This window comes from Variovorax sp. 05T418, assembly GCF_056396385.1.
Genome location: NZ_JBFTLJ010000015.1, coordinates 1 through 115343 on the forward strand (window position 1 = coordinate 1; position 115343 = coordinate 115343).

Below are 115343 nucleotides of genomic sequence, written 5' to 3' on the forward strand. Positions count from 1 at the left end.
TGCTCAAGCCCGGCAACGGCAAGACACACCGGGCGTACCTGTGGAGCTACTGCACGACGAGCTACAGCGCGCTGCGCGCGGTGGTGTTCGACTTCGCCGACAGCCGCGGCGGCCAGCATGCGCGCGCCTTCCTCGGGCTGCCGGGCGAGCATGGCTGGCGCGGCACACTGGTGTGCGACGACTTCAGTGGCTACAAGGCGTGCTTCGAGCTGGGCATCACCGAGGCGGGTTGCCTGGCCCATGCAAGGCGCAAGTTCCACGAACTCTGGGCCAATCACGGCAGCCCGATCGGCGAGCAGGCGCTGAAGTTCTTCGGCGAGCTCTACGCCGTCGAGCGCGAGGTTGCTGAGCTTGTGCCTGAGGATCGAAGGCGAATACGACAAGAGAGGTCGCGCAAGGTGGCTGATGCCCTGCAGCAATGGCTCGCCGGGCAACGGCAGAGGGTGCCGGATGGTTCGACCACGGCCAGGGCAATCGACTACAGCCTCAAGCGCTGGCAGGCGCTCACGCGCTACATCGACGACGGCGATCTGCCGGCGGACAACAACTGGGTGGAGAACCAGATCCGCCCGATCGCCATCGGACGATCGAACTGGCTGTTCGCGGGATCGCTACGGGCAGGCCAGCGCGCCGCGGCCATCATGAGCTTGATCCAGTCAGCGAAGCTCAATGGACATGAGCCGCACGCGTACCTCAGCGACATTCTTGAGCGGCTGCCTACTCACCCGGCCAGTCGCGTCGGAGAGTTGCTGCCGCATCGCTGGCAGCCAGCCGCAGTGCGCTGATCGAAGGACCGTCGTCAAGACGGGATCACCGCGCGCTTACGCATCGTTGGCGCGAAAGCGGTTTGTATCGGCGGCGCTTCGATAGGGCAGGGTATGGCCCCGCAAGCCTACATACGGATGTCGCGCGCTGAACGGCTGCTTCAGACTGACTGGTTGCGAGCTTGCGGCACAAACTGCCCCATGACCACTTTGGTCGACATCGCGGTTCGAATCTTCTTCCAGCAGGCGGCCGACCTGCTCTTCACGTATCAAGCGGGAAGCGCGTGCACGCAAATGATCAGAGTGGTGCACATGGCTGAGTAGCACTCAAAGTTGACGGCGAGAGAGCACGCTCTCAACGAATTGCGTGGGTCGTTGAAGAGGGGTGTGATTTCCCCGGTGGATTCATATGCATCGACGCCATGCTTGCGAGCTCGTTGGCATTGTTGCGCAGTTCGCGCGGTGTCGAGCCCCAGCACGATTTAACGGCATGCCAGAAGGAACTGAGCTCGGTGTAGCCCAGGTGTTCAGCCACGTCGGGCAGGGGCATGCTGCCATGAGTCAAAAGAAGCAGGGCTTCTTCCATTCGGGCTGCCTCGAGGACACGACGAAAAGGCATGCCGTTCTGGCTGAGGCGCCGCTGCAGCGTGCGCGAAGTGATGCCGAGGTCATTTGCCACATCGTCACACGACACGTGGCCGAAACCACGTTGACCAATCGCCGCCCTCACAGCGGCCTCAAGCGAGTCGGATGAGTTTTGTGCCCGCAGCAGGCCGTCGGCTTGCGCGCGGAGCAATGCCAGCAGAGCGGGGTCGGCGCCTTGAAAGGGTTGGTCGAGCGTTTGGTCGTCATACGCAACGCACACGTTGCGCTCGCCGAGCGTGACCGGACTGCCAAGTAGCGTTGCGTAACTCGAGCCGAGCAGCTTGTCTGGCGCGGTGAGGGCGATGTGCCTGGGTGCAATGCTTCGCGTGCTACAGCGCTTGAGGAAAGCCAGTATCCCGCCGAACACCGAGTCAATCTGCATGTGGTGCATGTCGACATGGCACGGCGTAACGATATAGCCCAGCTCCAGGCCGCCCGGCACCTTGTGCGCCGTCACGCGCCCGCTGTTGCTCACGAGCTGCTGGTAGCGTTCCATGTGCGTCAAAGCCTCCCGCAACGTTGGACTGTGCATCATCAGCAGCCCCGATACGTTCATGGCCTGCAACGGCAATCCGATGCCGACCTTCAGGCCAAGAAGCGGGTCAGTGGAGACTTTGGCCGCCCGTTGCCACAAACGCCGAGCGAGTACCAGGCCGACCTGGCGTGTGGGTGCGAGACGCGCCAGGCCCGGACCCCACAGGCCAGCGGTGAGATCGTTTGGGTTCAGATCCTGCACTTCCAACTGATCCACGACAGCGTCGAGCCAGGTCGAGAGGATCGTCATATGTGCTGCCATGCCGGCAAGGCTAGGTGCGCGTGTCCTTTGCGTCAAGGGTGCCTGGTAGGTCAGAGCAATTTTCTGTCGCCCCGAAGCAATGACAGTCTGCGACGCCGACCGGACACTGCCCCCCGCGCAGAACGCAAAGGTCTCTGTGCAGCGAGTCTTAACAATGAAGGAGACATATGGTGGAAAACCATTACGAGCACATCCGCGTGCGGCCGCAGCCGCACGCCTTCGGCGCCGAGATCACCGGCCTATCGATAAGCAGGCCGTTGCCGGCTCCCGTCCTCGACGAAGTGAAGAAGGCCTGGGCCGCACACTCGGTCGTCTACTTTCCCGATCAACCGCTCACGCATTCCGAACTGGAAGCGTTCACGCTGCAGTTCGGCGAATTCGGGGTCGACCCATACATCGTCCCGATAGAAGATCACCCGCACATCCTGGAACTACGGCGCGAGGCTGACGAGAAGGCGGTCAACTTCGGCGCGCAGTGGCACTCCGACTGGAGCTTTCAGGAAGAGCCTCCCGCTGGGACCATCCTGCACTCCAAGGTGACCCCGCCTGTCGGTGGCGACACGCTCTATGCCGACGGCTATCGGGCCTACGACGAACTGTCGGACACCATGAAGCGTCTGCTCGATGGCCTGGTGGCGATCCATTCAGCAGGCATGCCTTACGGCAAGGACGGTCTGTTCGCCAAGGAAACGGAGACGCGCTCGATGAAAATCGTCGTCAGCGAGGATGCCGACAAGACATGGCCGCATCCGCTGGTTCGCCTCCATCCGGTGACGCGCCGCAAGGCCCTGTACGTGAGCCCGGTCTACACACAGGGCATCGAAGGAATGACGCGCGGCGAGTCCGCGGCGCTGCTGGGCTATCTCTACCAGCACATGGTGCGCGACGAGTACGTCTATCGCCACCGCTGGGCGCCCAACATGCTCACGCTCTGGGACAACCGCTGCACCTTGCACAACGCCGATGGCGGCTATGACGGCCACCTGCGCGTGATGCACCGAACCACCATCGCCGGCGAGCGTCCGCTCGCTGTCTCCTGATCCCTAGCAAAAAAGAGCAACGCCATGATCAAGGTAAGCATTCTCTATCCGAACGACCCCGGCTGCAGCTTCGACTTCGACTACTACAGCAACAGCCACATGCCGATGGTCAAGCAGAAGATGGCCGGCGCGTGCAGCCACTTCACCATCGACAAAGGGCTGGCTGGCAAAGCACCGGCCTCGCCGCCCGCCTACGTCGCGATGGGGCATCTTTTTTTCGGGTCGCTCGACGCGTTTCTCTTCGCCTTCGGGCCGCACGCCGGCGCCATCGCCGCGGACATTCCCAACTACACCAACGTGAAGCCGACCGTCCAGATCAGCGAAGTCCTGGTCGGCTGACCCGGGACGTACAAGAACGAGATCCCAATGAGGACATACGACAAGTTTTTCATCAACGGCTCTTGGATGGCCTCCCGGTCCCGCGAGTTTGCCGACGTGGTGAATCCGTCTAGCGAAGCAGTCATCGGGCGCGTCTGCATGGGCGATGCCGACGACGTGGCCGCTGCGGTGGAAGCCGCTTCTGCCGCGTTCGACAACTGGGCGAACACCCCGCCCGCCGAGCGCGCTGTCTGGCTCATGAAGATTCAGGCCGGTCTGCAGGCACGCGCAGAGGAGATCGCGCAACTGATCTCTGCGGAGGTGGGTACGCCCATCGGGTTCTCGCGGTTCGCCCAGGCGGGCCTGCCCATCGGCTCCTTCGGCGTGGCCGCGCAATTGCTGGGCGACTACGCATTCAGCGAGTCCGTGGGCAACTCCGAAGTGGTGCGCGAAGCCGTTGGCGTGGTCGCCTGCATCACGCCGTGGAACTACCCGCTGCATCAGATCGCGGCCAAGGTGGCGCCGGCATTGGCTGCCGGCTGCACCGTGGTGTTGAAGCCTTCGGAAGTCGCACCGCTGAACGCTTTCCTGCTGGCCGAGGTCATCGAATCGATCGGTCTGCCCGCAGGTGTCTTCAACCTTGTGTGCGGCGCCGGTCCCGTGGTGGGCGAGGCGCTGGCGTGCCACCTGAAGGTGGACATGGTGTCGTTCACGGGCTCCACCCGGGCCGGCAAGCGCGTCTCCGAACTGGCCTCCCAGACCGTCAAGCGGGTGGCGCTGGAACTGGGCGGAAAGTCGGCCAACATTCTGCTGGACGACGCCGATTTCAGCCACGCCATTCCGGGAGTCATCCAGGCCTGCTATCAGAACTCCGGGCAAACCTGCACCGCGCACACGCGCCTGCTTGTGTCCGAGAAGCGCTACGAGGAGGCTGCCGCACTGGCTGCCAAAGCGGCACGCCAGACCCGGATCGGCGATCCGTTCGCAGCCGAAACGAACCTGGGCCCGCTCGTCTCCGAGACCCAGCGCGAGCGCGTGCGCAGCTTCATCCGGAAGGGCATCGAGGAGGGCGCGGAGCTGCTCGCGGGCGGCGCTGAGGCGCCGCGCGACCTGCCCGTCGGCTACTACGTCAAGCCCACCGTGTTTGGGCGCGTGACATCCGACATGACCATCGCACGCGAAGAGATCTTCGGGCCCGTGCTGTCCATCCTGACCTACCGGGACGAAGACGATGCAGTACGCATTGCCAACGACTCCGTGTACGGGCTGGGTGGCGGCGTTTGGAGCGGCAATGTCGAGAGCGCCAAGCGTGTAGCGCGCCGGTTGCGCACCGGCCAGGTCGAGATCAATGGCGGCGGCTTCAACCTGATGGCGCCATTCGGTGGCTACAAGCAATCGGGCAACGGGCGCGAGCTGGGCAAGTTCGGCTTCGAGGAATACCTCGAATACAAGTCGATGCAGATGCCACCGCGCTGAGTCGCCGGCACCGGCACGTGATGCGGGGCAGGGCGCGCGACACGCGGCCTGCCCGGCTTGGCCCCTGCGCATCGCTCGCAGCGACACACACAACAAGAACGAGATGGAAGACACAAGATGACTGACGACATACACCGGTTCCTCCCTGGACAGATGATGAGCACCCCGTTGCTCATCTCCGCCATCCTGCAGCGCGCCGACCGGTATTTCGGCGATGTGGAGGTGGTGTCGCAGTTGTCTTCCGGCGGCACGCATCGCTACACCTATCGCGACTGTCATCGTCGCGCGCGCCAGCTTGCTGCAGCCATGGTGACACAAGGCATGCGCATGGGCGACCGCGTTGGCACGCTTGCGTGGAACAGCTACCGGCACCTGGAGGCCTACTACGCGGTGGCGGGTGCGGGCTCGGTGTTGCACACGCTCAATCCGCGCCTGTTCCAGGAGCAGATCGTCTACATGGTCAACCATGCGCAGGACGGTTGGCTCCTGTTCGATCCGGCCTTTGCCAGGCTCGTCCAGGCCATTGCACCGCATTGTCCGGGCGTGAAGGGATGGATCGCGCTGTGCGGGCGCGACGAGATGCCGCAGATGGATGGCATGCCGGCGTTGCTGTGCTACGAAGAGTTGCTGGACGCCAGTGCGGACACCTACGAATGGCCGCAGTTGGATGAGAACGCCGCTTCGGGCCTGTGCTACACATCGGGCACAACGGGCGATCCCAAGGGTGTTCTCTACTCTCACCGATCCACCGTCCTGCATGCCATGTCGTCCTCGCTGCCCGATTCTTTCGGGTTGTCGGCGCGGGACGTGGTCTGCCCCGTCGTCCCGATGTTTCACGTCAACGCCTGGGGGTTGCCTTATGCGGCGGCGATGACCGGCGCGAAGCTTGTCCTTCCCGGGGCGGCGCTGGACGGAGCCTCGGTGTACGAGCTTTTCGAACGGGAGGGCGTGACCTTCTCGGCGGGAGTGCCGACGGTGTGGATGGGCTTGCTCGACCATGCCGCCAAGCAGGAAGCCGGTTTCTCGACCTTCAAGCGCACCGTGATCGGCGGCTCCGCGTGTCCCGCCGCGATGATGAAGGTTTTCCGCGAGCGCTACGGCATTGAGGTCGTCCATGCGTGGGGCATGACCGAGACCTCGCCGTTGGCCACCACCGGCAAGCTGTTCGCCAAGCACGACAGCCTTCCCGAGGCAGAGCGGCAGGCGATCCTCGGCAAGCAAGGCACCACCATCGTCGGTGTCGACATCAAGATCGTCGATGACGAAGGACGAGAACTGCCTTGGGACGGCGAGACGGCGGGCAACCTGATGGCCAAGGGTCCGTGGGTCGTCGAGCGTTACTTCCGCGACGCAGCGTCGGCGACGAACGTCGATGGCTGGTTCAACACTGGCGACGTGGCCACCATCGATGCCGACGGCTACTTGAAGATTACCGACCGCAACAAGGACGTGATCAAGTCCGGCGGCGAATGGATCAGCTCCATCGAACTGGAGAACCTCGTGATGGCGCACCCGGCCGTGCAGCAGGCGGCCTGCATCGGCGTCTATCACCCCAAGTGGGATGAACGGCCTCTGCTTGTCGTCGTGAAAAGGCAAGGCGCCGCGCTGGAGAAAGAGCAGCTGCTCGATTTCCTCGACGGCAAGGTTGCGAAATGGTGGCGGCCCGACGAGGTGGCGTTTGTCGAATCGCTGCCGCTGGGTGCCACAGGCAAGGTGCTCAAGAACAAGCTCCGGGACCAGTTCCGGGCGTTTCGCTTGGTCGCGGAGGTCTGATCCGTGGACATGTTCCTTCAACAGATCCTCAACGGTCTGACGCTCGGCAGCGTTTATTGCCTGGTGGCCTTGGGTCTGACGCTGGTGTACGGGATCCTGCAGGTGCCCAATTTCGCGCACGGTGCGTTCTACATGGCCGGAGCCTTCGTGGCCTTCCAGCTCATGTCGGCGCTCAGCTGGAACTACTGGCTCGCCATGTTGGCGGCCGCCGCGAGCGTGGCAGCCCTGGCAGCGCTTGCCGGCCGTTGGGTGTTCCATCCGCTGCGCAAGTCGTCGGGCCTGCATCCGATGATTGCGGCCATCGGGCTGCTGCTATTCCTCGAGGCCTCTGCCCAGGCGATCTGGGGTGCCGACTTCCGTCGCATGCCCACCCCCTACACGGGCATGGTGGAGGTCGCCGGCATCGGCATTGGGCAGCAACGCGTGCTGCTCGTCGCAGGTGCCTTCGTGCTGGTGGCGGCACTGCAGCTGTTCCTCAAGCGCACGGTCGTTGGCGCCACGATCGTCGCGCTGGCACAGAACCGCGAGGGTGCCGCGCTCATGGGCATCGACACCCACCGCGTCGCAATGCTCACCTTTGCCATTTCCGGCGCGCTTGCAGCTGCGGCGGCGGTGCTCTACGCGCCGATCAATCTGGTGTACCCCGCCATGGGCAGCCTGGTGATCACCAAGGCCTTCGCGATCATCGTGATCGGCGGCATGGGCAGCGTGCCCGGCGCCATCGCAGGCGGGCTGATCATCGGCTTTGCGGAGAGTTTCGGCGCCTTCTATGTTTCGTCCGATGCCAAGGACCTCATCGCCTTCGTGCTGTTGGTGGTGATCCTGTCTGTGCGGCCGCAGGGCCTGTTCACGCGCGGGGTGCTTTGACATGAACGCACGTACCGGCTGGGGCCTGTTGCTGCTGCTGGGCCTCGTCTTCCCCCTCCTGACGGACAACGACTACCACCTGACGGTGATGAGCAGCGCCTACATCTTCGCGTTGGCGACCCTGGGCCTGAATCTCATCACGGGCTATACGGGCCAATTCAATCTCGCGCATGCGGGCTTCATGGCGATCGGGGCCTACACCGTGGGAATCCTCACGGTGGACCACCAGTGGCCGTTTTGGGCCGCGTTCTGCCTGTCGGGCCTGGTGCCTGTGGTGCTGGGCTTGCCCATCGGGCTCCTGTCGCTGCGCCTGAAGGGGCACTTCTTCGCCATCTTCACGATGTGCATGGGCTACATCCTGTTCCTCGGCATCGAGAAATGGGAAAGCCTGACGCACGGGGCGGTCGGCATCATCGGCATTCCCGTGCCGGAGGCACTCCCCACGCCGTTCGGCGATGTCTCCTTTGATTCGCCGCGCGCGCTGTACTACCTGGTGCTGGGTTTTCTCACTCTGGGACTGTGGGTCATGCACCGCATCGTCGGTTCGCTGCTGGGACGCACCTTCGTGGCCATCCGCAACGGCGACGACCTGGCCGAGTCGCTGGGCATCAACCTGATGCGCAACAAGCTTCTGGCCTTTTTGCTGTCGGTGTTCTATGCGGGCACGGCAGGTGGCCTGTATGCGGGCTTCGTGCGTTTCCTCAGTCCGGACCTGGCCGGTGTCGAGCGCACTTTCGACATGACCATGTACATGCTCATCGGCGGTGCCGGAACGCTGCTCGGTCCGCTGCTGGGGGCGCTGGGCGTGCCCTGGCTCGCGCAGTACCTGCAGTTCCTGCAGGACTACCGGTTCATCGTGTTCGGGCCGCTGCTGATCGTGCTGGTCATCTTCCTGCCCGACGGCATCGTCGGTTGGGTGCGGGGCCAATGGCTGCGCCGCCGCGCGTCGCAGCCGGCGTCTGTCGTTGCACAGGAGCCGGATCAACAGTCGACCTCGGTGGGACTGAAGGGAGAGCGCCATGCTTGAGATCCAGGGGCTCACCAAGCGCTTCGGCGGGCTGACAGCAGTCAACGATGTCAGCACCTGCGTGGAGAAGGGCAAGGTCAACGCGATCATCGGCCCGAATGGCGCGGGCAAGACGACGTTCTTCAACCTGATCGGCGGCGTGCACCTACCGAGCGCCGGGCGCATTCTGCTCAACGGCGAGGATGTGACACGCTGCCGCGCCGACGACATGGCGTTGCGCGGCGTGGCCCGTACCTTTCAGTCGACCACCTTGTTCGACCTGTCGACGGTGCTCGACAACCTGATCGTCGGCCATCGGCTGCGCACTCGCTCCGGCCTCTGGGACGCGGTGACGGGGTCCCGGCGGCTTCGGGATGAGGAGGCGCTGTGCCGTGCGAAGGCACGCGCCGCGCTGGACTTCGTGGGGTTGTCGCATCTGGAGCGGCGGCTGGCGGCGGACATCACGCAGGAGGAGCGAAAGCGCGTCGCCTTCGCCTTGGCGATTGCCACCGACGCGCAGCTGGTGCTGCTCGACGAGCCGGCCGGCGGCGTCAACCCGGAGGAAACGGTGGGACTGGCGCTGCTCATCCGCAAGATGGTGCGCAGCGGCATCACCGTGTGCCTGATCGAACACAAGATGGACATGATCATGCAGCTGGCCGACAAGATCATGGTGCTGAACTACGGCGAGAAGATCGCCGAGGGTACGCCCGACGAGATCAGGACGAACCCCGCAGTGATCGATGCCTACCTCGGGAGCGAGCATGCTGAAGCTTGAGCGCGTCTCGCTGAACTACGGCAGCTTCAGGGCCTTGAGCGACATCAGCCTGCAGGCCCGCGACGGTGAATTGGTCGTGCTGCTGGGCGCCAATGGCGCGGGCAAGAGTTCGATCTTTCGCGCCGCGAGCGGACTGGAAGCTGCGACGGGACACATCCGTTTTGGTAAACATGAACTGATCGGCATGCGGCCTTCGCAGATCGTCCAAGCCGGCGTCGTTCAATGTCCGGAAGGGCGCAAGCTCTTTCCGGGCATGTCGGTACTGCGCAACCTCGTACTCGGCGCCTATGTTCACCGCACCGACAGTGCGGGAAATCGCCGCCGGCTCGAAGAAATCTTCGGCTTGTTTCCGATCCTCGATCAGAAGAAGGACGACCCGGCCGGCTCGTTGAGCGGCGGCCAGCAGCAGATGGTGGCCATCGGCCGCGCCATGATGGGTCGGCCGCGCGCCCTGTTGCTCGACGAGCCATCGCTCGGCCTGGCGCCGCTCGTGGTCCGGCAGATGTTCGATGTGATCCAGCAGATCAACCGTGCCGGCACCACCGTGCTGCTGGCCGAGCAGAACGCTTTCGCCGCTCTGAAGGTGGCCCATCGGGCCTACGTGCTCGAGCTGGGCCGTGTCGCCATGGAGGGCGACAGCGATGCCCTGCTGCGCAACCCTGACATCCGACGTGCCTACATCGGGGCCTGAGGCGAGGGCCGGATTTTCCGCGTTCCATTCATTCCAATGAAAGAGAGACAAGCCATGAAGAAGACTCCCCACGGCAGGCGACTGCTCGCTGGCATCGCTGCAAGCACACTCCTGTTCGCCAGCCAGGCTTTCTCGCAGCAGGTCGTGAAGCTGGGCTACACCGGCCCGCTGAGCGGTGGCGGTGCGCTGTTCGGAAAGAACGTGCTCGACGGCATGCGCATGGCCGCCGACGAGATCAATGCGGAGGGGTGGCAGATCGGGGGCAAGCCTAGCAAGCTTGAGATCGTGAGCCTCGACGACAAGTACAACCCCGCGGAGTCTGCGATCAATGCACAGCGCTTGGTGCAGGCGGAGAAGACACCGGTGATTTTGGTGGGGCATTCGGGCGGGACTTTTGCGTTGCAGACCGCCAACGAGAAGCAAAAGTACTTGCTACTCTCGTACAGCAGCGTGCCGCAGATCACCGCCAATGGGAATACGCTGACCTGGCGCATCCCGCCAGATTTCACGACGTATATCCAGCCCTTCACCCACTATGCAATGGGAAAGTACGGCAAGAAGCTCGGCATCGCTGTGGGTGACCATGACTATGCCAAAGCCTGGAGCGCCGCTTTCCGCCCAACCTGGGAAGCTGCGGGCGGCACAGTGGTGGCCGATAACCCCATGTCCTACAACCGCGCGGCCGATTTCTACAGCGGCGTGAGTCGTGTGCTGGCCGCTAAACCCGATGTGCTGCTGGTGGGGGGCGCATCGGAGCCGACCGCGCTCGTGATCAAGCAAGCTCGCGAACTGGGCTTCAAGGGCGGCTTCGTCATTATCGACCAAGCCAAGCTCGACGAGATCGCCAAAGTCACGGGTGGCTACGGTCTGCTCGAAGGTTCCATCGGCTTGCTGCCCGTGGTCGATGATTCTTCGAACGCAATGAAAGCCTTCGTCGAGCGCTATCGCAAGCTGTATCCCGGGCGTGATCCGAGCAGTGAGGTCACGCTGGGCTACACAGGTGTGCGCGCTACCGCTGAGGCGATGAAGGCCGCGTCGAGAGCGACCGATGTCTTGGCGATTCGAGCGCAACTCAACACCGCGATGAAGGCACTGAGCGCCGCAGCCAACCCTCATGCCTTGAGCGGAGTCGATGTCCGCGGCAATTCGATCGGAGCCGTGCCGGTGGCGGTGGTCGAAGGTGGAAAGGTGCGAGAAGTGAAGCTGATGGACCTGCGCTGACGAAGAAATGGAGCAAAAAATGAATACGCCCGATCTGAGTTTCAAGCGCGCACGCGAGCGCGGCGAGTTGCACGGCAGCTTCGACACTGTCGTTATTGGTTCCGGTGCTGGCGGTTTGACGACCGCTGCCTTGCTGGCGCTGGATGGTCAGCGGGTGCTGGTGCTGGAGCGCCATGCGGTTCTCGGCGGCTGTCTACAGTCATTTACGCGCAAGGGCTTCGAGTGGGATGTAGGCCTCCACTACGTGGGCGAGGTGCACCGCAAGAGCAGTGGCCTCTATCGCCTGTTCGACAAGGTCTCCCGCGGGCAGCTCGAATGGGCACCCATGCCGGCGGTCTACAACCGCATCATCATCGGAGACCGTAGCTTCGACCACGTGGCTGGCGCCGAGGCCTACAAGGACCAACTCAAGGTCTATTTTCCGGGCGAGGCTGCAGCCATTGATCGCTATGTGGAGCTCGTCGCTGATGCCAATCGCGCTGCAAAGGCGTTCTTTGGCGAGCGTGCTCTCCAGCATCGCTTGTCCGACGCTTCGGTCAGCGCGCCACAGGCCGCCTTCGCTCCATACTCTCAGCGTACGGTGCTGGAGGTATTGAACGAGTTGACCGACAACGCCGATCTCAAGGCGGTTTGGTGCGGCAACTACGGGGACTATTGCAACTCACCTGCCGAAGCGGCCTTCGCCGTCCACGCAATGGTGTTTCATCACTATATCGACGGTGCCAGCTATCCGGTGGGTGGTGCACCACGAATCGCAGAAGCCATGGCAGACACGGTTCGCGCGGCAGGTGGCGCCTGCCTGGTGGCCGCCGAAGTTGTCGGCCTGAGGATGCACAACGACCGGGTGGTGGGGGTCGTGACCGCCGATGGCAGCGACATTGAAGCGCGCCGCGTTGTCAGTTCCATTGGCATTTCGCAGACTCTGCCATTGTTGGCCCATGCCGACCCTGAACTGATCCGGCCGCTGACGCAGGCCACCCAGTCTCTGGGGACGACACAGTGTTTTGCGGTACTCAACGTTGGGGTGGATGCGGGCAATGGCGAGCTGGGCATCCATCCGGGAAACCTTTGGGTTCACCCCACAAATGATCTCACGCGGAATCTCTCTCGCTACAAAGCCGACCCCGCAGGCGAGCCCATGCCGCTCTACTTCATGACGCACCCGTCATTGCGTGATCCGAGTTGGGCGGCTCGCTATCCTGGACGCAGCACCATGGACGTTTGCGGCCTCACTGATTGGTCCGTCTTCGAGCGCTTTGCTGGCACTGAATGGATGCGCCGTGGTGCCGAGTACGACGACATGAAGGCTCAATTGACTGAGCATTTGCTCGCTGAGGCCTTTCGCCGCTTCCCGCAGCTCCGAGGGCGAGTTGCCCATGCCGAACTGGCCACACCGCTGAGCTTCAATCACTTCTTGAATCGCACTCGAGGCAATTTCATGGGCTTCGAACAGACGCCGCGGCGCTTTGCCCAGCGCTGGATGGGCGCTCACGCGCCGGTCAAGGGCCTGTACTTCAGTGGCCAAGACGTGGCGGCCGCGGGCGTCAGTGGTGCAATGGTCGGCGGTCTGGTGGCCGCCAGCGCCGTGCTCGGGCGCGACCTCTTCCGTGAACTGAGATCCTAGTGTCCATTCGGCATGCTCAGCGTTGCCCCGCTCACCCCGCAGTTCGGGGCGAGCACTTTCTTCCGTTGCCTCCGAGAGGCAGATGGGCTGACGCACCTCACCCCATGAGCGAGTTCGAGCCACAGCAGGCGCGCTCGTACACCTCAGTCTTCAGGCATTGACCGACAGCCGCGGATGACGCCGCGGCAGAGCTAGGCTGTCGCGGCGCCGTCAACGCCCGTGCCCTGTTCCAGCAACCAGTCGCAGAAGGTTTTGACCACCGGATCGTGCTGAAGACGCTGCAGGGAGTCGGTCGTGATGTCCGCGCGCTCGAGTTCGAAGACGAGGCCCGAGATGATGTGCTCGGCCAGGGCAGCCGTACTATCGATCTGCTGGCTAACCGCGCGTGCCAAGTCGGTATTCGCCCGCGCGATCTGCTCGTTTTCCGCCGTGCGCGCACTGCGACCGAAACGCCCATGTTGATGCGAGAGGCGATTGAAGACGGCAACAAGATGCAATTCATGGACCCACCGCAGATGCCTGGCGAAGTCGGGAAGGTCGTGCTGCGGGCGCTTGACAAACCGCGCCTGGAGCTCTTCGTGAGGGCCGGCGAGTCCTGGAACGCGCGCCTGGCGATGCTTATGCCGAACTTGCTGGTGCGGCTGATTCCGCCATTCGGCCGAAAGAGTGAAAGTGGTCATCGTTTGTACCTGGCATCCCTGGCAAGGCGAGGTCTCATTCGACGCCGCGGAAGTGCATGGGAGCTGACGCCGCCCGAGAAGTAAAGGGGAGGGCGGCCAGATATACCGTCCCGCCTCGATCTCAGATGGCTACAGCGCATGGCCGGTTGGCCGGTGCCTGATGGTGGCGTGCACCTCGCCTGGGCCGAGGGCACACTATTTTGCAGGTGCGTGTCCAGATTCATCACCGGCTATTGGCTCGGTGAGTTGACTGCCCCAGGCGCCGACCAATTGCTGGATGATCTCGGCGGCCCTCCTGCACGCGGGTGAAAGCTTGCCCTGCTTCGGAAACGCCAAGGTCACATGGCGGAAGAGATCGGGCTTCACGAGTTTGCTGGCCTGAAGGCGACCCCGTCGGAGTTCCTCGGCAATTGAGTACGGCCCCATCATCGAATAGAGCCCCGGCGTGTGCGCCACCAGTTCCTTTTGCATCGTCAACGAATCCACTTCGGCGACTGGGACCAGGGCGAAGCCCAAGCTGCGGGCTGCTTCGTCAAGTGCGTTGCGCCAGTGACTGGGACGTCGAGGCAGCACGAGGTGCAGACCGGACAGACGCGAGAAGTTGACCGTGGCCTCCTTCGTGAGCTCGTCCCCCGGGGCGGAGATCAGATAGGTATGTGCAACGCTCAGCAGCCTTTCTTCGTGACCGCTCGGGCGATTGAACCGAAAAAGAATTGCCATGTCGACGGCACCGCTGTCGAGCATCGTGTTGAGTTCGGTGCCCTGAGCTTCGGCGATGTTCAGGCGGATGCCTGGATGCTCGACCTGCAGGCGTTCAAAGAGTCGCGTCATCAGCGGATGGGCTGCCGAAGGTATGACGCCCAGGCGGACCTCGCCGAGCAACTTGCCTGATTCCTCGCGAAGTTCCTCCGACAAACGGTCCGTCTCCAGCAGCCAGGACCGTAGCCGCGTTGCCGCGCGCTCTCCCAGTTCGGTCGGCACGACGCCTCTGCCTGTTCGCCGAAACAGCGGGCCGCCGAGCCCCGCTTCAAAGTCACTGATCTGGCGGCTGATGTGCGATTGCACCGTTTGGCGGCGGGCCGCCACCTTGCTCAGGCTGCCAGCCTCCAGCACTTCCAGGAAGAGCCTGACGGTCGCGACGTCCATAGGGATTACCCGTGTGAGTTATGCCAAATAAGGCAAATCTGATTGCTCGGAATTCTATCTATGCGGATGGCTTAAGGATTTTTACATTGGCTGTACCTGATGCGAACTGCTCATTTCGGGCAAGCACCGCAGCGACGAATCCAAGGAGACTCATTTGAAACTCGCCAGCTTCACACACGCCGGACAGGCCACCTACGGAGTGGTTGAGGAAGATCGCTACCAACTGCCGCCGGCCGACTTCCTCGGCCGCCATCCCGACTTGGTGTCGGTGCTGCGCGCCGATGCCTTGCGCGAACTCGCGCAGGCGGCCGCGGCAAGCGGCAGCGCCGTGCAGGCCAGCGCCGTGCGCGCGCTTCCGGTGATTCCCAACCCACCCAAGCTGATCTGCGTGGGCCTGAACTACAAGACCCACGTGGCCGAGACCAAGCGCCCGGACAGCGAATACCCGTCGCTCTTCATCCGCTTCAACGACACGCTGGCAGCGCATGAGGACACGGTGCTGCGTCCGGCCTTTTCTGAGCGCTTCGACTGGGAAGGCGAACTGGCCTTCGTGATCGGCAAGGGTGGCCGCCACATCCCGAAGGCGCAGGCCTTCGAGCACATCGCGGGCTATGCCTGCCTGAACGACATCAGCGTGCGCGACTGGCAGCGCCACACGCATCAATTCACGCCGGGCAAAAACTTTCCGGGCACCGCCCCGTTCGGCCCGTACCTGGTGACCCGCGACGAGGTGCCGGACGTCACCAGGCTGACGCTGGAGACGCGCGTCAACGGCAACGTGATGCAGCAGGCAAGCATCGACGACCTGATCTTCGACATCCCTGTCCTGGTCGAGTACATCTCCCGCTTCACACCGCTGTCGCCCGGTGACGTGATTGCCACCGGAACGCCCGGTGGCGTCGGCGACCGCCGCGAGCCGCCGCTCTACATGAAGGAAGGCGACGTGGTCGAGGTGGAGATCACCGGCCTGGGCATCCTGCGCAACCGCATCGGAACGGCAGCCTGAAGCGCCGCGACACATCATGGCCACCCCCTCCACCCCCAATCTGCGCATCGCGGTCGACATCGGCGGCACCTTCACCGACATGGCCGCCTTCGACGAGGCCACCGGCAAGCTGCTGTTCGGCAAGGCGCTCTCGACCCACGGCCAGCTCGTCAATGGCATCCAGGCCACGCTGGACAGCGCCGACATCGATGTGCGTAACGGGCAGCTGTTCCTGCACGGCTCCACCATTGCCATCAACACGCTGCTGGAGCGCACCGGCGCCAACACGGCCCTGCTGATCACGGAAGGCTTTCGCGACATCTACGAGATCGGCCGCGTCAACCGTCCCGATGCCTACAACCTGTTCTTCAACAAGCACCAGCCGCTGGTCAAGCGCTCGCTGCGCTTCGAGGTGACCGAGCGCCTGCGCGCCGACGGCAGCTTGCACAAGCCACTGGACGAGGGCGCGGTGCGCGAACTGGCGCGCGAGCTGAAGAGCCAGAACATCGAAGCGGTGGCGGTGCTGCTGCTGCACTCGTATCGCAATCCGGCGCACGAGCAGCGCGTCAAGCAGATCCTGCAGGAAGAACTGCCGGGCGCCTTCGTCTCCGCTTCGCACGAGCTTTCTCAGGAATACCGCGAGTTCGAGCGCGTCTCCACGGTCGTGGCCAACGCCTACGTCGGGCCCCGTGTCTCCGAATATCTCGGCCAGCTCGAGACGCACCTTTCCGACAAGGGCTTCGGCGGCGACTTCTACGTCGTGCAGTCGACCGGTGGCCTGTTTCCGATCGAGCATGCACGCGTCGGCTGCGTCCGGATGCTGGAGTCCGGCCCCGCAGCCGGCGTGATCGGCGCGCAGGCGATCTGTGCACAACTCGGCATGGGCGATGCGATTGCCTTCGACATGGGCGGCACGACGGCCAAGGCGGGCGTGATCAGCCAGGGGCGGCCGCTCACGACGGGCTCGGCGCTGATCGGCGGCTACGAGCGCGCGCTGCCGATCCAGATTCCGATGATGGACATCCACGAGGTCGGCACCGGCGGCGGTTCGATCGCCCGCGTGGAGACCGGCAACGCGCTGCGTGTGGGGCCGCAGAGCGCGGGCTCCATTCCCGGGCCGGTGGCCTATGGACGCGGCGGCAAGGAGCCGACCGTGACCGACGCCAACCTGGTGCTGGGCCGGCTCGACGCCGACAACTTCCTGGGCGGCGAACTCAAGCTCGACCTGGAAGGCTGCAAGCGCCAGATGGCCGAGCGCGTGGCCGGCCCGCTGGGCCTGGACCCGACCGAGGCGGCCGACGGCATCCTGCGCATCGCGGTGACGCAGATGTCGCACGCCGTGAAGGCCGTGACCACCGAGCGCGGCCTGGACGCCGGCAGCTTCACCATGGTGGTGTACGGCGGCGCCGGCCCGCTGCATGCCTCGGCGATTGCACGCGAGATCGGCATCCGCAAGGTGCTGATTCCGTACGCGCCGGGCTACTTCTCGGCCTACGGGATGCTGTTCTCCGACTTGCGCTACGACTACGTGCGCTCGGTGTTCCGCAAGCTCAACGACGTCTCCTTCGAGGAGATCGAATCCGCCTACAAGACGATGGAAGACGAGGGCCGCGCCGCGCTGGCGCAGTCCGGCGTGAAGGCGGACGGCGTCGTGATCGAGCGCGCGGCCGATATGCGCTACGTGGGCCAGGAGCACGCGGTGACGGTCGACCTTCCGCTGGCGTTCTTCGAAGGCAAGGACCGTTCGGCGATCAAGCAGCAGTTCGATGAACTGCACAAGGTGCGCTATGGCACGTCGGCGCCGAAGGAGCCGGCGGACCTGGTGAGCCTGCGCGTCACTGTGCTCGGCATCATGAAGAAGCCGCCCAAGCACAGCGTCGACGAGGGGTCGTCCAAGCCCGAGAAGGCCGCAATGCGTGCGGTCAAACCGGTGTACTTCCGCTCTGGCGGCTGGGCCGACACGCCCATCTACAAGCGCGACCGGCTGCGCGCGGGCAACGTCATCAGCGGCCCCGCGCTGATCGAGGAGCACGCCTCCACCACCGTGATGCAGCCAGGCGACGAGATGCGCGTGGACGAACTCGGCAACCTTCAAATTTCCATCGGGAGCGATCGATCATGAGCACCCCCCAAACCCCAGCGGCCGCGGTCGACCCGGTCACCGTCGAGATCATTCGCAACGGCCTGTACGCCGTGACGGAGGAGATGAAGACCAATCTCACGCGCACCGCCTACAACCTGATCATCTACGAGGCGCTGGACTTCACCGTCGGGCTCTTCACCAAGGAGGGCGACACGGTCTCGATCGGCTTGGGCCTGCCGATGTTCATCCGCGGCATGTCCGAGACGGTGAAGGCGAAGATCAGGCACTTCGGCTACGAGAACATCCTGCCGGGCGACATCCTGGTCACGAACGACGCCTACACCACCGGCAGCCACCTGAACCACTTCACGTTCACGATGCCGGTGTTCCACGAGGGCAGGCTCGAAGGCTTCACCTGCTGCATGGCGCACTGGCTCGACGTGGGCGGCACGCTCGGCAACGTCACCACCGACATCTTCAGCGAGGGGATCCAGATCCCCATCATGAAGTACCAGCGCGAAGGCGTCGTCAACCAGGACCTGATCGACATCATCGCGATGAACGTGCGGCTGGCCGATCGCGCCCTGGGCGACCTGCGCGCCCAGATCACCGCGATCACCACCGGCGAGCGCCGCTACGTGGAGCTGCTGCAGCGCTATGGCGTGGATGCAGTGAACGGCTCGATCCGCCAGATCATGGACTCTTCAGAGGCCGTGGCGCGCAAGAACACCCTGTCGATTCCCGATGGCGTGTACGAGGCCGAGTCCTTCATGGACGACGACGGACTCGAGATTGGCAAGCGCATCCCGATCCGCGTCAAGGTGACCGTCACCGGTGATGAGATGACGGTGGACCTGTCCGACGTCAGCAAGCAGGTTCGCGGCTTCTACAACTCGGGCTTCACCACCGGCATCGCCTGCGCCCAGGTGGCCTACAAGTGCCTGACCACGCCGACCGATTACCCGGTCAACGACGGAAGCTTTCGCTCGCTGAAGGTGATCATGCCGATGGGCACGGTGATCAGTGCCGAGCGCCCGTACCCGATGCGGGTGTGGATGACCTTCCCGATGACGGTGATCGACACGATCTTCAAGGCACTGGCGCCAGCCATTCCCGATCGCTCCATCGCCGGCCACCACGCCGACTTGGTGTTTCCCAACATCCACGGCATCTCGCCAGAGGACGGGCGGCTCTTCATCGTCGGCATCGGGCCGCTGGGCGGAGGCTGGGGCGCGAAGTCGACGGAAGATGGCGTCTCGGTCACGGTCTGCATCAACGACGGCGACACCCACAACAGCCCGACCGAGCAGCTCGAGGCCAAGTACCCGGTGCTGGTCGAGAAGTACCAGATCCGTCAGGACAGTGCCGGCGCCGGCCGGTACCGCGGCGGCCTGGGCGCGGAGATGGTGGTGCAGGCGCTCTCGCCCTTCACCGTCACCACCCGCATCGACCGTGTCCACTGCAAGCCATGGGGCCTGGAGGGCGGCGGAGACGCCATGGGCAACGGCCTGGCCGTGCGGCACAAGGGCGAATGGAAGAGCGACCACCTGAACGCAAAGATCTTCAACGTGCGGCTGGAACGCGGCGATGCCTACAAGATGCTGTCGGGCGGCGGTGGCGGCTTCGGCGATCCGCTGGATCGGGATATCGACCTGGTCGCAGAGGACGTGCGCGAGGGCTACGTGAGCAGCGAGGTGGCGCGCCGGGTCTATCGCGTTGCGCTGGACTCCAAAGGGCAGGTCGACCAGGAGGCCACGCGCACGCTCCGGAAGGCACCGAGCGCCTTGCGCAATGGCGCCTCGCTCGACGTCGCCTGGGACGGGCAGTGAGCCTCGTCATGGCCGAAGACGTGTCGCTGCGCGCCGCCAGGCTCTCACGCCTGTGGAGCGAGCTCGCGATGCGTCACGTGGCACTCGGGTCCAGCTGCGGCTGCGGTGCCGGCGGCGTCAGCCTCCAGCTGGTCGACTTCGAACTGGACATCGTCGACTACCTCGAGGATCAAGGCCTGCGCTCGGGTGTTGCCGACGTGGAGCAATTCTTCCGGGCTCGCCCGACGTCCGAAGCCACCGGTCTGCCGCTTCAGAAGCTCCTGGAAGACCTCGAGCGCGACGAGTTTCCCGCCGAGGCGAGCGAATGGCTGCTGGCCAGGCTGGAACGGACCTTGAACTCTTTCGCCGAGCTTCATGGCGGGCGACAGCAGGCAGGGTCATGAGCGGCCACTTCTCCTCGCTGCTGGCAGCCGACCAGCCCGGGCAGGTGCGCGTGCCCGTGACGGTGCTGACCGGATTCCTCGGCAGCGGAAAGACGACGCTCCTCAACGAGCTGCTGCGCGAACCTGATCTGCACGGCACCGCAGTCATCGTCAACGAGTTCGGTGAAATCGGCATCGACCACGACCTGATCGCACACACGACGGAAGACACCATCCTGCTGGCCAACGGCTGCATGTGCTGTGCGGTGCGCGGCGATCTCATCGGCGCGCTGGTGGGACTCGTCGAGAGAGCCGTCTCCGATGGCTCGGCGCTGTGCCAGGTATTGATCGAAACCAGCGGCCTGGCCGACCCGGCCCCGATCCTCCGGACCTTGATGGGAGAGCCTGCCGTCAAGGATCGCTTCAGGCTGGCGGGCGTGTGCTGCACGGTCGACGCAGTGCTGGCGTTTCGCACGCTGGATCGGCATCCGGAGGCCGCGCGGCAGATCGCCATGGCCGACCACCTCTTCCTCACAAAGACCGACCTCCTGGGCGAACCGGCATCGCAGGCGTTGCTCGACTGCGTGAGGAGCCTGAATCCCACGGGCACGGTGCACCAGCAGCGCGAAGTGCACGTGGCCGTGTTGCGGCAGACGATGGAGACGCGCGCGGACGACGCGCGGCCGGTCCCCGCAGAGCGCGGGCTGTTCTACAGGCCGATGCCGGTCACCGGCGGCCCAGGCGCCTCAGGCGAGCCATCTCCCCATTCGGGCGGGATCACCTCATTCGTCCTAGTTCGCGACGATCCGTTGCCGCGAGACGGCTTCTATGCCTGGCTCGACATGGTGATCGCGATGCGGGGTGAAGACCTGCTGCGTGTGAAAGGAATCGTCAATCTGCAGGAGCAGCCGGAGCAGCCGCTTGTCTTTCACGGCGTACAGCATCTGTACCAGCCACCGGTGTCATTGTCGGCTTGGCCGAGCCCGGACCGACGCACCCGGATTGTCTTCATCACCCGAGGCGTCGACGCGGAAGCGATGGACGAGTCTCTGCGCGTTTTCGAACGACGTGGGCGGCAGAGGCGCCCTGCCGCGTCTTCACCGGACCCCTCATCACAACTCAAGGAGACTCCATGAAATCGCTGAAAGTACTGGCCGCATGCGCGGTGCTCGCGGTCGCGCCTGCCTGGGCCCAGACCGCCAAGTTCCCCGATCGGTTGATCCGAATCGTCGTTCCGTTTGCGGCAGGCGGCGGCGTGGACAACATCGCGCGCCTGCTGGCCCACCAGCTGCAGACCCAGTTCTCGGGGGTGCCGGTGATCGTGGAGAACCGCGCCGGGGCCAACGGCTCGCTGGGCGGCAAGGTTGTGCAGACGGCGCCCGCCGACGGCTACACCTTGCTGTTCTCCGCGGCGACGCACGTGCTGGCCAAGGAGGTCATGAGCACGCCGCCCTACGACCCGCAAACGGACTTCTCCCCGATTGCGCGCGTGGCCGAGGCACCGCTGATGCTCGTCATTGCGCCCCAGCTCGAGCCCCGGAAACTCACCGAGGTGCTCGCCGCGGCGAAAAAAGAGCCGGACAAGTGGACGGCGGCCATCCCCGCTGCGGGTGCACCCAGCCACCTGGCCACACTACTTTTGGCCAAGCAGGGCAACGTCAAGTTCACCTACGTCCCTTACAAGGGTACGCAACCCGCGCTGGTGGACGTCGGGGGCGGGCACGTGCAGCTTTTGATGGACTCGATGATCTCGGTCATGCCGTTGGCCAAGGCCGGGCGGGTTCGGCCGATCGCCATCAGCGCCGCCAAGCGCAGTCCGCTCGCGCCGGACGTCCCGACGGTGCAGGAGAGCGGACTGCCGGGTTTCACGTACGGGTCGTGGTATGGCGTATGGGCCCCCAAAGGCACGCCCGCCGATCGCGTCCAGTTGCTCAACAGCGCGATCAACGCCGCCATGTCCGAGCTGGGCAGGTCGGGCGCGCTGGCCAACCTCGGCGTCGAACCGGTGATCCAGGACGCCGAGCAATTCAAACGCTATGTGGCCGGCTTCGTGGCCCAAAGCGCCGACCTGCTCAAGAGCGCCGGCTTCAAGCCCGAATGACACGGACGCCGCGCACCGCTTTCACCCAAGGAGATCAGACCATGAACAGAACCACGCTCGTGGCAGCGAGCCTGCTGTCCTGCGCCACCGCGGCGACCGCCCAGTCGTCCGTCACACTCTTCGGCGTCGTCGACGTCGGCGTCAGCCACTACAGCGCCAGGAGCGACTTCTACAACAACACGGCGTCGCCCGCCATCGCATCGCCGAGCGTCACCCGGAGCCAGACGGCCTTGTCCAACAGCGGGACCTCCAACAGCCGCCTGGGCTTCCGCGGCACGGAGGATCTCGGCGGTGGACTTGCCGCCGGCTTTTGGCTGGAAGCCGGCACGACACCGGACAACGGTGCCACCGCGATCGCAAGTTTCGCTCGCAGGTCCACCGTGAGCTTGTCGGGCCCTTTCGGCGAGGTTCGGCTGGGCCGCGACTTCACCCCGACTTTCTGGAACGACTCGGTGTTCAGCCCGTTCAGCACGATCGGCGTCGGCGCCAATGTCGTGTCGAGCGTGGGGACCAACTTGCAGACAGTAAGAGGCCCTGGTTCCGCGGTAGCGGCCTCCGACAACTATCTTCGCACCAGCAACAGCATCGGCTACTTTCTTCCGCCCAATCTGGGTGGCGTCTATGGTCAGTTCCAGTACGCCTTGCACGAGAACGTTTCGCAGAGCAGCCTGCCCGGAAGTCCAAGCCAGAAAGGGCGCTACTTCGGTGGTCGCCTGGGCTATGCGGCCGGTCCGTTCGATGTCGCCTTGGCCTACGGGGAGAGCACGGCAGCGGACACCACCGGCGTGAGTCCCGTCGGATTGCCAACCGGCGTCAATCTGCGCGAGAAGATCAAGACCATCAATCTCGGCGCTTCGTACGATTTCGGCTTCATGAAGATCTTCGGTGAGCTCTCGCAGGTCAGGGACCAGGCGCTGTCGAGCGCGCCGGTGCCGGTGCTGGGCTCCTTGACGCTGCGTGATTCGGACAAGTACAAGGGCGGTCTTGTGGGCATTACCGTGCCCGTCGGTGCGGGGCTGATCAAGGCGGCCTATTCACGCGTCAAGTTCGACAACGATTTGGGCCCGCTGGCGACCCCGCTGACACCGCGGCGTGATGCGTCGGTCAACAAGCTTGCGATCGGGTTCGACTACAACCTCTCCAAGCGCACGGCGCTGTATGCGACGGCAGCCCGGATCCGGATCAAGAACGGGCAGAACAATCCGGCGATCATGGGGGCTGTGACGGGTGGTGTGACGTATCTCACGACAGGCGCCGGAATATCGGGATTCGCCCCACGCAGTTCGACCGGATACGACTTCGGCATCCGGCACGCGTTCTGATGGTGCAAAACGCAGGGCGCACCAGGAAATTTGGCGCTCGATGCCGGATCCCTTCGCGGCGAACTGCCAAGGGAGCGGACGGATACGTAGGGATATGCCGGCGGCGGTCATATGGCTAGAGGATTGTTGCGGAGGTGCGAAATGCAGGCGGCCGGGGGTTTACCGAGCCGCATCGCACCGCCGCGGAATTCAGGACCCGGTCGGAACAACCAGATCGGCGCAGGGCGGGCAGTCCCGGCCAGCCGATGCCGAGGCTGTCGTGACACCAGCACCAGAAACTCGCCGCTGATGCGGCTTTTTTCATCGGGACATCCGCGTTCGGACCGCAGCGTCGCAGGGCCTGGTCATCAGTTGGTCCATTGGGACGCACCCGGGCGCTGAGCTCGTCAATACATGCTAGATGCGGCCATCGAGACGGTGGTCGATACCAACGACCAGCCCGTCGCCCATTCCGTTCGTGGCGCCCACGATCGCTGGCCAAGCTGGCTCTCGCGGATCGCACATGCGAAGCTCATTCGCTCGATGTCTCGCAAAGGTTGCTCACGTGACAGCGCGGCGTGCGAAGGCTTCTTCGGACGGCTGAAGACGGAGTTGTTCCATCTCCGGAACTGGAAGACCACGACCATCGAGCAATTCATAGAGCTCGTTGATTCCCACATCCGCTGGGTACGGCGAGAAGCGATCAAGAACTCCGTGGCCGCCGCAGCCCCATCGGGACCGAGAGAACCTCCGGCTTACGGCATCAAACCAGTCCAAGTGCGCTTTCTGGCGGAAGTGGCGATGCTGCATGCACGTCTGGGAGGATTGCCGCCATGGCAATCATTGACCTCGCGTCGGCGAGTTCGTTCTTATTCCTATTGTCCCGCATGGAGTGTGGCCGTGCCCACGCTGTTCCCGCTCGTCCCGGTCTGCCACTGGCGCGGCATGCCGGCAGAGGCGGATGCATCGGCAGGACAAAAGTACCAGGCTTTTCAGCGGCAACCCGGGACTTACCGATAGAGAAGGAAGGACATTCTCTCCATGTGCTCGCATTGCCGGCGCGATCTAATTTGCGAACAAAAGGAATCCAGGGTCGAGATCGGAACGCGCCGGCTTTCCGGCGTTCACCAAGGAAGCACATGACCACCATTACCGGCTCCAACGGCAACGACCTTCTCACCGGCACGGCCGGCAGCGACACCATCAACAGCGGCAACGGGGACGACAGCGTCAGCGGCGGAGCCGGGAACGATTCATTGAATGGCGGCGCGGGAAACGACACGCTCGATGGCGGCAGCGGTAGTGACCAGCTCAACGGAGGATCGGGGGCCGACACCCTGATCTACAACGTCAGCGAAAACGCCGCAGCGGGCACCAGCGACGTGTACACCGGCGGGGCGGGTGTCGATACGCTCCAGCTCCAGTTCACGCGGACCCAGTGGCTGGAGGCTTCCACCCAGACGCAGATCGCTGCCTATCTGACCCATCTTGCGGCAGTGACCAACGCGAGAACTGGAGAGGTTTCCAATGGCTCGGCCAGCGATTTCGTTTTCAGCTTCGGGTCGTCCACGCTGACCGTCCAGATGACTGAAGTCCTGAGAGTCTTCGTGGACGGGGTAGAGGTGAATCCGGCCAACGAGGCGGTGAAGGCGCTGGGCGATACGGGCGCGACGACCGAAGACGGCTCGGGGATCCAAGTCCACGTGCTGCAGAACGATCTGGTCCCCGACTTGGTCAAGAGCTTGGCGCTGGCCTCGGCGCCGGCCCACGGGACGGCGACGCTCGTTCAACCGGCGATGGGCGATCCGTCGACCTGGTATTTCCAGTACCAGCCCCATACAGCCGATTTTCAATACTTGGCAGCGGGCGAGAGCGCAACCGACACCTTCAGCTACGAGGTGATGGACGCCGATGGTGGTAGGGGACTGGCCGCAGTGACCATCACCATCACCGGCGCCAACGATGGTCCGGTGATCACAGCCCAGGACCTGGCGGGTGCGGTGAGCGAGCAGGTTGCGCCGGCGGGCAATTTGAGCGACAGCGGCGTTATCGGCTTCAGTGACCTGGACCTGAGCGATGTGCACTTGGTGAGCGCCACCGGCACGCCGGTCGGCAGTGTGCTGGGAAGCCTGACAGCGGTCAGGAGCGGCGACACCACGGGGACCGGTACTGGCGGCCAGATCACCTGGACTTACACCGTGGATGCCGCGGCGGTCGAGTACCTGGCCGCTGGTCAGATCCGGGTCGAGAGCTTCACTATCACGGTGAACGATCAGCATGGCGGCATCGTCACTCGGCAGATCGACGTGACCATCACCGGCACCAACGACGCGCCGACGATTGGTACAGCCGATGCCGCTGCGGCGGTGACCGAGGATGCGGCGACGCCGACCCTGGGCGACAGCGGCACGATCACCTTCGACGACGTGGACCTGAGCGATGCGCACAGCGTCAGCGTGGCGGCCGGTCCAGGCAACACGCTGGGCGGTGTCTTGACGGCTGGCGTCAGCGATGCGGCCACGGGCGCGGGCGACGGCACGGTGACGTGGAACTACAGCGTTGCCAACGCGGCCACTCAGTATCTGGCCCAGGGCCAGACGGCGACGGAGACCTTCACCGTCAGCATCGCCGATGGCCACGGCGGCACGGTCCAGCAGCAGATCACTGTGACGGTGACGGGGACCAACGACGTGCCGGTGATCGGCGGCATTGCCGCCGGCACGGTGAGCGAGGATGCCTCGACGCCGAACCTGAGCACCAGCGGTGCATTGACGATCGCCGATGTCGACCAGGGCCAGTCGAACTTCGCACCCCAAACCAGCGTTCCTGGCAGCAACGGCCACGGCAACTTCACGCTGGCGGCCGACGGCAGCTGGACCTACACGGCCGACAACAGCCAAAACGCCATCCAGCAGCTGGGCGCCGGCCAGTCTATCAGCGATAGCTTCACTGCCGTGTCTTCCGACGGCACAGCCAGTCAGATAGTGACGGTGACGATCACCGGCACCAACGACGTGCCGGTGATCGGCGGCGTCGCCAGCGGTGCGGTGAGCGAGGATGCATCGACGCCGAACCTGAGCACCGGCGGTGCATTGACGATTGCCGATGTCGACCAGGGTCAATCGAACTTCGCGCCTCAAGCGAGCACCGCTGGCAGCAACGGCCACGGCAGCTTCACGCTGGCGGCCGATGGCAGCTGGACCTATACGGCCGACAACAGCCAGAGCGCGATTCAGCAGCTTGGTGCAGGTCAATCAATCAGCGACAGCTTCACCGCGGTGTCGTCGGATGGCACCGCCAGCGAGGTGGTGACCGTGACGATTACCGGCACCAACGACGTGCCGGTGATCGGTGGAGTCGCCACCGGCGCGGTGAGCGAGGATGCCTCGACGCCGAACCTGAGCACCAGTGGTGCGCTGACGATTGCCGATGTCGACCAGGGTCAATCGAACTTCGCGCCACAAGCGAGCACTGCCGGCAGCAATGGCTACGGCAGCTTCAACTTGCTGGCTGATGGCAGCTGGAGCTACACGGCCGACAACAGCCAGGCAGCGGTCCAGCAGTTGGGTGCCGGCGAGTCGATCAGCGACAGTTTCACTGCAGTCTCGTCCGATGGAACGGCCAGCCAGCTCGTGACGGTGACGATCACCGGGACCAACGACGTGCCGGTGATCGGCGGCGTCGCCAGCGGCGCGGTGACCGAGGATGCCTCGACACCAAACCTGAGCACCGGCGGTGCGTTAACGATTGCCGATGTCGACCAAGGCCAGTCCAGCCTCACAGCCCAGGCCGGCACTGCCGGCAGCAACGGCTACGGCAGCTTCAACTTGCTGGCTGATGGCACTTGGGCCTACACGGCCGACAACAGCCAAAGCGCGATCCAGCAGCTGGGTGCCGGCCAGTCGCTCAGCGACAGCTTTACTGCCGTCTCGTCCGATGGAACGGCCAGCCAACTCGTGACGGTGACCATCACCGGGACCAACGATGTGCCGGTGATCGGCGGCGTCGCCAGCGGCGCGCTGAGCGAGGATGACTCGACTCCGAACCTGAGCACCGGCGGTGCGTTGACGATCGCCGATGTCGACCAAGGCCAGTCCAGCTTCACAGCCCAGGCCGGCACAGCCGGCAGCAACGCCTATGGCAGCTTCACGCTCGCGGCCGACGGCAACTGGATCTACACCGCCGACAACAGCCAGGCAGCGATCCAGCAACTGGGTGCCGGGGAGTCGCTCAGCGACAGCTTCACCGCAGTGTCCTTCGACGGCACGGCCAGCCAACTCGTGACAGTGACGATCACTGGCACCAACGATGTACCTGTGATTGGTGGTGTCGCCACCGGCGCGGCGAGCGAGGATGCCTCGACGCCGAACCTGAGCACCGGTGGCGCGCTGACGATCGCCGATGTGGATGCGGGCCAGTCGAACTTCGCGCCTCAAGCAAGCACCGCCGGCAGCGGCGGCTACGGCAGCTTCACGCTGGCGGCCGACGGCACTTGGACTTATGCGGCCGACAACAGCCAGGCAGCGATCCAGCAGTTGGGCGCCGGCGAGGCGATCAGCGACAGTTTCACGGCGGTGTCGTTCGATGGGACGGCCAGCCAACTCGTGACTGTGACCATCACCGGGACCAATGACGTTCCGGTGATTGGCGGCGTAGTCAGCGGCGCGGTACAAGAAGACGTTGCGGTGTCCGGTGGCAGCCTCGCGGCCAGTGGGGCGCTGACGATCGCCGATGTGGATGCCGGCCAGTCGAACTTTGCGCCTCAAGCGAGCACTGCCAGCAGCAATGGCTATGGCAGCTTCACGCTCGCGGCCGGCGGCACTTGGACTTATGCGGCTGACAACAACCAAAGCACGATCCAGCAACTTGGCGTCGGTCAATCGATCAGCGACAGCTTCACCGCCGTGTCCTCTGACGGCACGGCCAGCCAGCTCGTGACCGTGACCATTGCCGGGACCAACGATGTACCGGTGATCGGTGGCGTTGCCACCGGCGCGGTGAGCGAGGATGCCTCGACGCCGAACCTGAGCACCAGTGGTGCGCTGACGATTGCCGATGTCGACCAGGGTCAGTCCAACTTCACGCCCCAGGCCGGCACCACCGGCGGCAACGGCTACGGCAATTTCACGCTGGCGGCCGATGGCAGCTGGACCTACACGGCCAACAACAGCCAGGCGGCGATCCAGCAGTTGGGCGCCGGCGAGTCGGTCAGCGATAGCTTCACTGCTGTGTCGTCCGACGGTACGGCCAGCCAGCTCGTGACGGTGACGATCACTGGCACCAATGACGTGCCGGTCATCGGCGGCGTCGCCAGCGGCGCGGTGCAAGAAGATATTGCGGTGGCGGGGGGCAGCCTCGCGGCCAGCGGGGCGTTGACGATCGTCGATGTAGATGCCGGCCAGTCGAACTTCGCGCCCCAAGCGAGTGCCGGCGGCAGCAACGGCTACGGCAGCTTCACATTGGCGGCCGACGGCAACTGGAGCTACACGGCCGACAACAGCCAGGCAGCAATCCAACAGCTGGCCGCAGGTCAATCGCTCAGCGACAGTTTCACGGCAGTGTCGTCCGATGCGACGGCCAGCCAGGTGGTGACGGTGACCATTACCGGGACCAACGATGTGCCGGTCATCGGCGGCGTCGCCAGCGGCGCGGCGCAAGAAGATATTGCGGTGGCGGGGGGCAGCCTTGCGGCCAGCGGCGCGCTGACGATCGCCGATGTGGATGCAGGACAGTCCAGTTTTGCAGCCCAGGCCGGCACCGCCGGCAGCAATGGCTACGGCAGTTTCGCGCTGGCAACCGACGGCAACTGGACCTACACGGCCGACAACAGCCAAAGCGCGATCCAGCAGCTGGGCGCGGGTCAATCGATCAACGACAGGTTCACCGCGGTGTCGTCGGATGGCACCGCCAGCCGGGTGGTGACCGTGACCATTACCGGGACCAACGACGTGCCGGCGATCGGTGGCGTGGCCAGCGGGGCGGTGAGCGAGGACGCCTCGACACCGAACCTGAGCACCGGCGGTGCGCTGACAATTGCCGATGCCGACCAAGGCCAGTCGAACTTCGCGCCCCAAGCGAGTGCCGGCGGCAGCAACGGCTACGGCAGCTTCACGCTGACGGCCGGCGGCAGCTGGACCTACACGGCCAACAACAGCCAGGCGGCGATCCAGCAACTGGGCGCAGGTCAATCGATCAACGACAGCTTCACCGCCGTGTCCTCCGACGGCACGGCGAGCCAGCTCGTGACGGTGACGATCACCGGTACCAATGACGTGCCGGTCATCGGCGGCGTCGCCAGTGGCGCGGTGAGCGAGGATGCCTCGACACCGAACCTGAGCACCGGTGGCGCGCTGACTATCGCGGATGTGGATGCGGGCCAGTCGAACTTCGCGCTCCAAGCAGGCACCGCCGGCAGCAATGGCTACGGCAGCTTCACGCTGGCGGCCAATGGCGCCTGGACCTACACGGCCAACAATGGCCAGGCGGCGATCCAACAGCTGGGCGCGGGTCAATCGATCAACGACAGCTTTACCGCGGTGTCATCCGACGGCACGGCCAGCCGGGTGGTGACCGTGACCATTGCCGGGACCAACGACGTGCCAGTGATTGGTGGCGTCGCGAGCGGTGTGGTGAATGAGGATGCCTCGACGCCGAACCTGAGCACCAACGGTGCGCTGACGATCGCCGATGTCGACACGGGGCAGTCCAGCTTCACAGCCCAGGCCGGCACCGCCGGCAGCAACGGCTACGGCAGCTTCGCGCTGGCGGCCGATGGCAACTGGACCTACACGGCCAACAACAGCCAGGCGGCGATCCAGCAGCTGGGCGCCGGCCAGTCGATCAGCGACAGCTTCACTGCGGTGTCTTCCGACGGGACAGCCAGCCGGGTGGTGACCGTGACCATCGCCGGCACCAACGATGCACCGGTCCTGGGCTCTGCCGCGACACCCGTCCTGGCGGCAGCCAACGAGGACGGCGGCGCACCGGTCGGGGCCGTCGGGACGCTCATATCGAGCCTGGTGAACCTGAATCCGCCAGCCGGCGGCCTCGACAACGTGACCGACGCGGACAACGGCGCCATCACGGGCATCGCGTTGACGGGCGCGAACGCCACCAACGGAAGCTGGTGGTATTCCACCAACGGCGGCGCCAACTGGGCGGCGGTGGGGGCGGTGTCGAACGCGTCCGCACTGCTGCTGGCTGCGAACGCGAACACGCGTGTCTACTTCCAGGGGAATTCGAACTTCAACGGGACGCTCAGCGATGGCATCACCTTCCGCGCCTGGGATCAGACGAGCGGCGCGGCGGGCACCACGGTGAGCACAGTCACGAACGGGAACAGCTCTGCGTTCTCGAGCGCCACCGACACGGCGAGCATCACCGTCAGCGCGGTGAACGACAATCCGGTCGCCGTGGCCGACAGGATCATCGTGTCGGACAGCACGCTCGTCACGCTGTCGGCGAACTCGCTGCTCGGCAACGACACCGACATCGACGGTCTCGCCTTGACAATCACCAGCGTCGGCGGCGCGGTCGGAATTTCCGGCCTGACCCTGGACGCCGCCAACGGCACGATCAGCTTCACCAGCGGCAGCACGGCGGGAGCCACGGCCGGCAGCTTCCAGTACACCGTGTCGGACGGCGCCGGGGGCACCACCACGGCGACGGCGACGATCGACGTCAGGGCCGTGTCCAGCGGCAACGGCGCCGACACGATCGATCTCAGCGCGACCGGCACCTACCAGGCCTCCTTCATCGATAGCCGCGGCGGCGCCGACAACCTGACCGGCGGTGCGGGCGGCGACGTCTTCATCGGCGGGACCGGCAACGCAGCCGATACGCTGATCGGCTCTGCCGGCAACGATCTCCTGATTGGCGGTGACGGCAACGACACACTGTCGGGCGGCGCCGGCAACGATGTGCTGCGTGGTGGCATCGGCAACGGTGACACGATGGACGGCGGCGCCGGCAGCGAAGACCTGCTGGACTTCTCGGACGGTACCGTGGCAGTCAATTTCACGCTGGTCCAGAGTGCCGTATCGACCGGCATCGCCAACGGCACCGGCGGGCTCGGCAACAACGACACCTACCAGAACATCGAAGGCGTGATCGGAACGGGCCTGGCCGACACCCTCACCGGCAGCGCCTCGAACGACATCATCCGCGGCGGCGCCGGCAACGACACGCTCGATGGAGCAGGGGGCACCGGTGACCTGCTCGACTTCTCCGACGGCACCGCCGGCCTCACGTTCACGCTGACGCAAAGCAGCAGCACGACAAGCTTCAATGCCAGCGCCGCCGGGCTCGGCACCGACGGCTACAAGAACTTCGAGGGCGTCATCGGCACGGCCTTCGGCGACACGATCACCGGTTCGGCGTCGAACGACCAATTGCGCGGCGGCGGCGGCAACGACGTGATCAACGGCCTTGCGGGCGACGACCGCATCGTCGGTGGGGCCGGCGCCGACATACTCACCGGCGGCGCGGACAACGACACCTTCGTCTTCGACTCGGCACCCAACGCGGTGGATTCGGTCACCGACTTCGATGCTTCGGGATCAGCGGCGAGCGGCGACCTGATCGAACTGTCGCGCGGGACGTTCACGGCCCTCACGACCGCCAGCGGAAACACGCTGTCGGCGGCCGAGTTTGCGTCCCTGAACGGCGGTGGTGCGGGAGACACGGTGGGCGCGGGCGTGCACGTGATCTACGACAGTGCGACGGGCAACCTGTACTACGACACCGACGGCCTGGGCGCCGCGAACCGCACGCTGGTGGCGACGTTGGCGCTGAGCAACCCGGCCGACACCTTCGACAGCAACGACATCAAGGCCGGCGTGTGAGAGCCCGCTTGTCGCGCGCGGATGCGGGTGGCGGCACACGAGAGAAATCGACATGAAGCCTCTTTTCCAGCTTCTCGAGCGACCGCTTCTTTTTGTCGCGGGCTTCTCGTTCTTCGTGAACCTGCTGCTGCTCGCCCCCGCGCTCTTCATGCTGCAGGTCTTCGACCGCGTGCTGACGAGCCAGAGCCGGGAGACGCTGCTGATGCTGTTGCTTGGCGTTGGCGTGGCGCTCGGCCTGATGCTGGTGCTGGACTACCTGCGCAGCCGGCTGCAGGGCGTCGCGGGGAACCTGATCGCCGATCAGCTGTCCCCGGTGGTGGCCAAGGCCGTGCTGGTGCGCACGGCGCGCCGCGCCGAGCGCGCGCCCTGCGAAGGCTTGCGCGACGTCGCGGCGCTGCGCAACCTGTTTTCCTCCCAGGGGCTGCTGGCCCTGTTCGATGTGCCATGGGCATTCGTCTATGTCGCGGTCATCTGGCTGGCGCATCCGATGCTCGGCATGGCTGCGGCGGCCGCGTCGGTGCTGATGCTTGTGCTTGCCGTGGTGAACGACCGCATCACGCGCCGCGATATCGAAGCCCTGCAGAAGGAAGCCGCCAGGGCCACGCGCTACCTCGAATCCTCGATGCAGAACGCAGAACTGGCGCAGTCGCTCGGAATGGGGGAGGCGGTGATCGGGCGCTGGCGGAACCTCAACGCCGGCGTCGCCGCGTTGCAGGGCCCGACCGCGCGCAAGTCGGTGGCGATGGCCGCGCTCACGCGCACCACGCGCCAGACGGTGCAGGTCCTGTTGCAGGCACTGGGCGCCTACCTCGTCATCACGGGCGAAGGCACGCCGGGCATCCTGGTGGCCTGCACCATCCTGCTCGGCCGGGCGCTGGGGCCGGTCGAGCAGGTGGTGGGAAGTTGGCGCGTGCTGGCCGAGGGGCGCCTGGCCTTCGCGCGCCTGTCCGAGGTCCTGGGCGCCGCCGAGCGCCAGCCGCCACGCATGGCGCTGCCGGCGCCGAGCGGCCGCCTGCACGTGGAGGGCCTCGTGTTCCGGTCGTCGCAGGGCGAGCGGATGATTCTCGCCGGCGTCTCGCTGAGCCTGGAGCCCGGCGAGTCGCTGGCCATCACCGGCCCCAGCGGTGCCGGCAAGTCGACCCTGGTGCGCCTGTTGACTGGTCTGTGGGGGCCCCATGCCGGTGTCGTGCGTCTGGACGATGTCGACCTTGCACAATGGCCGCGCGAAGAACTCGGCCCCTGGCTCGGCTATGTGCCGCAGGATGTCGAGTTGTTCGCCGGCACTGTTGCCGACAACATCGCTCGGCTGGGCGAGGTCGACCCGGACAAGGTGGTGCAAGCGGCGCAGCGCGCCGGCGTGCATGCGCTGATCCTGACGCTGCCCGAGGGCTACGACACCGTCGTCGACCACATGGGCGTGATGCTGTCGCCGGGCCAGCGCCAGCGCATCGCGCTGGCCCGCGCGCTCTACGGCAACCCCAAGCTGCTGGTGCTGGACGAGCCCAACTCCAACCTGGATGGGGCGGGCGAACTGGCGCTGGGCGAGGCCTTGAAGGCGCTGCGCGGGCAGATCACGGTGATTGTCGTCACGCACCGCAGCGCACTGGTGCAGCACATGGACAAGCTGCTGGTGCTGGAGGCCGGACGCGTCAAGCAGTACGGACCGGTGGCGGAGGTCATGCAGTCGATCAAGCGGAACGGCCAGAACACGGGCGGGGCGCAGGTGGTAATGATGCCGCGCCCTGCGGAGAAGGTGTCATGAACTACACCGCGCATGCCATCGCGGCCAACGACCCCCTGGCGCTCCATGTGCGCGAAGCGCGCCGCCTGACGCACTGGGGCCTGGCCATGCTGGTCTGCGGACTGTTGCCGGCCGCTGCATGGCTGGGCTTTGCGCCGCTGTCTTCGGCCGTCGTGGCGCAGGCCTATGTCAAGGTGGACCTGAACCGGCGGCCGGTACAGCATGCCGAAGGCGGCATCGTGCGCGAGGTCCTGGTGCGCGACGGCCAGCATGTGCGGAAGGGAGAGCCCTTGCTGGTGCTGGGTGATGTCTCGGTCGATGCCGACCGCAACAGGCTGGACCACCGCGTCAAGACCGAGCGCGCCAGCCTCGCGCGGCTGGACGCGGAGCAGACCATGGCGCGCGCGATCGCTTTCCCTCCCGACGTGGTCGAGACCGCGGTCGCGGATCCGCGCCTGGCGGCGCAGTTGGACAAGGAGCGCGCATTGTTCGAGGCGCGGCGCGACGCGCTGGTGGGGCAGGTGCGCCTGCTGCGCTCGCAGCGCGAGAAGGTGGCCGAGGAAATCGTCGCGCTGCGCGCCCAGATCGCGCAGGCGAGCGAGTCGATGAAGTTTCAGAAGAGCGATCTGGAGACCAACCGCAAGCTGCTCAAGGACGGCTTCGTCTCGGCCGCGCGCATCGCGCAGTTCGAAGGCACCGTGGCCGACTACGGCGTGAAGATCGAGGAGCGGCGCGCGGAGCTGGCACGTGCCGAGCAGCGCACGGTCGATGCCGACCTGCGCATCCGCTCGCTGGAGAGCGACTACCGCCAGCAGGCGAGCGACCAGCTCAAGGTCACGGCAGCCCGGCTGGCCGAGATCGAGCAGGAGCGGCGCAAGTCGACCGACGCCTCGGCGCGTCAGGTGATCACGGCGCCAGCCAGCGGCGAGATCATCGATCTGAAGTATTCGACGCCTGGCGCAGTGATCCCGCCGCGCGAGACCATCGCCGATGTCGTGCCGGACGACAGCCGACTGATGACCGACGCGCGCGTGCGTCCCGAGGACATCGGCCGCGTTCAGCGCGGGCAGGCGGCCGACATCCGCTTCACGGCATTCAAATACCGTACCACGCAACTGGTGCACGGCAAGGTGGTTTACGTATCGGGTGACCGCCTGATCGACCGTGCGACCAATGCGCCCTACTACTCGGTGCTGGTCGAGGCCGATCCGGCTTCGCTCGCGACTGCGGGAGACCTGAAGCTGCTCGCCGGCATGCCCGCCGAGATCTATCTGCAGGGGGAGGAGCGCACAGCCCTCCAGTACCTGGTGGAGCCGATCACCCAGGTGTTGCGCCATGCTGCCCGCGAGCGCTGACGCACCCTGTTGAGCAGCAGGTGCGCGCCTTGGGCGCGACCTGGTTGGACCGGAATCTCATGGTCGACATGGGCTTGGCGGACCGGGGTTTGGGCACCGAAGCACGGGATGCGATGCGGGTCTTGGAGTTGACCGCCGTCATCTCGTCGTACTCGGCCTCGCTGATCTCGGTCATCGGCTTCTTGAGCACCTTGCCCACGGTGTTGATGGCGATGTCCGGTCTTCCGACGGCGGCCATCGTGTCGGCGAACAGCTTCTCCACCGCGGCGGCCGTCGTCAAGTTGGCCTGCAGGGCCACGGCCTTGGCGCCTGCCTTTTCGATGGCCGCCACAGTCTTGTCGGCTTCGCCCTTGCTGACTGCGCTGTTGTAGTGGACGGCGACGGCCTTGGGCCCTTGCTTGGCCAAGTCGAGCGCAATCAGCCCGCCGAGGTTCTTGGCGCCACCTGCGATGAGGACGGTCTTGCCTTGAATGGAATGATCTGCCATGTCGATCTCCTTGGTTGAACATGACAAAAATGGGAGTTTAGGTAGCACTGCGCAGGAGATCAGCCACCGCTGGCTGGATAGATTGTCCAGAAATCAAGTCCAATCCCCGGGCGTGATTTCTCGCGATCTGCTGTATGCCGGAGTCCCATGACCATCAGTCCAGCATGAGGCAGTTGTCGGCGGTCCAGCCGTAAAGCCACTCCATTGCATCGTGGAAACGCTCGGGTGTGCGGCCCTTCCAGAGATCGTTACGCACCTGGCGCTCGACCCCTTGGAATGGAAGATGTGGTGCGCAGTCAGCCGTGTCTTCCCTTTCACAGGGCATTCGCGTGACGCTTGTTATCGCGAGCTGAGTGAGCGCTCATCTGCAACATAGTGCTGGCCATGTTTGTTCGACGAAGCTGGCCTCGTGAAAGCTGCTGCATGGGGAGACGGAGCGACTGTTCCGTGCGATGAAGCGAGCGCCCGAACTTCTTTCTGCCCGATGTACACCGAAGAGGAGCGTGACTTTCTGTGCCCGATATGCGAATTGGGTGCAGCGGCGCAGCCAAACGTCGGTGGGACTGGCGGCCAGTGCCAGCGCCTTCACCGCCGAGCACTTCCAGCTGTCGTGGCGCCATCGGTATGCATTCACGGCCATGAAGTAGTACACCAGGACGCGCTGAGCCCGATGGCGTTAGTGCTCAAGATTGGCGAGACGATCTACTCTGGCGTCGGGCTCGTTGGGGTTCCTAAGTTGCCGGCCGCCGTTCTGGGGAACAGTCGGTTGGCACCCTGCGCGACGCTCCGAGACTGACAATGAGAAACGCGACCTAAGCTCTTAGAGTCGTGCCTTGGCCGCCAACTCGGCCACGGACACGCCGAGGCCGGCGGCGATCTGTACAACGGTCATCACGCCAGGGTTTTGCATCCCCCTTTCGATGCTGCTCATGTAAGAGCGATCGACGTGGCTGCGATGCGCAAGTTCTTCTTGTGAAATGCCATGTGTCTTGCGCAATGCCTTGATGGCGGTGCCAAGCGCCAACAGCGCTGGGTCGAGCGCATGTTTGGGCGAGGCAATTGGCATGGACAAATGCTCTCGCCTTGCGTACGATTGAACCACGGATGATCTTCCACATACTGACCTCCTCTTCTATGTACAGCGTCGCCTCCAGGTCGGTTCCTGTCCGCAGAGGCTGCTTTGTTGTCGCATGACGCGCAGACTCGCAGCCTCTCCACTACCAACTGCTCATCCCCTGCGGCTGCCGGCGTCGGTCACCCGTGTTCGATCGGGGCGGCCCGCACCCGTCGTGCGCAGCATGTCCGCGGCGCGCATCGGCGCGCAGGTGAAGGCGCTGCGCATGGCGGCTGATGTATCCGGTGGAGCGCTGGCGAAGACCTCGGGGATTTCGGCCTCGATGCTCTCGCGCATCGAGCGCGGTCTGGTCTCGCCGTCGGTGGAGACCCTGGAGCGTCTCGCGAATGGTCTAGGGGTGCCGGCGTCGCGCTTCTTCGGGGACCAGGCGCGGCGCACGGACTTCTGCCATGTGCGCGCGAGGCAGGGCGTTGTCGTCGATCGGATCGGTGCGGTCTCCGACTACCGCTACGAGCTGCTGGGCCACCTGCTGTCGGGCAACCTGTTCGTCGAGCCCTATCTGGTCACGCTGTTGCCCGGTGCCGATCCCTACGTGACCTTCCAGCACCCGGGCCTCAAGTTCCTGTACTTCCTGTCCGGGGAGGTCAGCTACCGCTATGGCGGCAGGACTGTGGAGGTGAGGGAGGGGGACGCGCTGCTGTTCGATGCAACCGCGCTGCACGGGATCGAAGCCATTCAGAACGGGCCGGTGTCGTACCTGTCGGTGGTTTTCACGCTGCGCGAGTGAGTCGAATGTTCCATCCCATCCGGTCGAGCCCCACCGGATCGTTCGATGGCTCGCACGCTCATTGCGCCGCGCCGGTCTTTTATGCATTCCTTCGATGTTCGGCATGCCGAACGCCAGGGCGTTGTGGGTGGCGCTCTTTGGGGTCGAGTGCAAATCTCAACTAGCAGGCTTCATGCGACGCAGGTGAGCCAGCATTTCCTCACGGACCACGCCGGTGATGTGGCTGCGCTTCCCGTTTTCGAGCATCCCCAGGCGCCGCGCGACGGGCCGCCCCGGCAGTTGCAGCACGCAGAGCGCAGGGTCGCTTTCCCAGTCGAAGTTCTTGAGCAGCGGCGCCATGGTGAAACCCACGTTCTTGCGCACCAACTCCGCAATGGCGAGCAATGAATTGAGCTCCAGGAACTCCTTGGGGACCAGCTGCAGCCGCCGCAGGATGCGGTCGATGCGCGCGCCAGTCGGCGTGCGCCGGTCGAAGCGAATGAAGGGATGGACGGCGAACAGGCTGGTGATGTGGGTATCGGGCCTGGCGATATCCGAATTGGCGATGACGGTGAGCGTCTCTTCATAGCAAGGCGTCCACAGCAGCCCCGGCGTGTCGGGCCATTGCCGCTCGACGACGACGGCCGCGTCGAGCTCGCCGCTGGCCACGTCCTGCATCAGCTGCGATTGCTGTCGCACCCGCAGTTCGACTTCGAGGTTCGGGTGCAGCGACTTGAGCACCGCGAGCGCGCTCGACAGCAACCCCATGGCCGAGATGAGCGAACCGAGCTTGATGGTCCCCGCGATCTGCCGCTGGTCTTGCAGTTCGCGCCGCATCGATTCGTATTGCGCGAGCAACTCTTCGGCGCGCGGCAGGAGCAGGTGGCCCGCGGGGCTCAGCACCATCGTGCGGCCTGTCTTGTCGAACAGCGTCTTCTTCATTTCCGCTTCCAGCGCGCGCATCTGCTGGCCGACGGCGGCCTGGGTCAGCGCCACCTGTTCGGCAGCCGCGGCGAAGGAGCCGCCACGCGCTGCGGCAACAAAGGTGCGAAGAAAACGAATGGTGCTCACGTCAGAAAGATAAACAAATTCTTTATCGACTCTAAATGATTTTCAAATTTATTTTTTTGCGCGCCTGGAAAACAATGTGGCTACTGCTTTCGCGCTACTGCTCTTGCGCGGTGTGGTGGTGATAACCGCAAGCCAATGACCACTCCTGAATATTTTCCCCTTGTCGATGTTTCCGGTGCGCCATATGCGCGCGGCGTGCAGCACGGCCGTGCCGTGCCCGAGCGAGTGGCCGGAGGCGTGGCGCTCTACCGCGCCCAACTGGGCCGGCGCGGCTTGGACGACGCCACCATCGGCCAGCTCGCGCGATCGATGCTGCCGATCATCGAGGCCTACGACACCACCTACCTCGAGGAGATGCGCGGCATCGCCGAGGGCGCAGGGGTCTCGCTCGAGGACGTGGTGATGATCAACTGCCGCACCGAGATGCTGTTCGGCTATGCCGACATGAAGCAAGACGCCGCGGCATCGGCGGACGCGGCAGCGAGCGAAGACGGCGACTGTACCGGCCTGGTCGTGCTGCCGGCGCGTTCGGCCACCGGGCGGCTCATGCACGCCCACAACTGGGACTGGCGCCAGGAGTGCGTCGACACCGGCATCGTGCTGCGCATCCGCGGCGAGAGCGGCCCTGACATGCTCACCTTCACCGAAGCCGGCGCCCTGGCGCGCCATGGCTTCAACAGCCACGGCGTCTCGCTCACCGGCAATTCGCTGACCTGCGACGAAGACTTCCGCCGGGGCCCCGGCGTGCCGCTGGTGCTGCTGCGCCGCCGCGTGCTCGAAGCGGCCAACCTCGCGCAGGCCATGAAGACCATCTGGGTGTCGAAGCGCTATTGCGCCAACAACATGATCCTGGCGCAGTCCACCGGCAACGACGGCTCGGGCATCAGCCTGGAGACGTCGCCCGGCGAGATCTTCTGGACCTTGCCGGAGAACGGCCTGCTGGTGCATGCCAACCACTGGATGTCTCCTTCCGCCTTGATGAAGCTGCGCGACCCCGGCCTGCCGCAGCGGCCCGACAGCATCTACCGCCAGCATCGCGTGGAAAACGCGCTCGGCCGCATCGAGGGGCGCATCGACTGGACACACGTGAAGGGGGCACTGGCCGACGAATTCGGCAAACCCGACGGCGTGCTGCGCACGCCCAAGCCGGCGGATTTCAGCAGCATTTCGGCCACCGTGGCCACCACGCTCATGGATGCGGCCGCTCGCGTGATGTGGGTGGCGCGCAAGCCGTACGAGGCGCGCAACTTCCGGGAGTACACGCTGTAGTTGCGGCCTGCCGCCGCTTTTCCTCTCTTCATTCGCAGAACGCTTTCATGACAAAGAACATCGAGGTCCCTGCCGGCCTGGCCGAGCGCCGCGCCCGCGCCGTCTACGACCTGGGCCTGAGCACCATCTATGCGTCGCGGGCCGATGCACGGTTCTCATACTGCACCTATGTGCCCGAGCACATCGGCCAGCCCGGCACGCGGCCGATGCAGCTGGTGGTGGTGGTGCACGGCACCGGCCGCGCCTTCGTCAACTACCGCGAGGCCTTCAGCGGCTTCGCCAAGTGGAACGACTGCATCGTGCTGTGTCCGCTGTTTCCGGCCGGCGTGCGCGGCGACGGCAACCGCGACGGCTTCAAGCACCTGGTCGAGGCCGACATCCACTACGACCGGATCCTGCTGGACATGGTGGCCGAGGTGGGCGAGAAATTCGCCTCTGACTTCAGCCGCTTTGCGCTGTTCGGCTACTCGGGCGGCGGGCAGTTCGTCAACCGCTTTGCCATGCTGCATCCGGAGCACTTGTGGGCGGCGTCGATCGGCGCGCCCGGCTCCGTTACGCTGATCGATCCGGCGCAGGGCTGGTGGGTCGGCACGAAGGACTTCGAGACCCGTTTCGGCAAGCCGATGAACCTGCAAGCGCTGCGCCGCCTGCCCGTGCACATGGTCGCGGGCAAGGCGGACATCGAGACCTGGGAGATCACGCACCGCGAGGGCGGCAAGTTCTTCATGCCGGGCGCCAATGAGACGGGCCGCACGCGGCCCGAGCGCCTCGAAGCGCTGCGCCGTTCTTTCGAGGCCGCTGGCGTGAAGGTTGCGTTCGACCTGCTCGACAACGTGCCGCACAACGGGCTGGCCTGCGTGGGACATGTGCAAGACTTCTTCGCAAAGGCGCTGCACGACCTGCGCGCCGTGGCCTCGGCGGCCTGACACCCACCCCACACACCAGAAAGAAGGCCCATGTTCCGCTTCGCCGCGGCCCGCATCGCGATGGCGATTCCCACGCTGCTCATCGTGGCGGTGTCGGTGTTCGTCCTGATACGGCTCATTCCAGGCGACCCCGCGCAGCTGCTGCTCGGCGACCTGGCCACGCCCGCCAGCCTCGCCGACCTGCGCGCCCGCCTGGGGCTCGACCGCCCGCTGGCGGCGCAGTTCGGCATCTGGTTCGGCCACGTGCTGAAAGGCGACCTGGGCCTCTCGATCAACAGCGGCCAGGACGTGCTCTCGCTCGTGGCCGACCGCTTCCTGGTCAGCGGCCGCATCGTGCTGGTGGCCGTGGCGCTGGCCGCGATGGTGGCGGTGCCCGCCGGCATGATCGCCGCGTGGAAGCACAACCGCGCGCCCGACCTGCTGCTGGTGGGCTCGGCCACGCTGCTGGTGTCGATTCCGACGTTCTGGCTCGGCCTGCTGTTGCTGCTGCTGTTCGGCCTCCAGCTCGGCTGGCTGCCGGTGGTGGGCTACGTGGGCATTGCCGAAGACTGGAAGAACGGACTGCTCTACCTCGCGCTGCCGGTGCTCACGCTTTTCCTGCACGAGATCGGCGTGCTCATGCGCATGGCCCGCGCCAGTACGCTGGAGGTGCTGCGGCTCGACTACATCACGCATGCGCGCGCCAAGGGCCTGTCGGAGCGCGCGGTGCTGGTGCGCCATGCCTTCAAGAACGCGTTCGGCCCGACCTGGACGTTGATCGGCCTGGTGCTGGGCAACCTGCTCGGCGGCATCGCGGTCGTCGAGACGGTGTTCACCATTCCCGGGCTCGGCCGGCTGCTGGTCGACGCGATCTTCGCGCGCGACTACCCGGTGATCCAGGGGTGCCTGCTGTTCGTGGCGGTGATCTACGTGGTGGTGAACCTCGTCATCGATCTTTGCTATCCCTTGTTCGACCCTCGCGTCACTGTCGAATGACTGCCAGGAAACGCCTACCCCTCAATGCCCTGATCGGCATCGCCATCGTCGGTGCGATCGTCACGGCGGCGCTCGTCAGCCTGGCGTGGACGCCGCACGATCCGCTGCGCATCAATTTCGGCGCGCGGCTCAAGCTGCCCGGAGGCCGGTATCTGCTGGGCACCGACGAGTTCGGCCGTGACGAGCTGTCGCGCCTGATGGCTGGCGCCGCCACCAGCGTGTGGATCGCGGTACTGACCGTCACCTTCTCCATCGTGGCAGGCAGCATCGTCGGCGTGCTGACGGGCTTCCTGCGCGGCTGGACCGATCGCATCGTGATGGCCTTCAACAACGCCCTGCTGGCGTTCCCAGGCCTGCTGCTGGCGCTGGGGCTGCTGGCGGTGGTAGGCGCCAACCAATACGGCATCGTGCTGGCGCTCGGGCTCGCCTACACGCCCTCGGTGACGCGCATCGTGCGCGGCACGGTGCTGTCGCTGCGCGAGAAGGAGTTCATCGAATCGTCGCGCGTGCTCGGCAACTCCGAGCTTTACACGATGGCGCGCCACGTGCTGCCCAACTGCACCGCGCCGCTCACCGTGCTGGCCACCTCGATGTTCGGCTGGGTGATCCTGGCCGAAAGCGCGCTCTCGTTCCTCGGGCTCGGCGTGCCGCCGCCGGCGCCGACCTGGGGCAACATGCTGGCGTCGGCGCGCCCGTTCATGGCGCAGGCCAGCTACCTTTCCATCCTTCCGGGCCTGTGCATCGCGCTGACGCTGCTCGGCATCAATCTGCTGGGCGACGCGGTGCGCGACTGGCTCGATCCGCGCATGAAGGGTGTGCAATGACGACAACTCCCCTGGTCAGCGTGGAGGGCCTGACGCTCGCGGTCGGCATGGGCGGCCGCGAGATCGTGCACCAGGTGTCCTTCGACATCGCGCCGGGCGAGATGGTCGGCATCGTCGGCGAGTCTGGCAGCGGCAAGACGCAGGCCGCGCGCGCGCTGATGGGCCTGACGCCGCCGCCGCTGGTGCGCACGGCCGGCCGCATTCTTTTCGATGGCGAGGACCTGGCGCTTGCCAGAACTTCGCGCTTGCGCGAGCTGCGCGGCGCCCGCGTCGGCATGGTGTTCCAGGAGCCGATGACGTCGCTGAACCCCTCGATGACCATCGGCAAGCAGTTGGACGAAGCGCTTGCGCTGCACCGCAGCCATCTCTCGGCCGGCGATCGGCAGACGCGCATCCTCGACATGCTGGCACGCGTGGGCATCCGCGATCCCCAGGGCGCGTGCACGGCCTGGCCCCATGAGTTCTCGGGCGGCATGCGCCAGCGCATGATGCTGGCTTCGGTCATGCTGCTGGAGCCGGCGCTGCTGATCGCCGATGAGCCGACCACCGCACTCGACGCGGTGGTGCAGCGCGACGTGCTGGAGCTCATGGTCGGCCTGACGCGCGAGCACCGCACGGCCGTGCTGATGATCAGCCATGATCTGCCGATGGTCGCGCGCTTCACGCAGCGCATGGTCGTGATGCGGCACGGCGAAGTGAAGGAAACCGGCAACACCGACGACCTGCTCGCGCACCCGAAGCATCCCTACACCCGCGAGTTGCTGCGGGCCATGCCGCGGCGGCGGCCCGCGCGGCAGGTGGTGGACGAAGCGCCCATCGTTGAGGTGCGCAACCTCGTGGTCGACTATCCCGGCCATCGCCGGCTGTTCGCCAAGGGGGCGCCCAAGCGTGCGCTGCACGGCATCGATCTGGTGGTGCGCCCGCGCGAGGTGGTGGCCGTCGTCGGCGGCTCGGGCTCCGGCAAGACCACGCTGGGCCGCAGCATTGCCGGCCTGCTGAAACCGAGCGGCGGCGAGATCCTTTTTCGGGGGCGTCCCATCGCGCGCTCGGATGCCGGCTGGTTCGACTACCGGCTGCAATGCCAGATGGTGTTCCAGGATCCGTACGCCTCGCTCGACCCGCGCATGACGGTCGGCCAGCTCGTCGGCGAGGGGCTGCGGCTGGTCAATGGCATGTCGCCCGCCGAGAAGGCAAGGCGCGTGGCCGAGGTGCTCGATGAAGTCGGCCTTGGCACCGCCTTTGCACCGCGCCATGCGCACGAACTTTCAGGGGGCCAGCGGCAGCGCGTGGCCATCGCGCGCGCGCTCGTGCGCCGGCCCGCCTTCGTGATCGCCGACGAGCCGGTGTCGGCGCTCGACGTGACGGTGCGCGCGCAGGTGCTCGAGCTGTTTGCCGAGCTGCAGAAGCGTCACGGCTTTTCGTGCCTCTTCATCAGCCACGACCTCGGCGTGGTCGAGCAGGTGGCCGACCGGGTGATCGTGATGCAGGACGGCCGCATCGTCGAGCAGGGCGCGCGCGACACCGTGTTCGACGCGCCGCGGCAGGACTACACGCGCAGGCTGCTCTCTGCGATTCCCGCGCTGGAGCCGACCGGCGCCGGCGGCGTGCGGTTGCGCTGGCGCTTCGGCGCGGAGGCCGAACGCCAGGCCGAAACCAGCAAGGGGGGCCCCGTCCCGTCCTTCGCCTGACCGACCTCCTTTTTTGAATCTGTCTGCAGGAGTACTTCATGCCCCATTCCTTCTTCCGTCTGGCAGCCATGGCCGGTGCCGGCCTCGCCTGCGCCGCGGCACTCGCGCAAACCACCGTGACGGTCGCGCAGCCGGCGGACATCCGTTCCACCAATCCCGGCGTCAATCGCGACAACACCACCGACGGCATCGTGCTCAACATGGTCGAAGGGCTCGTGGGCTACCGGCAGGACGGCAGCGTGGGACCGCTGCTCGCGCAATCGGTCGACGTCTCCAAGGATGGGCTGACCTACACTTTCAAGCTGCGCAAGGGCGTCAAGTTCCACAACGACGCGCCGCTCACCTCGGCCGAAGTCGCCTGGAGCTGGAAGCGCTACATGGACCCGAAGACCGACTGGCGCTGCCTCAGCGAGTACGACGGGCGCAACGGCCTCAAGGTGGTGGACGCCGCAACGCCCGACGACGCCACCTTCGTGCTGAAGATCAACCGTCCCTCGGCCGTGTTCCTCGATACGCTGGCGCGCTCCGACTGCGGCATGACGGCCATCCTGCATCCGAGCTCGGTCAAGCCCGACGGCAGCTGGGACAAGCCCGTGGGAACCGGCCCGTTCAAGTTCGGCGAATGGAAGCGCGGCGAGTACGTCACGGTGACCGCGTTCAAGGGCTACACCTCGTCGCCGGGCGCCACCAAGGCCGATGGCTACGTGGGCCTGAAGGCGCCGCTCGTGGACACGGTGCGCTTCCTGGTTGTGCCCGACGCGGCCACCGCCGCGGCCGGCCTCAAGTCCGGAGCCATCGACGCCGGCCAGATCACATCGAGCGATGCGCAGGAGCTCAAGGCCGATCGCAACCTCGTCGTGCAGGCACCCACCGAGGCGGTGAAGAACACGCTGCTCTTCCAGACGCGCGATCCGCTGCTGAAGAACGTGAAGCTGCGTCAGGCGATCGCGGCCTCGCTCGACATGGAGCAGATCGTCGCGGCCGCATCCGAAGGCCTGGGTTCGGTCAACAACTCGGCGATTCACAAGGGCTCGGCCTTTTACGGCGCGGCCGAAAAGAAGGGCTTCCATTACGACCCCGCCCTGGCCGCGAAGCTGCTGCGCGAGGCCGGCTACAAGAACGAGAAGATCACCATCCAGACCAACAAGCGCGCCCATGTGCCGAGCTACACCGTGGCGGTGCTGGCGCAGGCGATGATGCAATCGGTGGGGATCAACGCGCAGATCGAAGTGCTGGAATGGGCCACGCAGCTCGACCGGTACAACAGCGGGAACTACCAGATGAGCTCGTTCAGCTATTCGTCACGGCTCGATCCCGCGCTGAGCTACGAGCAGTTCTCCGGGCCGAAGGACAAGCAGGCGCGCAAGGTGTGGGAAGACCCGCAGGCGCTGAAGCTGCTCGACGAGAGCTTCACCGAGACCGACCGGGCAAAGCGCCAGGCGCTGTTCGACCAGCTCCACGCATTGATGATCCAGCAGGTCCCGATGATCATGCTGTTCAACGGCATCGACGCCTGGGGCGTGCGCAAGCGCCTCGCCGGGTTTTCGGTATGGGAAGGCAAGCCGCGGCTGTGGGGGGTGTCGGCCGCGGCCAAGGCGGGCTGAAGCAAGACCTTCGTCGGGGCGGCCCGACGAACTGCTTGGAGCCGCTGCACGCACGACCAACGAACGGGCCCGCAGCCTGATGGCCTCGAGCAAATCGCCAGCCCTGTTCTTCTGACTTCCAATCGGATTCTCCCGTGTCCAAGGCACATCGGCAGACTTCACGCGCGCCGCATCTCTCGCCGTCCTTCCGATCGGCTCGGACGGCATCGCCCATGCGCGGCGCGGAGGCGACCTGGAGATCCTACCTGGCCAGGCAGGACGCGAACTCTCTCGGCATCCGCTGCCCGTCGAGCAATGTCGTTGACCTGCTCGGCGGCGCCGAAACGGACCCGTGCCTTCGCATGGTCGACCGCTCCCGCAGCGCCATGACCCAGGGCCCGCACCGGCTGGCCCGAGGGCGTACGCACTTCGACTGCCCGAAGGGCCGCGTCGGCAGAAAGGGCGCAACGTACTTTGCGCGGCGGTCGTATGGAGCGCGCTGTACCTGCAGGCCTGGCCGACCGCGACGGCTCCGCGGAAATACTTCACGCATCTCGGCCTCTGCTCGCGGGAGCTGTGTGACTGCGTAACAACACTCTCGCAAATGATGTACTCCTAGGTCGCCGAAATGCCAAAAAGTTCTCATAACCCTTTCGAAGTGGCATTGTTACACTTGTTAAGATTTGAGCATGATTTCAATTTGTCAATTAACACCATTTTGGTGCAGAGCAGTGCGATGCGGGGGCGAAGTTAGCGAAAGCCTTCGTGTTCGTCGACAAAAAGAATGACGGAATTCTGGCTTGAGAATAAAAACAGTGCGCCGTTTCCACGGCGACAATGCCAGAACGCGGGCCAAATAAATAAATAGATTGCCTGCGAGATTGGATGAGTGCCGAGCAGATATGGAGGCACTTCGGTGGTGGAGACAAATCAGGGTGATTGCGTGATCGACAGCATGCGGGAAAAGAATTCCGCGCTGCACGACGCGATTGCTTGCCTGCAGATCTCCGTTCACAGAAGCGCTTTTTATCGAGCTGAAACGCCGCCATTCCAGAGGAGAAGCTGGAAAGCGCAGGCGTTCCGCTCAGGTTCGGAAAATCATGGATTTATTGATGTCGGATGTGCGGCTGTTCGTGAAAGCCGTCGAAGTGGGAGGGTTGACGCAAGCGGCCGACGCACTGAGCGTGCCCAAGGCATCCGCGTCCCGGCAGCTCAAGAGGCTGGAGGCCTTGGTCGGCCACACGCTCCTGCACCGGGGGGCAGGTCGTTTCGGTCTCACCGGGGAAGGGCGCGAGTTCCTTTCCACGGCGAAGGAAGTTCTGGAGGCAGTGAACCAGGCGCTCTCGCGGCTCTCCGACACCAACGAAGCCCTGACAGGCCAACTGCGGATCTCGGTTCCCGGCTATCTCGGCCGCGAACTGCTCTCCTCGCACCTGTCGGGCTTCATGGCCGCGCATCCCCTGCTCAAACTCACTGTCGACGTGAACTCCGGTCGCGTGGATCTGTTTCGTGAAGATGCCGACGTGGCCATCCGGGTGGGGCTCGAAGGCTGCGAAGATCTCGTCGCGAGACGCATCAAGAGGCAGATCCTTGTCCTGTGCGCCGCACCCTGGTATCTCGAGCGCCATCCGGCGATCGAGAAGGTCGACGATCTCGCGGGACACTTTTTTCTGACCTGTGGTCCGGAGCGGCAGGCGATGGAAATGGTCGTTCCAGGCCTTGACCGGGAGCACATCGTCAGGGCCGCGCGCGTATTCCGGGCCAACGATCCGGAATTGCTGCTGAGACTCGCCTGCTCGGCCGGCGGGATCGCCTTGGTCCCTCTTCTTTGTGCCAAAGCCGAGATTCAGGGCGGCTCTTTGGTCGCAGTCCTTCCGTCGTTCGAGCTGATGCCGGAAGAATTGAATCTGACGTATTTGCCCGCGCGGCGCAATACTCGAAAAATCAGAGCCTTCGTTGACTTCATATCCAAGGCGCTAGAGCAAGCCTGATTTGCGCCTTTGCCGCATCGGAGATCTTCGTGACTCCGGCGGTTTCTCCACGTTCCATTTTTTAACGGCGATGCAGCCGGGCTTCTGCACGCCCCTGCATTGCCCTAGGCAGTTCCACGCATTGGCAGTTCCAAAATTGAAACCTCCATTTTCAAAATTGGAATCCTGTTTTTTGTAGCCGCCGCGGGCAAAATCGGTGTTGGTTACAAGTGAAAGTGAACGTACATTTCTGCGGATCGAAGGACTCAGGCATGTTGGAGTCGCCCGCGGAAAAAAGTTTCGCCGCATTGTGACTTATTTCCAGGTATTCGCGACCCTGCTGGCGATTCGTGCCGAATTGCCGTGATCTTTGAACTGGAGCAATCATGCTTATACAAAAACTGACTCAATCTTTTTTCCGCACGGCAGGCAGGCTGCCTGCTTTGGCTGCAAGCTTTGGCGCCGGAATGATCGCCGTGGCCAGCCTGGCTGCGCCGGCCTCGGCACAGCCTGTCGCGACCCCGTCTGCGCTCGCCCCCGAGAAAACCGTTGCGGTCACCCTGACGCAATTCAAGGTGGTGAAGGCTGCGGACGGCAAGGAGCAACTGCTGGATGCTTCCTCCGTCAAGCCGGGCGACATCCTGGAATACCGGGCAACCTACATCAACAAAACCGGCAAGCCGGTCTCCGGCCTGGTCGCCGATCTGCCGATCCCCGAGGGGCTCGAGTACCTGCCGCGCAGCGCCAAGCCTGGTGCCGCATTGGTCAAGGCAGCCACCAAGGATGGCGTTTTCGGCGCCGAGCCGCTGACGCGGAAGGCTGCGAACAACAAGACGGAGCCCGTGCCCTACGGCGACTACCGCGCGTTGCGCTGGGCGCTCGGCCAGCTGCCCGCCGGCGGCGAGACCGCCGTGACTGCGCGCGCCAAGGTCGAGATCGTCGTTCCGCCGGAGCCCAAGACCTCCCCCGCCGCGCCCCAGGCGCCGCCTGTGACGGTGCAGTCCGCTGCAGGCGCTGCCTCGCGCTGAGGTCGTGGTGGTTTCGCCTCCTGGCTTCCGTTCCCTTGCTTTCCTTTGCTATTGCGCGCAACCCGGCCCGTGTCTTCCGCCCGCGGAATCCATGAGCCGGGCTTTTTTTGTTCCTTTTTTTTGACAACCGAGGAGAAACCACGTGAGTCCCACCTTGCCAACCCGGCGCATCGGCTCGAGGCCGAGAGCCGCATGGGCGGGCGCCGCAGTTCTGTCTCTGGGCTTCCTGTTTGGAAGCTCGAGCGCATCTGCCGCACCGCCGCCCGCCAACACCGTCATCGGTAACCAGGCTTCGGCCACTTATTCGGATTCGTCCGGCACCACCCAGCTGGCCACCTCCAACCTGGTTCAGACCACGGTTCAGCAAGTCGGCTCCTTCACGCTGGACACCGTCAACCAGGTCACGACGACGGTCGTCAACACCAAGCTGGGCGCTGCAGGCTCGGTGGTGTACGCGCCGCACATCTTGACCAACACCGGCAACGGCTCGGACACCTTCACCATCACGGTGGATGCCGACAACGATGCCTTCTCGAAGGTCGAGGTCTATCCGGACGCGAACGGCGACGGCGTGCCCGACAGCACCACCCCGCTGTGTACCGCCGCGCCCGCTGCAGTCTGCAGCGTGCCCGCGCAGACCGTGCCCGGCAACAACGGCACGTTCCAGTTCGTCGTGGCCTACACGATTCCCGGCACGGCCACCACGCCGACCACCCCGTTTGACACGGCCACCATCACGGCCACCCCGGGCACGCCGGCGCTCTACACGGCGCCGAACACCTCGGCGGCCGACAAGGACCAGGTCAACCTGACCACCGTGGCCGCGTTCGGCGCCACCAAGTCGCTCGGCGTTCCGGCAGTGGCCGGCCCCGGCGGCGCGGCCTGGCCGCTCGCGAGCACCGGAGGCCCGCGTTCGTCGGCAGCCTCCTGCTCGACGACCTGGGCTGCAGGCCTGGCTTCCAGCGCGACTTGCCAGTACACGGTCTACACGCTCACCTTCAACAACACCGGCGGAGCGCCCGGCAAGTTCGCCCTGTCGGACACGCTGCCATCGGGCTTCACCTATGTCGCGGGTTCCGCCGTCTGGAGCAGCGCCCCGGGCGTGGCGCTGGGTGACGGTGCTGGCGGCGATCCGGCCGGCATCGACTTCCAGGTGGCCGGCAGCACGCTGAACGCCGTCGTGAACTCGCTCGGCCAGAACGTGACGCAGACGATCAGCTTCGTGGTGCTGGTGAACAACACCGCAGTGGTCGGCACCTCGACCACGACCAACGTGGGCCAGTACAACCCGACGGATTCCCCGGCTGCCACCGCCACGGCGATCGGCACCCTGGGTTCGAGCACCAACCCGGCGGCCTACACCGTCGTCGCCAGCTACGGCCTCGTCGTGGGTACCAACCCCTCGACCGCGGCAACGGCGGTCGACACGGTGGCGGGCACGCCCAATGGCACGGCGGCGGACACGACCACGCAGCCCTCGGTGGTTGCCGGCGGCAGCGTCAAGTTTCCGCAGACCGTGTTCAACACCGGCAGCGGCGTCGACAGCATCAACCTGAGCATTGCCAACGGAAGCTTCCCGGCGGGCACGACCTTCCTGCTGTTCGCGGCGGATGGCGTGACGCCGCTGCTCGACACCACCGGCGACGGCGTTCCCGACACCGGTCCGATCCCGGTCGGCGGCAGCGCCAACATCGTGGTGCAGGCCAACGTTCCGGCCAGCGCGACGGTGGGTTCGGGTCCGTTCAACGCGATCCTGACCGGCCGCTCCGCAGGCGACGCGACCAAGATCGACGCCACGCTCGACCAGGTCACCATCGTCGTCGGTTCGCTCGTCGACCTGACCAACAGCGCAGCCGGTACCGGCTCGGGTTCGGTGGCGGGCGGTGACTTGGGCCCTGGCCCGAGTCCGCAGCCGACCACCACCAACGCGACCCCTGCGGGCACCGGCACGATCTTCACGCTGTTCGTCAAGAACAACGATGCGACCGGCCCGGCAACGCAGACCTACGTGCTGGCGGCCAGCCAATCGACCAGCTTCCCGGGCACGCTGCCGGCGGGCTGGACGGTGAAGTTCGTGGCCGCGGGCGGTACCTGTACCGCCGCTGCGATCACCAGCGTGACCGTGGCTGCCGGTGCGCAGCAGCAGGTCGACGCCTGCGTGACGCCTCCCGCGACCCAGACGCCGGTGACGGCCCAGCCGATCTACTTCCGCGTGCTATCGAGCGCCGTGGCATCGACCGGCGTGCTCGTGTCCGACGCCAAGCATGATGCGGTGACCGTTGTCGCCGCCCAGACCCTGGGCGCCACGCTCACGCCGAACAACGTCGGCCAGGTCGCTCCGGGCGGCACCGTCGTCTATGCGCACACGCTGACCAACACCGGCTCCTTGAGCTGCGGCGCTTACACGCTCACGGCCACCGTGCCGGCAGGCGATGCGACGTTGGGCTGGACCACCGCGATCTACCTCGACGTCAATGGCGACGGCCAGATCGATGCGGGCGACACGCTCGTCACCGGCCCGATCGCCGGTCCGCTGGCGGCAGGCGCAACGCAGAAGCTGCTGGTGCGCGTGTTCGCACCGGGCGGCGCCGGCGCCGGCGCGACCGACACGGCCACCGTGACGGCGACGTTCACCGATCCGGCACCGAACTGCGGCGCGCCTTCGGCCACCGACATCAGCACCGTGATCACCGGCCAGATCCGCGTCGTCAAGACGCAGGCCGCCGACATCGCCTGCGACGGTACGGCTGACGCCGCTTTCGCAGCGACGCCCCTGTCGCTGAAGCCCGGCCAGTGCATCGTGTACCAGGTCGTCGCGACCAACGAAGGCACTGCGCCCATCACCAACATCGCGATCAACGACGCGGCGCCTGCATTCACCGGTCTCGCCGGTGCGACGCAGCCAGCCAACCAGTGCGTCTCCACGGGCGTGACCGGCACGGCGCTGGCCTATGCCCAGACCGCGACGGCGGTGAGCTGCGGCAGCGCAGCGAACACCGTGGCGCCGGCCGGTACCGCCACCTTGACCTTCGCCGTACGCATCAACCAGTGATGCGCGATTGAGTCGCCGGCAGGCCGCTTCGGGCCTGCCGGCTTTACGCGAGGCACCGCCTTCACGGCTGCGCTTCGCCTTTTTCCCCTGCTGCTTTCTCGCCGCGCGCTTACGCACGCGTGCATGGCAGCGGCAGAGGAAAAAGACCCAGGTATTCACGGCCCAAGCAGGCGCCGAAAGGTTAAGCGGAGTGCAATTCTTGTCTGACTCATTGATGGGCTGCCGCTCGCAGCGATGGCGCCGTGCCGGCGCCAAGCTCGCGATCGGCCTGGCGCTGCTCTCGGCGCTCTTCCTGACGCTGTTCCTGGCGTCCGCCGCGGTGCATGCAGCACCCGCACCCGGCGGCAGCGTCATCCGCAACGTGGCCAAGGCCAGCTATGTGCCGGCCGGCTTTGCGCAGACCGAGACCTCCAGCTCCAACAGTGTGGTGGCCAACGTGCTGCCGGTCGAGGCGCTGGTGCTGACGCAGGACCAGGCGGTCACCCGGCCGCCGGCCACTGTCGTCACGCTGAATCACCTGCTCACCAACACCGGCAACGTGCCGTCGAGCTATGCATTGGGCTTCGCCAACAACGCGGGCGGCTGCCCGGCGGACACGCTCGATCTGTCGGCGCTGCGCGTCGTGCGCGACATCAACAACAACGGCGTGGTGGATCCGGGCGATCCGCTGCTGCCGCTCGGCGCGCCCGGCGCGCTGGCGCTGCGACCCGGCGAAACCGCCTCGCTCCTGGTGGAGGGAACGATCCCGACCACCGCGGACGGCGTGGCCTGCGCTGCGCTGACCGCGACCACTGCGCTGCAGAACCTGAGCGCCACCAACCGCGACACCGTGACGGTCGGCAACGTGGCGGTCATTGCCCTCACCAAGAGCGCGAGCTATCCGGGCGTCATCGTTCCAGGACAGAGCCGCATCGATTTCATGATCTCCGGCACCAACATCGGCGCCCGCGATGCGCAGCCGGGCAATGCCACCGCGCCGGCCGGCACGCCGGTGCTGGTGAACGGCGCGCCCGCGAGCCTGGTGCTGGTGCGCGACCTCGTGCCGGCCGGCACGCAGTACATCGCAGGCACACTGCAAAGCACGGCCGCGGGCGCCGTGCGCCTGTTCCGCCTGCCGGGCGATCCGGCCTTCAGCTACCGCACCGCCGACGACGCGGCCGCGATCGAAGTGGCCATTGGCGTGCCGACGGCCGTGTCGCGCAACGCCTCGATCGCCATGCAGTTCGCGGTGCTGGTGAAGGCCGACCAGTCCGGCGACATCCGCAACACCGCCCAGGGCCACTACAACGACGGCACGGCGCCGGTGGTGTCGCCGTCCAACACGGTGCTCATCACCACGAGCCAGAGCCGCATCGGCGTGGCCAAGACCGCATCGGTGCCGCGTGCGAACCGCGGCGCCGACGGCCTGCTCGACGGGACCACCACCGTGCGCTTCAGTGTCGACGTGCGCAACTATGGCGCCGTGTGGCTCTACGGCGTGCAGGCGGTCGACCTGCTCGAAGGCAGCGGCGCGACCCAGTTCGGCAGCTACACCGGCGCGGCGGTGCCGGGTCCCGGCCAGTACACGGTCGTGCCAGGCTCGATCGCCATTGCGGGCAACCAAGGCAACGGCGTGAGCGGGACCGTGGCCGCCGCGAACAACGGCTTCACCGGCACCGCCGCCGCCCAGAACCTGCTGGCGCCCGGTGCGGTGCTGCCTGTCGGTGCGCAGGTCACCGTGCAGTTCGACGTTCGCATCAATGTCAGCGGCCGCACCGGCACGCTTCTCAACAGCGTGCGTGCGCAGGGCGCCCTCACGCCCGGCGGCGCGCCCGTGGCCTACGACGATTCGGTCGACGGCGCCAGCCCGGACCCGGACGGCGACGGCAATCCCAACAACAACGCCTCGCCCACGCCGGTGTCGATGCAGCTGCCCTCGCTCTCGCTCGCCAAGACCGCTTCGCTGCCGCGGCGCGTGGCCCAGGGCGTCTACGAGATCGACTATCGGCTGCTCGTCACGAACACGGGCGTCGCGCCGGCGCCGAACGTGCGCGTGATCGACAACCTGAACTGCACCTTCGACATGGACAAGCCCGAGGGCCTGGTCGCGTCGTGGGAACTGGTGGACGCGCCCAAGGTTCGCAGCGGCTTGCTCAACGCCGCGGGAAGCTTCACCGGGCGCGCGGCCTGCGACCGCGAGGCCCTGGCCAGCAGCGATGCATTCAGGCTGCCGACCGAGGCGGTGCTCAGCCTCACCGACGGCAGCCGCGGCCTCGAGCCCGGCCAGAGCGAGGAGGTCAGCTTCAGCGTCCGCATCACGCAGAAGCCTGGCGCAGGGGACCGCCGCGCGACCTTCAACAACAAGGCATGGGCTGCGGCTTTCGACCAGAACACCATCAACGTCACGCCCGCGATGCTGGTCGCGGCCACCGCGAATTCGGTGCAGTCGCTGCTGGCCGATCCGGCCGGCACGGTCTACAACGCCGTCACGCGAGAGCCCGTCCAGGGCGCGGTGGTCACGTTCACGCGGCAGTCGTGCAGCAGCGGATCGGTCACGCCGATGAACGCGGCGGAAATCTACGGCGGCTCCTCGGGCACCTACACGTTCAATGCCGACGGCAGCGTCTCGATGACGACCGGTGCCGACGGCAGCTATCAGTTCTACCTGCAATCGCCGCCGTTCATCGGCCTGTGCACCTACACGCTGCAGGTGGCGCCGCCGGCAGGCAGCGGCTATGTCTTCCCGTCGCAGCTGATCCCTGTGACGGCCGGCACCTTCGGCAGCTGCGGTCCGGTGGTGCCCGGTGCGCTGCCGCCCAAGGGGGCCGAGCCGACGACGCACTATTTCTCGGTCACGTCCGGCTTCAATGCTTCGAACGAGGCGTGCGACGTGGTGCACAACCACATCCCGCTCGACCCCGGCAATGTGCTCGGCCTGGTGCTGCGCAAGGAAGGCAGCAAGCGGCAGGTCGAGTTCGGCGACTTTCTGGACTACGCGTTGACGGTGACCAACAAGACGGGTACGCCGGTGACCGGCATCTCGATCAGCGACAGCCTGCCGCCGGGCTTTGCCTACGTGAGCAACAGCGCGCGCCTGAACGGTACGGCCACCGGCAATCCGGTCGGCGGCGCGGGCCCGAAGCTGGTGTTCAACTACCCGACGCTGACCCTGGGCATCGACCAGATGGCCATGGTGCGCTACCGCGTGCGGGTCGGCGTGGGCGCACCCACGAACGGCGATGCGATCAACCGTGCGCGTGCCCATTCGGGTCCGCTGCAGTCGAATCTTGCGAACTGGACCGTGCGCGTCACCGGGGGTGTGTTCTCGGACGAGGCCTTCATGTTCGGCAAGGTCTACATGGACTGCAAGGCCGACGGCAGGCAGGAGGGCAGCGACGAGATCGGCGTGCCCGGCGTGCGCCTGTTCATGGAGGACGGCACCAACGTCGTCACCGACGTGGAGGGCAAGTGGAGCCTCTACGGCCTCAAGCCGGTCACCCACGTGCTGCGCGTCGACCAGACCACGCTGCCGTCCGGTGCCCGCCTCGAATTGCTGGACAACCGCAACGCGGGCCGCCCCGAGAGCCGCTTCGTCGACCTGAAGAAGGGCGAATTCCACAAGGCCAACTTCATCATCGGCAACTGCGACAACCGCGCGACGCTGGACGACGTGGTGGCCCGCCGCGCGGCCATCGCCGCGATTCCGGACACCGAAGCCGAAGCCCAGGTGCGCATGCGCCTGAATGCGGAAGGGCAGATCGTTGCGGTGGGCGACTTGCGCTCGCTGCCCGCGAGCGGCCAGGCGCTGGCGAGCGGCAGCACGGGCTCGACCACGACGTCGTCCGCGCCGCTGATCGCCATGCCCGATGCGCCGGCCAATGCCAGCAGCTTCGTCGGTGCCGCCTCCGGCAGCATGAGCGGCACGCTGGGGACGGCGGCTTCGGCGGCGTCGACCCCGGCAGGCAGCCTCTTTGCCGCACTGAACGGCTTGCCGGCGGCCGCGAAAGGCGTGTCTGCCGAAGGCGGTGCGGCAACCGGTGTCGGCGCCTTTGCGAGTCGGCCGGTCAACACCTCCGCCGCCATGCTGGAGCCGCGCAGTGCACCGCTGCTGCCCGAGGCAGTGCCCAGTCCCATCGAGCTGGAGGTGCTGCTGCCGCAGATCGAAAGCAACGCGCTCGGCTTCCTCGGCCTGAAGAACGGCGACACCGTTCCCGCACAGTCGATCAACGTGCGCGTCAAGGGCGAGTCCGGCCTGGCGCTGCGGCTCAGCGTCAACGGCCAGGCCATCGACGAGCGGCGCGTCGGCAAGAAGACGCAGCTGCCATCGAAGAGCATCGGTGCCTGGGAATACATCGGCGTGGTGCTGCAACCCGGAACCAACCGCCTGCAGCTCGATGCGGTGGACGATTTCGGCAATGTGCGCGGCAGCGAACAGATCGGCATCGTCGCGCCCGACAAGCTCGGCGCGATCCAGATCGACCTGCCCGAGACCGCCTATGCCGACCTGCGCACGCCCGTGACCGTGAAGGTGCGGCTGGCCGATGCGGCGGGTGTGCCGGTGACGGCGCGCACCCAGCTCACGCTGGAGGTCGACCGCGGCCGCTGGCTCGACGAGGACCTGAACCCGGCCGAGCCGGGGACGCAGGTCTTCATGGACGGGGGGGCGGCCGAGTTCCGCCTGCTGCCGCCGGGCGAGGCGGGCGATGCGCGCCTGCGCGTGAGCGCCGGCAGCTTCGTCAAGGAAGCACGGCTTGTGCTCTTGCCCGAGATGCGCCCGATGCTCGGCGTGGGCATCGTCGAAGGCGTGCTCGATTTCACCCAGCGCGGCAGCGTGCCGCTCGGCGCCATGCCGGCCGGCGCGGCCTTCGAAGCCGAACTGACGGGCCTCGCGGACGAGCGCGAGAACCGCCGCGCGGGCGCCCGCGCCGCCTTCTTCTTCAAGGGCACCGTCAAGGGCGAGTACCTGCTCACGGCCGCCTTCGACTCCGACAAGACGCGTAAGGACCGGCTGTTCCGCGACATCCGGCCCGACGAGTTCTATCCGATCTATGGCGACTCGTCGGTCAAGGGCTTCGATGCGCAGAGCACGCAGAAGCTCTACGTGCGCATCGACAAGAACCGCTCCTACCTGCTGTACGGCGACTTCACGACCAGCAGCAGCACGGAGGTACGAAACCTCAGCCAGAGCAACCGCGCGCTCACCGGCCTCAAGCACGTGTACGAGACCGCGGACGTGCGCGCGACCAGCTATGCGTCGCGCACCGCGCAGACACAGCAGGTGGAGGAGTTCCGCGCCGTCGGCACGTCGGGCCCCTATTACCTGAGCACGACCGGCGGCGAGTTCGTCGACAACAGCGAGCAGATCGAGGTGGTGGTGCGCGACCGCAACCAGCCCGACATCGTGCTGCAGCGTACGCCGGCCACGCGCTTCGTGGACTACACGGTCGAGCCGCTCACGCGCCGCATCCTGTTCACGCATGCCGTCGCGTCCGTCGATGCCAACTTGAACCCGCAGTCGATCCGCGTCACCTACGAGGTCGACAGCGGCGGGCCCAAGTTCACCGTGGCCGGCACCGACGTGCAGGTCAAGGTCGGCGAACGGCTGCAGCTGGGCGTGGTCGCCAGCACCGACCAGAACCCGGATAACCGCCGCAGGCTGGGCGCGTTGACGGCCGTGGCCCGCCTCGGCGACAACACCACGGCTGCGGCCGAGGTGGTGCGCACCGATTCCGACGAGAAGGGCAAGGGCGAAGGTGCCCGCGTCGAAGTGCGCCATCAGACCGAGCAGCTCGCGGTGGTGGCGCTGGCGAGCAAGACCACCACCGGTTTCGACAACCCGGGCGCGAGCTTTTCGGCGGGACGCACCGAGGTCTCCGGCCGCGCCGAGTACAAGATCGACGAAGACATGGCGGTGCGCGCCGAAGTGCTCTACAGCAAGGATGCGCTGCTGGAAGGCGACCGCAAGGGCGCGAGCGCGAGCTTGCGCAAGAAGCTGGACCACGACATCGTCGCGGAGGTCGGCCTGCGCCACGGCCAGAGCCGCAGCGGCCTGGCCTCGGGTTCGGGCTTCGACTACGGCGAGATCTCCACCTACAACGGCAATCTGGGCAGCCGTGTCGGCGCCGGCAGCGTGACCGCGCTCGGCGGCGCCGCGACGGCCAATGCCAGCGCCGAGAGCGAGAGCCTGACCACCGTGCGCGCGCGCCTGTCGGCCCAGGTGCCGGGCGTGCCGCTGGCCCAGGTCTTCGTGGAGGGCGAGCAGGACCTGAAGAACTCCGACCGCCACACGCTGGCCGTCGGCGGCAACTACGCGATCACGGACAAGACGCGCGTCTATGCGCGCTACGAGCTCATCTCCAGCCTGTATGGCGCCGCCCAGCTCGATGCCGCGCAGTCCAACAACGTCGGCATCCTCGGCATCGAGAGCAACTACATGGACGGCGGGCGGCTGTACAACGAATACCGGCTCGCAGACAGCATCGACGGCCGTGCCGCCCAGAACGCCATCGGGGTGCGCAACACCTTCAAGCTCACCGACAGGTTCAGCCTGACCGGCGGCCTCGAGCACACGCGCCAGATGGGCGGCTACGCCAACAGCGCCAACAACGGCACCGGCTATGCGGCCGGGCTGGGTGAATCCACCGCGGTCACGGCGGGCGTCGAGTACCTCACCGACACCTACAAGCTCAGCGGCATCCTCGAAGGGCGCAAGGGCGACGACGCGAACACCCGTCTCTTCAGCACCGGGTTCGGCTACAAGATCACACCGGCGTGGAGCCTGCTGGCGCGCAGCGTGGTGAGCGACAGCGAAGGGCAGGGCGCGAGCGGCGGCAACGAGCGCCACCTCCAGCGCCACCAGATCGGCCTGGCGTACCGCCCGGTCGACGACGACACCTGGAACGCGCTGATGCGCTATGAGCGTCGCTCGGAGCGCATCGTGGGCCACGGAAATGCGGCCGGCGCGTTGACCGGGGGCAGCGCCTTCGGCGGCGAATCCGGCAACGCCAGCCTGCCGGGCAGCACCAGCGCGGACATCGTCTCGGCGCACCTCAACTACAACCCGGCGCGCGGCCGCGTGCTGAGCGCGCGCTACGCGGGCAAGCTCTCGCGCGTCGACGACGGCTTCCTGGCCAGCAGCTACTGGGCCCATCTGCTGCAGGCGCGCTACACCCAGGACATCAACAAGGACTGGGACTTCGGCGTGCAGGCCGGCCTGCTGTACGGCAAGGGCGGCGCGCTGCAGAAGACCCTGGGCGTGGAGGTCGGCTACCAGATGGCGAAGGACCTGTGGATCTCTGCGGGCTACAACTTCGTGGGCCTCAACGACCGCGACCTGACGGCCAACGAATACACCAGCAAGGGCGCGTACATCCGGCTGCGTTTCAAGTTCGACGAGACCCGGTTGGGCTTCCCATCGGCCGCTGCCGGTGCATCGAAACCTGCGGCTGCCGCGCCTGCAGCGCAGCCGGCATCCGTCGCCGGCAGCGGCGAACCTCTGCTTCCCACGTCCCCAGAAGAAATAACCAGTTCAGGCCAATGAACATGCAACGACTCAAGAACACGCTGCGCTCGATGGCGGGCACGGCATGGTGGTGGCTCCTGTGCGGGGCGTGGCTCGTGGCCGTGCCGCTTTCCGGGCATGCACAGCAGGTGCTCAGGCCGCAGACCGGTACGTTGATCAACGGCACGATCGTGGGCTCCAGCAACGGCTTGTCCATGAGAACTTACTGCGTCAGCGGGTTCCCGACCGGCCTGACGATGTGGGAGCGGCTGAACAGCGCCGCGGTCAGTGGCACCTTTGCCAATCTGACCGGCGGTTTGCGGGCCTATGAGCTGCGCTGCTCGCCGTTCACCGTCACCGAGGGCGCGACCGCCGCGACCATCACCTGGGGTGCGGCAACCCAGCGTGGCGTCGCTGGCCGACCCATCAACGGCATGACGCTGCGCGGTCCCCAGGCGTGTCCGGCCGGCACGGTGATTGCAGTGATGGGTGGCGTCGACCGCATGTTCAATGGCGCATCGGGCAACATCTATCCGACGCAGCTCACCTTCACCTGCCGACCGGTCACGGTGGTGGCAGGCGACTGGTTCCGCGTGGCGGCGACCGGCGGCGCAAGCTACACGCTGGGCATCACGACGAACGACGGCGGCACCGGTCCCGGCTCTGCAGTGCCGGGACCTCTGCGCGCGCCGCGCACCGTTTGCCCCTATTCGGCCACCAACACCTGCAATGGCCTGGAAGACCTCGGCGGCGGGGAGCTGATCGACGGCTTCTCCGGCGTGCGAAGCGAGTTTCCCGATGCGCGCGTTTCGCAGCGCATCAGCTTCGTCAACTACGCCTGGAGCCAGGCGCTCGGCCCCAGCACGAACACCGCCACCTGGCGCCCGACCGCGGGCCGTCTGCCCTTCTACCCGCCGACCGTCGCCAACAACACCGCCCGCTACCAGGACACCTACGAGACCTACGCATCGGCAGGCACCAGCTACAGCGGCGGTGCCCTGGCACCAAGCAACGTCAGCGTCCAAAACGTCGTCAGGACCGGTACCTGCAACACCTCGCACACGCTCGCAACGCAGGAGGACTACACCTGCACGAACATCATCACCGGCCGGCCCGACCTGCAGGTGCGGGTCGCCGTGCCGCCGGATGCCTGGACCAGCCACGGGCAGGAACGCATCGTCAGGCTCACGGCCAAGAACTTCGGCCCGGGGAGCACCACGGCCGCCGACAACTCGACCGCCGTGCTGGCTCTTCCCGCCGGATGGAACACCGGCACCTTGCCCGCCAACTGCGCAAAGGCCGGTTCGCCGGTGGTGGTGACGTGCCAGCTCAATCCCACGCTGCTCGCGGGCTCGAGCGGGCCCGGCATGACGGACGGCGGCGAAGCCAACTTCGACATCCCGGTGTTCCCGCAGCCCACCGTGGCGGCCGGCAGCTACCCGGTCGTCAATGGCGCCAGGGTTTGCGTCCAGGCGGCATCGTCCGGCAACCCCCACTACTGCACGGTGCCCAACGATACGAACCCGAACAACGACGACGGCATCGCGGTGGATGAAACCGACACCATCGTCCTCGCCTACCTCACGCCGCCGCTGATGCCGCCCCGCGTCACGACCACCGTGGTCTCCAACGGCGGGGTGGGTTCCTTCGCGTTCACCGGCACCAACGACGCGGCGCCTGTCAGCCCCATCGTCACGACGGTGGCCGGCCAGGGGGAATCGGGGCCGACCATGGAATTGGGGGTCGCGCGGAGCGACACGATCCTGCAGCAGTCCGCCCCGCCCGCGGGCTTCGCGCTGCGCAGCATCTCGTGTACCGGCATGGCCGCGGGCGGCACCGCGACCTATGACCTGGCGCTGAGGCGGGTGACCCTGAATGCGGCGGCCACGGACTACGGCGCCAACATCGCCTGTACCTTCACCAACACCCGCGTGGTCGTCACCGTCAGCAAGCTGGGCGAAGGCGGAACGGACAGCTTTTCGTTCACCGGCTCCAACGGCTTCGCGGCGCAAAGCATCACGACTTCTGCGGCCAACGTGCCAGAGGAGGGCGATCCATCCGGCCTGACCACCGTGGGCGCCGCAACCACCATCACCGAAGGCGTGCCGCCCGCCGGCTGGAAGCTCAAGGGCATCGCCTGCACGGGCATGGGCGCGGGCGGCACGGCCACGGTGAACCTCACCTCGCGCTCTGTCACCCTGAATGCAGCCGCCACGGCAGCCGGCAGCAACATTGCGTGTACCTTCACCAACACCAAGCTGCCGACGATGACGGTCAGCAAGGTGTCGATCGGCGGCACGGACAGCTTCGCCTTCACCGGTACCAACGGCTTCACCGCCACCAACGTGACGACGGAAGACGACGGCGTTGCCATCGCGGCGGCGGAACAGGTGCTCACGGCCGCGAACACCGCCACCAGCATCACCGAAAGCGTGCCGCCGGTCCCCTATGCGTTGACCGGCATCAGCTGCACGGGCATGGGCCCGGGAGGCAGTGCCACGCCGAACCTGGCCACGCGCACCATCGCGCTGAACGCCGCGGCCACTGCACCGGGCAGCGAGATCAACTGCACTTTCACGAACACGGTGCAGCCGCAGCTCAAGCTGGTGAAGACCGCCGGCGCCGCGAGCTTCGCAGTGGGCGTGCCGTCGAGCTACACGCTCACGCTGAACAACATCGGCCCGGTACCAACCTCCGCTCCCGCGACGATCAGCGACACCGTGCCCGCCACGCTGACGCTCGGCACCATGCCCGCCGGCTGCAGTGCAAGCGGGCAGGTCGTGAGCTGTACCGTGCCCGCGGGGCTCGCCGCCACCAGCGGCGCTGCGGCCTTCGTCATTCCGGTCACGCCCTTGCCGGGCGCCTCGCCGAGCGTGGCCAATACCGCGACGGCCACGGGCGGTGGCGACCCGTCCTGCACCGCGACGGGCAATTGCATCAGCAGCGTGACCACGCCGGTGCTGGGGGAGCCCCGCATCACCCTGCGCAAGACCAAGACCAACATCGCCGGCACCCACACCTTCGGCTTCACGCTGACCGGCGTGACCAACCCGACGGACAGCATCGCCGTGACCGCGCTGGCCACGCCGCAGGCCTCCACCACGGTGCACGTGGGCACGCCGGGCGTCGAGGCCTCCGTGCAGGAGTCGGGCGTGCCCGCGGGCTGGCCGGCCAACCCGGTGTCGGTGTCCTGCCTGGACTCCGCAGCCGCGACGAGCGGCAACCCAGCGACGCAGCTGGCCATACTCAACGGCAACACCGCAACCCTGCCGGCGAGCGTGATGCGGCCCGCGGCGGCCATTGCCTGTACCTTCACCAACACGGCCACCGCGCGCGTCGCGGTGAACAAGACCGCGTCGGCGACCGCCGGAGCCGGCGGCAGCATCACCTACGGCCTGAGCTTCGCCAACACCGGCCCGGTGGCCACCGGCACTTCGCTCGTGGTGAGCGAGCAATTGCCGCCTGGCGTGGTGGCCAATTCGGTGGTGCCCGGCACGGGTGTCACGTCGGTGAGCTGCGGCACGCTGCCGAGCGCTCCCGGTGCGCTGCTCAACTGCACCATGACGCTGCCCGCCGGCGGCATTCCGGCCACCACCGGCGTGCGCGGCTTCACCCTGAACGCGACCGCGCCGATCGTCGACACGGGGACCGTGCTGACCAACTACGCCAGCACCAACGTGAGCGGCGCGGGCCTGCCGGTTACGGCAGCCGGCGCCGGCTGCTTCTCCAGCGGCGCGGTGAGCTGCGCCAACGCACAGACCACCATCGTGGTCGGCCCCGCGGCCGGCGGGCAGTCGGGCGTGCGCATCGTCACCGACAACCAGTTGGCCAACGGCACCGCGCAGGACGTGCTCGAAGCGTTCATCCGCGATGCCTCCGGCAACGCGGTCCAGGCCGGCACGGTGGTGAGCTTCGGCGCCACGCCGAATGTCGCCTTCAACGGCGGCGCGGTCGGCGCGGCCGGCAGCTGCACCACCACGGCGGCAGGCCTGTGCCAGGTGAGGGCAACCAGCACCGTGGCCGCGGTCTACAGCACGACGCAGGTCACGGTCGGCGGCGCTGTGCTGAGCGGCAACTTCAGCGTCGGTGAAGACAGCTACCTGCCGAGTCCGCAGCCCTACCGCTTCGGCAGCCGGCCGACCGTGACCATCCGCAAGACCTCGCTCGGAGGGGTCGGCACGTTCAGCTTCACCGGAAGCAACGGCCTGGTGGCGCGGAACATCACGACCACCGTGGCCGGTACGCCGGTTGCAACGGCGGTGCAGACGCTCACCGCGGCGAATATCGCCACCACCATCACCGAAGGCGCGCCGCCCGCGGGCTACGCGCTGATCGATGCCTCGTGCACCGGCCTGGGCGCCGGCGGATCGGCCTCGCGCAACGGGCGTGTGCTCACCCTCGATGCGGCAGCCACCGCGCCCGGTAGCAACATCGTCTGTACCTTCACAAATTCCCTCGACACGGGCACACCACCGCCGCCCGTTGCGCCGACGGTGATGTGCTCGACGAACGCAGCGGTGTTCAATACCGGCTTCGACGGTCCCGTCGGGCCGCCGGTGGCCACCGGGCGTGACCCGGTGTGGGAATCGGGCATCGGCACGGCGACCGGCGGTCCGGCCAGTGTGGCGGCATGGGCGCGCTCGTACGTCGGAAACAAGGCGCCCGCCAGTTGGATCGCGTCGCCGTTCGGCAATGCCAATTGGGTGTCGCAATACCCGGGCTCGCATACCGGCAATGTCGACATCTACCATCGCTTCACTTTCAACATGGCGCCGTCGGTCAATCCGGCGACCTTTGCGCTGAAGCTGGACTTCTATTCCGACAACTCGGTGGCGGCCATCTATGTCAACGGCGTGCTGCAGAGCGTTCCGGGCGTGCCGCAGGCCCCCACCAATCCGTACTTCTACGCCGGCTTTGTCGCGGGTGCCGCGGCCACCACCAACCTGGTGAGCAACTGGCAGACCGGTTCCAACACGGTGATCGTCCACATCAAGAGCGGCGCGGGAGCCCAGGGCTTCCTGGCCCAGGCCACCACCAGCGCGTTGTGCGCGCCCGCGACGATCAATCTGCAGAAAACCACGCTCAACGGCGCCGGTGGACCCTTCGGCTTCAACCTGACGAACACCACGCAGGCCAGCGGCACGGTCAGCACTCTTGCTGTCGGCACGCCGGCGCAGGTGGACGGCAACACGGCCGCGGCGGGCGTGCAGGCCTTCAGCGCCAGCGTGAGCAACAAGGTCATCAGCATCACCGAACCCGCGGTACCGGGCTGGCACTTGACAGGGGCGAGCTGTACCGACGCCGGGGTGCCGGTCGGCAGCCTGGGCACCGGCGCGAGCGGGCGCACCTACACCATTCCCGCGGCCAGCGTGCAGCTGGGCAAGTCGCTGCAGTGCGTGTTCACGAATTCCGCCTCGGCCACGGTGACCATCCGCAAGGTGTCCCTGGGCGCGACCGGAACCTTCGGCTTCAGCGGAAACAACGGACTGGCACCGCAGAGCCTCACCACCACCGCGCTCGGCACGCCGGTTGCAGGCGCCATCCAGACCGTGGCGGTACCGAGCACGGCGACGATCATTGCCGAAGACCCGCTGCCCACCGACTACGCACTGACCGGCGTCAGTTGTACCGGCCTGGGCGCGGGCGGCACGGCAACGCCTGACCTGCCGAACCGCAAGGTGACGCTGGATGCGGCCGCCACGGCGCCGGGCAGCAACATTGCGTGCACCTTCACCAACACCTACACGCCGCCGTATCCACGGGTGCAGATCGTCAAGACCACCATCGGCGGCACCGGCAGCAACCTGTTCCGCTTCGCGCTCAGCGGGCTTTCGACGGCAAGCGACAGCATCACGGTGGTGGGTGACGACACCGTGGAAGGCGCGGCCAACATCACGGGCACCGCCAGCGCCGGTGTCACGATCAGCGAAACCTCGCCCGAGGGCTGGCCGGCCAGCCCGGTGAGCGCCAGCTGCGTGGACTTGAACAGCGCGACTCCGGCCGCCACGTTCGGCACGCTCACGGGCAATCAGCTGGCCATTCCCGGGGCCAACATGGTCGCTGGCGCGGCCATTACCTGCACGTTCGTGAACGGCTATCCCAAGAACGTGACCGGCCGGGTGTTCCTCGACAACGGCACGGGGGGCGGAACCGCGAACGACGGCCTCATCAACGGCGGCGAGGTCGGGCAGAGCGGCATCAGCATGCGGCTGACCGACTGCGCGGCAACCACCTTGTCGACCGCCGTCACGGACGGCAGCGGCAAATACGCGTTGGCCGTGCCTTTCACCATCGGTACGGGCGATGCGCTGTGCGTGGAAGAGACCAACACGGTTTCGCGCATGTCCACCGGTGCTTCGCTGGGTGCCGTCCAGCTGCCTTCCGGCCAGACCGTGGCGAACGCAGGCACCGGCTACACCTACACCCGTGACGGAACGCCGGATCGCATTGCCTTCACTTGGAACAGCAGCGGCCACGCGGGCCTGAACTTCGGCGACGTCGAGCGCAACACGCTGGCTGCCGACGGCGCCAAGAACGGCCTTCCGGGCAGCACGGTGAGCTATCCGCACACCTTCACCGCGCGCACGGGCGGTGAAGTGAGCTTCGATATCCCGAATGCCGTGGACACGCCTGCGATCAGCGGCTGGAGCGGCAAGATCTTTGCCGACACCGGCTGCACCGGCGCGCTGCAGGCCGGCGCGGCGCTGCTCTACCCGCCGGCCGTGCCGGTGACGGTGGCCACGGGACAGAACGTGTGCATCGTGATGCAGGAGTTCATTCCCGCCAACGCGATGAGCGGCAATAACAACACCAGCACCGTGCAGGCCAGCTTCGTCTACACCAACGCCGGCCCGGGCCTGAACGCCACCTACACGGTGACCGACATCACCACCGTGTCGACCAGTGCGCTGGAACTCAAGAAGGAAGTACGAAACGTGACACGCGGCGGCAGCTTCGGCATCAACAACCAGGCCAAGCCCGGCGAGACGCTGGAGTACCGCATCGCCTATACCAACAACGGAACGACCCCGATCAGCGGCTTGACAGTCAACGACACGACACCGCAATTCACGGCCTTCATTGCGGCGCAGGCGGACACGACACCGGCCACGCTCGCGAGCTGCCAGAAGAACACGCCCGCCAACCCGGCCCCGGCTCCGGCCGTGGATTGCAGTGCCGCGCAAGCAGAGGGTGGAACGGGTGCGCTGAGCTGGAAGTTCGCGGGGCCGCTGGACCCTGGCGCGTCGGGCACGGTCCTCTTTACTGTCAAGGTGAACTGAGCATGAGAAATACCTTGCCAAGAGCCGTCGACGGCGGCAGCGAATCGGACGCACGGTCCACGCCAGCGTGGCATCGAACGGCGGTGCAATCGATGAGATTGGGGAGATCCGAAGGCGCGCGCATTGCGGTGCTCGACCCGGCGATGCGTACGCGCGAATACGGACGCCGAGCCGTTCGACGACTCGGACATCAACCGAAGGCATTCGCGAGCACTGCCGAGCTTGCGCCGGAATTCGACATGGTCTTCCTGGCTGTAGAGGGCGATGCCGAGTCGGCCCTCCTGCAGCTCGCGGAGGTCAAGGCGCTGGTCGGGCGTGGGACGCCGGTACTGTGCCTGGCTTCGCGAGATCAAGTGCCGGTGCTGTCGGACTCGCACTGGAATGCGGCGAATGACGTGATCGTGCGCCCCACATCATTCGTCGAGTTCTGCTGTGTCGCGCGCATGTTCATGCGGCGCTTCGGTGTGCATGTGCACGAATCCGATCCAACATGGGATTGCTATCGCTTTTCTCTGATGAGCGATGCCGTCGAGGTTTCGGGTGAGAGGGTTCACCTTCGCGCGACGGAAGTCGACGTCGCGTTCGAACTGTTCTCCCATGCAGGCCAGACGCTCACGCGCGAGTGGTTGTACTCGACCGTCTGGGACAAATACGAAGACACGCAGTCACGAACCCTCGACGTCTGCATTTCTCGTTTGCGGCGCGTCTTGGATCTCAGGGCCAATGGCTGGGACCTCCGGGCCGTCCACGGCATGGGATACCGGTTGGACGGGCCCGCCGGGGAAAGTCGCGGCATCGCCTCGCGCGAGGCGGAAGGTGGTTTGGCAAAGGACGCATCGATCGCCCCGACTCCTCCTGGGCCTCGGACATTTTTCACAGTTGCAAACAAATGAATATCGCCTATGTCGGCTAGCCGACATAGGCGTTCAATCGCTTTTCACCTCGACGTTTCACCACGATAGATTCCGCCCAATTCGAGGTCTTGCACGGTCGCTCTGCCTCGGAAAACGCGATCGGCCGGAGATTCGAAGTGCAGTGCTTCAGTCCTTGGAGCAACTCACGCAGCACAGCGTGGTCGGCGATCTATGTCTATCTAGCACGAGGGAGTAAATGTGAACAAGTCATTTCGCAGCATCTGGAACGAGGCGCTCGGCGCCTGGGTTGCGGCCAGCGAGGGGTGCACCGCGCGCCGCAAGAAATCTTCAAGCATCACGATCGGCGCGGCCCTTCTGGCCACGGCTGTTTTCGGCAGCGCATCGCCCGCCTGGGCGGCCAACGGATGCGGTGCTGTCGCTTCAGGCGGGACATGTGCGTGTCGAATGCGACCTGGCGCAAAGGCGCGGCCTATTCGCTATCTGTTTGCATCAAGGCGGCGGCCAAGTAAAGGCCTTGAATTTGCCACGCCGCAAAAGCTGCGTGTGCTCCCGTGGAAGAACCCGAAATTCCAGCCATTGGAAGCGCGGTGCTTGCTCTGATAGCAGATGCCAGCGACCTCAGCGATCGCGGGCGGAGGATTTGCCGCGATCGCATCCCACACCGCCGCGCTGGCCTGCTGCCACACGTCGATTCGATCGAGCACCATGTCCGGGTCGAGACCGAAGACTTGAGCCGTTTGACGATGCTCGAGGTTGACGAACAGCGCCGGCGCCATCAGCGTGTACATGACCCAATGACGCGCAGGCAATTCCGGGTCGCGAACCTCGACCAGATCGGGCAGGTCGAGACCATTGCTTTCCAGAATGCGAAGCGCACGGGCCTCGACGGCTGCCGTCAGCAGACTCTCGGCGGTATAGAGGATTGAGAAATCCGCCTTGCGCCCCGACGGAGGGTCGATCCGCCCGTTGCGGTATTTCTCGGGCGGAGCCTTCCAGTCGCCATCCGGATGGCGGAAGACGCGGTGGAATTCCGAACCAACCGGAAGACCCATCATTGTGACGACGCGGCCTTCCCAAGGCACCGCGGCGACTGTCGCGTTATTTTGGATGCTCATGCAGTTGCGTGATTCAGGTCCTCCAAAGCATGGTCCATCACGAAGCTGCGCCGTTCAGCGGGCGTCAGTGCATATAGCGCTGACAGCACCGACTTGTCGACTCCGGATCGCTGCGGATGCTCACCCTTGAGCACCTCCACCCCGGTAGCACCGCCGAAGGCTGCTTGAACCGAGCGCAAGAAATCCCATAGCAAGTTGGTCGGCGCCGCCTGATCGCGATACAGGGCAATCAATGCGACCAAAAGCCCGCTGTCGACACCCCGATGAATCTGAAAGGCCGGGTACTTTCGGCCGTTCTCGCGCCCAGGCGGAAGCACTGAAAAGAGGTTGCCCTTCTTCTCTCGCTCATAGACGTTGGCGCGGGTGCAGTTCATCGTGGTTGCCATGGCGTCCGCCGAAAGCAGATCCTCATTAGCCGAAGGGCTTGGGGATCTGGACGCTCGAACGGGTTGGCCCAGTGGCCGATGGTCGCTCATGACCATCACTTTGAGATTCTTGGCCCGGCTCGGCAACCTTGCGAGTTCGCGGTGCACGTCCAGCGATTCCGACGACACAGATCCCCAGTCGACCCAATTTTGGGCAGGCATGGTCTGTTGAATGTCGAGAAGCATCGCAGGTGTCACAGCAAGTAGCACGGTCGGTTCGAGAAGGGAGGAGGACTTGACTTTGGAAGAAGTTTTTGAAGACATGGCCGGGTTTTGCCGCTCAAGCGGCATCAAATTCACGTCAGTGAAACGGTTGCCGCGCAGGCCGGGAAGATGTGTTCATAGCGAACGAGATCGTTCGCCGCACCCATCAGATTTGCTTGGCGGATGCGTCCGCTCTGACTGCACAGTCCGCGTTGGGAGTCCGGGACAGCGAGATCGGCAATCGTGCGCAGATAACTTCTCAGCACTTTGCCCAGCGCTCGCGGCACCGTCACGACAGACTCGAGACGATCTCCCCGCAAGATGGAAAGCACATCTGAAAGATACGAGCTGATCAGCACCATCTTCCGAGGAGGATCGAAGCTCAGGCACTCGCCGGGTGGCGCCAACAGGGCCAGGTCGCCGTTGTCCTCTCGAATCAGCAAAGTTCGCCGACCGCCGCGCACGGTTACTTCAACGCTGCGTTCGAGCAGATCTCTATGAAGCTTCTCAATGAATTCTTGAGCTTGCTCCCGACCCGCCGCTTCCGGATCTGGTTTGACGTTCTTGCCAGCCCCCTTCTTGACCAGGGTGATCTTCTTGCGCTCGCCTTCGCCGACGCCATTGGAGGCCTTCAAAAAACGCAGCAGCGCGTACTTGTCCGCCTCGGTCACCAGATCGTCAGGCCCGGACTTCGCGACACCGGCACAGCGAAATTGCTCAAGAAGCGCTTCGGGACTCTTTCGAAGCTCCGATGCAAACTCATGGACGGTTCTATTGCTCATAGAGCGCAAGTCTAGCGGATCATTCAAGTTTGTCAAGTTTGTCAAGTTTGTCAAGTTTGTCAAATTTGACAAGTTTGTTTTCGTCCAGGAGTCTGTTTCATCCGGGCAAAAATACAAGGCCAATGCCGCCAAGCGGCGCGCGCTCTCAGAGGTCCGTGGCGTTCCGCTGCGAGCAGTGCATGGTCATCCAGCGAACTTCTCAAATAGTGTGGGCGTTTTTCTCAACTGACGCGAGTTTGGCGCGACCGTTCCCGGCTGACCTTGCCCAACCCAGGACCATCGACAATCACACTGTCGACAACATTGTGCGTGTTGAGGCAGATGTCATAGTTTCGGAATTTAGTGAATACTCTTCCAAAACACCCGGCGCAGCGTTAAAGTTCGGAATATCAGAAATATTGTGGTGAGCACGCGCATCCACGCGAGTGTTTAGTAAATTCCGAAATGAACTCCACCGGCGTCAAGCAGAAGGTGATCCGCGCTGCCGACCCAGTTGCATCGCCCCCGATCTTGGTGCGCGGGCAGGGCGGCCTTGGGCAGTACGTGCGTCAAGCCAGAAAGCGGCAACAACTTCGCATCGACGACGCGGCGAGCCTCTTTGGCGTCTCTGTCGACCTGGTCTCGCGACTTGAGAATGGAGCGGGCTCCGTCCGGCTGGACAAGCTGCAGGCGGTACTCGACGGGCTTGGTCTTGGGCTTGTGGTCGGCCCCAAAAGTGACCTGCAGAGTTTTGTAGACAGGCAGAAGGCGTCGGACGATGAGCGGGTCTGAGGACAACGTGTATCGCTTGCGCGTGACGCACGATGGTGGCACCCCGGTCGGCGAACTCGCCTACTCAAGAGCGGAAGACCGGTGGTCGTTCCGTTATGACCACGCATGGGCGCGCCAGGGTGCCTTTCAACTCTCGCCGGCGTTTCCCTTGGAGCCGCCACCGGACGGCTATGACTCTCATGCGATCCGACGCTTCATCGTGAACCTCTTTCCGGAGGGGGCGCCTCTTCGCGCCGCGCTCGAGCAACTCCACGTCGCACCGAGCAACGCATTTGCACTGCTGCGGGAAATGGGAGGGGAGACGACCGGGGCCCTGGAGTTCCAGCCCTTCGATCAACCACCGGCTGCGGCCGCTCGTCGAGAACAACGCTTTCTGTCGCGAGAGGAGCTCAGCGGCCGTATCGATGCTGCAAAGGAAGGCGGCCTCACGGTGTGGGACGGCCGGGTGCGAATGTCGATTGCGGGCTATCAGGACAAGCTGGCCGTATGGGCTGCGCACGACCTCGTCCATGACACAGAGGCCAGCATGTGGCTGCCGGAGCCGCCACTGGCCTCGACTTTTATTCTCAAGCCGCAGCCGGCCGGCCCACGTACACCTCACCTCGTGGCCAACGAGCACTACTGCATGACGCTCGCAGGGGCGTATGGCGCTCAGGTGGCCCGTGTTGCCATCATGCGGCTGAGGGTTCCGGTTCTGGTCGTCGCCCGGTTCGACCGGCAATGGCGCGCCGAAGAAAACCACGATTGGGTGACAAAGCTGCACGTCATCGACGCCTGCCAGGCTGCCGATCTTTCGGTGGATTCCAAATATGAGCGCCATCTGGGCAATTCCCCCGCCCTCGCACCATATCGCGATGGGATGAGTCTGCCGCGACTTTTTGGTCTTGCCGCTCTCATGCGCCGCCCGGCGGTGGCGCGGTTGGAGATGTTGCGTTGGGCACTGTTCCAGCTGGCGGTCGGCAACTCCGATGCGCATGGAAAGAACTTTTCATTCTTCGTCGACCGAACCATGCTTGAGCCCGCGCCGTGGTATGACGTCGTGAGCGTGGCTCAATATCCGGAACTCGACCAAAGCTTCGCAATGTCCTTCGGCGATGCCTTCGGATGGGAAGAACTCAACGCGATGGAGCTTGCGCATTTCGCCCACCTATGCGGCATCGATCAAAAGCTGTTGCACCGGGAGACCGAGCGGCTGTCCCGTGCGATGAAGAGAGCACCCGAACTTCTTTCCGCCCCGGTGTACACCGAAGAGGAGCGTGACTTTCTGCACCCGATATGCGAACTGGTGCAGCGGCGCAGCCAAACGTTGGTGGAGCTGGCGGCCGGCGCCAGTGCCTTCACCGCCGAGCACTTCTAGCGGGTGCGGCGCCATCGGGTATGCCATTCACGGCCATGAAGAAGTACACCAGGACGCGCTGAAGCCTGATGGCGCCGGTGCTCAAGATTGGCAAGACGATCTACTCTGGCGTCGGGCTCGTTGAGGTTCCCGAGATGCCGGGCCCCGTTCTGGGGAATAGTCGGTTGCATCCTGCGCGGCGCCCCGAGACTGACGATGAGAAATACGACCTAAGCGCTCAGAGTCGTGCCTTGGCCGCCAACTCGGCCACGGACACGCCGAGGCCGGCGGCGATCTGTACAACGGTCATCACGCCAGGGTTTTGCATCCCCCTTTCGATGCTGCTCATGTAAGAGCGATCGATGTGGCTGCGATGCGCAAGTTCTTCTTGTGAAATGCCATGCGTCTTGCGCAATGCCTTGATGGCGGTCCCAAGCGCCAACAGCGCTGGGTCGAGGATCCGGCCGAGGTGGAAGGGCTGCGCCTGAGAGATCTCCAAAAATACGGATCGCCGGATGGCCCTACTTTTCAGCAGGAAGTACAGAAGTACCAATCGCAGGGCCTGCAAGGCGATGATGTCTACCACTCGATCATCGAGGGAGCATCGAGGACCAGCGCGGAGTACAACAACAAGTTCGGAATCAAGAAATGACGGCCAGCCATCTGGAGACCCCGATCTCGTGGACGAAGACCGGTGACGCGGAATTCCCTTTTCGGGCGACCGACGCGGACGGCGAAGCGCTCGTCGTTCGATTGAACGACTTTCCCGAAGAGCCGATGTACACCCTTCTGCGCAACTCGGTTCCGCTGGAAAGCTTTGATGATTGGCCCAAACACTGGCGCGTCGAATCGTGACTTGGCTCAAGGGCCTGAGGAGGGTCCCAATGCGGCGAGGCAGGCACTCACGTCGTGGATTGGATTCGCGCTGCCGGTGCTCGCATGGGGGTATTTCGCAACGGATCGTTGACATGTGGCGCACCGGCATGTCTTCGAAATTCAGTTTCGAATTCGTGGACCATCCCGCGTGCGTGAAGCCCTCCCTCGAGCGCTTTCCTGCGCCACGCGATCGCCATCGCATTCGATGCTTCGTCGGTCCACTCCTGGTTTGTGAACATGAGGAGATTCTGCCGCTGCTGCTCATCTCTGTTACCCCGACTGCGCATGCGCTGTCGCGCGCAAGCCAATGCTCAACACGGTGCCTCTGCATCATTTCGCTTTCGTGAACGCCCGTATTGGCCAGATCGCCATTTGAAGGGTGACAGCGGTATCGGCATCGAGGCGTTTCCCTGAGCCATTTCTTTCTTCCCCTTGCCTCTACCAGCGCCGAACCGCTGTCGAAAGCCAGTGTGCGCGGCGCAAGTGAAGCCCGCGTGAAGTCTGTGCAGGAGTCCCGTGAGACGATACCGGCCGTCTTGCAATAAGCCACCCTCGGATCGGAAAGGCATGCGCCTGCGTGCGGTGAGGCGTGCTTGAGGTCAGGCCTTCTTTCCGATCGATCGCCGACAACAGCGATACCTCGATCGAGGCGACGGCCCTTTGCGAAACAGCGAAGACGGCTTGTGGCAACGGGCTGTTGAGCTGCGAGCCGATCAAAGGTGTGCTTGACCCTTTCGGGAGCGCACGCGGAGCCTCGAAGCCAGGCCTCCTGCAATGCACGTCGGGACGTCTCGCTCGCGTACCGACAACCGCGATCCGTGTGATGGATATGCCGCAGCCGCCATCTACGAAGATGATTTGATATGACTTGCGAATTCGAGCAGTGACTTGCGCTGTTTGGCGTTCAACTGACCGAACCACAGGATGAGCTTGGCGAGCTCGTCATCCGCGGCATAAAAGTAGGGGGCCGGAACGCCAAGCTCGTCTGCCAGCCGATGCGCGAAAGAAATGTTTGGCTCATGGACCCCGCTCTCGTACCGAGAAATGCGTGCACTGGCGGTGCCATCATCCAGTCCCGCCTTAACGCCAAGCTTGTCTTGCGGCAAACCTGCCGCCAATCTCGCAAGTCTCAAGCGAGCACCGAAGACAGAGCGAGGAGATGGGTTGGGAGGCACTCTACGATAGTCGTAAGTCCGACTTTTCGCGTATCTACGTTTTTCGTAGGACCAGGACCTGCGCGTTCCGCTTCAGGCAGGTCTCTGTATGCCCCATCGAGCAATTGCATCCCCTCCTACCTAGCGCCCGGCCTCTGCGACTTCCGGTCTCGGTGACGCGCGCCCCGCCGCGGCAACCATCACCTGTCGTGCGCAGCCTGTCCGCGGCGCGCATCGGGGCGCAGGTGCGGGCGCTGCGCATGGCGGCTGATGTATCCGGTGGGGCGCTGGCGAAGGCCTCGGGGATTTCGGCCTCGATGTTGTCACGCATCGAGCGGGGCCTGGTCTCGCCTTCGGTGGAGACCCTGGAGCGTCTCTCGAAAGGTTTGGGCGTGTCGGCGCCGCGCTTCTTCGGCGATCAGGCGCGGCGGACGGACTTCTGCCATGTGCGTGCGGGGCGGGGCGTTGTCGTCGATCGGATCGGTGCGGTCTCCGACTACCGCTACGAGTTGCTGGGCCACCTGCTGTCGGGCAACCTCTTCGTCGAGCCCTACCTGGTCACGCTGCTGCCCGGCGCCGATCCCTACGTGACCTTCCAGCATCCGGGCCTGAAGTTCCTGTACTTCCTGTCCGGGGAAGTCATGTACCGCTACGGTGGCAAGTCGGTGGCGGTGGGGGCGGGGGATTCGCTGCTGTTCGAAGCGACCGCGCTGCACGGCATCGAAGCGATTCAGAGCGGGCCGGTGTCGTACCTGTCGGTGGTTTTCACGCTGCGCGAGTAGGCTGTTTTTGGCGGCATTGCCGCGCAGCGGGGCAACGCATGCCCATTCGATGGTCCCCCCCCGAATTCTCTGCATGCCGAATTCGCCTCTCTGTCCATAGCGTTCTCTCGGTGTTCGGCATGCCGAGCTGGTCAATGCTCAGCAGGTAGGGCGGTATTGACGTCGCAAGCGATCATCTGCCTTCCATTCTGATGTCTGACGGTCAGTCGATCTGAATCTTGGCATCCTTCACGATGCGCTCGTAGGTGGCCGCTTCCTTGTCGATGTAAGCGGAAAATTCGGCCGGAGTACCCGGGGAGGGCACAAAGCCCTGCGGCCCGAGGCGTTCGGCCACGAACGCAGAGCGCATGGCCGTGGCAACCTCCGCCGAAAGCCGCTCAAGGATCGCTGCAGGCAGCTTGGGCGGCGCCCACAGCCCATACCAGGTGACCATTTCGAAGCCGGCAAAGCCGGATTCCGCGACCGTCGGCACATTGGGCATGGAGGGCAGGCGTTCGCGCGTGGTGACGGCGAGGGGCTTGAGCTTGCCAGCCGCGATGTTGGGAGCAGAAGACGGGATCGCGTCGATGATCACGCTGATCTGTCCTCCCAAGACATCGTTGAGTGCACTGCCCGTGCCCTTGTAGATGACGATGGGCACGTCGAGCTTGCCGTCTCGCTTGATTGCCTCCTGCGCCAGGTGCATCGGAGATCCGATGGCCGAAGTTCCAAACGCATACTTCGACGGCTCGCGGCGGGCCGCCGCGAGGAACTCTTGCAGATTCTTGCCCGGCACACCCGGGTTTGCCACGACCACCATCGGCACCGACCCCAGCAGAGAAATCGCCGTGAAATCGGTCTTCACGTTGTAGGGCGTCTTCTTCATGAGAAAAGGGCTTGCGACAAGCGTCGGCGATTGAAGCAGGAGCGTGTAGCCGTCGGGCGGTGCCTTGGAGGCGATGTCGCTTCCGATGGATCCGCTGGCACCAGGGCGGTTGTCCACGATGAACGGCTGGCCCATCTGGTCCCCCAGCTTCTGGGCCAGCACCCGGGCCACCAGATCGACCGTGCCGCCCGCCACGTACGGCACGATGATTTTCACGGGCCGCGAGGGATAGTTGTCCGCGATGGCCGGGATGCTTCCAGCACACAGCGCAGCGGTTGCGATCGCTCGCAGGAAGATTCTCTTGTTCATTGTTTGTCTCCGGATGATTTGAGGCTCGGCCTTGCGAGCGCCGTCTCAACAGCAATTCATCTTCAGCAAGCGAAGGGCGTTGCCGAAATAGATGCCATCCTGTACGTCCTGTGGAAGATCCAGTTCGTCGATCGCCTGGGGGATGGTCCTCAGGAACATCGGTCCCCCTTCCGGATCGAAGGGGCAATCGGTTGCAAAGACCACCTGCTTCGGATCGAAGAAGTCCAATCCGCAACGAATCCCCGACTTGCCGCCTGCCAACGCCGTGTCGACATAGAACATCTTGAAAAAATCGATGGGGCGCTTCTTCATGCGCTTGAGCAGCCCCTCGTAGTCTTCGCCCGATGTCCGGGAGCCGAACTGGTCGAGTCCCGGGCCGACGCGTCCGTCGAAGTACGGAATCATGGCGCCCATGTGGTGCGTGATGACTTTCAGCTCTGGAAGGCGTTCGAAGAAGCCCGAGAAAACCATGCGCGACATCGCCGCGCTCGTTTCATAGGGCCAACCGAAGGTCCACCAGATCTCGTACTTCGACTTCTCTTCGCTCGCATAGTCCGGCATGGACGCGCCGCGGGCCGGATGCATCCACACCGGAACGTCGTACGTCTTGCTGGCCGCCTCGAAGATGGGCCAGAACTCCGGATCGTCCAGCGGCCGTCCATTGACGTTGGTGAATACCTGGATGCCGCGTGCGCCGAGGACCGCGATGGCGCGCTCCATCTCCTCGAGCGCTGCCGGCACGTTGTTCATGGGAAGGGATGCGACAAACGCGGGGAACTTGTCCGGATGCGCATCGCGGATCTTTGCCATCTCGTCGTTCGCCAGGCGCGCCATCTCGGGCGAGGTCTGCGGTCCGGCGATCAGCTCGATGGGAGGATTGGAAAGCGTCAGGACTTGCTGATAGCCAGGAAAGTCCTCCATCATCTTCAGCCGCGCGTCGAGGTCATGGAGGACCGGAATGGTCAGCCATCGCTTGATCGCGCCTTGATCCTTGGCGATCTCGGCCATCCTGTCGAAGTAGGCCTTCGGCAGGATGTGTGCATAGCTGTCGATCTTTCGCATTCTTGCTTTCGTTGGTCGACGCCATGGGTCGGCATCAGGTTCTTCATGCGCTCGCGACAGCGGCACCGTCGGGCCGAGGATCGCGTGGAACTTGTCGCTTCAATTCACTATTGGTGAATTATGAAGTGAAAAAATGGACCCCACAAGGCCCCATGCGTCGTTGCGGCTAGCGCAGCGCGTAGGCGGTGACGACGTCAATGATGTGCAGCATCCGCTGGGTCAGCATCTTCTGGCTGCCGAGCTCGCAGCTGAAGCCGACAGAGAGCGTGTGGATGTTGGACAGGTAGAAGTAGGCGCAGCCCGCCATCGTGATGTACAGCTGCATGGGGTCGATGCCCGCGCGGAACACCCCGTCCTTCTGTCCCCGCTCGAGGATGTTCGCAAGGGTCTGCAAGAGCGGGGAATTCAACTCCTTGATGCGGGGCAGGGCGGCCAGGTGCTTCGCCTTGTGCAGGTTCTCGCTGTTCAGGAACGTGATGAACTCCGGGTGCGCGATGTAGTAGTCCCAGGTGAATTCGACGAGCCGGCGCAACGCAGCGAGCGGCGCCATGTCCTTGAGATCGAGGTAGAGCTGCGCGTCCCGGATCTCCTCGTACACGCTCTCGAGCACGGCGGAGAACAGTCCATCCTTGTCCTGGAAGTAGTAGTACACCAACCGCTTGTGCACGCCGGCCTCGGCTGCGATCCGCTCCAGCCGCGCGCCGCCGAGACCATGCACGGAGAACTCCTTTCTCGCCGCCTCGAGGATGGCCTTGCGTGAACGATCCGCATCGCGCGTCCGGGCTTCTGCTGTGCTCGCTGTCTTCATGGGCAATTCTTCGACGCGGCTCGCCGTTGCCGAGCCGCTAGGGTTAATGCGTAGGCAAGTATGGCTGACATGCAGGGCTTTCCGCTCCACAATTCACTAATTGTGAATTAAAGCAATGAAGCGGCGCACTCATTCATGTGGGTGGTCCATCCCGGTTCCGCCGCATTCCCATCAACCATCGAGGAGATCTCGTGAAGAAGAAAACCATCGCGGCCGTGGTTGTGCTGTCCTGCGCCGGTGCGGCCAGCGCGCAATCGTCCGTCACCTTGTTCGGAGCGCTCGATGCGGGTGTCAGCTACTACAGCACGACGAGTTCCTTCTACAACAACACCGGCCGCCTGCTCCTGCCAGGGGCCGACATCAAGCGCAGCCAGACCACGCTCTCCAACAGCGGCACCACGCCGAGCCGTCTGGGATTCCGCGGCACCGAGGACCTGGGCGGCGGCCTGGCCGCGAGCTTCTGGATGGAAGCCGGCCTGGCGAACGACTCGGGCACGGGTGCCGGGCCGGGCAGCGTCATCGTCTTGAATCGCCGCTCCACCGTGAGCCTTTCAGGTCCGTTCGGCGAGGTCCGCCTGGGCCGGGACTACACACCCACCTACTGGAACGACGCCGTCTTCAGCCCGTTCAGCACGCTGGGCGTGGGCACCAACGTGGTGTCGAGCGTCGGCAGCAACCTGCAGATCGCGAAGGGACCCGGCTCGGCGGTCTCGGCGACGGACAACTACATGCGCACCAGCAACAGCATCGGTTACTTCTTGCCGCCAGGGCTGGGCGGCTTCTATGGCCAGGTGCAGTACGCGCTGCACGAGAACGCAAGCCAGAGCAATGTGCCAGGCACGCCGAGCGCGAAAGGGCGTTTTGCCGGCGGCCGGCTGGGTTATGCCGCCGAAGCGCTCGACGTGGCACTGGCCTATGGCGAAAGCACCGCTGCGGATGCGACGGCACTGGACGCCGCGGGGGTGGCGACCGGCGCCCGGCTGCGCGAGAAGATCAAGACCCTCAGTCTCGGTGCCTCCTACAACTTCGGGGCTTTCAAGCTCTTCGGGGAACTGTCGCAGGTGCGCGATGTTTCCGTCTCGACGGTACCTGTGCCCGTCCTGGGCGCGCTCAGCACGCGCGAGACCGACAAGTACAAGGGCGGCCTGCTCGGCGTGACGGTGCCTGCGGGCGCCGGTCTGATCAAGGGCTCTTACTCCTGGGTGAAGTTCGACAATGACCTGGGGGCTGCTGCCAGCCCCTTTGCCGCCGACCGCGATGCCTCGGTTCGCAAGCTCGCCATCGGCTATGAGCACAACCTCTTGAAGCGCACCGCGCTGTACGCCACGGTGGCGCGCATCCGCATCAAGAACGGACAGAACAACCCGGCCATCATGGCTGCGAGTACCGGCGGCACGGCAGGCTATCTTTCCAGCGGTGCTGGTGTGTCGGGCTATGCGCCTCGCGGCGCGATGGGCTACGACTTCGGCATCAGGCACGTGTTCTAGGACAGGAGGAAAAGACTGCGCTGCGCATGAGGTGCCATTAGGAATCGCTGGTTGCATGCCGAGCCTGCATTGTGGGCTCGGTCAGGCTTCCCCAAGCATTGACCAACTGTTGGACGATTTCGGCGACTACCCTGCACGCAGGCGAAAGCTTCCCCTGCTTTGGGAACGCCAGCGTCACGTGACGAAAGAAATCAGGCTTTACGAGCTTGCTGGCTCGAAGGCGGCCCTGTTGAAGCTCCTCCGCAATCGAATACGGCCCCCATCATCGAATAGAGGTCTGTCGTATTTGCCACGAGTTCTTTCTGCATCGTCAATGAATCAGCGGGAGCGCCGCGGGCGCGAGCCGCTTGCCCGCCACCTTCAGGGTGTCATCCGAGCGACCCAGCACGAAGAAGTGGCCCTCGTGGTCCTCCTGCACCAGGTCGCCATGGGTCCAGCAACCGGGCACCGCCCGCCAGTAGGTCGACTTCAGGCGCGCGAGGTGAGGCGCCCCGGTCCCGCACGCGCGATGCTCGCGACCTGACGCGACAAAGAAGGCATCGGTGACCACGCGCTTCGGCACAGGTGCAGGGGCGCTGCCGCTCCGTCGGACCGAAGACATGCTGGGGCAAGTCTGCGCACAGGTACTGGAGATCCTCCGCGTCGGTGGCCTGGCGCACTGCGCGGCGTCGCGCACGTCCCGCATGAAGCTCGAGCAGTTCCTGCCGCATGGCGGCCGCCACTTCGGCCCGAGCGGGAACGCCCCGAACAACGGCGCGCTCGCCCGTGCTGCGAAAAGTCGATCACCCGAACCAGCGATCGCTGGTCGAAGTCCGCCATTGCAGGTGCCTCATGCGTCGTGTTTGCGCGGGTCGCCCGCCGACATGCGCCGGACGGCCGGCCGCTCCATCGACCTGCGCATGGTCGGCAGCCCTGCGTCGACGCCGATCTGCAAGCGTGTCGACTTCCTGGTGCGTCAGGGACCTTTGGCGCTCAGATCGAGGAGGACGGTCGGGATCAACTCGGACACCGTCGGATGGATTGGCACGGCCCAGCGCAGCGTGTCGATTGTCTGGTCCGCGTGCATCATGTCCAGGATGCCGTGGATCGCTTCGTCGCCGCCTGTGCCCAGGATGGCCGCACCCAGGATCTTGCGGGAGTCGGCATCCGCCACGACTTTCATGAACCCCTGGCTCTCGCCTTTCTCGACCGCACGGCCGACCCGGGTCATCGAGCGCTTCGAATACAGGAGTCGCCGTCCGTCTTTTGCCGCCTCGGCGTCGGTCATTCCGACCCGCGCGAGCGGTGGATCGATGTACAGCGCGTAGCCGGGCAGGCGCTGGCTCACGCGCCGGTCGGCGCCGTCCAGAAGGTTGGCCGCGACGATCTCGAAGTCGTTGTAGGCCGTGTGCGTGAACGCCCCGCGGCCGTTGCAATCGCCCAGTGCCCAGATGCCCGGCACGTTCGTCTGAAGCTGGTCGTCCACGCCGATGTAGCCGCGGGCGTCGACTGCAATGCCCGCTTGTGCCAGGCCGAGATCGTCCGTGTTGGGGCGCCGTCCCATCGCGAGGAGCACATGGGTGCCGGTCACCGATGGTTCGCCCTCCTTGCAGTCCACGTCAACGCAGACGCCGGTTTCGTGCGCCTTGAAGCTGATGCATTCCGCGCCGGTGCGTATGGCAATGCCCTCTGCCTCGAGGATCTCGCGGACCGCGGATGACACATCCGGGTCTTCGCGCGCGATCAGACGGTCCGCGCGCTCCACGACCGTGACCTCGGCGCCAAAGCGGCGGTACATCTGCGCGAACTCCAGCCCGATGTAGCTGCCGCCCACGATGACCAGGCGGCGCGGCAGCGTTTCCAGCGCGACCATGTCGGTGTTGGTGAGAAAGGGCACCTCGTCGACGCCGGGCAGGTCAGGCACCTGCGCGCGTGCGCCGACATTGATGAAGATCTTCGGCGCGGTCAGTCTTTGGTCGTTGACATCGACAGTGCCCTCGGCAACGAACCGGGCGTGGCCGCGAATCAGTTCGACATTGCGCATGCCCGCCAGCCATTCCTCGTTGCCCCTGCGCGAATCGAGGATCACCTTTCGAGCGCGGGCGGCAACGGCCGGCATGTCCATCGTGACGGGGGATGCCACGGAGAAGCCGTAGTCGCTCCCGCGGCGGGCCGTGTGGGCCGCGTAGGCGCTCGCAATGAGCGTCTTGGTGGGTTTGCAACCCGTGTTGACGCAGGTGCCGCCGACCAGATGGCGCTCGATCAGCACCACCTTGTGTCCCGTCGCATCCAGCCGTCCTGCAAGCGACGGGCCCGCCTGCCCGGCGCCAATGATGATGGCATCCACCGCTCGCTCGGCCATGTGCTTTTCCTTTGTGTTGTGGAAGCGTTGAGTCGATCCTGCAGAGGCTGCGCCCGAACGGGGAGCGTCGGGTGCACCGGGCAGAACCGTGACCTCGGGGATCTTCAAGGACGGGCTCGTGCTCGACCATTCCAAAATTCCCCCGTAGTTTGCGACGGCGCGGGCGGCTTGCGAATCGGCCCAAGGTGCGTAGATTTGCTCCGATCCAGGGAGATGCCCGTCCCCTGGCTCGTCGTGACGGTCGGAGCCAGGCCGCCGGCGGTCCGGCGAGGGATTTGGATTCTTTGGAGAAGCCCGCGGATTGCTGAGCGCAGCTGCCGGCTCCTTCGATGTACCTCGTCTGTCGTGCGGCACCCTCATTGGCGTCTTGCGCCAGCCAAGCACGCCTTCTCGAGATGTGCAGGTGCGAAGACCAGGAATTTCTCTCAACAGCGTTGAGAGTTTGAGCCAGGCGGATAGGCCTGGAAGAACTGCCGCAGGCGGCAAAAATCGCATGGAGCAGTTCCAACTGCGACCGCCTGCCGTGCCGCTGCAGCTGGATGATGCATAGCAATTGCTATACAATTTAACGATGAAGACTGCTCAACTTCCCCCGGTTCGTGTGACGGCTGCCGTTCGAGAGCAGATAGAGGGCGTGCTGCTCGAAGGTGAAACGCTGTCGCATTTTGTCGAGCAGGCGGCGACCGATGCTGCTCGTCGCCGCAAGGCACAGCAAGATTTCGTGGCGCGTGGACGCGCCTCGCTAGCCCGTGCGCTCGAATCAGGCGAGTCCTATGCGGCAGACGAGGTGCTCGCTGCGATGAAGTCTCGGATCGACATCGCACGCAAGGCTGTCGAAAGGGGGCGCAATGGCATCTCGAAACGGCGCGCGTGACTTACCTTGTGCGCTTGACGCGTGAGGCATTGGAAGATCTGCAGCGTCTTGAAGCCTTTCTCCTCGAGGCGGCTCTCAAGCACGGAGACTGGGAACTGCCGGATCGCGCACTACTGGCCATCCGGAGAGAATTCCGCATCTTGGAGTCCAATCCTTTCACCTGTCGAATTGCCTTCGACGACCGATTGGAGCGAGAGCTCGTCATTCCGTTTGGTGCCTCGGGCTACGTTGCCTTGTTCCATATCATCGGTGAAAGAGAGATCGTGGTGTCTGCCATCCGGCATCAGCGGGAGGACGACTATCACTGACCGTGAGGTCGTCCACGCCATCAGGCATTGGGCCCCAGTGCCCCTCCTGCGTAGTCACCGTCCAGTGCATCGCCCGAGAGGCGGCGAGTCTCAGGTATGTGCCGTCTCGTCTTGCTGCGCCTCGCGTCGGCCCGAATAAAGCGAACGGAGCGTAGGGCTTGCTGCGATGTGGAGCGTGACACAAGGAGAACGAAATAGCTGCCACTTCCGGCTTTCCCTCCATCGCCGATGCGGTTCAAGCTGCCATTGGCCAACCGCCTGGCGTCGCGGGCTCAGGCGGGTCTCGATCCTCTGCCCGTGGTCAAGTTGTTCGGGCCTGACGTGAGGCCACTTGGCTGGTGAGCGAGATCGACTCCGAGGACGGGATATCGTCTTCGATCTGCGCGATCTCGAGCTCAGTTTCCGGGAGCCGGGGTTCGTGAGCCTTGGTGGTTTGACCGACCTGCGCGGCGTGTCGGGCCTGCCGATCGCACTGGACAGCATTTCCCGGTCGACTGGCGTCTGAGCGCCTTCGCGTAGGAGGCGCGCATGGCAGAACGCATCCAGGCCTGAGCGCCTCGCCGCCGGCGTGGCCGGCGACCTTCTTTCTGTCTCTTCCTTTCTCCGTCCTTTCCGTTCTCTGTTGTGCGTCGGTTCCGCCTTGCGCATACCCGGTACGAAGTCCGAGGCAGCTGTCGACTCTGATTTCTGCCAGTGGGCTCGACGGCCGAACCACTCCAGCCTTCGAGGGGCGCGGCCGTTGCGCCGGTCGGGGCATCTTGCCTGTGCCTGTGCCTGTGCCTGTGCCTGGCTCGCGTGCGGTGCGCGGACGGCGGCGACGCCTGGACGCCGATGCGCGCGAGGGTCGGAGAAGGGCCGGCCGACCGGGGAATCGTCGCGGGTCGCCGAGTGGCCGTGCATGCACGGCGGTCACTGGCCAGGCCGCTCGCCTCGGCGTTCGGCGGTTCCTGACAGAGCCGGAGGCGCGCGCTTCACAGCGGCCTCGATGGCACGCCGCCCTGGGGCGGTGCGGCGTCGCGTGCGGGTGCCTGCGGCCTGTCCGCGTGGCCTCTGCGTTCGAAGCCACCTCTTGGCCGACGCATAGCGCGCACGGGCCGCTGTCCAGGGCTGCGGGCTTTGCCACCGTCCTCACCCGGTCCTCGCTGCACTCGGCTGCGGCTTGCGGGCGGTCCCTGGACATCGGCCCTTTTCGCGCGCTGTTCATGCGTCGAGGCGGCTCCGAAAGCAGATGTTCAACCACCGCGGCACATGCCGCAGAAAGGCCCAGCCATGCACGCGAACTCAACGTCCAGCGCCACCCCGCGCGATGCGGGTCGCCCGGATCACGCGGGGACCCCCACAGCCACGGGCGTTCCCCCCGCACCCCCCGAGGACTCACCCAAAGCAGGTGGGGGTGTTGCCCCAACCCCGGACACCGCTGCACGGGGGCGGGACCGCATGGACGTGCGGCAGGTCGTGACGGACCGGATCATCGCGATGCTGGAGAAGGGCGGCAGCGTGTTCCGCGAACGCTGGACGCGGGCGGCGGCGCGCGGGGTGCCTCGCAACGGCAAGACCGGGGCGCCCTACCGCGGCGCGAATGTGCTGCTGCTCTGGGAGGCGGCGATCGAGGCGGGCTACGCGTCCAACGTGTGGCTGACCTACCGGCAGGCGCAGAGCCTCGGCGCCCAGGTCCGCCGGGGCGAGCGCGGCGTGCTGTGCGCGCACTTCGAGCGCAGGGCGCGGGAGCACCTTGACGATGCCGACGATGTCCTCTCGGATGGCGGCGTGGATGAGGAGCCCCTGACGGCCCGTTCCGGTGTGCGCGCGGGCGTGCTGCTGTGCCGGCCGTTCTGGCTCTTCAACCTGGCGCAGATCGAGGGGTTGCCGCTGGAGGTCGTGGACCGGGGCATCGCCGCGCCGGCGGCTTCGCAGGGTCCCGTGGAGCGGGCGATGCGGCTGCTCGGGGGCTGCCATGCGACGATCCGGCACGGGTTTGACCGGGCGGCCTACCTGCCGGCGCTCGACGAGATCCGTCTGCCGTGGCCGCGGCAGTTCACGAGCGCCGAGGCGCTGTGCGCGACCGCGCTGCACGAGCTGGTGCACTGGACCGGCCATCCCGAGCGGCTGAACCGCAGCTTCGGGCGGCGTTTCGGCGATGCGGCCTATGCGTTCGAGGAACTGGTGGCGGAGCTCGGCAGCGCGTTCCTCCTGGGGCAGTGCGGGCTGGTCGATGCCACGGTCGAGGGGCATGCGGCCTACATCGACGCCTGGCTGAAGGTGCTGCGGGCCGACCGCACGGCGATTTTCACGGCAGCGCGCCTCGCGGAGGAGGCGTTCGCGTACATCGTGGCGCGGGAGATGCCTGCCTTTGGGGAGGCCGCGATGGACTGAGGGCGCAATGCGCAGGGTGTCGCGAGGTCTCAGAGGGAGCCGTTGGCGATCTGGTCGAGGTACAGCTGGAAGCTTGTCCTCGCGCGGTACACCCCAGCGATGCCGGCCGTGCCTGGCGCCGGAAGCTCGTAGATCGAGTATTCGAGTGTCCCGTCTGCGAGCAGAAACAGTTCCAAGGCCCGGTTCACGAGGTCGAGTGCCTGCCGCTCGATGATGTCGAGCGCGGCCGCGAACAGTGCGCGCTGCGTGTCGAGGTCCAGGCCAGTTTCGGCGTTGAGACAGACAAGGCCGCAGTGGATCTGCGCCTTCGAATGAAGGCCGCCGAGGTTGCCCGGACCGCGCCACGAAAATCCACGGCGTTGTTGGTCACCAATGCGAAGTCTTCCGCCAGCACCTTCTCCATCAGGTCGCGGTCGAGCATGCCCTGCCAGCCTCGATCCCGTACGCACGTCGATTCGAAGTGGCCGCACGCAACGGCGATCTGCCGAAGCCGCGGGGTCAGGCATTCGTCGATGGGAAACTTGAGCGTCGTTGCGCCGGCGGCTTGGCCGAGCCGAGCCGGACGGGCCGGCCTCGTTGCGGATGCACCTGGGCATGAACTTGCGCGGCGGTCCGCGGGTCGCTCGTCAGCGAATACTCATCCAGCACGCGGTCTTCCGGGATTCCCTTTTCGAGGGAGGACAGAACGGTCTCGATGGGCAGCCGTGTCCCCTTGAAGCATGGCTTGCCGCCCATCACGCCGTCGATCTTCGTGATCAGTTCGTCCGCTGTATCCACCACTTTGGCGCGAGCGAATGCCTCGGACACAATGGCCGTGAAATCAAGCTGCAGGCCAATCCTCGGGTCCACGATCATCCAGTCGATGTCCTTCGCCATGTCATGAAGGCCGATCAAGTCTTCCCTGGATTTCGAGCGCGCAACGCGCGCGGTCAGCTCGCTCAGGATGTTCTTCCGAGCCGATGCCACAAGCCAGTCGTCCGACTGGAAGAAGAAACTTGCCCCGCAGGGCCAAGATTTACGCCAAGGTCGGTGCCGTCGGACCGGCGGAATTCGCACGCAACATGGGCAAGCACCGCGGAGAGGTCTGAGCTCGTCCGGCGAAAGTTCAGGTTCCCTTGAAGCGACTGATCCGCTCAGCGCCGCAGCGACCGAAGTGGCGAATGGGACTCCTCTGCGGCGTGGAGGACCCGCGAGAGCATTGTCCGCAGTCATGGTTCATCACACGTGCACTTGCCATCCAAGCAGGCGGACGGTGCCTGCAAAGCGTCAGTTGGATGGCATCCCTTCAAGCGTGTCCACCGCGGCCTGCAGCCCGCCCAGCACACGCTCGGCGACCCATGGCGAGAAATCCTTCGGCAACTGCGCCTGCACTTCGCTGATTGCGCGGGGCGTGCGTTCAATCAGCTGCTGGATGATGGCTTCGGCGTCGTGCGCATAGCCTACCTGTCGGGCGGTGCTGTTGAAGTGCCGGCGCTGGATGGCGGCCATGGTGTAGTGCTTGCTCTTCCCGAGAAGCGCCATGGCCATCTTGACCTCGCGTGGCGCCCACTGGTTGGGGCCCTTGCCGAGGATGGGATAGGCCGACATCACGTCATACATCTTCGTCAGCCGGAAGCCGCCGCCGGCCAGCAGATGAATGCTGAAGTTCTTCGCATGTCCATCCGGCGCGCGCAGCAGCCAGAACAGGACCTGCGAGGCCATCAAGGTGCGCATGTCATCCGCCGCGGTCGCGGACTGCTGCAGCAGTGCAAAGAGCTTGCGCAGGCCGGGTCCGCCTTCGCTCTCGTACTTCATGAGCGGCGACGTCCCCGTCGCCTGGCAGAAGTCTTCCTGGGGCAGCCGCAGGAGGCGGCCGTTCGAAATGCGCCTGTCAAAGCGTTCGACGACGAGGACGCGCTGTTTCCCGAACGAGGTGATGGTGGCGTCTGCCGTGGAGAGCCCGTAGGCGTGTAGCAGCTTCAAGCACAGCCACTCGTTGTCCACCGAGGTGGAGAAGTCGGCCCGGACGCCGCCGATCAGGCCCAACGGGAGCTTGAAAATGTGCGTGGTGGGGGTGGCGCCCCGCGGCTTGTGCCAGGCGCCGTTCCACCACAGATAGGCATCCTTTTCCTGCGCGCCGGCCAGGGAAATGCGGAAGTCGTCGTCCGGGTCCTCAGAAGCGCCGAACTTGTCGGGACTGACGACGCTCAGCAGGTGCCGCTCGATGGACTCGTCATCGACCTGCACCGCTTCCACCTGATCGGTGGCCGTGGGTGTCTGGGCCTCGTCGAGAAGCTGAACGGCGCCCACGCAGTCGCGCCCGATAGCGCGCAGAAGAGGGAAGGCGTCTACCGAGCCGGTCTTGAAGCGCGCCGCCACGCGCTTGCGAATGGCATTGCTCTCGGGCAACAGGTTGTCGAAGTAGTGTTCGACGGCGGCGCCCTTGATGGGCTCGTTGTGCGGGTTGAAGGGCAGGGACAGGGAAAGCGGGCGACCGACGTCCGATCGAACCCAGGCGTCGTCGTAGTGAAGCTCCATGTCGCCGCGGGCAGGGATTGTCCAGCGGCCGACGCGTTCACCGTTGGACCAGAGGCCGAGGGACTGGCTGTGTGACCGACGGCCCATTTCACCACTCGGTCGTGCGTGGCCCGGCCACTGGCGCGCCGCGCCCGCCCAGCTTCAGCTCGAGGCCGAGGGCCGAGCACCAGGTCAGGAGCTGTCTGACGCTCAGCTCATCAGGATGAAGCTCAAGGTGGGAGATCCGGTTCTGGCTGAGGTTCAATTTGGCGCCGATGGCCGCCTGATTCAACTTCATTCGCTTGCGCGTGCTGCGCAGCAGCTGCCCCAGCTGATCGCCAGACACCAGAGGTTGGGCGGGAAGCATATCCATGGAGTATCCGTATTCGTGCTATCTGCATTTTATCTTGCATTCAGATAAATTCCAGATAACTGAAAACAGGATAAACGAAAAACAGCACAAACTCAGCTACTCGAAAATGCCGCGGGCGCAATGCGCAGGGTGTCGCGAGGTCTCAGAGGGAGCCGTTGGCGATCTGATCGAGATACATCAACTGGAAGCTTGTCCTCGCGCGGTACACCCCAGCGATGCCGGCCGTGCCTGGCGCCGGAAGCTCGTAGATCGAGTATTCGAGCGTCCCATCTGCGAGCAGAAACAGTTCCAAGGCCCGGTTCACGAGGTCGAGTGCTTGCCGCTCGATGATGTCGAGCGCGGCCGCGAACAGTGCGCGCTGCGTGTCGAGGTCCAGGCCAGTTTCGGCGCTGAGACAGACAAACAGGGCCGCAGTGGATCTGCGCCTTCGAATGAAGGCCGCCGAGGTTGCCCGGACCGCCGCCGCCACGAAACTCCACAGAGTTGTTGGTCACCCATGTGAAGTCTTCCGCCAGTACCTTCTCCATCAGGTCGCGGTCGCGCATACCCTGCCAGCCTCGATCCCGTACGCACGTCGATTCGAAGTGGCCACGCGCAACGGCGATCTGCCGAAGCCGCGGGATCGGGCATTCGTCGATGGGAATGCACCTGGGCATGAACTTGCGCGGCGGTCAGCGGGTCGCTCGTCAGCGAATACTCATCCAGCACGCGGTCTTCCAGGATTCCCTTTTCGAGGGAGGACAGAACGGTCTCGATGGGCAGCCGTGTCCCCTTGAAGCATGGCTTGCCGCCATGGCGGTTGGGCCTTCGGCAGGGCCAGAGCGGGACATCGGGTCTATGCTGAAAGTTATAACTTACGAAACTCCATGATTGGGGGTTTTTGCAAGGTATGGCTTGCATCGTCGCTCTGACATGGTGGGTATCAGCTATAATTGGCAGAACTGCCAATTTTCTCTATAATGTCAGCCATGGCTGACAAAATAAGATTGCCAGACGAGCTGGGTCGCCAGCTGCGAGTGCAGCGCGAAGCGCTAGGGATGAGCAAGTCCGAGCTTGCCGAGAAGGCCGGCAAGGTTCGGGAAGTCATCTACCGGCTTGAATCCGGGGAAGACGCCACAGTGTCCTCGCTGCTCGCCGTGCTGGGAGCACTCGGTCTGGCGCTGCGATTGGAGCGGTCTGGCTTGCCTTCTGCCAGTGAAGTCGCTGCGCGATTCCACGACGACGACGATGCTCCCTGAAAAGATTCGTCTCCTGAATGTCTCGATCGGGGACGCTGCCCAGGCGGGCCAGTTGCTCCGGACCTCCACCTACGAGTTTCGGTATCTGGCGCCGGACGCGGAGCAGGCGACGGTGGCCCTGCTGATGCCGCCCAGCGAGCGCCTCACCTGGCAAGACGGGGACCTGTTTCCCCCGATGGACCAGAATCTTCCCGAGGGCGACCTGTTCATGAGGATCCGGGAGCTGTTCCCGAAACAGCCGATGACGCCGATGCACATGCTGGCGCTGGTCGGGCGCAACGGGATTGGGCGGCTGGGCTACAGCCTGGCCGACCAGGTTGCACCCTCCTTGCCTCGCACGCTGAGCAAGGCCGAACTGCTGGGCACGAAGTACACGCCGGAGGTTTTCAGTGAGTTGGTGGCGGCCTACTTGAGCACGGGGGCGGGCATTGCGGGCATGCAGCCCAAAATCATGGTGCCGGACCGATCGACGGTGCCCATCCCATCGCTCATTGTCAAGGCGGCAAGTGCGGCCTACCCCGGGCTGGCTGCCAACGAGTATCTGTGCCTGACGGCCGCCAAACGTGCAGGCATCGATGTGCCGTCGTTCGCATTGTCCGACGATGGTCAGATGCTGGTCTTGGACCGCTTTGACCTGGTCGTCCATGACGATGGTCGGGTCGAGCGGCTCGGCTTTGAAGACATCGCGGCGCTGGCGGGGCTGCGGGTGCGCGACATCTTGTCGGACCGCAAATACCATGGCAGCTACCAGCGTGTCGCCGAGTTGCTGCGCCAGTTCCAGCTTCACAGCAGCAACCTGCATCGATTCTTCGAGCAGGTGGCCTTCTCCATCATGGTCCGCAACGGCGATGCGCACCTCAAGAACTTCGGATTGCTCTACCGCTCGCGCCAGGACGTGTGGTTGGCGCCCATGTTCGATGTGGTGACAACCTCCATCTACAGGTACACCCAGTCCCCGGGCGGCCCTGAGCTCGAAGACCGGACACTTGCGCTCAAGTTGTTCGCGGGTAAACACCAGACGAAAGCCTATCCGACAACCGAAGAACTGGTGGATTTCGGCCGCCGCATCTGTGGTGTCGCCCAGCCCGTCGAAGTGATTGACCGGATAGCGGCTGCCATGGGCAAGACCCTGGACGAGGCCAGAGGCGACGCGCGTGTCACCAGGGCGCTATGGGAGCAGATGGCGCGAGCCTGGGAAGAGGGCCGCGCGCACGCGCGATGAACGGCCCGCGCCGGCCGGTGCTTTCTCTGCCGCGGTGCATGGCGGCGCTCCTCACATTTTGCCGGCAGCATCTTCTTGAGGCGTTCTGGTTCCGTTGCATCGCGGGTCCGCGCGCCACACAGGCGCTTGGAAGGTCGAGATGCATTGGCCGCGCGTTGGAAGGACTTTTCAGCGTGTCCGTACCGACTCCGTGGTCGGCCGGCACGCAAGCTTTCGGTCCAACCTGTCACGATAGCTGCATATGGGATAAACGGGAAATAGCATCCAACCAGCTATCGGAAGCGCCCCGCTTCGGGCTGAATCTCGGCGCCCGCCGACGACCAGCGTGACCACAGCGGGCTTGCCGTTCGGATTTGCGTTTGAATCCGAATCTCCCCATGCCCGCGCCGCGACAGATGCCTGTCGGCGATGCTCGAATGGCCGGTGGTATGCGCGTGCGGTGGCCGAAGCGCTAAGGGAAAAGCCAAGACTGCAGGCGGGTTGCCGGCGACTCTGGCGCATGCCGCTTCCTCCATCAGTGCGCAGCTTGCCTGAGCGGCGGCACTTTTGCGCGCGAAAAGAACGGCTATGAGCTGGGCAGGGGGCAGCCCGGCATTCACGCAGACCGGCACTTTCGCGGCCAGATCGTCTCGAGGCTACGATTTGGGTCTTCGCTACGGATTTGAAACGTCGCATCGACGGTGCGCGGCTGTCGGCCGCGAACTGGTGGGCCTGTACTGGGACATCGGGCAAGCCATCCGTGAGCAGCAGAGACGCCGCGTATGGGGCGAAGCAGTAGTCGATCGGCTCGCGCGCGACCTCAAGGCTTTCTTGGCAAGGACGGCAGGGTCTTCCGCTGCAAGCCTCTGGCGCATGCGCCAGTTCCACGAGACCTACACCACGCCGGAGTTTCTCGCACAGCTTGTGCGAGAAGGCGGGCGCGACACGCCGCGCCGCCGGGGATCCCGGGCGCTGGCGGCCGCCAGCCAGTCAGAACTCGCACAGGCTGTGCGAGAAATGGCAGAGGCCATGGGGCCACCATGTCAACCTGCTGGCCGACTGTGATCCGCGCGTGGGACACGCGTCACAACACCTCCTTCGCAGATGGGCCCCCCGTGCTGCCCTCATAGCCGCACAAGGACTTTGCCTCCGAAGTTTCGACGTCGTCCTGCGACCGGCGGGTTGGGCGCAACTGTGCATGTTGACAGGCGACGCGCGATCGTCCCCGCACTAGGCTTTGCCTCGTCGATCCGGTGGCGGCAGCCCGGACCACGTCCCTGGACTTCCGGAGGTTCCCGATGCACATGCGCGTTCCGATTCGTTGTTTCCGAGCGGCCGGCGCGATGGCCGTCACGCTGGCCACGCTTGCTTGTGCTTCGGACGCCCCCGGGCCCGATCGGTCCGAGGGCTTCTCGACCCTCGTGGCGCTAAGCGCGACGCGGCTCGATCTGTCCCGGCAGGTGGCGCTGACCAAATGGGACAGCCGCCAGCCGGTCGCGGACCCGCCGGGCGATCCGCGCGAGCAGGAAGTCGTTGCGGCGGCTGCGCAAGCGGCGGGCGCGCGCGGTTTGCCAGGAGAACTGGCGACCGCGTTCTTCACCGACCAGATCGAAGCGAGCAAGCTCGTCCAGTTCGCGCTCATGGCGAGCTGGCGGCGCGAGGGAGGAGCGCCGGCGGAACCTCGCGCAGACCTGAGGAACGAGCTCCGTCCGGCGCTCGATCGGCTCCGCCCCCGGTTCATCGACGAACTTGCCGCGATCCGGTCGCTGCGCGAGCGGCCGGATTGCCGCGAGCGGTTGGCGCATGCGGCCGCGCGGCACGTCGACGCGCATGGGCTGTCGCCGCTGTTCGCGATCGGGCTGGACCGCGGCCTGGCACGCGTGTGCGCCGAGTGAGCGCATGAACTTCCGGCAAGGACTTCGGGTCAGGAGGCCTTGCGGACAAGCCGCGGGTCCGGCTGCGCCACGCCGAAGAAACCGGAAAGTGCCAGGCAGGGTTTGCAGCACAACCGTGCTGCAATGTACGTACGAGGTCTGACCATGCCGACAACCACCATTCGTCTGGATGACGATCGCGAAGATCGCATCTCCGCGGCTGCGGACCTGGCAGGCAAAACTTCCCATGCTTTCATCGTCGATGCCGTCGCTCGCGCAGTCGAGCAGGTCGAAGCACAGGAAGAGCTGCATCGCATCGCCGAGAAGCGCTGGGCTGCGTATTCCAGCGCATCTGATCACTCAATCCGGCCCCATGGTCGCCATGTCCGGTGCTCATGAGCATCGGAAAGATGAATTTTTATACTTTAGTGTGATTCGGAAATTTTTGGGTCAGCGAATGTGGATAACTTTGCCGGTCAAAAGGGGAGGCACGGGAGTATTCACATTCGCGGCTCAAGCACCGATGCTCTGAAGCGGGGTTAGCTTTTTCGAACCGAAGCGACCTCAGGGAGCCGCGCTTCAAACTCGGCCACGAATGTGGCCAAGTCCAAGTCCAACGCGATCAGCCAATGTCGAAGCTCGACGAAGTCGACTCGCCGAATGCCTGTTTCGACCTTGGAAACATCGCTCTGGAGCATCTTGGTCCTCTTGGCGAGTTCCGCCTGCGTCAGACCCCGCGCCACTCTGAATTCTTTTAACAGCTTGAGAACGAGCCGACTTTCCCGGCTGTAGATTGTTTTTTGCATGGGCCACTTCCTTGTGACCCTGAGGCTGAATTCGAATATCGGATATGCGAAAATCGCATAGCTGATCGACGCAAAAATGCGTGTTCGACAGGCCCGTCGATGATTGCCCCCTCGTGAATGCCGTGAGCGGGCTTCAGCTCGTACCCAGTTCCGCCGGGAGTGAAATTCACGAACACCGTGGATGTTTCTTTGCTAGCATTTTTTCAAGACGAGAGCCGCAAGAAGCCCGGTACGCCACTGATCAGAGGCGCGTCGCTACAAGCAAGGAAACAGATGCGCAAACGGACTTGGGAGAAGACGGAAGCGGCGATTGCCGCACTGGCAAGTGCTGAGAACGAGGAACCTCCCACGTCGCGCGGGCGCAGCGGCATCGTCCGCTACATGTTCGACTTGCCCGAGCAAGCACGGCAGGAACGTGACGCGCTTGTGGCGGCGGCCAACAGGCTCAATGGCGCATTGCCTGTTCGGACCCTGGATGCCTCCTGTGTGCATGCTTCAAGCTGGGCGAACCGTCACTCCAGCGCATTCTTGTCACAGGAGTACGTGGCCCTGAAGGAGGAGATCCGTTCCTCGGGAGGAAATGTCCAGCCGATCAAGGTCCGCCCGATTCCAGTGGGGTCTCCGCGAGCCGTGTTGCCCGGAGCAACAGAGGCGGCAGCACCTGCGCAACAGTATGAGATCGTCTACGGCCATCGGCGGCACCGAGCCTGCCTCGAACTCGGACTTCCGGTGCTGACGCTGATCGAAGATCTTTCGGATGCCCAGCTGTTCGCGCAGATGGATCGGGAGAATCGGCAGCGGGAGGATCTGTCGCCTTGGGAGCAAGGGGTCATGTACGACCGAGCGCTGCAGGAAGGACTTTTTCCGTCCATGCGCCAGCTGGCCGAGACCTTGGGCTGCAATACTGCGACCGTCAGCCGTGCCGTCGCGCTTGCACGGCTCCCCGACGAAATTGTTGTTTTGTTTGCCTCCCCTATGGACTTACAAACCCGTTGGGCCGCGCCGCTGACCAAACTAGCCTCCGAAGGATTGCAGGTCGGTCTCGAACAGGCCCGCACGCGTCTGAAGGGAAATCCGCGGATGACTCCGTCCGAGATCTTTGCGGCGCTCACTGCGACAGATTCAGCAGCCGGAAATCGGAGGTTCAATGCCAATCCGGAGACATCGACCCTTTGCCTCGGTGGTCGACGAATCGGAGAAGTCTTGCAGGACGCAAAATCCGGAACGACGGTTCGCTTCTACGAGAAGTTGCCGCTGCCCATGTTCAGCGCTGTAGCGCAGGGCATTCAGCGCGCGTTGGACAAGTTTTGAGAGCCGTGCCCAACGTCACACCCAATCAACCGCTAGCAGCAGCAGCGGAGCTGCCACTGGTGCTCGATCTCGCCCGACAGATCTTCGACGTGATCGACGGGCGCCAAGCCCTGTCACCGACGAAGTTCATCGAGATGGTGGACCTGGATCTTGATGCCTTCGCTATCAACGCGCACGTCCATCGAAGCACGATCACTCGTTCGCCCACGGCACAAAACATCCAGTCGCATATCCGCGCGACCTTGCAAGTACTTGCTGCCGTGATGAAGACATCGGGAGGCGACCTCCAGCCCGCCATCTTCTGGTACAGGAATGAGTCGCTCGCCGCGTTTGATCACAAGACGGCTGAAGCGCTGGTGGCTGAAGGCCGGGCCGCCGACGTGCTCGATCTACTGGCGTCCTACCAGACCGGGTTTGTGGGGTGAGCAGCCTTGAGCTGATCGTTGACCGATGGACGACACCGCACATATCGATCTGATGCCCGAGCCGTCGGCGCCCAAGCTGATGTTCTTCGGCGATCCGCACGGAGACTTCGAGCCGGTGATCGCCGCGGTCGAGGGCTACCGGCCCGAGGCAATCGTCCTGCTCGGCGATCTCCAGCCTCGCCAGCCACTGCACGTCGAGCTGCAGCCGATCTTGGATCGCACCGGAGTCTGGTTTATCCACGGCAACCACGACACCGATGCCGACGCCGACTACGACCACCTGTGGGGATCGGAGCTCGCGGATCGCAACCTGCATGGCCGCATCGTTTCCATCGCTGGCTACCGGGTGGCGGGACTGGGCGGCATCTTCCGCAGCAAGATCTGGGACCCGCGGCGCCCGATCGAAGCCTCGTTCTTTTCGGACATTCATCCCCGGATTCTCGGCGTCACGCCGCCGCGCGGTGCCGGCGCTCCCCATTCATTCGCGCACCGCGAAGGCGAAATCCTCTCCTGGCTGCAGGCCCACGGCGCCTCCGGCGAACCCTGGGTCGCGCTCGACGACGCCGAGTGGCAATTCGACCGCCACAATGACCGGCTGGTGGTCTGCGGGTCCTTCGTGGGCTTCGACGCCGAAGCCTGCGCTGCCTTGCGCGCCCACTTCGAAAGGACCCACTCGTGAAGCTATTGATCCTCTCCGACCTGCATCTCGAGTTCGCACCTTTCAAGCCGGTGCCTGATCTCGAGTTCGACCTCGTCATCCTCGCCGGCGACATCCATTCGCCGGCCAAGCGGGCCATCGAGTGGGCGATGACGCGCCTTCCCGGCAAACGCGTGATCTACGTGCCCGGCAATCACGAGTACTACGGCGGCCGGCTGGGCACGACGCTGGCCGCTGCGCGCACCACCTCCGAAGGCAGCCATGTGCACCTGCTCGACGGCGACGAGCTCGTGATCGATGGCGTGCGCTTCCTCGGCGCGACGCTCTGGACCGATTTCGCGCTCGCGATTGAGGCACCCGAAGGGCGGGTCAGCGACGTCCCATGGGCGATGAAGCAGGCGACCAGCGTGCTGAACGACTACGCGCTGATCCGCACGGTCGACGACACGTCCGAGCCCAACACCTGGGGGGACATACTGGGCAGGCCGCTCCAGGCGGCCGACACGCTGCAGATCCACCAGGCCCAGCGGGCATGGCTGCAGGCGAAGCTCGCTGAACCGTTCGACGGTCGAACAGTGGTGGTGACGCACCATGCGCCGCACCGCGGTTCGCTCTCGGCGCAGTATGCCGACGACTGGGTGTCGGGCGCGTTCGTGAGCGAGCTGCCCCACGACTTCTTCGAGGTGCCTGTGCTCTGGGTGCATGGCCACACCCACCAGAGCTTCGACTACCGAGTCCGTGGCTGCCGGGTGGTGTGCAACCCGCGGGGGTACGTACGCCGCATGAGCGGTCGGATCGAGAACCAAGCGTTCGATCCGGCCCTGATCATCGACGTGCCACCGCCCGAGGACGACTGGCGACCATGAAGCTGTTCATCTTGTCCGACCTGCATGCCGAGTTCGAGTCCTTCGAGGTGCCGCAGGGTCTGGACTACGACGTGGCCATCCTGGCCGGCGACATCGTGGCGCCCGGGCGGGTCGCTGCACGCTGGCTGCGAGACCCGGCCCGCTTCGGTGACAAGCCGATCGTGCAGATCGCAGGCAACCACGAGTACTACGAGTCTGTGATGGGCCAGGAGCTGGCGGAGATGCGCCGCCAGGCACAAGCGCACGGCATCCATTTCCTCGACGGCGATGAGGTCGTGATCGCGGGCGTGCGCTTCCTGGGCTGCACGCTGTGGACCGACTTCGGCCTGCCCATCGACGACCCGGGTTTTGCGGGGCAGCCGGTGCGCCAGCTGTCGGACCGGCACCGGTCGATGGAGGCGTGCACGCGCTACCTGGCCGACTACGCCGCCATCCGCGTGGACGACCCGCGCACCTCGAATTCGCGGGGCACGCGGCGCCTGATGCCGATGGACACCTTGCTGATCCACCGCCGGCACCGCGCCTGGCTGCGCCGCAAGCTCGCCGAGCCGTGCGACGGTCGCACAGTGGTGGTGACCCACCATGCGCCGCATCGCGGATCTCTCGCGCCGCGGTTCGCCGAGGACTGGGCTTCGGGTGGCTTCGTCAGCGAAATGCCGGCCGAGTTCTTCGATGCGCCCGTGCTGTGGGTGCATGGGCACACGCACGACAGCTTCGACTATCAGGTGGGCGGCTGCCGGGTGGTGTGCAACCCGCGGGGGTACATGAACTGGCACGGGGAGTTCGAGAACAAGGACTTCGATCCTGGGTGGGTGGTGGACCTGTGATCGACGCCGCTTCTCTTACCAAGGGTGAGATCCGGATTGCCGCAATCCGGGGCGCCGAGCTCGTCGCTTTCCTGCACGAAAGCCAGGGCGGCGAGACACGGTCGGTCATCATCGAGTCCGCAAGGCCCACGGTGCGTGCACCTTCGCGTGCTGGAGGGAAAGCGATCACCTCTCCCCGGGAGATGCTGCCTCCGCCCGCGGCGGACTTTCGCAAGCGGCGTGTCCCGCAGGTCGGCGATGCCGCGGCAGTGGCCATGGAGCAGATCGGGTTGGCCTTGAGACGCCTCGGTCTTGATCGCTTAGCCCGCCGAAACGATCTCGCGGGCGCCTATGTGGTAAAGGCTACCGCCGAGCAGATCCGTGAACTGGCCGCAACGCCAGGGATTCAGGCCATCCGGCTGAACCGGCGGCATCGCAATATCCGCAAATCTGACACCCTCGCGCCCGAGGGCCTAGAGCGCAAAAAAGCATGACCATCGACGACGCGACCAGACGCTACAAGCACACGGGCAGCAGAGTGCCGGACTTCCTCTTCGCAGAACACTTCGACCACGAAGCCAAGGTCCTCACGATCACGGCCTGTGACTTCGACAGCGCAGCCTTTGCAGACATCATCTTGCGGCACCCGGAGGTTGTCGCTTTCGAAGATGAGACCGGCCCCTACGCCACACCTGCATGGTCTGTAATGGCCGTGATCGCGGGCACGAAGTTCTCAGCGCGCGTGGTGCGCCAGCGGCTCTATGGCAAGCCCGGCGGTGTCGGCGCAACGGTGCGCCTCACGCCGCTCTAGAACGGCTGCACCGTGGCCCATGGACGCAATCGGGCAACACCTGAATCTCGTCGCGGCCCTTCAGTTTTCGCCAGCACGACGCCGTGCGGGTTCATGTCCGTCCTCACTCTAGGTGGCAGCCGCGGAGCGGGAGACTTATAGCGGTGCAACCAGCCCACAACGGGATGCAAAGTGCCGTACGAGACCTTCGCAGACGTGGGAACGCGGCTGCCGTGGTTCATCGAAGAGGTCTACAACGCCAAGCGGCTGCACTCGGCGCTCGATTACCGCCCACCCAACGAATTCGAATCCCAGTTCACTCAGCAGGCGGCTTAGTTCTGATGACCCCGGTGGTCCAGTCGATGGGGTTCACTCCAATCTCGAGCCAGAGATCGGTGGAATCCAACACGCTGGCCGTTGACCTCAATTGCGCTGCTCGTGATCCCTTTAACCCTTGGTCACGGCGGCAGTCCGCCGGCCCACCTCGCGACCGCTTCCGCCACCGCATGCGGCTGCTCCGGTACCATCGCGTGGCTGGCGCGCGGGATGACCTGTACGGTCACCTTGTCGCCCAACACCGCCTTCAACTCGTTCCGGGTCGCCGGCGGCCGCCAGGGATCGTCGGCGCCCTGCAGGTCCAAGATGGTCGAATGGCTGACGGGCCACCATTGGTCCTTGGGCGGGCGGGTCTGCGCGTCGCGGTACGCGGCAGACAGTTCTGGATACCAGCCCTCCAGCCATGGGGTGGGATCATTCCCTGGGGCGAAGAAGGCGTGACGCAGTGCGGCCAGGCGCGCGTCGCGGGGTTGCGTGGGATTGGCGGCGACGAGCAGGGACGGTTGTACCCCTGGCGGAAATGTACGGGCCGCGGCTGCGAGCACTACCACGCCGCGAACGAGCTCTGGGTACCTAAGGTCGGCCACGCGCGCCACGAAGTGGCCGTAAGCGTGCCCCACGATCACGGCGCGGCCGTCTCCGAGGCGCCGCACCGCGAGCGCTACATCGCCGGCCAGCGCATCCAGGCTCAGCTCTTGCATCTGGCCGCGGCTTGCGCCCATTCCACGCGGCTGCGGGCGAAGCACCTTGAAACCCTTCGTCGCAAGCAGATGCGCGAGTTCGTCGTAATCCTCAGAATCGCGCTGCGACGACGGCAGTAACACCAATGTCGGTCCCGTGCCTTCGACGATCACATCCAACTGAACGTCCCCCTCGCGCAGCAGCTCGCGCCGGCGTGCCATCATCCCGCCCCCACGATGCGCGCAGGCAGACAGCAGCGAGAGGGCGCCCAGCGCCGCAAGCCATGATCGGCGGCCGTGCGACGCAACTTTTTCTGAAGTTCTCATTTGGTTGTCTCCTTCGCCTAGTAGTCTAGGGAGCGGCGCGAGCTCTGCCATGCGCTCGGCGGCAAGGCTGCTATTCGGTCACTGGCGCCGTGCATAGCTGAATCGGCGTATGGCGGTGGCAGCACGCATGCCTGACACCGCACCGCACTGCGACGACGGCGACCTATCCTGAACTTCCGTCACTTGCTGGAGGCTAGCGATCTGGCCGAGGACATCTTTAAGCAGGTCAACGCCTCCCTGGTCAAGAAGGGATTGCTTCTGAAGAGAGGCTCCATCGTGGACGCCACGATCATCGCGGCGCCCAGTTCGACCAAGAACGAGAGCGGCGAACGGGGCCCTGAGATGCACCAGACGAAGAAGGGCAACCAGTGGCACTTCGGGATGAAGGCGCACATCGGCGTGGATGCCGATTCGGGGCTGGTGCACACACGGTGATGACCACTGCGGCCAGCGAGGCGGACGTGGAACAGGTGAGCGGCCTGGTGCACGGCAAAGAAGATGCAGGGTGGGCAGACTCGGGCTATCGGGGAGCACAGAGCCGAGTAAAGCGGGACGTGCAATGGAACATTGCAGGCCGACCCAGCGACATGGCAAGGATGCCAGAGGGCCGGGTCAAGATCAGAGCGCGCAAGCAGGAGTTCCATAAGGCCCGCATCCGGGCGAAGGTGGAGCACCCGTTCCGCGTGATCAAGCGGCAGTCCGGCCTCGCGAAGGTGAGGTTCAAAGGGCTGGCCAAGAACACGGCGCATGTGATCACGCTGCTTGCGCTCTCGAACCTGGGATGATCAGAAGGAAACTGATTGCGATGATGGGGCAGGGGCGCCCGCAGACAGCGTGAATGGGCCACAGAGGCTCTCAAACGCATGGGATTCCCAGTGAGACAAGCCTGCGAGCGCGACGGGCCAAACACGCACCTTCGCCGGCAAGCCAATTTACGATTTCATCTAACGTTCCCTAGTCTTACTGTGTTAGTAATTTGAGTGAAATCAAGGCATTATGCGCACTTCTTCAGGAGAAGGGCGAACTTTGATGGAAGACTTGCAGGAATTCGAGCGGTACATGGCCCATCTGAGCGAAGGCCTGGGACATTCAGATCGGCACGCCGGGCTGCGCGGGTACACCACGGGGCTGATGTCGCCGCTGCAGCGCAAGAGCGTGGAGCCGATGGCGGCGTATATGGACCCGCTGAATGTGCGTTCGCGCCACCAGTCGCTGCACCACTTCGTGGCCGACGCGAACTGGTCGGACGAGCGCATGCTGCTGGGGATATGCCAGTGGGTTGTGCCGTTGATGGATTTCAGCGACGGCGGTTGGTGGATCATCGATGACACGGGCTTTCCCAAGCAGGGGCGGCACTCGGTGGGCGTTGCGCGCCAATACTGCGGGATGCTGGGCAAGCAGGACAACTGTCAGGTGGCAGTGAGCGTGTCGCTGGCCTGCGCGGCGGCCAGCATTCCGGTGGCGTGGCAGCTGTACCTTCCCCAGGAGTGGGTCGACGACGAGGCCAGACGCGAGAAGGCCGGCGTGCCCGAGGCGATCGAGTTCGCCACCAAGCCGCAAATCGCGGTGCAGCAGATCGAACACCTGATGGCCCAGGGGGCGCCGAGGCACTGCGTGCTGGCCGACGCGGGCTATGGCGTGGACACGGCGTTTCGCGAACGCCTGGACGAGCTTGGATTGCGCTACGTCGTGGGGGTGACGGGCAGCGTCACGGTATGGCCGCCCGGGCACGAACCCCTGCCGCCCAAGCCTTACAGCGGCAGGGGCCGCGTGCCACGACGGCTGCGCCGCGGCGACGCCACCGCCCCCGAGCACCGGCCCCGCACGGTCAAGGACGTGGCCTTCGACATCGAGCCCGACGACTGGCAAGAAGTGACCTGGCGCGAGGGCACGAACGCCGCGCTGCGCTCGCACTTCACGCGCGTGCGGGTCCGTGCAGCGCACCGCGACCAGCAGCGCAGCGAACTGCGCGAGCCGCAATGGCTGCTGATCGAGTGGCCCGAGGGCCACGAAGAGCCGCTGAAGTACTGGTTGTCCACGCTGCCCGAGGACACGTCGCTGGAGCGCATGGTCTACGAGGCCAAGATGCGCTGGCGCATCGAGCGCGACTACCAGGATCTCAAGCAGGACCTGGGCCTCGGACAGTACGAAGGCCGGGGCTGGCGCGGCTTTCATCATCACGCCAGTCTCAGCATTGCCGCCTACGGCTTCCTGCTGGCGCAGCGGCTGCAGCACCCCGACGAGGTCGGGGGTAAAAAAAACTCCGCACGCCAAGAGCCTGCCCTACCCACGCATTACAAACCTCGGGGAAGCCCAGAGGGCGCAGCGCCACGTTCCATCCTCCATCACGAGCTTGCGATTGCGTATCGGCGCACTGCTGGCTCGTAACCTGCCCCGATGTCCCTGTTGTCTTCGGCACCAACGAGCCCTAAATATTTAACACAGTAAGACTAGAGATCGCCCAATAGCCAGGTCGCAAGCCTCTTAGCCTCCTCGGCATTGACTTGTGCATTGGCAGGCATCGGCACGCTGCCCCAAGCGCCGGCGCTGCCCTTCATGATCTTCCCCGCCAAGGCATCGGCGGCACCGACTTGCCCCTTGTAGCGCCCTGCGATGTCTCTGAAAGACGGCCCGACAAGCTTCTTGCCGACGTCATGGCAGGCCATGCAGGCTTTGGCTGTAGCCAATCCCTGATCGGCTGTCGCAGGTACGCACAGGACAAGGGAAAGCAACGGAAACAAAAGCAGATGCTTGGTTCGTTGCGCCGCAGATCGGCGCCGGATCGCGATGGAGGGCAGAGGCATCTTCAGAATATTGAAAGGAAGGAATGTCATCTCAAGCGGAGTTGGAGCGCAGAGGCAGGCTGCGCAGCCGTTGACCGGTGGCGGCAGACACGGCGTTCGCCAAAGCTGCCAGCACAACCGACGTACCGGGTTCGCCAATGCCACCCGGCGCTTCCCGGCTCGGCACGATATGGACCTCCACCTTCGGCGCCTCCGACAACCGCAAGACCCGATAGTCATGGAAGTTGCTTTGCTCGACACGGCCGGCCTTGATGGTGATCTCGCCCCACAAGGCCGCGCTGACGCCGAAATGGATGCCCCCTTCCACCTGCGCCTCGACCGTGTCAGGATTGACGACCATGCCGCAGTCCACCGCACATACGACGCGGTCGACAACGATGTCGCCAGATGCATCGACCGTCACCTCGGCCACCTGGGCCAGGTAGCTGCCGAACGCGGCCAGCACCGCAACTCCGCGGCCACGCTTGGCGCCTTTCGCCGCCGCGGGGCGCAAGGGCGCATCCCAGCCCGCCTTCTGGACCGCCAGTTCCAGAACCGCCCGAGCACGCGAACGCTCGGGCAGCAGCGCCAGGCGGAAGGCCACGGGATCCTTGTTGGCCATCGAGGCCAGTTCGTCCACGAAGCTTTCCACCACGAAGCAGTTGTGCGTGGGCCCCACGCCGCGCCACCAACCTGTGACCATGCCGCCCCCCGGCTCCTCGCGCACATAGTCCAGCCTGGAAGCGGGCCATTCATAGGGACCCAAACCAGCCTCGACCGCGTCGTGATCCAGTCCATTGCGAAACAGGCCCGGCGCGACGCGAGCCATGATCGACGAGCCGACCACCCGGTGCGTGATGGCGGTCGGGCGACCTTGTGCATCGATCGCCGCACTGAGCTGGTCGACATAGGCCGGCCTCAGAATGTCGTGCTGAATGTCTTCTTCTCGCGACCAGATGAACTGGACCGGCCCTTGTACGTTCCGCGACAAGGCCACCGATTGCTCGACGTAGTCGGCTTCGAGCCTGCGCCCGAATCCGCCGCCTATCAGGTGGTTGTGGATGCGGACCTTGTCGGCTGCGAGTCCCGATGCGCGCGCCGCGAGGTCGCGGGCGCGTGTCGGTGCCTGCGTGCTCACCCAGACGTCGCAGCCATCCGCGCGAAGGTCCACGGTGCAGTTGATCGGTTCCATCGCCGCATGGGCGAGAAACGGCGAATGGTAGATGGCCGTGAGCCGCTTGGCCGCGCCGCGCAGCGCCGCGTCGGCATCACCCTGCGCACGCGCCACAGCGCCATCTTGCCGTGCGAGACCATCCTCCAGCTTCTTGCGGATCCCGGCCGTCGACATGCTCGCCGCCGGCCCGTCGTCCCAGACGACTTTCAACGCTGCAAGTCCCTGCTTTGCAGCCCATGAATGGTCTCCGATCACCGCCACGGCGTTGTCGATGCGCACCACCTGGCGTACCCCGGGCAAGGCCAATGCCGCGCGATCGTCCACGCTCACCAGCTTGCCGCCTGAAGCAGGGCTTGCCGCAACAGCGGCATAGCGCATCTTCGGCAGCCTCGCGTCGATGCCGTAACGCGCGCGACCATCGATCTTTTCCGCGGCATCGAGCCGCTTGACCGGACGCCCGATGAGCTTGAAGGCTTCCGGTGCCTTGAGGGTGACTTGCTGCGGCAACGGCAAGCCGGCCGCCCGCTGGCTCAGTTGCCCGTAGGCGAGTTGCCGGCCGCTGGGCGCGTGGATCACGACACCGTCGTGCGCGCTGCACTCGGCCGCCGCAACACGCCATTCCTGCGCGGCCGCCTCGACGAGCATGACACGCGCCATGGCGCCTGCCGTCCGGAGCGGCTCCCAAGCACCCTGAACGGAGTTCGAGCCCCCGGTGATCTGCGCGCCGCCGGCTCGGGGGTTGCCATAACGGGACGCATCGGGCGGCGCATGGGCGAGCTTGACGCGGGCGAGCGGGATCTCGAGTTCTTCGGCGATCAGCATCGACAGGGCCGTGTAGGTTCCCTGGCCCATCTCCACACGGGGCATGGTCAGCGTGATGGTGTCGTCGGCATCGATCCGGATGAACGCATTCGGCTCGAACGCAGCGCGCTTCTCGGTGGCGGCCCGTGCGCCCGCACCGTTGAATGCGACGCCAAGTGCGAGCGATCCGCCGGCAACCAGGAAGACCCGCCGGGACACATCGTGCGAGGAAGCGTTCATGCCTTGCCCCCGGCATCGGCCGCGCGATGGATGGCCACGCGGATGCGCGAGTAGGTGCCGCAGCGGCAGATGTTGCCGGACATCGCCGAGTCGATCTCGCCGTCGTTGGGCTTGGGCGTTTGCTTCAGCAGCGCGCAGGCCGACATGATCTGGCCCGACTGGCAGTAGCCGCACTGCACCACCTCTTCGTCGAGCCAGGCCTTCTGCACGCTGCGGCCCAGCGCCGTCTGCCCTATCCCCTCGATGGTGGTGACGCGCTTGCCGCTGATCGCCGACAACGGTGTCTGGCAGGCGCGGACGGCCACGCCGTCCAGATGCACCGTGCATGCGCCGCACAGCGCCATGCCGCAGCCGAACTTGGTCCCGGTCAGGCCGATTACGTCGCGCAGTGCCCAAAGGAGCGGCATGTCGCCGGGCAGGTCGAGTTCGGTCCGCTGGCCGTTGAGTTCGAAGTTCATCATCTCAGGCCACCGCAATCGCATCGACTTCGATCAGCCAACTCGAATCGACCAGCCCGGCCTGCACCACCGACATCGCCACCTTGTGGTCGCCAAGGTAGCGTTGACGGATCTCGGCACCCAGACGCCAGTCCTCCCGGTTCGCCAGCCAGATGGTGAGCTTGGCGAGGTTCGTACGCTCCATTCCGGCCGCCTTCAGCGTGGCGTCGATGTTGGACCAGACGCGGGTGGCTTGAGCCTCGAAGTCGCCCGCCAAGCGGCCGTCGGGCTCAAGTCCCATCGTGCCGCTGATGAAAAGCAGCCGCTCCACCGAGGAGGCCTCGATGGCCTGGGCGTAGGGGCCGATGGGCGTGAAGATGTCCGGTGGCACATGCACTTTCAACATGGGAGCTCCTGCAGCTTTGTCAGAGAATGGGCAATTAGGCATGGGAAAGGCGGCTCGGATAATGCGCTTTGGTCATCTCATGCCATCCATTTTTTGCATGACACATGAGTGAAATCTCGATCACAGCATTGCGCGTGTTCCGCGCCGTGGCGCGCTGCGGCAGCTTCACCGCCGCGGCTCGCGATCTCGGCTGCGCCCAATCGGCGATCAGCCGGTACATGGCCTCCCTGGAAGAAGGCTTGCAGCAGACGCTGGTGCTGCGCGGCCATCGCAGCGTGCAACTCACCGCCGCGGGCGAGCTGTATCTCGAGACAGTCAATCGCGCGCTCGATGAGCTGGATCACGGCGCGATGCGAATCGCGAGCGGCGGCGAACGACCGACGGTCAAGGTGCTGGCCATGCCGTCGTTCGCTTCGCGCTGGCTCATCCCGCGGCTGGCGCGGCTGCACCTCGCACGCATCGACGTCGAGATCGAGCTCGCCACGTCGATCTGGGACGCCGACTTCCGCAAGGAACGGTTCGATCTCGCGATCCACTACGGCGACGGTTCCTGGCCCGGCGCACAGCTGCTGATGCATGACAGCCTGGTTCCGGTAGCTTCACCCCGGCTGCTGAAAGGCCAAGCGCTCGCGCGCATCGGTGACTTGGACCGGTTCCCGTGGCTGCATGACTCCCTGCGAAGCAGCAAGTGGTCTCGATGGCTCGCAGCCTCCGACGCGGCAGGCTTGTCGAGCGCCCGAAGCATGAAGTTGCAGGACACCGAGGCAACGCTCACTGCGGCCGTTGCGGGTCTCGGCATCGCCATCGGTCATGTCGTGCTGGTCGACAACGATGTGCGGGAGGGCCGCCTGGTGGAAGCCTGGCCACGGCATGCGCCGCTTGCCGCCGGATATCACCTGATTTTTGCTAAGCGAGCTGCGCGAAACCAGCCCGCGCGCGCGCTGGCGGAGTGGTTGATGAAGGAGGCCGTCGAGTTTCGCAAGACACTGGAGGCGCCCCCCGTCTGAGCGTTGGTCCGATGCGAGCTAATGGCCTCCGTTGAGGTTGAGCCTGGCCCTTTGCTGCCCGACTTTCTAAGCGAGGGTCGCATACCAAGTTAGTAGGCCCTTCTTTTCGCGATATCCCAACGCTACAAGAATGTGCCGATTTCGCCGTGCTGCAGGCAGGCCATATCCAAGGCTGGTACGTTAGTACGGAGACTGGGGCGCGACACCGGTGCCCGGTCAGCCGCAGGCCAATACTGGCGATGCGAAAAAGTTGGCAAGATGGATTCTTGGCGGCGCATCGCGGAAGGAGCATCGGGCTGAACCGATACGCCCTGTTTACTGTCGCAGCGCCAGCACGCCATACGCGAAGCGCTTCAATCCCAGCGGATGCCGAGTTTTTTGACCAGCGTACCCCAGCGTGCGCGCTCCTTGTCCAGGAACGCGAGCGTCTGCGCTGGCGTTCCGACTACCGCTTCGGCTCCTTCCTGGGTCAGCCGGCTTTGCACTTCAGGCAATGCCATGGCTCGCTGCACTGCATCGCGCAGGCGGGCCACCACCTCCGCGGGCGTGCCTGCGGGCGCCACCAGCGTGTGCCAGTTCGACACCTGCACGCCGGGCAAGCCAACCTCAGCCGTGGTGGGCACTGCCGGCAGCACGGCAATGCGCCGCGGTCCGGCCACGGCCAACGGCAGAAGCCGCCCCGCCTCAATGTGCGCGCGCACCAGGGTGACGTCGGCCAACATCATCTGCACCTGCCCCGCCAACAGATCGTTCAGCGCCGGGCCGGTGCCTCGGTAGGGCACGTGCACGATGTCGATGCCTGTTTCATGCTTGAACAGCTCGCCGCCCAGGTGAGGAATGGTCGCGTTACCTGCGGAACCGAAATTCAGCGTACCGGGCTTGGCCTTGGCCAGCGCGACGAGCTGCTGCAGGCTGGTCACGCCGAGCTTCGGGTTGACGACGATGATCTCTGGCACTGCTACCACCTGCGTGATGGGTGCGAAGTCCTTCGCCGGGTCGTAGGGCATCTTCAGCGCGATATGGTTGGCCACCGTGAGCGCCCCCGCCAGCGAATAGCCGAGCGTGTAGCCATCGCGCGGAGCTCGGGCCACTTCGGCCATGCCATTGAGCCCACCCGCGCCCGGTTTGTTGTCCACGATCACGGATTGCCCCAATACCCGGGCGATGCCTGCGGCGAGCAGCCGGGCCATGGAGTCGGCTGAACCGCCGGGCGCCAGCGGCACCACGATACGAATGAGCTTGGAGGGGAAAGGCTGCGCTTGCGCGCGAGCGAAGGGCAAGGCGCCTGCCGCCATCGCGGCGACCAGTCGCAGTGTGGAGCGCCGATGCGGATTCATGATCATTTCCTTCAAAAAACGTGGCGCACGCCCATGGCGATCAACGAAGTGTTGGCGCCGGCACGCACGCCGCTGTACCGGGTCGTGGCGTCGCTGATGTCGTAGCTGCTGCTCGCTACGTTCTTCAGCCAGCTGTACGACGCATACAGGTCGGTGCGCTTTGACAGAGCGTAAATAGCCGTTGCGGTGACCTGGTGCGCATCGAAGTCCCTGGCCGTCCGGTCGTCGTAGTGCTTGATGGATACCAGTGCGCGCAGCAGCGGCAGGACCTGGTACGACGCACCGAGCATGTAACTGCGGTAGTGGCGGCTGAAGATGCTGGTCGCGCTGGAAGGAGCAGCGACTGTCCGGCTACCCTCCCATCGCCCGGCCTGGAACGCGCCCGAGAGGATGAGTCCTCCGATGGTGTAGCTCAGCCCCGCGGTCGACGCGCGGTCGTGTGCGCTGTCGGTGGCATTGGCGTGGCGCGCATGCGCCAGGCTGGCCAGCCACGCGCCACTGCGGTAGATCATGTTGAAGCCCAGGGTGGATCGGGCCCCGGAGCTCGCCGGGGCCGGCTGTTCGCCGAATGAATATTGCACACGCACGATGACGGGGCCGAGCGCGGGGGAGATGTAATTGACGGCGTTGTCGTTGCGCGCCACGGTGGTAGGGTTCGAGCCGGTCCACATGGTGCTGCTGACCGTGCCGATGCCGAAGGCCGTCGGATCGATCGGCGCCAGAGCATAGAAGGTTGGCGCGTAGTCGCGGCCCAGTTCGATAGTGCCGAATGTGGTGCTGGATAGGCTGAGGACGGCCTTGCGACCGAACATCCGGCCGCCTTGGCCAAAAGAGCCGTCGTCCACGTTGAAGCCGTTCTCCAGTTGGAAGCCGGCCGTTAGACCTCCGCCCAGGTTCTCGGAGCCCCGAAATCCCAACCGGCTGCCACTTTGACAGCCCGACCCGACACGCGTGCTATGCGCTCCGTCGATGTTCGATCGGGCCACGCACGCATCCACCAGACCGTAGATGATGGACTGGCCCTGTGCGCCGGACGCAACAAAGGCAAGAGCAGCTGCGCCCACGATGCTTGAAAGGCAATTCTTCATAGTGTCTCCTCGTTGTTATTGCGCCGGCAAGTCTAGGAAGCAGGCCTGCGCGAACCTAGAGGCGATGTGGCAATGCAGCTATGTCAATGCGGCCAGGGGTTGTCCATGCGGACAAGGCAGTCATGCGGAAGCTGTTGCCGGGGTAGGCGCGAACAGCCAGCGCAGTTGGGCAAGCGTGCACGCCTCGGCGAGCGCATGTGCCCGGCGGCCGCGCGCGGTCGTCGAAACGCTTTGCAGGTCAGTGAGATTCCGCGGAGCTCGCGTAGCCGATGCCGCAGCCGGCCGACATCGGCACGCGCACCATGCCGTTTTCCACAGGCAGTGCTTCGAACGGGTCGTCCAGCAGGTGCTGGTGCTCGGCCAGCTCGCAGGCATACGGCAGCGAGCGCAGGGTGCTGGCCGCATGTGCTGCGAAGGCTTGCATCAGCGCGGGTCCGAACGCCGCACCGACGCGGCAGACCACGCCGCCGGCCTGGCACAGCGCGGCGGCCTGCGTGAAGCGCAACAGCCCGCCGAGCTTGGTCACCTTGAGATTGATGACGTCAACCACCCGGTCCGTCACCAGTCGGTACACGTCCTGTACCGACTGCGCGCTTTCATCCGCCTCGATGGCGGCGGGTAGCGACCTCGTCAGCATCGTCAGTCCGGTCCAGTCGTCGGCCGGCACGGGCTGCTCGATCAAGGCAATGTCGTAGCGCTCCATGCGCGCAAAGGCGGCCATCATCGTCTTGGCGCTGTAGGCCTGGTTCGGGTCAAGCGTCAACGCGACTTCTGCGCCCACCGCATCGCGTACGGATGCGATTCGCTGGACGTCCGTTTGCGTGTCGCCCGACAGTTTGAGCTTGAGTTGCTGGTAACCCTGCGCCGCCAGCTCGGCGGCATGTGCACCCATCTGCGCCGGCGTCTTGACTGGCACGATGCGGGACTGGCGAATGACGTCGTGGTGGCGCCCGCCCAGTAGGACGTGCACGGGCACGCAGAGGCGTCGCGCGAGCAAGTCGTGCAGTGCCATATCGATGGCCGCTTTCGCCGAGACATTGAAGGCCAATTGCCGGTCACATGTCTCGACGATGGCGGCGATCTCGTCCAGGCCGCGCCCGACCAGAGTCGGCGCCAAGGCACGCAGCGCGGCCAGCACACCTTCGCCGTCGCCGGAGATGCTGGGAATGGCATGCGCATAGCCGTGGCCGGTGTAGCCGTTGTCGTCGGTCAGCGTCAGTACGTGGGCCTGCAGGCCAGGTACGGACGCGCGCGCGAACTTCCAGTTCGCATCGTGCAGCCTCTGAGTGCAGGGATGCAGGGAGAAGTCGGTGATCTTCATGGTGAGTCTGATTCGGGTAGGCGGCGAGCGCCAGCCCGGCATGTTGGCACACCGCCGAGTCATACAGCGCCCGCGTTCGCAGCTGTGGCGTCGGCAGAGTTTAGGCATGCAGAGACGCTTCGGCCAGCACGGTGCAGGCACACCAGATAGCCACTACCGCGCATGGCCCGCAACGGCATCTCCGCGGCTTCCGTTCCCCTTGTCGCCCGTTGCTGCGTTGCTGCACCTTCCGCACTTTCAGAGCGTGCTGACGCGGCCATGCCGCCGGACACATAACTGTCTTGTCCACGGACCCTCTGGGTCAGCCGGCCCGCCGTCCATAGACTGGCCAAAATCTTCGAGGCAGATCAATGACAACAACCAGATGGAGACGACTTCTGATCACCGGCGCTGCCGGCAGGCTGGGCAGCCACTTGCGCAGCGACCTGCGAGACTTGGCCGAGCACGTGCGTGCCACCGACCTGCGCGCGCTCCCGCCGGCCACCGAGGGCGAAGAAGTGGTGCAGGCCGACCTGTCGGACATGGCCGCCGTGCACGCGCTGCTCGAGGGTGTCGATGCAGTGGTCCACCTGGGTGCCGTCATGCCGCAGGCGCCGTGGGAGGCTGTGCTGCAGGCCAACATCATCGGCAGCTTCAACGTGTTCGAGGCGGCCCGGCAGGCCGGCGCCAAGCGCATCGTGTTCGCCAGCTCGCACCATGCGATCGGCATGTACGACCGCTCGCAGCCGCTTGATTCCGGTGCGCCGCCGCGCCCGGGCAACCTCTACGGCCTCAGTAAGGCGTTCGGCGAGAACCTGGCGCGCATGTACCACGACAAGCATGGCATCGAAGTGGCGTGTCTGCGCATCGGCTCATGCTTCGAGCAGCCGACTGACGAGCGCATGCTGTCCACCTGGCTCAGCCATGCGGACATGGTGCAGCTGTGCCGCCGCTGCCTGGTCGCGCCTGCCGTTGGCTACAGCGTGGTGTATGGCGTATCGGCCAACAGCCGCAGCTGGTGGAGCAATGACAAGGTCGACTTCCTGGGCTTCGCGCCGCAAGACAGCGCCGATGCCTACGCACAGGACATCGCGCACGCCGGTGTACCCGCCTCGGCGCCGTTGAGCGCGCGCGCGGCGCACCTGCAAGGCGGGCGCTTCACCGACCTCATTCCTTAGGAGACAAGCAACATGAAGATGATCAAGACCCTCGGCCTGCTGGCCATCGCCTGCCTGGCGGCATCAGCGGCGGCGCAAACCTGGCCTACCAAGCCCATCCGCCTCATCGTGCCCTATGCGGCCGGCGGGCCGACCGACGGCATGGGTCGCAACATCGCCGCCCGGCTGTCGCTGCGGTTGGGCCAGCCGGTGGTGGTGGATAACCGGCCCGGCGCGGGGGGCGTGATCGGCGTGGACGCGGTCGTGAAAGCGGCGCCGGACGGCTACACGCTGGGCATGATCGCACCCGGTCCGGTGGCCGGGATGCCGGCGCTGACTAAGGTGCCCTACACCCATGCGGACATCGACTACATCACGCTGGTGGCCCGCAGCACGGCCGTCATCGTGGGCCCTGCCAATTCCCACGCCAGCCTCAAGGAGCTGATCGACGCGGCCAAGCGCGCACCCGGCAAGCTGAACTACGGCTCCGCCGGCAACGGCACGTCGCCGCACATCGGCGGGGAGATGTTCAAGCAGGAAGCGGGTATCGACGTGACCCACGTGCCTTATCGCGGCAGCGGACCGGCCGTCACGGCGGTGCTGGCTGGCGAGATCCAGTTCACGCTCATCGACGTGGTGGGCGCGCTGCCGTTGGCGCAATCGGGCCGGCTGCGCATGCTGGCCACGGCGAGCAGCCAGCGTGTGCCGCAGACCCCCGACGTGCCCAGCACCGCCGAGCTGGGTCTGCCCAAAGTGCTGATGGACACCAACTACGGAATCATCGCGCCTAGGGGCTTGCCCGCCGCGGTGCACCAGAAGATCCGCGAGGCCACGGTCGCGGTGGTGAACTCGCCGGAGATACAGGCTTCCTTCAAGCAGCAAGGCGTGTTGCCGGTCACCACCACCTCCGATGAGTACCGCGCGCTGATGCTCGCCGAGCAGGCGCGCTGGACCGAGGTCATCGTCAAGGGCAACCTCAAGCTCGAATAGGCATTGCGCCGCGCAGTCTCCACGTCATCCCGCTTTTCTGAACCCGTCCATGAACACATTGAGCGTCGAGCTGCTGATCAACAACCGGGAGACTCCCGGTGCGTCCTACGTCGAAGTCAGAGACCCGGGTCGCACCGAGGACCGGGTCGGCCGTGTGGCGCAGGCCAGCGTCGTGCAGGTGGACGACGCGGCGCAGGCGGCCCATGCGGCGCTGCCTGGATGGGCCGGCACGCCCATTGCCCAGCGCGTCGAGCTGCTGCGCGCCGCCGCGGCCGTGCTGGACGAAGAAGCGCCGAAGATCGCCGAGTTGATGGCGCTGGAATCGGGCATGCTGATGGCCACCTGCCAGGCCGAGGTCGAAACGGCGGCCCATGTGGTGCGCGACAACGCGGACATGGCGGCCGAATTCCTGCAGCCCCGCCAGTTCGCGGATGCGAACGGTTGGGTCAGCGTCGAAAAGCGCCCCTTCGGCGTGGTGGCGGGCATCGTCTCGTGGAACGCACCAGTCATCCTGACCATGCGTAAGCTGGCGCCTGCGCTGGCCTGCGGCAACACCCTGGTCATCAAGCCTTCGCCGAGCGCCCCCTTGGGGCTGGCGGTGCTGCTCGCGAAGATGGCCGCGCTTTTCCCACCTGGTGTCATCAACGTGCTGCACGGCGGTGCCGACGCTGGCGCGGCGCTGACCGCGCACCCGCTGGTGCGCAAGGTGTCCTTCACCGGCGGCGGCAAGGTGGCCGGCATCATCATGCGCGACGCTGCGGCGTCGATGAAGGATGTGCAGTTCGAGCTGGGCGGTAACGATCCGGCCATCGTGCTCGACGACGTGGACGTCGAGCACGCAGTGACCCGCATCGCCATCGGCGCTTTCCGGCGGGCCGGGCAGTTCTGTTTTGCGGTCAAGCGCGTGTACGTGCCCGAATCCATCTACGACCGCTTCTTCGACCGGCTGTCCGCCGAGGTCGGGAAATTCAGGATCGGGCATCCGCTGGACCCGCGCAGCACGATGGGGCCGATGAACAACCGCGCGCAGTGGACCTTCGTGAAGGACCTTCTAGCGCGGGCGCGCGCTGAAGGCGCCGACATCGTCGAGCTGGGCGAGTTGCTCGACCCGCAGGCCACGAACGAAGGCTACTACCTGCGCCCGACGCTCGTGCGCCGCGCGGCGCCGCAGTCGGAAATCGTGGCTGTGGAGCAGTTCGGCCCGGTACTGCCGGTCGTCGCCTATCAGGATGAGGCGCAGGCCGTGCGCCTGGCCAACGACAGCGAGCTGGGCCTGGGTTCGAGCGTCTGGTCTGCCAGCCGCACGCGCGCCCTCGGGATCGCGCGCCAGCTGGAGGCGGGAATGACCTTCATCAACCAGGCGGGGGCGTCACGCGTCGGCCAGCGGCACGCACCTTTCGGCGGCGTCAAGCAGAGCGGTATCGGGCGCGAAAGCTCGGAAGTTGGCATGGCTGAGTACGTGGAATACCACAGCATCCACGGCGATGCGCTGTGAGGCCAAAGTGAGCTGGATTCATTTGAGATGAAGGAAATAGAACCATGACAAGACCGATTCATCCGTTGCTCGCTTTGCTGACCAGCGCCGCGCTCAGCGTCGCAAGCCTGGAAGCGAAGGCCTCGACGACATCGCCCGTGCCGCTCCATCTCACAACTGTCGAGCAGCGCAGCGCCGGCCTGCAGCCTCGGCTCGTCGAATGGCGTCGCGATTTTCATCGGCACCCCGAACTGTCGGGCCAGGAGGAAAGAACCGCACGGAAAGTCGCCGAGCACCTGCGATCTCTCGGACTGGAAGTGACCACGGGCGTTGGCGGGCATGGCGTGGTCGGCCTTCTCAAGGGCGCGTTGCCAGGAAAAGTCGTGGCACTGCGTGCCGACATGGACGCGCTGCCAGTGGTCGAGGAAACAGACTTGCCGTTCGCTTCCCGGGTGGTCGCCGACTACATGGGCAAGCCGACGCCGGTGATGCATGCATGCGGCCACGACGGACACACTGCCATCTTGATGGGGGTGGCCGAATTGCTGTCTCAGATGAGGTCCCAACTCAAGGGCACCGTGAAGTTCATCTTCCAGCCGGCGGAGGAAGGAATTCCTGACAGTACCGGGGCTAGGGAAGGCGCGTCCTGGGGAGCGAAAGCCATGATCGAGCAGGGTGTCCTTCAGAATCCCCGCGTCGATGCGATCTTCGGCCTGCACATCAATCCCGGTCTGCCGAGTGGAAGTATTGGGTATCGAAGTGGACCGCTCATGGCCGGCGCCGACGAAATCCACATCCACGTCGAAGGAAAGCAGGCCCACGGCGCCTCACCATGGAATGGTGTGGACCCGATCGTGGTGTCGTCCCAGATCATTCTGGGCCTCCAGACCATCGTCAGCAGGCAGCTCAACATCAGCCAGGAGCCCGCGGTGATCAGCATCGGAGCCATTGCGGGTGGCAATCGGTCGAATATCGTCCCGGAATCCGTCAAGCTGCTTGGAACCCTGCGAACGTTCGACGAGCCGATGAGGAACGATGCCAAACAACGCATAGCCCGAACCGCTAACCTGATCGCTGAGTCTGCGGGCGCCAGAGCCAAGGTCAACTTCGGCCCCCTCAACTATTCGGTAACGACCAACGATGCCTCCTTGACCGAGGCGTCCCTGCCGGTTCTCAACCAAATGACGGGCAACAGGGTGTCGGTGATTCCCAAGCGGAGCGCATCAGAGGATTTTTCCGAGTACCAGCGATTGGTACCGGGAATGTTCTTCCTTCTTGGCGCGATGCCGGAAGGCAAGTCACTGGAGACGGTTGCA

General features: G+C 65.2%; 90 protein-coding genes and 6 pseudogenes (1 of these 96 running past the window's edge). 65 read left to right on the top strand and 31 right to left on the bottom strand.

The genetic code is table 11. The features are described 5' to 3' along the window. Window positions 1-785: IS66 family transposase (gene tnpC, locus AC1DMS_RS24940; protein WP_478181942.1), on the top strand; the 785-nt coding region annotated here is incomplete at its 5' end. Between the two features lie 180 nt (window positions 786-965). Next, complete coding sequence (locus AC1DMS_RS24945) at window positions 966-1088, top strand: hypothetical protein (RefSeq protein ID WP_015866013.1); 123 nt, start codon at window positions 966-968, stop codon at window positions 1086-1088. A 31-nt stretch (window positions 1089-1119) separates the two neighbouring features. Here AC1DMS_RS24945 and AC1DMS_RS24950 read toward each other — a convergent pair whose 3' ends face one another. Beyond that, the gene (locus tag AC1DMS_RS24950; RefSeq protein ID WP_015866012.1) at window positions 1120-2193 is read right to left on the bottom strand and encodes an AraC family transcriptional regulator; all 1074 of its coding nucleotides are present in this window, start codon (window positions 2191-2193) and stop codon (window positions 1120-1122) included. A 179-nt stretch (window positions 2194-2372) separates the two neighbouring features. On the opposite strand from AC1DMS_RS24950, the gene AC1DMS_RS24955 reads away from it, so the two are divergent. The 10 genes from AC1DMS_RS24955 to AC1DMS_RS25000 all read left to right on the top strand — a co-directional run bounded on the left by AC1DMS_RS24955 (window position 2373) and on the right by AC1DMS_RS25000 (window position 12999). Continuing rightward, window positions 2373-3245 (top strand): TauD/TfdA dioxygenase family protein, encoded by an 873-nt coding sequence (locus AC1DMS_RS24955; RefSeq protein WP_015866011.1) that lies wholly within the window; start codon window positions 2373-2375, stop codon window positions 3243-3245. A gap of 24 nt (window positions 3246-3269) precedes the next feature. Further along, window positions 3270-3584, top strand: a complete 315-nt coding sequence (locus AC1DMS_RS24960) for an EthD family reductase (RefSeq protein ID WP_307594236.1) — start codon at window positions 3270-3272, stop codon at window positions 3582-3584. A gap of 27 nt (window positions 3585-3611) precedes the next feature. Further along, on the top strand, window positions 3612-5039 hold the full coding sequence (locus tag AC1DMS_RS24965; protein ID WP_015866009.1) for an aldehyde dehydrogenase family protein: 1428 nt from the start codon (window positions 3612-3614) through the stop codon (window positions 5037-5039). 117 nt (window positions 5040-5156) lie between these two features. Beyond that, the gene (locus tag AC1DMS_RS24970) at window positions 5157-6812 is read left to right on the top strand and encodes a 3-(methylthio)propionyl-CoA ligase (protein ID WP_015866008.1); all 1656 of its coding nucleotides are present in this window, start codon (window positions 5157-5159) and stop codon (window positions 6810-6812) included. Between the two features lie 3 nt (window positions 6813-6815). Further along, the gene (locus tag AC1DMS_RS24975) at window positions 6816-7679 is read left to right on the top strand and encodes a branched-chain amino acid ABC transporter permease (RefSeq protein ID WP_041945806.1); all 864 of its coding nucleotides are present in this window, start codon (window positions 6816-6818) and stop codon (window positions 7677-7679) included. A 1-nt stretch (window position 7680) separates the two neighbouring features. Next, a complete protein-coding gene (locus AC1DMS_RS24980; protein WP_015866006.1) occupies window positions 7681-8706 on the top strand; it encodes a branched-chain amino acid ABC transporter permease in 1026 nt (341 codons plus the stop codon). Then, complete coding sequence (locus AC1DMS_RS24985) at window positions 8699-9463, top strand: ABC transporter ATP-binding protein (RefSeq protein ID WP_015866005.1); 765 nt, start codon at window positions 8699-8701, stop codon at window positions 9461-9463. The genes AC1DMS_RS24980 and AC1DMS_RS24985 overlap by 8 nt, the downstream gene beginning before the upstream one ends. Next, complete coding sequence (locus tag AC1DMS_RS24990; protein ID WP_015866004.1) at window positions 9450-10154, top strand: ABC transporter ATP-binding protein; 705 nt, start codon at window positions 9450-9452, stop codon at window positions 10152-10154. Before AC1DMS_RS24985 ends, AC1DMS_RS24990 begins: the two co-directional genes overlap by 14 nt. Window positions 10155-10208: 54 nt before the next feature. Then, window positions 10209-11375, top strand: a complete 1167-nt coding sequence (locus AC1DMS_RS24995; RefSeq protein ID WP_015866003.1) for an ABC transporter substrate-binding protein — start codon at window positions 10209-10211, stop codon at window positions 11373-11375. 19 nt (window positions 11376-11394) lie between these two features. Continuing rightward, window positions 11395-12999, top strand: a complete 1605-nt coding sequence (locus AC1DMS_RS25000; protein WP_015866002.1) for a phytoene desaturase family protein — start codon at window positions 11395-11397, stop codon at window positions 12997-12999. A gap of 191 nt (window positions 13000-13190) precedes the next feature. Here the strand turns inward: AC1DMS_RS25000 and AC1DMS_RS25005 are convergent, their stop codons facing one another. Both AC1DMS_RS25005 and AC1DMS_RS25010 read right to left on the bottom strand, forming a co-directional pair. After that, window positions 13191-13679, bottom strand: a complete 489-nt coding sequence (locus tag AC1DMS_RS25005) for a hypothetical protein (protein WP_478080478.1) — start codon at window positions 13677-13679, stop codon at window positions 13191-13193. 195 nt (window positions 13680-13874) lie between these two features. Then, window positions 13875-14825, bottom strand: a complete 951-nt coding sequence (locus AC1DMS_RS25010; protein ID WP_015866000.1) for a LysR family transcriptional regulator — start codon at window positions 14823-14825, stop codon at window positions 13875-13877. Window positions 14826-14979: 154 nt separating this feature from the next. On the opposite strand from AC1DMS_RS25010, the gene AC1DMS_RS25015 reads away from it, so the two are divergent. The 11 genes and pseudogenes from AC1DMS_RS25015 (at window position 14980) to AC1DMS_RS25065 (ending at window position 35425) form a co-directional block, all read left to right on the top strand. After that, window positions 14980-15831, top strand: a complete 852-nt coding sequence (locus AC1DMS_RS25015; RefSeq protein WP_015865999.1) for a fumarylacetoacetate hydrolase family protein — start codon at window positions 14980-14982, stop codon at window positions 15829-15831. Window positions 15832-15847: 16 nt separating this feature from the next. Next, entirely contained in the window at window positions 15848-17932 is a 2085-nt protein-coding gene (locus AC1DMS_RS25020) for a hydantoinase/oxoprolinase family protein (RefSeq protein ID WP_015865998.1), read from the top strand. After that, on the top strand, window positions 17929-19722 hold the full coding sequence (locus AC1DMS_RS25025) for a hydantoinase B/oxoprolinase family protein (RefSeq protein ID WP_015865997.1): 1794 nt from the start codon (window positions 17929-17931) through the stop codon (window positions 19720-19722). Before AC1DMS_RS25020 ends, AC1DMS_RS25025 begins: the two co-directional genes overlap by 4 nt. Window positions 19723-19730: 8 nt before the next feature. Beyond that, the gene (locus AC1DMS_RS25030; protein WP_015865996.1) at window positions 19731-20105 is read left to right on the top strand and encodes a hypothetical protein; all 375 of its coding nucleotides are present in this window, start codon (window positions 19731-19733) and stop codon (window positions 20103-20105) included. Further along, window positions 20102-21220 carry a CobW family GTP-binding protein gene (locus AC1DMS_RS25035; protein ID WP_015865995.1) on the top strand — a complete coding sequence of 373 codons (1119 nt, stop codon included), beginning with the start codon at window positions 20102-20104 and terminating at the stop codon, window positions 21218-21220. The genes AC1DMS_RS25030 and AC1DMS_RS25035 overlap by 4 nt, the downstream gene beginning before the upstream one ends. Beyond that, window positions 21217-22185 carry a tripartite tricarboxylate transporter substrate binding protein gene (locus AC1DMS_RS25040; RefSeq protein WP_015865994.1) on the top strand — a complete coding sequence of 323 codons (969 nt, stop codon included), beginning with the start codon at window positions 21217-21219 and terminating at the stop codon, window positions 22183-22185. Before AC1DMS_RS25035 ends, AC1DMS_RS25040 begins: the two co-directional genes overlap by 4 nt. 41 nt (window positions 22186-22226) lie before the next feature. Next, window positions 22227-23507: a porin gene (locus tag AC1DMS_RS25045; protein ID WP_015865993.1), complete on the top strand. Its 1281-nt coding sequence runs from the start codon at window positions 22227-22229 to the stop codon at window positions 23505-23507. A 337-nt stretch (window positions 23508-23844) separates the two neighbouring features. Further along, window positions 23845-24218: pseudogene (locus AC1DMS_RS25050) on the top strand (IS3 family transposase); the annotation flags it as partial. A 407-nt stretch (window positions 24219-24625) separates the two neighbouring features. After that, on the top strand, window positions 24626-32329 hold the full coding sequence (locus AC1DMS_RS25055; protein WP_015865992.1) for a VCBS domain-containing protein: 7704 nt from the start codon (window positions 24626-24628) through the stop codon (window positions 32327-32329). 52 nt (window positions 32330-32381) lie between these two features. Beyond that, complete coding sequence (locus AC1DMS_RS25060) at window positions 32382-34091, top strand: type I secretion system permease/ATPase (RefSeq protein ID WP_015865991.1); 1710 nt, start codon at window positions 32382-32384, stop codon at window positions 34089-34091. Then, the gene (locus AC1DMS_RS25065; RefSeq protein WP_015865990.1) at window positions 34088-35425 is read left to right on the top strand and encodes an HlyD family type I secretion periplasmic adaptor subunit; all 1338 of its coding nucleotides are present in this window, start codon (window positions 34088-34090) and stop codon (window positions 35423-35425) included. Before AC1DMS_RS25060 ends, AC1DMS_RS25065 begins: the two co-directional genes overlap by 4 nt. Before the next feature lie 118 nt (window positions 35426-35543). On the opposite strand, the pseudogene AC1DMS_RS25070 reads toward AC1DMS_RS25065, so the two are convergent. Together AC1DMS_RS25070 and AC1DMS_RS25075 are read right to left on the bottom strand one after the other, a co-directional pair. Continuing rightward, a pseudogene (locus AC1DMS_RS25070) lies at window positions 35544-35912 on the bottom strand (SDR family NAD(P)-dependent oxidoreductase); the annotation flags it as partial. An 820-nt stretch (window positions 35913-36732) separates the two neighbouring features. Next, a complete protein-coding gene (locus tag AC1DMS_RS25075) occupies window positions 36733-36978 on the bottom strand; it encodes a helix-turn-helix domain-containing protein (protein WP_015865988.1) in 246 nt (81 codons plus the stop codon). A 232-nt stretch (window positions 36979-37210) separates the two neighbouring features. Between AC1DMS_RS25075 and AC1DMS_RS25080 the strand changes: the two genes are divergently transcribed. Then, complete coding sequence (locus tag AC1DMS_RS25080; protein WP_015865987.1) at window positions 37211-37774, top strand: XRE family transcriptional regulator; 564 nt, start codon at window positions 37211-37213, stop codon at window positions 37772-37774. A gap of 156 nt (window positions 37775-37930) precedes the next feature. Here the strand turns inward: AC1DMS_RS25080 and AC1DMS_RS25085 are convergent, their stop codons facing one another. Beyond that, the gene (locus AC1DMS_RS25085) at window positions 37931-38824 is read right to left on the bottom strand and encodes a LysR substrate-binding domain-containing protein (RefSeq protein ID WP_015865986.1); all 894 of its coding nucleotides are present in this window, start codon (window positions 38822-38824) and stop codon (window positions 37931-37933) included. A gap of 135 nt (window positions 38825-38959) precedes the next feature. Between AC1DMS_RS25085 and AC1DMS_RS25090 the strand changes: the two genes are divergently transcribed. The 13 genes and pseudogenes from AC1DMS_RS25090 to AC1DMS_RS25150 all read left to right on the top strand — a co-directional run. Further along, window positions 38960-40093, top strand: a complete 1134-nt coding sequence (locus AC1DMS_RS25090; RefSeq protein WP_015865985.1) for a C45 family autoproteolytic acyltransferase/hydolase — start codon at window positions 38960-38962, stop codon at window positions 40091-40093. 47 nt (window positions 40094-40140) lie between these two features. Beyond that, window positions 40141-41019: a hydrolase gene (locus tag AC1DMS_RS25095; protein ID WP_015865984.1), complete on the top strand. Its 879-nt coding sequence runs from the start codon at window positions 40141-40143 to the stop codon at window positions 41017-41019. Between the two features lie 30 nt (window positions 41020-41049). Continuing rightward, window positions 41050-41994 (top strand): ABC transporter permease, encoded by a 945-nt coding sequence (locus tag AC1DMS_RS25100; RefSeq protein WP_015865983.1) that lies wholly within the window; start codon window positions 41050-41052, stop codon window positions 41992-41994. Next, window positions 41991-42818: an ABC transporter permease gene (locus tag AC1DMS_RS25105; RefSeq protein WP_015865982.1), complete on the top strand. Its 828-nt coding sequence runs from the start codon at window positions 41991-41993 to the stop codon at window positions 42816-42818. Before AC1DMS_RS25100 ends, AC1DMS_RS25105 begins: the two co-directional genes overlap by 4 nt. Further along, entirely contained in the window at window positions 42815-44506 is a 1692-nt protein-coding gene (locus AC1DMS_RS25110; protein ID WP_015865981.1) for an ABC transporter ATP-binding protein, read from the top strand. Before AC1DMS_RS25105 ends, AC1DMS_RS25110 begins: the two co-directional genes overlap by 4 nt. Window positions 44507-44544: 38 nt before the next feature. Continuing rightward, on the top strand, window positions 44545-46110 hold the full coding sequence (locus AC1DMS_RS25115) for an ABC transporter substrate-binding protein (RefSeq protein WP_015865980.1): 1566 nt from the start codon (window positions 44545-44547) through the stop codon (window positions 46108-46110). Window positions 46111-47189: 1079 nt separating this feature from the next. Then, window positions 47190-48080: a LysR family transcriptional regulator gene (locus AC1DMS_RS25120; protein ID WP_041945804.1), complete on the top strand. Its 891-nt coding sequence runs from the start codon at window positions 47190-47192 to the stop codon at window positions 48078-48080. A 365-nt stretch (window positions 48081-48445) separates the two neighbouring features. Further along, entirely contained in the window at window positions 48446-49087 is a 642-nt protein-coding gene (locus AC1DMS_RS25125) for a hypothetical protein (RefSeq protein WP_015865978.1), read from the top strand. Window positions 49088-49229: 142 nt separating this feature from the next. Continuing rightward, a complete protein-coding gene (locus AC1DMS_RS25130; RefSeq protein ID WP_015865977.1) occupies window positions 49230-52139 on the top strand; it encodes a beta strand repeat-containing protein in 2910 nt (969 codons plus the stop codon). Between the two features lie 214 nt (window positions 52140-52353). Next, entirely contained in the window at window positions 52354-59658 is a 7305-nt protein-coding gene (locus AC1DMS_RS25135; RefSeq protein ID WP_015865976.1) for a DUF11 domain-containing protein, read from the top strand. 2 nt (window positions 59659-59660) lie between these two features. Continuing rightward, complete coding sequence (locus tag AC1DMS_RS25140; RefSeq protein WP_478181943.1) at window positions 59661-66899, top strand: prealbumin-like fold domain-containing protein; 7239 nt, start codon at window positions 59661-59663, stop codon at window positions 66897-66899. A gap of 2 nt (window positions 66900-66901) precedes the next feature. Continuing rightward, on the top strand, window positions 66902-67792 hold the full coding sequence (locus tag AC1DMS_RS25145) for a response regulator transcription factor (RefSeq protein WP_230537976.1): 891 nt from the start codon (window positions 66902-66904) through the stop codon (window positions 67790-67792). A 219-nt stretch (window positions 67793-68011) separates the two neighbouring features. Then, a pseudogene (locus AC1DMS_RS25150) lies at window positions 68012-68143 on the top strand (ESPR domain-containing protein); the annotation flags it as partial. Window positions 68144-68250: 107 nt separating this feature from the next. Here AC1DMS_RS25150 and AC1DMS_RS25155 read toward each other — a convergent pair. The 3 genes from AC1DMS_RS25155 to AC1DMS_RS25165 are packed head-to-tail and all read right to left on the bottom strand — an operon-like array spanning window position 68251 to window position 70300. Beyond that, a complete protein-coding gene (locus AC1DMS_RS25155) occupies window positions 68251-68889 on the bottom strand; it encodes an RES family NAD+ phosphorylase (protein WP_015865973.1) in 639 nt (212 codons plus the stop codon). Then, a complete protein-coding gene (locus AC1DMS_RS25160; RefSeq protein WP_028254104.1) occupies window positions 68886-69614 on the bottom strand; it encodes a hypothetical protein in 729 nt (242 codons plus the stop codon). Before AC1DMS_RS25160 ends, AC1DMS_RS25155 begins: the two co-directional genes overlap by 4 nt. Continuing rightward, entirely contained in the window at window positions 69611-70300 is a 690-nt protein-coding gene (locus AC1DMS_RS25165; RefSeq protein WP_015865971.1) for a hypothetical protein, read from the bottom strand. Before AC1DMS_RS25165 ends, AC1DMS_RS25160 begins: the two co-directional genes overlap by 4 nt. Before the next feature lie 444 nt (window positions 70301-70744). Between AC1DMS_RS25165 and AC1DMS_RS25170 the strand changes: the two genes are divergently transcribed. Together AC1DMS_RS25170 and AC1DMS_RS25175 are read left to right on the top strand one after the other, a co-directional pair. Beyond that, window positions 70745-71071 (top strand): helix-turn-helix domain-containing protein, encoded by a 327-nt coding sequence (locus tag AC1DMS_RS25170; protein ID WP_015865970.1) that lies wholly within the window; start codon window positions 70745-70747, stop codon window positions 71069-71071. Further along, window positions 71058-72428: a HipA domain-containing protein gene (locus tag AC1DMS_RS25175; protein ID WP_015865969.1), complete on the top strand. Its 1371-nt coding sequence runs from the start codon at window positions 71058-71060 to the stop codon at window positions 72426-72428. The genes AC1DMS_RS25170 and AC1DMS_RS25175 overlap by 14 nt, the downstream gene beginning before the upstream one ends. A 217-nt stretch (window positions 72429-72645) precedes the next feature. On the opposite strand, the gene AC1DMS_RS25180 is transcribed toward AC1DMS_RS25175, so the two are convergent. Continuing rightward, on the bottom strand, window positions 72646-72993 hold the full coding sequence (locus tag AC1DMS_RS25180) for a helix-turn-helix domain-containing protein (RefSeq protein ID WP_018907113.1): 348 nt from the start codon (window positions 72991-72993) through the stop codon (window positions 72646-72648). 62 nt (window positions 72994-73055) lie between these two features. Between AC1DMS_RS25180 and AC1DMS_RS25185 the strand changes: the two genes are divergently transcribed. Next, window positions 73056-73262 (top strand): hypothetical protein, encoded by a 207-nt coding sequence (locus tag AC1DMS_RS25185; RefSeq protein ID WP_015865967.1) that lies wholly within the window; start codon window positions 73056-73058, stop codon window positions 73260-73262. Window positions 73263-74128: 866 nt separating this feature from the next. Here the strand turns inward: AC1DMS_RS25185 and AC1DMS_RS25190 are convergent. Further along, window positions 74129-74458 (bottom strand): helix-turn-helix domain-containing protein, encoded by a 330-nt coding sequence (locus AC1DMS_RS25190; RefSeq protein ID WP_027730014.1) that lies wholly within the window; start codon window positions 74456-74458, stop codon window positions 74129-74131. A gap of 188 nt (window positions 74459-74646) precedes the next feature. On the opposite strand from AC1DMS_RS25190, the gene AC1DMS_RS25195 reads away from it, so the two are divergent. After that, window positions 74647-75219, top strand: a complete 573-nt coding sequence (locus tag AC1DMS_RS25195) for a helix-turn-helix domain-containing protein (RefSeq protein ID WP_015865965.1) — start codon at window positions 74647-74649, stop codon at window positions 75217-75219. Between the two features lie 202 nt (window positions 75220-75421). Here AC1DMS_RS25195 and AC1DMS_RS25200 read toward each other — a convergent pair whose 3' ends face one another. The 3 genes from AC1DMS_RS25200 to AC1DMS_RS25210 form a co-directional block, all read right to left on the bottom strand. Next, on the bottom strand, window positions 75422-76393 hold the full coding sequence (locus AC1DMS_RS25200) for a Bug family tripartite tricarboxylate transporter substrate binding protein (protein ID WP_015865964.1): 972 nt from the start codon (window positions 76391-76393) through the stop codon (window positions 75422-75424). Between the two features lie 45 nt (window positions 76394-76438). After that, complete coding sequence (locus tag AC1DMS_RS25205) at window positions 76439-77455, bottom strand: amidohydrolase family protein (RefSeq protein ID WP_015865963.1); 1017 nt, start codon at window positions 77453-77455, stop codon at window positions 76439-76441. 166 nt (window positions 77456-77621) lie between these two features. After that, complete coding sequence (locus AC1DMS_RS25210; RefSeq protein WP_015865962.1) at window positions 77622-78269, bottom strand: TetR/AcrR family transcriptional regulator; 648 nt, start codon at window positions 78267-78269, stop codon at window positions 77622-77624. A gap of 185 nt (window positions 78270-78454) precedes the next feature. On the opposite strand from AC1DMS_RS25210, the gene AC1DMS_RS25215 reads away from it, so the two are divergent. Continuing rightward, window positions 78455-79750, top strand: a complete 1296-nt coding sequence (locus tag AC1DMS_RS25215) for a porin (protein ID WP_478181944.1) — start codon at window positions 78455-78457, stop codon at window positions 79748-79750. A 310-nt stretch (window positions 79751-80060) separates the two neighbouring features. Here AC1DMS_RS25215 and AC1DMS_RS25220 read toward each other — a convergent pair whose 3' ends face one another. Further along, complete coding sequence (locus AC1DMS_RS25220; protein WP_041945802.1) at window positions 80061-80300, bottom strand: hypothetical protein; 240 nt, start codon at window positions 80298-80300, stop codon at window positions 80061-80063. Window positions 80301-80705: 405 nt separating this feature from the next. Further along, window positions 80706-82091 carry an FAD-containing oxidoreductase gene (locus tag AC1DMS_RS25225; RefSeq protein WP_015865960.1) on the bottom strand — a complete coding sequence of 462 codons (1386 nt, stop codon included), beginning with the start codon at window positions 82089-82091 and terminating at the stop codon, window positions 80706-80708. A 571-nt stretch (window positions 82092-82662) separates the two neighbouring features. Here AC1DMS_RS25225 and AC1DMS_RS25230 point away from each other — a divergent pair. The 3 genes from AC1DMS_RS25230 to AC1DMS_RS25240 all read left to right on the top strand — a co-directional run bounded on the left by AC1DMS_RS25230 (window position 82663) and on the right by AC1DMS_RS25240 (window position 85646). Then, the gene (locus AC1DMS_RS25230) at window positions 82663-82965 is read left to right on the top strand and encodes a YlcI/YnfO family protein (RefSeq protein ID WP_015865959.1); all 303 of its coding nucleotides are present in this window, start codon (window positions 82663-82665) and stop codon (window positions 82963-82965) included. After that, entirely contained in the window at window positions 82962-83273 is a 312-nt protein-coding gene (locus AC1DMS_RS25235; protein WP_015865958.1) for a type II toxin-antitoxin system RelE/ParE family toxin, read from the top strand. Before AC1DMS_RS25230 ends, AC1DMS_RS25235 begins: the two co-directional genes overlap by 4 nt. Window positions 83274-84710: 1437 nt before the next feature. Beyond that, complete coding sequence (locus AC1DMS_RS25240; protein WP_015865956.1) at window positions 84711-85646, top strand: ArdC family protein; 936 nt, start codon at window positions 84711-84713, stop codon at window positions 85644-85646. Window positions 85647-85830: 184 nt separating this feature from the next. On the opposite strand, the gene AC1DMS_RS25245 is transcribed toward AC1DMS_RS25240, so the two are convergent. From AC1DMS_RS25245 to AC1DMS_RS25270, 6 genes and pseudogenes are all read right to left on the bottom strand, one after another. Continuing rightward, the gene (locus AC1DMS_RS25245; protein ID WP_329601378.1) at window positions 85831-86160 is read right to left on the bottom strand and encodes a DUF5615 family PIN-like protein; all 330 of its coding nucleotides are present in this window, start codon (window positions 86158-86160) and stop codon (window positions 85831-85833) included. Continuing rightward, window positions 86145-86522, bottom strand: coding sequence for a DUF433 domain-containing protein (locus tag AC1DMS_RS25250; RefSeq protein ID WP_015865955.1), 378 nt, complete (start codon window positions 86520-86522; stop codon window positions 86145-86147). The genes AC1DMS_RS25245 and AC1DMS_RS25250 overlap by 16 nt, the downstream gene beginning before the upstream one ends. 390 nt (window positions 86523-86912) lie before the next feature. Beyond that, window positions 86913-88250, bottom strand: coding sequence for a type II toxin-antitoxin system HipA family toxin (locus AC1DMS_RS25255; RefSeq protein WP_015865954.1), 1338 nt, complete (start codon window positions 88248-88250; stop codon window positions 86913-86915). A gap of 1 nt (window position 88251) precedes the next feature. After that, complete coding sequence (locus AC1DMS_RS25260; protein WP_015865953.1) at window positions 88252-88515, bottom strand: XRE family transcriptional regulator; 264 nt, start codon at window positions 88513-88515, stop codon at window positions 88252-88254. A gap of 142 nt (window positions 88516-88657) precedes the next feature. Next, window positions 88658-88984, bottom strand: coding sequence for a hypothetical protein (locus AC1DMS_RS25265; protein WP_018904967.1), 327 nt, complete (start codon window positions 88982-88984; stop codon window positions 88658-88660). Between the two features lie 206 nt (window positions 88985-89190). Next, window positions 89191-89415: pseudogene (locus AC1DMS_RS25270) on the bottom strand (DUF433 domain-containing protein); the annotation flags it as partial. 68 nt (window positions 89416-89483) lie between these two features. On the opposite strand from AC1DMS_RS25270, the gene AC1DMS_RS25275 reads away from it, so the two are divergent. The 5 genes from AC1DMS_RS25275 (at window position 89484) to AC1DMS_RS25295 (ending at window position 93227) form a co-directional block, all read left to right on the top strand. Next, entirely contained in the window at window positions 89484-89753 is a 270-nt protein-coding gene (locus tag AC1DMS_RS25275; RefSeq protein WP_150106895.1) for a helix-turn-helix domain-containing protein, read from the top strand. Continuing rightward, a complete protein-coding gene (locus tag AC1DMS_RS25280; RefSeq protein ID WP_015865952.1) occupies window positions 89743-90975 on the top strand; it encodes a type II toxin-antitoxin system HipA family toxin in 1233 nt (410 codons plus the stop codon). The genes AC1DMS_RS25275 and AC1DMS_RS25280 overlap by 11 nt, the downstream gene beginning before the upstream one ends. Window positions 90976-91542: 567 nt before the next feature. Then, window positions 91543-92019 (top strand): DUF1016 N-terminal domain-containing protein, encoded by a 477-nt coding sequence (locus AC1DMS_RS25285; RefSeq protein WP_080515792.1) that lies wholly within the window; start codon window positions 91543-91545, stop codon window positions 92017-92019. Window positions 92020-92297: 278 nt separating this feature from the next. Beyond that, on the top strand, window positions 92298-92849 hold the full coding sequence (locus AC1DMS_RS25290) for a chorismate mutase (RefSeq protein ID WP_041945873.1): 552 nt from the start codon (window positions 92298-92300) through the stop codon (window positions 92847-92849). Between the two features lie 144 nt (window positions 92850-92993). Continuing rightward, window positions 92994-93227, top strand: coding sequence for a CopG family ribbon-helix-helix protein (locus AC1DMS_RS25295; RefSeq protein WP_478081104.1), 234 nt, complete (start codon window positions 92994-92996; stop codon window positions 93225-93227). Between the two features lie 140 nt (window positions 93228-93367). Here AC1DMS_RS25295 and AC1DMS_RS25300 read toward each other — a convergent pair whose 3' ends face one another. Next, entirely contained in the window at window positions 93368-93634 is a 267-nt protein-coding gene (locus tag AC1DMS_RS25300; RefSeq protein WP_015865950.1) for a helix-turn-helix domain-containing protein, read from the bottom strand. Between the two features lie 159 nt (window positions 93635-93793). Here AC1DMS_RS25300 and AC1DMS_RS25305 point away from each other — a divergent pair, with 159 nt between their 5' ends. From AC1DMS_RS25305 to AC1DMS_RS25340, 8 genes and pseudogenes are all read left to right on the top strand, one after another. Beyond that, complete coding sequence (locus AC1DMS_RS25305; RefSeq protein WP_150106894.1) at window positions 93794-94945, top strand: ParB/RepB/Spo0J family partition protein; 1152 nt, start codon at window positions 93794-93796, stop codon at window positions 94943-94945. Between the two features lie 5 nt (window positions 94946-94950). Continuing rightward, complete coding sequence (locus AC1DMS_RS25310; RefSeq protein ID WP_150106893.1) at window positions 94951-95370, top strand: DUF2384 domain-containing protein; 420 nt, start codon at window positions 94951-94953, stop codon at window positions 95368-95370. 25 nt (window positions 95371-95395) lie between these two features. After that, window positions 95396-96049 carry a metallophosphoesterase family protein gene (locus AC1DMS_RS25315; protein WP_436042084.1) on the top strand — a complete coding sequence of 218 codons (654 nt, stop codon included), beginning with the start codon at window positions 95396-95398 and terminating at the stop codon, window positions 96047-96049. Beyond that, window positions 96046-96894 carry a metallophosphoesterase gene (locus AC1DMS_RS25320; protein ID WP_015865946.1) on the top strand — a complete coding sequence of 283 codons (849 nt, stop codon included), beginning with the start codon at window positions 96046-96048 and terminating at the stop codon, window positions 96892-96894. Before AC1DMS_RS25315 ends, AC1DMS_RS25320 begins: the two co-directional genes overlap by 4 nt. After that, window positions 96891-97721 carry a metallophosphoesterase gene (locus AC1DMS_RS25325; RefSeq protein WP_015865945.1) on the top strand — a complete coding sequence of 277 codons (831 nt, stop codon included), beginning with the start codon at window positions 96891-96893 and terminating at the stop codon, window positions 97719-97721. The genes AC1DMS_RS25320 and AC1DMS_RS25325 overlap by 4 nt, the downstream gene beginning before the upstream one ends. After that, window positions 97718-98194 carry a hypothetical protein gene (locus AC1DMS_RS25330; RefSeq protein ID WP_041945801.1) on the top strand — a complete coding sequence of 159 codons (477 nt, stop codon included), beginning with the start codon at window positions 97718-97720 and terminating at the stop codon, window positions 98192-98194. Before AC1DMS_RS25325 ends, AC1DMS_RS25330 begins: the two co-directional genes overlap by 4 nt. Further along, window positions 98191-98511: a hypothetical protein gene (locus AC1DMS_RS25335; protein ID WP_015865943.1), complete on the top strand. Its 321-nt coding sequence runs from the start codon at window positions 98191-98193 to the stop codon at window positions 98509-98511. Before AC1DMS_RS25330 ends, AC1DMS_RS25335 begins: the two co-directional genes overlap by 4 nt. A gap of 177 nt (window positions 98512-98688) precedes the next feature. Next, a pseudogene (locus AC1DMS_RS25340) lies at window positions 98689-98826 on the top strand (IS3 family transposase); the annotation flags it as partial. 122 nt (window positions 98827-98948) lie between these two features. Here AC1DMS_RS25340 and AC1DMS_RS25345 read toward each other — a convergent pair. Next, complete coding sequence (locus AC1DMS_RS25345) at window positions 98949-99833, bottom strand: alpha/beta fold hydrolase (RefSeq protein ID WP_015865942.1); 885 nt, start codon at window positions 99831-99833, stop codon at window positions 98949-98951. A gap of 165 nt (window positions 99834-99998) precedes the next feature. Here AC1DMS_RS25345 and AC1DMS_RS25350 point away from each other — a divergent pair. Then, a pseudogene (locus AC1DMS_RS25350) lies at window positions 99999-100671 on the top strand (IS5 family transposase); the annotation flags it as partial. A 191-nt stretch (window positions 100672-100862) separates the two neighbouring features. Then, a complete protein-coding gene (locus AC1DMS_RS25355; RefSeq protein WP_478181945.1) occupies window positions 100863-102221 on the top strand; it encodes an IS701 family transposase in 1359 nt (452 codons plus the stop codon). 62 nt (window positions 102222-102283) lie between these two features. On the opposite strand, the gene AC1DMS_RS25360 is transcribed toward AC1DMS_RS25355, so the two are convergent. The 4 genes from AC1DMS_RS25360 to AC1DMS_RS25375 all read right to left on the bottom strand — a co-directional run bounded on the left by AC1DMS_RS25360 (window position 102284) and on the right by AC1DMS_RS25375 (window position 105674). Continuing rightward, window positions 102284-102565 carry a c-type cytochrome gene (locus tag AC1DMS_RS25360; RefSeq protein ID WP_015865941.1) on the bottom strand — a complete coding sequence of 94 codons (282 nt, stop codon included), beginning with the start codon at window positions 102563-102565 and terminating at the stop codon, window positions 102284-102286. Between the two features lie 103 nt (window positions 102566-102668). Then, window positions 102669-104831: a xanthine dehydrogenase family protein molybdopterin-binding subunit gene (locus tag AC1DMS_RS25365; protein WP_015865940.1), complete on the bottom strand. Its 2163-nt coding sequence runs from the start codon at window positions 104829-104831 to the stop codon at window positions 102669-102671. Then, window positions 104828-105292: a (2Fe-2S)-binding protein gene (locus tag AC1DMS_RS25370; RefSeq protein ID WP_015865939.1), complete on the bottom strand. Its 465-nt coding sequence runs from the start codon at window positions 105290-105292 to the stop codon at window positions 104828-104830. The genes AC1DMS_RS25365 and AC1DMS_RS25370 overlap by 4 nt, the downstream gene beginning before the upstream one ends. A 1-nt stretch (window position 105293) precedes the next feature. Further along, on the bottom strand, window positions 105294-105674 hold the full coding sequence (locus tag AC1DMS_RS25375; protein ID WP_015865938.1) for a RidA family protein: 381 nt from the start codon (window positions 105672-105674) through the stop codon (window positions 105294-105296). Between the two features lie 104 nt (window positions 105675-105778). Between AC1DMS_RS25375 and AC1DMS_RS25380 the strand changes: the two genes are divergently transcribed. Further along, complete coding sequence (locus tag AC1DMS_RS25380) at window positions 105779-106681, top strand: LysR substrate-binding domain-containing protein (protein ID WP_015865937.1); 903 nt, start codon at window positions 105779-105781, stop codon at window positions 106679-106681. Between the two features lie 353 nt (window positions 106682-107034). Here AC1DMS_RS25380 and AC1DMS_RS25385 read toward each other — a convergent pair whose 3' ends face one another. From AC1DMS_RS25385 to AC1DMS_RS25395, 3 genes are all read right to left on the bottom strand, one after another. Then, on the bottom strand, window positions 107035-108018 hold the full coding sequence (locus AC1DMS_RS25385; protein ID WP_015865936.1) for a Bug family tripartite tricarboxylate transporter substrate binding protein: 984 nt from the start codon (window positions 108016-108018) through the stop codon (window positions 107035-107037). 11 nt (window positions 108019-108029) lie between these two features. Further along, complete coding sequence (locus AC1DMS_RS25390) at window positions 108030-109106, bottom strand: porin (protein ID WP_015865935.1); 1077 nt, start codon at window positions 109104-109106, stop codon at window positions 108030-108032. Between the two features lie 238 nt (window positions 109107-109344). Then, a complete protein-coding gene (locus tag AC1DMS_RS25395; protein WP_015865934.1) occupies window positions 109345-110427 on the bottom strand; it encodes a mandelate racemase/muconate lactonizing enzyme family protein in 1083 nt (360 codons plus the stop codon). Window positions 110428-110777: 350 nt separating this feature from the next. Between AC1DMS_RS25395 and AC1DMS_RS25400 the strand changes: the two genes are divergently transcribed. The 4 genes in view from AC1DMS_RS25400 to AC1DMS_RS25415 are tightly spaced (at most 58 nt apart) and all read left to right on the top strand, a layout consistent with a single transcriptional unit that may run on beyond the window. Then, the gene (locus AC1DMS_RS25400; RefSeq protein ID WP_015865933.1) at window positions 110778-111584 is read left to right on the top strand and encodes an NAD-dependent epimerase/dehydratase family protein; all 807 of its coding nucleotides are present in this window, start codon (window positions 110778-110780) and stop codon (window positions 111582-111584) included. A gap of 12 nt (window positions 111585-111596) precedes the next feature. Further along, window positions 111597-112553: a Bug family tripartite tricarboxylate transporter substrate binding protein gene (locus tag AC1DMS_RS25405; RefSeq protein ID WP_015865932.1), complete on the top strand. Its 957-nt coding sequence runs from the start codon at window positions 111597-111599 to the stop codon at window positions 112551-112553. Between the two features lie 58 nt (window positions 112554-112611). Further along, a complete protein-coding gene (locus AC1DMS_RS25410; RefSeq protein WP_049826203.1) occupies window positions 112612-114048 on the top strand; it encodes an aldehyde dehydrogenase family protein in 1437 nt (478 codons plus the stop codon). A 44-nt stretch (window positions 114049-114092) separates the two neighbouring features. Continuing rightward, on the top strand, window positions 114093-115343 hold the 5' portion of the coding sequence (locus AC1DMS_RS25415) for an amidohydrolase (protein ID WP_015865930.1). The gene runs 99 nt beyond the window's last position; the window shows 1251 of its 1350 coding nt (coding positions 1-1251); it begins with the start codon at window positions 114093-114095; the stop codon falls past the right edge of the window.

What these genes read in the sequence shown, in the direction of transcription:
- AC1DMS_RS25185 (WP_015865967.1), top strand. Translation starts at nt 73,056, where the DNA reads ATGACGGCCAGCCATCTGGAGACCCCGATCTCGTGGACGAAGACCGGT.
- AC1DMS_RS25060 (WP_015865991.1), top strand. Translation starts at nt 32,382, where the DNA reads ATGAAGCCTCTTTTCCAGCTTCTCGAGCGACCGCTTCTTTTTGTCGCG.
- AC1DMS_RS25075 (WP_015865988.1), bottom strand. Translation starts at nt 36,978, where the DNA reads ATGCCAATTGCCTCGCCCAAACATGCGCTCGACCCAGCGCTGTTGGCG.
- AC1DMS_RS24955 (WP_015866011.1), top strand. Translation starts at nt 2,373, where the DNA reads ATGGTGGAAAACCATTACGAGCACATCCGCGTGCGGCCGCAGCCGCAC.
- AC1DMS_RS25090 (WP_015865985.1), top strand. Translation starts at nt 38,960, where the DNA reads ATGACCACTCCTGAATATTTTCCCCTTGTCGATGTTTCCGGTGCGCCA.
- AC1DMS_RS25005 (WP_478080478.1), bottom strand. Translation starts at nt 13,679, where the DNA reads ATGACCACTTTCACTCTTTCGGCCGAATGGCGGAATCAGCCGCACCAG.
- AC1DMS_RS24980 (WP_015866006.1), top strand. Translation starts at nt 7,681, where the DNA reads ATGAACGCACGTACCGGCTGGGGCCTGTTGCTGCTGCTGGGCCTCGTC.
- AC1DMS_RS25035 (WP_015865995.1), top strand. Translation starts at nt 20,102, where the DNA reads ATGAGCGGCCACTTCTCCTCGCTGCTGGCAGCCGACCAGCCCGGGCAG.
- AC1DMS_RS25255 (WP_015865954.1), bottom strand. Translation starts at nt 88,250, where the DNA reads ATGGGCCGTCGGTCACACAGCCAGTCCCTCGGCCTCTGGTCCAACGGT.
- AC1DMS_RS25275 (WP_150106895.1), top strand. Translation starts at nt 89,484, where the DNA reads ATGGCTGACAAAATAAGATTGCCAGACGAGCTGGGTCGCCAGCTGCGA.
- AC1DMS_RS25020 (WP_015865998.1), top strand. Translation starts at nt 15,848, where the DNA reads ATGGCCACCCCCTCCACCCCCAATCTGCGCATCGCGGTCGACATCGGC.
- AC1DMS_RS25080 (WP_015865987.1), top strand. Translation starts at nt 37,211, where the DNA reads ATGTCCGCGGCGCGCATCGGCGCGCAGGTGAAGGCGCTGCGCATGGCG.
- AC1DMS_RS25140 (WP_478181943.1), top strand. Translation starts at nt 59,661, where the DNA reads ATGCAACGACTCAAGAACACGCTGCGCTCGATGGCGGGCACGGCATGG.
- AC1DMS_RS25405 (WP_015865932.1), top strand. Translation starts at nt 111,597, where the DNA reads ATGAAGATGATCAAGACCCTCGGCCTGCTGGCCATCGCCTGCCTGGCG.
- AC1DMS_RS25145 (WP_230537976.1), top strand. Translation starts at nt 66,902, where the DNA reads ATGAGAAATACCTTGCCAAGAGCCGTCGACGGCGGCAGCGAATCGGAC.
- AC1DMS_RS25315 (WP_436042084.1), top strand. Translation starts at nt 95,396, where the DNA reads ATGGACGACACCGCACATATCGATCTGATGCCCGAGCCGTCGGCGCCC.
- AC1DMS_RS25175 (WP_015865969.1), top strand. Translation starts at nt 71,058, where the DNA reads ATGAGCGGGTCTGAGGACAACGTGTATCGCTTGCGCGTGACGCACGAT.
- AC1DMS_RS25065 (WP_015865990.1), top strand. Translation starts at nt 34,088, where the DNA reads ATGAACTACACCGCGCATGCCATCGCGGCCAACGACCCCCTGGCGCTC.
- AC1DMS_RS25345 (WP_015865942.1), bottom strand. Translation starts at nt 99,833, where the DNA reads ATGAGAACTTCAGAAAAAGTTGCGTCGCACGGCCGCCGATCATGGCTT.
- AC1DMS_RS25225 (WP_015865960.1), bottom strand. Translation starts at nt 82,091, where the DNA reads ATGGCCGAGCGAGCGGTGGATGCCATCATCATTGGCGCCGGGCAGGCG.
- AC1DMS_RS25110 (WP_015865981.1), top strand. Translation starts at nt 42,815, where the DNA reads ATGACGACAACTCCCCTGGTCAGCGTGGAGGGCCTGACGCTCGCGGTC.
- AC1DMS_RS25205 (WP_015865963.1), bottom strand. Translation starts at nt 77,455, where the DNA reads ATGCGAAAGATCGACAGCTATGCACACATCCTGCCGAAGGCCTACTTC.
- AC1DMS_RS24960 (WP_307594236.1), top strand. Translation starts at nt 3,270, where the DNA reads ATGATCAAGGTAAGCATTCTCTATCCGAACGACCCCGGCTGCAGCTTC.
- AC1DMS_RS25260 (WP_015865953.1), bottom strand. Translation starts at nt 88,515, where the DNA reads ATGGATATGCTTCCCGCCCAACCTCTGGTGTCTGGCGATCAGCTGGGG.
- AC1DMS_RS25040 (WP_015865994.1), top strand. Translation starts at nt 21,217, where the DNA reads ATGAAATCGCTGAAAGTACTGGCCGCATGCGCGGTGCTCGCGGTCGCG.
- AC1DMS_RS24985 (WP_015866005.1), top strand. Translation starts at nt 8,699, where the DNA reads ATGCTTGAGATCCAGGGGCTCACCAAGCGCTTCGGCGGGCTGACAGCA.
- AC1DMS_RS25000 (WP_015866002.1), top strand. Translation starts at nt 11,395, where the DNA reads ATGAATACGCCCGATCTGAGTTTCAAGCGCGCACGCGAGCGCGGCGAG.
- AC1DMS_RS24965 (WP_015866009.1), top strand. Translation starts at nt 3,612, where the DNA reads ATGAGGACATACGACAAGTTTTTCATCAACGGCTCTTGGATGGCCTCC.
- AC1DMS_RS25230 (WP_015865959.1), top strand. Translation starts at nt 82,663, where the DNA reads ATGAAGACTGCTCAACTTCCCCCGGTTCGTGTGACGGCTGCCGTTCGA.
- AC1DMS_RS25335 (WP_015865943.1), top strand. Translation starts at nt 98,191, where the DNA reads ATGACCATCGACGACGCGACCAGACGCTACAAGCACACGGGCAGCAGA.
- AC1DMS_RS25280 (WP_015865952.1), top strand. Translation starts at nt 89,743, where the DNA reads ATGCTCCCTGAAAAGATTCGTCTCCTGAATGTCTCGATCGGGGACGCT.
- AC1DMS_RS25030 (WP_015865996.1), top strand. Translation starts at nt 19,731, where the DNA reads ATGGCCGAAGACGTGTCGCTGCGCGCCGCCAGGCTCTCACGCCTGTGG.
- AC1DMS_RS25105 (WP_015865982.1), top strand. Translation starts at nt 41,991, where the DNA reads ATGACTGCCAGGAAACGCCTACCCCTCAATGCCCTGATCGGCATCGCC.
- AC1DMS_RS25135 (WP_015865976.1), top strand. Translation starts at nt 52,354, where the DNA reads ATGGGCTGCCGCTCGCAGCGATGGCGCCGTGCCGGCGCCAAGCTCGCG.
- AC1DMS_RS25355 (WP_478181945.1), top strand. Translation starts at nt 100,863, where the DNA reads ATGGAAGACTTGCAGGAATTCGAGCGGTACATGGCCCATCTGAGCGAA.
- AC1DMS_RS25165 (WP_015865971.1), bottom strand. Translation starts at nt 70,300, where the DNA reads ATGAGCAATAGAACCGTCCATGAGTTTGCATCGGAGCTTCGAAAGAGT.
- AC1DMS_RS25125 (WP_015865978.1), top strand. Translation starts at nt 48,446, where the DNA reads ATGCTTATACAAAAACTGACTCAATCTTTTTTCCGCACGGCAGGCAGG.
- AC1DMS_RS24995 (WP_015866003.1), top strand. Translation starts at nt 10,209, where the DNA reads ATGAAGAAGACTCCCCACGGCAGGCGACTGCTCGCTGGCATCGCTGCA.
- AC1DMS_RS25170 (WP_015865970.1), top strand. Translation starts at nt 70,745, where the DNA reads ATGAACTCCACCGGCGTCAAGCAGAAGGTGATCCGCGCTGCCGACCCA.
- AC1DMS_RS25240 (WP_015865956.1), top strand. Translation starts at nt 84,711, where the DNA reads ATGGACGTGCGGCAGGTCGTGACGGACCGGATCATCGCGATGCTGGAG.
- AC1DMS_RS25375 (WP_015865938.1), bottom strand. Translation starts at nt 105,674, where the DNA reads ATGTTGAAAGTGCATGTGCCACCGGACATCTTCACGCCCATCGGCCCC.
- AC1DMS_RS25055 (WP_015865992.1), top strand. Translation starts at nt 24,626, where the DNA reads ATGACCACCATTACCGGCTCCAACGGCAACGACCTTCTCACCGGCACG.
- AC1DMS_RS25370 (WP_015865939.1), bottom strand. Translation starts at nt 105,292, where the DNA reads ATGATGAACTTCGAACTCAACGGCCAGCGGACCGAACTCGACCTGCCC.
- AC1DMS_RS25290 (WP_041945873.1), top strand. Translation starts at nt 92,298, where the DNA reads ATGGCCGTCACGCTGGCCACGCTTGCTTGTGCTTCGGACGCCCCCGGG.
- AC1DMS_RS25095 (WP_015865984.1), top strand. Translation starts at nt 40,141, where the DNA reads ATGACAAAGAACATCGAGGTCCCTGCCGGCCTGGCCGAGCGCCGCGCC.
- AC1DMS_RS24970 (WP_015866008.1), top strand. Translation starts at nt 5,157, where the DNA reads ATGACTGACGACATACACCGGTTCCTCCCTGGACAGATGATGAGCACC.
- AC1DMS_RS25295 (WP_478081104.1), top strand. Translation starts at nt 92,994, where the DNA reads ATGCCGACAACCACCATTCGTCTGGATGACGATCGCGAAGATCGCATC.
- AC1DMS_RS25300 (WP_015865950.1), bottom strand. Translation starts at nt 93,634, where the DNA reads ATGCAAAAAACAATCTACAGCCGGGAAAGTCGGCTCGTTCTCAAGCTG.
- AC1DMS_RS25400 (WP_015865933.1), top strand. Translation starts at nt 110,778, where the DNA reads ATGACAACAACCAGATGGAGACGACTTCTGATCACCGGCGCTGCCGGC.
- AC1DMS_RS25385 (WP_015865936.1), bottom strand. Translation starts at nt 108,018, where the DNA reads ATGAATCCGCATCGGCGCTCCACACTGCGACTGGTCGCCGCGATGGCG.
- AC1DMS_RS24950 (WP_015866012.1), bottom strand. Translation starts at nt 2,193, where the DNA reads ATGACGATCCTCTCGACCTGGCTCGACGCTGTCGTGGATCAGTTGGAA.
- AC1DMS_RS25025 (WP_015865997.1), top strand. Translation starts at nt 17,929, where the DNA reads ATGAGCACCCCCCAAACCCCAGCGGCCGCGGTCGACCCGGTCACCGTC.
- AC1DMS_RS25395 (WP_015865934.1), bottom strand. Translation starts at nt 110,427, where the DNA reads ATGAAGATCACCGACTTCTCCCTGCATCCCTGCACTCAGAGGCTGCAC.
- AC1DMS_RS25115 (WP_015865980.1), top strand. Translation starts at nt 44,545, where the DNA reads ATGCCCCATTCCTTCTTCCGTCTGGCAGCCATGGCCGGTGCCGGCCTC.
- AC1DMS_RS24945 (WP_015866013.1), top strand. Translation starts at nt 966, where the DNA reads ATGACCACTTTGGTCGACATCGCGGTTCGAATCTTCTTCCAGCAGGCG.
- AC1DMS_RS25010 (WP_015866000.1), bottom strand. Translation starts at nt 14,825, where the DNA reads ATGGACGTCGCGACCGTCAGGCTCTTCCTGGAAGTGCTGGAGGCTGGC.
- AC1DMS_RS25285 (WP_080515792.1), top strand. Translation starts at nt 91,543, where the DNA reads ATGAGCTGGGCAGGGGGCAGCCCGGCATTCACGCAGACCGGCACTTTC.
- AC1DMS_RS25045 (WP_015865993.1), top strand. Translation starts at nt 22,227, where the DNA reads ATGAACAGAACCACGCTCGTGGCAGCGAGCCTGCTGTCCTGCGCCACC.
- AC1DMS_RS25200 (WP_015865964.1), bottom strand. Translation starts at nt 76,393, where the DNA reads ATGAACAAGAGAATCTTCCTGCGAGCGATCGCAACCGCTGCGCTGTGT.
- AC1DMS_RS25380 (WP_015865937.1), top strand. Translation starts at nt 105,779, where the DNA reads ATGAGTGAAATCTCGATCACAGCATTGCGCGTGTTCCGCGCCGTGGCG.
- AC1DMS_RS25155 (WP_015865973.1), bottom strand. Translation starts at nt 68,889, where the DNA reads ATGAGCATCCAAAATAACGCGACAGTCGCCGCGGTGCCTTGGGAAGGC.
- AC1DMS_RS25100 (WP_015865983.1), top strand. Translation starts at nt 41,050, where the DNA reads ATGTTCCGCTTCGCCGCGGCCCGCATCGCGATGGCGATTCCCACGCTG.
- AC1DMS_RS25390 (WP_015865935.1), bottom strand. Translation starts at nt 109,106, where the DNA reads ATGAAGAATTGCCTTTCAAGCATCGTGGGCGCAGCTGCTCTTGCCTTT.
- AC1DMS_RS24990 (WP_015866004.1), top strand. Translation starts at nt 9,450, where the DNA reads ATGCTGAAGCTTGAGCGCGTCTCGCTGAACTACGGCAGCTTCAGGGCC.
- AC1DMS_RS25120 (WP_041945804.1), top strand. Translation starts at nt 47,190, where the DNA reads ATGGATTTATTGATGTCGGATGTGCGGCTGTTCGTGAAAGCCGTCGAA.
- AC1DMS_RS25250 (WP_015865955.1), bottom strand. Translation starts at nt 86,522, where the DNA reads ATGGCGAAGGACATCGACTGGATGATCGTGGACCCGAGGATTGGCCTG.
- AC1DMS_RS25325 (WP_015865945.1), top strand. Translation starts at nt 96,891, where the DNA reads ATGAAGCTGTTCATCTTGTCCGACCTGCATGCCGAGTTCGAGTCCTTC.
- AC1DMS_RS25365 (WP_015865940.1), bottom strand. Translation starts at nt 104,831, where the DNA reads ATGAACGCTTCCTCGCACGATGTGTCCCGGCGGGTCTTCCTGGTTGCC.